The organism is Frateuria sp. sgz306004 (assembly GCF_057750885.1).
Genome location: NZ_JBYLFE010000006.1, coordinates 1 through 114241, shown reverse-complemented (window position 1 = coordinate 114241; position 114241 = coordinate 1). Strand labels below are relative to the sequence as shown.

The following is a 114241-nucleotide window of genomic DNA, read 5'->3' as shown; positions in this document are numbered from 1 at the left end:
TTGGTGGGCGTGTCCTACGGCACGCGCATGGCCCAGCAGTACGCCATGCGTTTTCCACAGGCCGTGCGCAGCATGGTGCTCGACGGCGTGGTGCCCAACGAGCTGGCGCTGGGCGCGGACTTCGCGCGCAACCTCGACGACGCGCTCAAGGCGCAGTTTGCCCGTTGCAGCACCGATACCGAATGCCACAAGCGCTTCAGTGACCCGTACCAGACGCTTTATCAACTGCGTGATGCGCTGCGCGCCAACCCGCACAAAGTGAGCTTTCGCGACCCGCAAACCTATCAAAGCGTGCAGCGGGAGCTAAGTGAATTCTCGCTATCGAGTGTGGTGCGCATGTTCGCCTATTCGCCGATCACCGCCGCCTTGCTGCCGTTGTCCATTGACGCTGCCGCGCATGGCGATGTCGGGCCGTTGCTAGGCCAAGCCAAGCTGCTCAGTGGCGATCTTTCCGACACCATGAACGGCGGCATGCAGCTTTCGGTGATCTGCAGCGAGGATGCCGACCTGCTCGCGCCGCGCCCGGAGGACGCGCACACCATTCTGGGCACCCGCGTCATCGATTCCTTGATGGCGACCTGCGCGGTATGGCCCAAGGGCACGCGCCCGGCCGACTTCCATCAGCCGTTGTCGACGTCGCTGCCGGTGCTGCTGTTGTCCGGCCAATACGATCCGGTGACGCCGCCGCGCTATGGCGAGCAGGTTGCCGCGCATATGCCCAACGCGCGCCATCTGGTGCTCACGGGGCAGGGGCACAACGTGATCAACGCCGGCTGCGCGCCGGACCTGGTCAAGCATTTCATCGAGAAACTGGACCCCAAGAGCCTGGATGCCAAGTGCCTGGAGCGCCTGCAGCCCACGCCCATCTTCACCGACTTCAACGGAGCCGCGCCATGATCGAAGTGAGGGGCCTGCACAAGGCGTTCGGCGCGGTGAAAGCCGTGGATGGCGTGAGCTTTGCCGCCCGCGATGGCGAGATCACCGGCTTGCTTGGCCCAAACGGCGCCGGCAAAACCACCACGCTGCGCATGCTCTACACCCTGATGACGCCCGATCGCGGCCAGGTATTGGTGGACGGCATCGACGCCGCCGTCGATGCACAGGCGGTGCGCCGTGAGTTGGGCGTGCTGCCGGATGCACGTGGTTTGTACAAGCGTCTTACGGCACGCGAGAACATCGACTACTTCGGCCGCCTGCACGGTTTGCCCGAAGACATGCTGGCGATGAGGCGCGAAGCGTTGATCGGCGCGCTGGACATGGCCGACATCGGCGATCGCCGCACCGAAGGTTTTTCGCAAGGCCAGCGCGTGAAAACCGCCATCGCCCGCGCGCTCATCCATGACCCGCGCAACGTGATCCTCGACGAGCCCACCAACGGCCTGGATGTGATGGCCACGCGCGCACTGCGCCAGTTCATGCTGCACCTGAAGGCGGAGGGCCGCTGTGTGCTGTTCTCCAGCCACATCATGCAAGAGGTGGCGGCGCTGTGCGATCGCATCGTGGTGATCGCCCACGGTCGCGTGGTCGCGGACGAATCGCCCGAGGCGCTGCGCGAGCAGACCGGTGAGAGCAATCTGGAGGATGCCTTCGTGAAAATCATCGGTAGCGAAGAGGGGCTCGCCGCATGAACCAGCCGCAACACGCCGTCGTGCGCCGCACCCGCGCCTTTCTCACCGTGTTTCTCAAGGAGGTGCGTGAAAACCTGCGTGACCGCCGTACCTTGATGAGCGCGTTTCTCACCGGTCCGCTGCTGGGGCCGCTGATCCTGGTGATGATGCTCAACGTCACCCTCAATCGCGAGTTCGCCAAGGCCGAGCGGCCCTTGCCGGTGCCGGTGATCGGCGCCGAGCACGCGCCCAATTTTGTTGCGGCCCTCAAGGCCGGCGGCATCGTGCCGCTGCCCGGCATCGCCAATCCCGAACTGGCTGTGCGCAAGCAGGACAGCGACGTCGTGCTGCGCATCTCGCCCGACTACGCCACCGCGTGGCGCAAGGGCGAGGCCGTGCAGGTGGAGTTGATCTACGACTCCTCGCAGCGCGACGCCAAGGGTTCGGTGGATCGCGTCAGCCAGCTGGTGGAAACCTACGCACGTCAACAGGGTGCGATGCGCCTGGTGGCGCGTGGCTTGTCGCCCAGCACCGCATGGCCGGTCACCGTGGCCCAGCGCGACCAGGCCACTGCACAGGCGCGCGCGGCGCTGATGTTCTCCATCCTGCCGTACTTCTTCGTGCTCACCGTGTTCATGGGCGGCATGTACCTGTCGATGGACCTGACCGCTGGCGAGCGCGAGCGCCAATCGCTGGAGCCGCTGTTCGCCAATCCGGTGCCGCGCTGGAAGATCCTCGCCGGTAAGTTGGCAGCCATTTGCGTGTTCGCCGCGGCGAGCCTGCTGGTGACCTTGCTGGCTTTTGCGGTGGTGGGGCGATTCATTCCCACCGAAAAGCTCGGCATGGAGCTGGACCTGGGCTGGCGCTTCGGTAGCCACGTGTTTGTGCTGATGCTGCCGCTGATCGTGCTGCTGGCGACACTGCAGTCGATGGTGTCGGCCTTCGCCAAGAGCTATCGCGAGGCGCAGACGTACGTGTCACTGCTGATGTTCGTGCCGGTGATCCCCAGCATCCTGCTCTCCACCTTGCCCATCAAGGCACAGAGTTGGATGTATGCGGTGCCCTTGCTGGGCCAGCACCTGGGCATCATGCAGCTGTTGCGCGGTGACGGCATCGACAGCCAGCAACTGGGCTTGTGCCTATTGGGCAGCTTGGTGGCCGCGCTCATCGGCGTGCTGCTCACCGTGCGCCTTTACCAGTCCGAGCGCCTGGCCATCTCCGGCTGAACTCCACGTCCCACCATGGGTGGGGCGCGGTACCATGGGCGTTTCTTACTTCGTCGAGAACGCCCATGCGCCGTCACTTGCTAGCCCTGAGCCTGATCGCCGCCCTGGCCGCGTGCAGTTCGCATGACCAGACGCCCGCCGCGCAGGCTCCCGCCCCGGCACCGGCGGCCAGCACGCCGGCCACGCCGCCGCCGTCCACCGATGCCGACAATGCCGCCCAGCGCATGCCCAGCTACGCCACCGTCAAGCTCACCGCTGACCTTTCCGGTTTCGACGACAAGCAGAAGCAGATGATCGCGCTGCTGGTGGAAGCGGCGGACGTGACCAACGACATCTACTGGCAGCAGTCGTGGGGCGACAAGGCCGCGTTGATGGCGCGCATTCCCGACGACGTGACCCGCCGCTTCGCCGAAATCAACTACGGCCCGTGGGATCGCCTGGACAACGACCAGCCCTTCGTGGCCGGCGTGGGCGCGCGTCCACCGGGCGCGCAGTTCTATCCCGCCGACATGAGCAAGGCCGAGTTCGAGCAGGCCGACCTCAAGGACAAGACCGGGCTGTACACCCTGCTGCGACGCGACGCACAGGGCAAGCTGGCGACGGTGCCCTATCACGTTGCGTACAAGGCTGACCTTGAGCGTGCCGCCGACCTGCTGCGCCGCGCCGCCGCCCTGTCGGCGGACAAGGATTTCGCCGGCTACCTCAAGCAGCGCGCCGATGCCTTGCTCAGCGACGACTATCGCCCCAGCGACTTCGCCTGGATGTCGATGAAGAACAACCCGGTCGACATCGTGATCGGCCCCATCGAAACCTACGAAGACCAGTTGTTCGGCTACAAGGCCAGCTACGAAAGCTACGTGCTGGTGAAGGACCAGGCATGGAGCGCCAAGCTGGCGCGCTTCGCCAAGTACCTTCCCGAGCTGCAGCGCGAGCTGCCGGTGGACGATAAGTACAAGGCAGAAAAGCCTGGCTCCGACGCCGACCTCAATGCCTATTTCGCGATGTACTACGCGGGCGACGCCAACGTCGGCGCCAAGACCATCGCCATCAACCTGCCCAACGACGAAGAAGTGCAGCTAAAGAAGGGCACGCGCCGCCTGCAGCTTGAAAACGTGATGCAGGCGAAGTTCGACAAGATCATGTTGCCCATCGCCAAGGAGCTGATCGCCGACGACCAGCAATCGCACCTCACCTTCGATGCGTTCTTCGAAAACACCATGTTCCACGAAGTGGCGCACGGCCTCGGCATCAAGAACACGTTGGACGGCAAGGGCATGGTACGCACCGCGCTCAAGGACCAGGCGTCCAGCTTCGAGGAAGGCAAGGCCGACATCCTGGGCCTGTACATGGTCAGCAAGCTCGCCGACAAGGGCGAGCTGGACAAGGCCAAGCTGATGGACAACTACGTCACCTTCCTGGCCGGCATCCTGCGCTCGGTGCGTTTTGGCGCCAGCGACGCGCACGCCAAGGCCAACATGGTGCGCTTCAACTTCTTCCAGCAGCAGGGCGCCTTCAGCCGCGATGCCGCCACGGGCAAGTACCGCGTGGATTTCGACAAGATGACGGCGGCGATGAATGCCCTGTCCGCCAAGCTGCTCACCATCCAGGGCGATGGCGACTACGACGCCGCCAAGCACCTCACCGACAGCATGGGCACGGTGGACGCCACCTTGGCCGGCGACCTCAAGCGCCTGGATCAGGCCAAGATTCCGGTGGATATCACCTTTGAGCAGGGCCTGGACACGCTGGGCCTGGCCAAGCCCTGATCCTGCACAAGGCCGGGGCGCACATGTTGCGCCCCGGCATCGCGTCAGCGTGGCGCCATGTCACGCGCCGTGAGCGCGAGGTGGCGGCCATCGGCCAACGCCAGACTGAGCGGCGTGCCTTCCGGCAGGTGATTGCTCAGATCGCGTAGCTCCCCAAAACTCAATTGCGTGGCGGGCTTGCCGTTGACCTCCACAATGGCGTCGCCCTGCTTGAGGCCCGCCTGCGCGGCAGGGCTGCCGGGCATCACCTGGATCACCTGGTAGCGGTCGGGCTGATCCTGTTTCTTGTCGGCACGGAAGCCGGCCATCGCGTAATGCCATGCGGGTGCTTGCGCGCGCGGCATCAGCACCATCTGCTGGCGGCGATAATCGAAATGCACGTTGTAGCGCGCCAGTATGTCCTGCCCGATGTTGCCCGCCTCGCTGGGGTTGCCGGTGGCGCCCGCGTCCGCGCGGGTGAGCATGGCCACCACCTCGGTGAGGTGCTGGTTGCCGAGCGACATCGACTGCGCATGCGCAATGTGTGCGGTGAACAGTCCACCCACGCCACCGGTGGGCATCGGCGCGCCTGCGGCATAGCGCGCCGCAATGCCGTTGCGCTCGGCCCACTGTGGAAAGGTGAGCAAGTAGCCGGCGTTGCCGGTGTCGATGCCGAACATGCCGGCATGGCCATCCAGTTGTGCTTCAACCAGCGGCATGTCGTCGGTAAAGCGCAACGCCAGCGCTTCGCCCTTGGCCTGCGCCGGCGCATCGCCGTGGTCATAAGGCGACAGGCGCAGTTCGCCGCGGTCGTAATCGAACGTCACCGCAAAGCGCTCGAAGATCTCCAGCCCCAGGATGCCCGCAATGGGCGGGCGGCCGGCGCCGCGCTCGTAGAAGTCATACGGGTAAGGCATTACCAGAAAGGTAAGGTCGCGAACGTGCGCGTCACCCAGCGCGAGATCCTTCACCTTGGTGTAGGCCGTGCTCATCGAACCCGGCCCGGAGCCGGTGCTCACGCCGTGTCCCTGCGAGGAAAAACCCAGCGCCTTGGCAGCATCCGTGGTGAGAATGGCGTGCCCACCCGAGTCCAGGATAAAAGGCATCGGCGGGTGACCATCGATGCGCACGTCCACCAGCACAATGCCACCCTCCAGGCCCAGATGCGTGCTGGCCTGGCGCGCGTCGCCCGTCATGGTCACGTCGGTGACCTTGGGTGTCGGGCGCGTTAGCGCGGTGGCATCGTGCTGCGGGTGATAGTGCGTGACCGTATCCACGCTCTCGCCGTTCTCCGTGCCCGCCAGCGTGGTGGCCGCCGTGGTGATGCGAAATGGCAGCGTCAGCCCATCCACCGCGCGGTAGTCGGCGTAGCGTTGGGTGATGGTGAGAAACGAGCTTTGCCAGGTGGCTCGATCCAGGCGATGCGTGGCGGGGTCGATCCACAAGGTAACGGCGCGCCCTTGTGGCGGCGTGGCCTCGATGCGAAGCAAACGGCGCCCGTTCTCCACGGCATCGGGCAGCGCACGATAGGTGGTGGCCTGGTCGGTGCGCAGAAAGCCGAAGCTGCGCAGCCAGCGCTCGCTGACGCCGACCGTGAGTGCTTCGGGCGAGTCGAGCGAGTGAATCAGGCCGGACATGTCCTGTCGCCAACGGCCTTGCTCGTCCGCGCCGTCCGCTTGCGCGAAAACAGCATTGCGTATGCGGTTCTCGTAGTGCGTGCTGTGCAGGTCGACGCGACCTTCCCATGGCCCTTCCAGGCCATCGCTGAGTTCGGTGCCCTCGTAGGCGAGTGTGCCGATGCGATCCCAATGGGCTCCTCCGTAAGCTTGCCGCAATCCATCCAGCGCGTTGTCAGTGGCACTGGCAGCCCATACGGGGCTGGTGAAGCCGGCGAGCAACAAGGGAAACAACCGACGCAAAGGCAGCGACATGAGCAGTTCCTGGCAAGCGAACACAATGGGGGAAGCGCGATGCTTCCGTGGCTTGCCGGCAGTCTAGGTCGAGCGCGCCCGCAGGCATGTGCCGTCGGTCAGGGTTCGCGTGAGTGCTTGAGGTGATCGCTTGCCCAGCGTGCGACGGCGGGCGCGTGCTCCAGGTGCAGGTGGTGGCCGCCGTCCATGTGCGTCACCGCGATGTTCGCCACGCAGGCCGCGCGTGCCTGCATCTGCGGGCCGGGTAGGTAAGGCGTGTCTGGGCGCGACAGCAATAGCGCGGTAGGTGCCTCGATGCCGCGCAGCAGTGCGTGGATCTGCGCTTCCGGTGAACGCAGCGGTGAGGGACGGTTGAGGCGCGGATCGCTGCGCCAGTGCCAGCCATCGTCAGTGCGATGCAGGCCACGCTCTACAATGGGTCGCGCTTGTTCGGCAGGCAATCCGCTCGCCATGGTTCGCGCTGCGATCGCTAGCTCCACGGATGGGAACGAACGCAGCGAACGGCCGGTGGCCGAGCTTGCCAATGCATCGCGAAAGCGGCGCAAGGTGTGGTGACCATCGTCCGCGATAGGGCCCAACCCCTCGATCAACAACAAGCGTGCGATGCGCTCCGGCATGGCGGCTGCCACCAGCGCGGCGATACCCGCACCCAGCGAATGGCCGAGCAGGTCGTAGCGATGCAGGCCCAGTGCCTCGGCGGCCGCAAGCACCGTGCGCACGTAGTCGATGAAGTGATACTGCATGCCTGGCGGCAGGTGGTCCGAATGGCCATGCCCCGGCAACTCCAGCGCAATGACCTGGTGCTCGGCCGCCAGCAACGGCGCCAGGCGCGCGAAGCTGCCCGCATTGTCGAGCCAGCCATGCAGAGCCAGCAGCGGCGGCGCCTGGTCGTGGCCCCATACCAGGGCGCGCAGGCGCAGGTGTGGCAGGGAGATGTCGCGCTCGATCGGCCCCAGCGCCGTCACGCGCCGAACTCCGGCCAGCCGGCGCCTTGGCGCCGTACCAGCGCGGCAAGGCTTTCAACCTGTCCATCGCTATCGTTCAGCGCGGGAATGTAGCGCAGCGTTTCGCCGCCGGCCTCGCGGAAGAATTCGGCATTCTGCATGGCGATTTCTTCGAGCGTTTCCAGGCAGTCCACTGCGAAACCGGGGCAGGCCACGTCCAGTCGCTTCACCCCGCTGGCGGCCAGCTCGCGCACGGTCGCGTCGGTGTAAGGCATGAGCCATTTTTCGCGGCCCACGCGCGACTGGAAACTCACCAGCAGTTGCTGCTCATCCAGCCCCAAGCGCTGGCGCAAGGCCCGCGCGGTAGCCTCGCATTGCGCCGCATACGGGTCGCCCAGGCGCACGTAGCGCTCGGGAATGCCATGGAAAGACAGCAGCAGCTTGTCGCCACGCCCATGGCTCGCCCACCACTGCTCGATGCTTTGCGCCAGCGCGTCGATATGCGCCGGGTCGTCGTGATAGTCGTTGATGAGGCGTAGCTCCGGCGGCCAGCGCAGTGACTTCAGCGCATCGGCCACCGCATCGATCACCGAGCCGGTGGAGGTAGCCGAATACTGCGGGTACAGCGGCAGCACCAGCAGGCGGCGCACGCCCTCGCGCTGCATCTGTGCAATCTGCTGCGACACGGATGGCTGCCCATAACGCATGGCCAGCGCCACGCGAATAGGGCCGAGCGGGCGTAGCGCCTTCTGCAGGCGTGCTGCCAGGGCCTCGCTGCCCACGCGCAGCGGCGAGCCTTGCGCCGTCCAGATGCGTTGGTAGGCGTGTGCCGAGCGGGCAGGGCGCACGCGCAAAATCACGCCGTGCAAAATCAGCCACCAAAGCCAGCGCGGGTAGTCAATCACGCGGGGGTCGCCGAGGAACTCAGCCAGGTAGGGTCGCACCGCCCGCGCCGTGGGCGCCTCCGGTGTGCCCAGGTTCACCAATAGAACACCAGCCTGAACAGGCTGGTCATCGGAAGTGCCGAGAGGGTCGGTATAGTCGCGGGAGCGTGGCATGGTGGCTGGCGCGGGAGAAACGCCCGAGAGTCTGCCACAAGCCGCCGGCCGTGCCGCGGGAACCAATGCCGCAGGCCCGCCGTCTCACTTTCAGCTCAGGAGTCGTCCATGATCAAAGCACCGCTGGTTCGTCTGTTGCTCGCTGCCCTGGTCCTGCTCCTACCCGCCGTGGCCGCCCATGCCGAGGACCCGCCGCTGGTACGCGCCCAGAACTCCGTGCGTGTGCTCAACGAGATCATGCAGGCGCCGGACAAGTCCATTCCCGCCGACCTGCTCAAGGAAGCCCGCGCCATCGCGGTCATTCCCGACCTGCTCAAGGTCGGCTTCGTGTTCGGCGCGCGCCGTGGCGAGGGCCTGATCTCGGTGAAAGGCCCGGATGGCACCTGGTCCAACCCCAGCTTCATCACCATGACCGGCGGCAGCGTGGGTTTCCAGGCTGGTGCGTCTTCCACCGACGTGATCCTGGTGTTCCGTACCCAGCGCGGCGTGGATTCCATCGTCAACGGCAAGTTCACCATCGGCGCGGACGCCGCCGCCGCGGCCGGCCCGGTGGGTCGCACCGCCCAGGCCTCCACCGACAGCAACTTCAAGGCCGAGATCTACTCCTACTCCCGCTCCCGTGGCCTGTTCGCCGGCGTGGCCCTGGATGGCTCGGCCCTGCGCATCGATTACGACGCCAACGAAGCCATCTACGGCAAGGGCATTACCCCCCGCCGCATCTTCGAGGGCGGCGTGACCAACGTGCCGGCCCCGGTAGTCGATTTCAGGGACCGCCTGGAGGAGTACACTCAGCGTTGATGTGGAGCGGCGGCGTGGTAGCTTGTCGGCTTCTCGTTATGCCGCTTTGACGTCCTTGAGGCCTGATCCATGAGCATTACTCATCTGCTAATCCTGCTCGTCGTCGTCGTGCTGATCTTCGGCACCAAAAAGCTGCGCAACATTGGCTCGGACCTGGGCGGTGCCGTGCGCGACTTCAAGAAGGGCCTGGACGGCGACGAGGACAAGTCGCGCGACCCCAACGAGCGCCTGAAGGCTGATCCGCCGCCGGCCAGCAGCACCCAGAACCAGGGTCAGCACGACACCCCTGAGACCAAGTAAACCGGGCGGCGGGTCATGATCGAGATCAGCTTCGGCAAGCTGGTGTTGCTCGCGCTGATCGCGTTGATCGTGCTCGGCCCCGAGAAGCTCCCGCACGCAGCGCGCACCGCCGGTGCGCTGCTGCGCCGCGTGCGCACCGGCTGGGATAGCGTGCGCGCCGAGGTGGAGCGCGAACTGCAGGTGGAAGAAATCCGCCGCCAGGCACAGGAGGCCGCCGCACGCGCCCAGGCGGCGCAGGCCGATCTGGACGAAACCCTGCGCAAAATGCGCCCGAACGGTAACGCCCCGGCGCCTGCCGCCGAGCCCGCGCCGGTAACAGAGCCGGCCGCCGCGACCGCCGATGCGGCAGAACCCACCACGGCCAAGGAACCCCCGCATGGCGGCGCCTGAACTGGAAGGCCCCGATGCGGAAGGCCTGGAACAAAGCCTCTTCTCGCACCTGATCGAACTGCGCTCGCGCCTGCTCAAGGCGGTGAGCGCGGTGCTGCTGGTGCTGCTGGCGCTCATTCCTTTCGCCAACCGCCTGTATACCGAGCTAGCCGCGCCGCTGGTGTCGCGCCTGCCGCAAGGCGCGCATCTCATCGCGACCGAGGTGGCCAGCCCCTTCGTCACCCCGCTCAAGCTCGCCTTCTACGCAGCCTTGTTCATCGCCATGCCGGTGGTGGTGTACCAGTTGTGGGCTTTTGTGAGCCCCGGCCTGTATCGCCATGAAAAGCGCCTCGCGCGCCCGCTGCTGGCGGCGGCCCTGCTGTTGTTCTACACCGGCTGCGCCTTTGCGTATTTCCTGGTGCTGCCGGCCGCGTTCCGCTTCCTCACGGCGGTGACGCCGCAGGGCGTGGAAATGATGACCGACATCACGCATTACCTCGATTTCGTGATGCTGATGTTCTTTGCCTTCGGCCTGTGCTTCGAGGTGCCGGTGGCGGTGGTGATTCTCGCGGCCATTGGTGCGGTAAGCCTGGAGCAGCTGCGCAATGGTCGCCGCTACGCCATCGTCGGCGCCTTTGCCATTGCCGCCTTCATTACGCCGCCCGACATCACCTCCATGATCATGCTGGCCATTCCCATGTGCCTGCTCTACGAACTGGGCGTGCTGGCCGTGCGCTGGCTGATCAAGCCCGCGTCGGCAGGGCAGGCATGAGCGGCGCGGCCGCCCGTATCGATGAACTGAAAACGCTGCTGCAACTGCAGCCGCATGTGGAAGGTGGTCACTACCATCGTTTCCACCCGGCTCCCAGCGCGGGTGGTCATCGCCAACGTCCCCCGCTCAGCGCCATCCACTACTTGCTGGAAGGTGGCGTCAGCTCCAGCTGGCACCGCGTGGATGCCGAGGAAGCCTGGCACTTCGTCGAGGGCGACCCGCTGGAGCTGTTGATCTACGACCCCGACAGCAACCGGCTGGATCGCCGCCGCCTTGGCCCCCTCACGCACGACACCGCGCCGCTGGTAGTGGTACCGGCAGGCGCCTGGCAAGCGGCGCGCGCGTTGGGTGCCTATACCCTCGCCACTTGCCTGGTCGCGCCGGGGTTCGAGTACGACGGCTTCGAGTTGATGACCGAGGCCGACCCGCTGGCGGCGCACCTGAAAGGCTTGGCGCCGGAAATTACCTTTTGACGGCGCGGCTCAATCGAGCCGCCGCCCGATCGAACCGCCGCCGTCCACAAACAGCGTTTGCCCAGTGACATAAGCCGCCCCATCGGAGAGCAGAAACGCGATGGCCGCGGCGATCTCGCTCGGTTGCCCCAGGCGTCGCATGGGAATGAGCGAGAGAAACTGATTCTCGCGCTCGCCACCCACCGGCGTATTGGCGCGGAACAACTCGGTTTCGGTGGGACCGGGTGCCACCGCGTTCACCGTGATGCCGGTGGGCGCCAACTCCAATGCCCACGTGCGCGTAAGGCTGTTGAGCGCAGCCTTGGCCGCGGCATAGCCGCTGCGCTCGGCCACGCCCAGCACCGTAAGGCTCGACACGTTCACCACACGGCCCCAGCCGCGCTCGCGCATGCCAGGCAGCAACGCCTGCACGGTGTGAATCGCCGGGTGCAGGTTGACGCGCAGCATGGCGTCCACATCGCTCAGGTCGATATCGCCCACACGATGCAGGCGCACCATCCCCATGTTGTTCACCACGCCATCGAACGCATACGTATCGGCGAGCCGCGCCATGCGTTCGGCCGTGGCCTGGCTGTCGTCCAGATCCAGGTTGACCAACGTGCCCGGAAAATGCACGTCGGCGTTGCGCGCAATGCCCACCACATGGTGGCCGGCATCGGCCAGTTGCTGCGACAGGGCGCGGCCAATGCCACGGCTGGCGCCGGTAACCAGAAACGTGCGAGGCCGGGCGGCAGCCGAAAAAATTTGCTCATGCATAACAGTGTTGCTCCTGTCACTCACACCGGCTGTTTGCGAAACGCAATGGCAAAACGGTTCCAACCATTGATGGCCACCACCAGCAGCGTAAGGTCGGCCAGCTCCTCATCGGAGAAATGCGGGCGCACCGCATCCCATACGTCATCAGGCACATGCGTTTCGCTTACCAACGTGAGCGCCTCGGTCCACGCCAGCGCCGCGCACTCTCGCTCGTTGAAAAACGACGTTTCGCGCCAAGCGGAAAGCGTTGCCAGGCGGCGCGCATCCTCACCGGCCTTGCGCGCATCGGCCGAGTGCATATCCATGCAATAGGCGCAGCCGTTGATCTGCGAGGCACGCAAACGCACCAGTTCAATCAAGGGCTTTTCCAGCGTGCTCTGCGCGACACGCTGCTCCATGCTCATCATCGCCTTGATGGCGGCAGGGTTGGCTTTGTAGAAATCAATTCGTTGGCTCATGACGGTGCTCCGGGTAAAGATCAGGAACAGGGATTGGGGGCAACACGGAGCGCACCATGGCTAGGGCGCTCCACCGTTCGCTTACAACTGGCTCATGCCGCCATCCACCACCACTTCGGTGCCCACCAAAAAGGCCGACTCGCGCGCTGTCAGGTGCAGCACCGTGGCGGCGATCTCCTCCGGCGTGCCAAAGCGACCCAACGGAATTTGCGCCTGAATCTGTGCAGCCACTGTATCCAGCGCGGCGGCATCCACACCCAGCTTGCCGTAGATCGGCGTACTCACCGGGCCCGGGCTCACCACGTTCACACGCACGCCACGCGGCAGCAGCTCGGCCGACAGCGTGCGGGCCAGGCTCACCAGCGCCGCCTTGCTGGCCGCGTAGATCGAGGTATCAGGCATGCCGATATGCGCATTGATCGAGCCATTGATCACCACGGCGGCGCCGTTGTTCAGTAGCGGCAGCAAGGCCTGCAACTGGAAGTACGGGCCCTTCACGTTGATATCGAAAATCTGGTTCCACAGCGCTTCGTCGGCCTTCTCCAGCGAAGCGAACTTGGCGATACCGGCGTTGACGAACACCGCGTCCAGACGCAGCCCTCGCTGCGACAGCTCGTTCGCGAGCGCCTTGGCGGCGGGCAGCGAGCCGGCATCGTTAGTGACAGCAACGGCATTCGGGCCAATGGCGGCAGCGGCTTGTGCCAGCGCGGCGGCATCGCGGCCGGTAATCACCACGCGGGCGCCTTCGGCAGCGTAAGCCTTGGCAGCGGCCAGGCCGATGCCGCTGCTGCCGCCGGTAACGAGTACGGTCTTGTCTGCAAAGCGAGTCATGTGCGTTCTCCGAAAGGGTTGGAAGAGGGAACGCCGGCTATGCTGCGCGCCACCAAGGGCTTTGCCGTACCATGGCGTCGATGCACTCGTTCGAAGGTATCGAACATGTTGTCAGACGACGAACTGGCCCTGCTTCAAGCCATCCACAGCAGTGGCAGCCTCTCGCGCGCCGCCATGCTGCTGGGCAAGGCACCCTCCACCGTCTCGCACGCCGCGCGCCAACTGGAGGGGCGTTTTGACGCCCTTCTGTTCGACCGCCGCCGCTACCGCATGCAACTCACTCCCGCCGGCTTGCTGCTCGCGCAGGAGTCGGCGCGGCTGGCGCAGGACGTGTCGCGCCTCACGCGGCGAGTCAAACAGGTGGCCGGCGGCTGGGAAGATCGCCTGTGGATCGTCACCGACGAACTCCTGGAATTTGAAACCCTGCTTCCGGTGATCCGCGCCTTCGACGCATTGCGCTCAGAGGTGCTGCTGCGCCTTACCCACGAAGTGCTCAACGGCACCTGGGAAGCCCTGCGCGACGGCCGCGCCGACCTGGTGGTGGGCGCCACCAATGCGCCGCCCTCCATTCCCAACCTCCGTTGGGAGGAGCTTGGCGTTATGGAATGGGTATTCGCCGTAGCGCCTCGCCACTCGCTGGCCAAGCTGGCAGGCCCGCTAGAGCAGGAGCAACTGCTGCCTTATCGCGCCGTGGTAGTAGCCGACACCGCACGCGGCCTGGATAGCCGAAGCTTCGGCATCCTCGGCGGCCAGCCGACCCTGGCCGTGCCGACCATGCATGCCAAAATCCTCGCCCAGCGCGAAGGCCTGGGCGTGGGTTGGCTCCCACGCCAGCGCGTGCAATCGCTGCTCAAGCGTGGCGAGTTGATCGAAAAACGCATGGCCTCCCCCCGCGATCCCAATCGACTCTTCGTCGGCTGGCGTGGAGATCATCACGGCCGCGCACTGGATTGGTGGTTGGAACAGCTACGTCAGCCGCGGTTGGCGAAGAAGTTGTTGCAGGGTGTTGATCGCTGGGGATGAGGATCAACATCAGAGCATCCTTAGCTCCAAGCAAATCAATCGGTTTCCACGAAAGGGACTTGATGATCGTCCACATCACCTGCAGGACAAATCGGTTCAACCTATCCATCGTCGGTACGGACTTCATCAACGACTGCTGCTTTGGTGAGGATTTTCCTGGCTGGCTGGTATCGGAGCTTTCGGTGCAGGGCGTCGTCGCGCGTGGTGGGCATGGAGAACCTTGGATCGGCGAATCTGTCCGAGAAGTGCGTCCGCACGCGACTCATGCGTATCAGTGACACGCAAGGGGGAAGGCTCCGAGGAACCCGTCCAAGGGGGGCATATTCTTCTGCAACGTCGCCGCACCTTGGTTCACAAGATCTTCGGCACGGGCAAACCTACTCGCGCTGATCCTCCGGTGAACACGGCCACCGATCTGCGAGTTTCAATGCGGCCGTCGCTGAGCCCTGATAGCTTGAGAGCTGGCGTGGAGTTAGATGGCGACAATGCGTGCTCTTACCATTAGGATGCGACGATGTTCGAACTTAGGTGCGACCCCTAGGGAAGATCTGATTAATCGACTTTTTGTTCGTCATTCCTGCGGAAGCAGGAATCCAGGGTATTTACGCTCAAAGATTTACAGACACTGGATCCCAGCTATCGCTGGGATGACCATAAAGATCAGAGCATCACTAAGTGCGAAAGAAGAAGAGCTGGATTGAGATGGCGGGCCTTCCCCTTGCTGCTGTGATGGCTTCCGCCGACCAAACGACGATTACTGTCTGATCAGATCGACGAGTAAGATGAAGCCGAAATGCAGGCTCTATCTTTGGCGACCGCATTACAGGGAAATTTATGAGCGCAATCACGCTGGGGCGTACGCTTCTTTTATTGTTGGCCGTATCGTTGTTGCCTGTGACGACACGGGCGTCTACGCCTTCGCCGAAAATAAAGTGCGCAGACGGACCGGTGGCGAAGAAGTACGGGAAAACGTCGTGGTTGGTGTATGGCTGCGAAGATGGCAAGTCAGTTCGTATCGCATCAGCGCCAGAGAATAAGGCAGTCCGTTTCAGCTTCACGTTTGTCGCTGACGATGATGGATATGCGCTTCATGGTGAAGGTCAGGGCGATAAGCAGGTTACCGACGCCGCATACCTGGAGCTAAATTCGTTGAGTGAAGCTGATATCGCGGCGCTTGCTTCCGAAGTGCGCAATGGCAAGGGTGCTGCGGCGAAGTCCACCCAGGCGGCAGCCGAGACGCCCCCTGCCACTGTGCAGAGTCGAGCCGAACTCGTATCGGTCGAGCGTAATCGGCCGACCCAGGTGCCTTACGGTAGGCTTCTAGATCCGAGCACCCCGCTTCAGGAGCGCCAAGCCATATTTTCCGACCTGGAAGCACAAGCTCGGGCGGGCAATGCTTGGGCGCTCTATGTCACCGGGTCACTCTATCGTATTGGTAATGCGCTCCCGAGCTCTCCAGTTGCTCGAGACTTGACCAAGGCACGCCTCTACCTGAGCAATGCCGCCGCGCATGGCGCGATTTTGGCCATGGCCAAGATGGCCGAGCTTGAGGTTGCATCGAAGAATTCGATGGAGGCCATGACGTGGGCGCAAATCTTTGGTCACTACGCCGAGCTACTGCCAAAGAAAATCCGCCCTTCGGAAGGCTATTTGGCTGAACTCGTGGGTCGCACCTCTCAGGGCATCAAGAAGGCGCAACTTCAAGACGTAGTCGACCATGTCAACGACTTTATTGCCGCTTATGACAGTCCAGTGAGATCGGGCGCGTCAAGCAATCAGACCTATTCTCCCGGCATGGCTCCCATCGATATTCCCGAGAACTCGAGCATCACACTTTCGGCATCGGAAATCTTGCCTGCAGGCTTTGCAGACTATCTAGTGACATTTGGGCAAGATGGCACGTTGAAAGATGTCTTCTTGTTGGATGCCACACCGGATGTCAGATTGGGCAACAAGCTTCGCAGTACATTAAAGGGCTATCGTGTTGGGCCCGCTCCGTCGACGGATGGGGACGCGATTCGCTATGCCTATATTCCCGTGATGTTTGACGATGGTCAGTATCGCCTGGCACCGAACAACGCCAAGCCATCTGCTCAATAGTCAAAAGGAAGAAGCTCACTTGGCGATGTTTGATGCTTGCGCTTGGTGCCAAGTGAACCTGGCCCCGTTTGTTCATAGCAGCCCGTCTCAGGGGCGAGATGTGAGAAGGTGCCCAAGCGTGGAGACGCTATAGGCCAAGTTTTCGCTTACCCTTTGGGCGCTGGTGACCTAATCCCGCAGGTCCTGTTGCGCATCAATGGAGATGTATGTGTTGTACACGGCGGTGGTTAGTGCCATCGGATCGGCCTTGATGAGCCTGCTGCTCACATTCAGCATGAAGGGGAAGCTCAAGGAGGTCAGTGCTGCGGGCTATCCCTGTATGCGGTATGCGACAGCGCACTTCCTTATGTTGGCCTTCGGGCTCATCCTCGTCGGGATTGGCATTTACGAGTGGTTTGATCCGCGCAACCATAGATATTCCGGCAACCTGGCCATCTTGTGCTATGACCCCATTGGCGTCGGGGTATTCGCGTTCGTTTGTGCGGGCTATTTTGCTAGCTATTTGGCGTTGTTGACGCCAAAGGCCATCAAGGTCTCGAGGTGGCCCTTCGGTACGAGCGAATACTCGCTAGATAAGCTCGTCTCTCTCCAAGAGAAGGGGCAGCAGGCCATTCTCACCTTCAGCGATGGCCGGAAACTGGCGGTGACATACATGCTCTCTGGGAGTCGTCACTTCGTTCAGAGTGTGGAAGTCAGGGGCGGTGCGACGCCTCTCTGAGGCCCGCGTTCTGCGGCGGATTCAAAAGAGGCGTCTGAGCGCGCTACACCGCGCTTGCTCATCGGATGAGCGAGAAAAGCACTCATTGGCTTGGGCTTTAGCCGAAGCATGGTTCCTTGTTTTGACTGGTAGAAGTTGCGACAGAATCGGGGTCAAGTTCACTTTTGCCGCACAAAGGAGAACCTGATCCCGTTCTTGCCTCCCAAGCCAGCGTCCACCAAGCGTGTCCGGCCACGCACGCGCTCAACGCTCACTTGCGCTCAATCACCGCACATACTCACCCCGGCACATAGCTCTGCGCCATCGAACCCAGCGGAAAGGTTTTTGAGCTAACGAGTTTTAGCGGGCGTGGTGTGGGTAGGGTGGAGAAGATGGGTTCGCCGTTGCCTAGCAGGATGGGGTAGACCATGAGCATGTATTCGTCGACCAGGTTGTGGGCGATGAGGCTGCGGGCGAAGGCGGCGCCGCCGATGGCGATGATGGGTTTGCCGTCTTGGGCTTTGAGTTGGGCGATTTCGTCGGCGAGGTCGCCGCTGGCTACGTAGGCTTGTTCCCAGCTTTCAGCGCCGGGTTGAAGTTGTGCGCCCTGTGCGTTGCCGGTTTGTGCGCGTGCGTTGGCGATGGCTTGGGCGGCGGGCGCCAGCGCGGCGCGGCCTTGTTTGGAGAACACGGCCTTGGGTATCTGGTTCATGGGTGGCGCGAATACCATGGTGGCGGTGGGCCAGTAGGTGGACATGTCTTGAAAGGAGCGGCTGCCCATGATGATGAGGCTGGCGTTCCACATGTTTTCCAGCTTCCATGCGATGGCCTCTTGGTCGCCGCTGAACACCCAGCGGTTGTCGCCGTTGGGGCCGCTAACCAAGCCATCGAGCGACATGGACATGCTGAGGATCAACTTTCGCATCGCTTTCTCCTTGCGCGGGTTCGCTTGAAAGGTGAGTCGGGTCGTTCGGGTCGGGCGATGGGTTTGACGGCCCTTACCTTTGCGTCGAATGGGCGGGGTCAATTTCGACCCGTGCTTCAAACGGTGTCGCAGGCCATGTGGGGTGGCGCCCAGCATGCAAGGGGAAGGCTGGGGACGTCCATGGGTGGCAGGCTCGGCGGCTTTGCTTGGGGCCGGGTAAGGCTTGGGGTTGCTCAGCTATTGCTCGCCCTCCCGGCGCTTGCCCCTTTGGGGGTTCGCAGGAATGACGAGCATAGTGTCGCTTGATCAGGCCTTCCTTAGGCACCCGTTACCGGGCTGGGGCGTTGGCGCCCGGGGCTTTGCGCGCTCGCTGGCGCGATGCGCTTGGGGGGCTTTCCCTTGGCTGCCTGACAGCGGAGGCCGCCGTGCCTGCGCGCTGGGGCCGCATGGTTCGGCGGGTATTCGGCTGACAAGGCGTTCGGCGCGCCTCTGTTACTTTTCGTCTCGTTGCGCGTGGAGTGTCTGAATCCGCTTGGCGCGCAACCGTGACCTTCGGGTCATGAGGCGCGGGCCGTGGGAGTTGCACCTCGCACGACCCGCTAACCATCACCAACTATCTGGAGTTGATCATGGCTACCCACGATCATACGGCACGCGCACGCCCGTCTTTCCCACCAGAGGCTACGCACGCGACCTCCGCCGACACGCTGGCTCCCCCAGCTGAGGTTGGGGACGCAGAGCAGCGGTTGTTAACGCTGATCGGTATTGCCCGCTCCGCAGACGCCTTGTTGGGTCTGCTGATGGATAGCGAGGAGGCTTTCCTCGCCCCGCCGCGCCGAGGTTCCCGCCCATTACGCCAGCTAGCCCTAACCCCGTTGGAATCCGCGGGGTTATCGACAGCCGTGCATTACCTGCACACCTACGCGCGCTTGTTGGGCCAAAAACCCGCCGCCAGCACCTGACCCGTCCGTTGATCGCCCTCGCGGCGCACCGGGCGTGTTGCCGGTGTGCCGCACCTTGGCGATTGCTTACGACCAAACCGGGCAATTGCCTACATCTATCGCTGCGCTCGCGCTGGCGTGTTTGAGCGTGCGCGCACATCAACTAAGGACAGTGATGAGTCGGATTCCCCTTTCGCCGCGCATGTACGTCAGCCGTGTGCTGGCCGTGCGCTCACCCGCGCAGGTGCTGCTGCACGATTACATGCTGCCGGATGACCTCACCTTTGCGCAGACGGCGCGGCGCATCGGCATCACCAGCGCGCAGTTAAAGGATTGGATGATGAACGGCAAGCCGATGACACTCGACCTAGCGAAGATGTTTGCGCGCGCGTTCAACACAACGGCCTTGTACTGGATGGTGTTGGAGGCGCGTTTTGAGTTGGATGGGGCTGATATGTGATGGAGTGTAAGCGCGGGGGCGGTGCAATGGTTGCTTTCGTCGAGCTGCCGTTTGGTTTCGAGGGGCGGTCATCAGTAACGGCGTTGAATGATTTGGCTTCGGCTGAATTTGTGCGAGAAGACGGATGTGAACGCACCACGAAAACGATGGCGCTGGATCGGAAGACTATTCCGCCCCCTTCACGCTGCCGATGATGGCGCGTCTGCCTACACTGGAGCAGTCGTTTTCGCGGTTTGCGCCATCCACTTCATGCATCGAGGTTACTGGCTACGGCGGCGGCCGAAGACTTAGGGATGCTCTGATTTTGATCGTCATCCCAGCGATAGCTGGGATCCATCGCCTGTAAATGCTTGAAGGTAGGGGCACTGGATGACCAGCCTTTGGCTGTTGAAAGGCCCCTCCTGCTCTCGCCCCCTTTTGGGGGTTCGCAGGAATGACGAGCAAAATGTCGCTTAATCAGACCTTCCTTAGCGTCGGCCACCGCACGTACCGCTCAAGGCGTGATCTTGCCGCGCTTGGCGTCAACTACGTAGTTTCCGTCGACGCAGTGGATGGTGAGCATGTTGCCTGTGTCGTCAGCGTAGCCCACGTTAACAACCGAAGTGCAGGCGCGCTGACGCACTTGCAGTGCGCTGGCTACGGCCTTGAGCACTTCAGGCTGGGTGGCAGCGCGATCCGTTGGGAACTTAGGCATGTCAGCGATGCGGTTGGCGTTGAAGTAGGCGTTCTGCACAAAGCCCATCAACTCGCCAAGCAGGGCGGTTGGCAGTTGTTCGGCAGCTTGGGCGCGTGTGCTTCCCGCTGCCAGCATCAACACCGTTGCCATGCTCATTGCGGTGAGGCGCAAGGGGATTTTGGCGTGCTTGGTCATTTGCTTTTGACCTCACCGTTTAGCGGCTGCACGACATAGCTACCGCCGTCGGCACATGTCACCTCGATCTTTTCGCCGTTGGTGTCCACCGCGCGAGCTACCGTCACTTGCGTGCAGCCCTTGCCGCGTACGCGGATACCCGCAGCTACAGCGCTGTATAAATCGGCCTTGGTCAGCGTGCCCTTGGGGTACGCCGGCATTTCGTCGGCCTTTTGCACGCCGGTGAAGGCGTTGACGACGAAAACACGCAGCCCTAAGTGCGTGGCGTCCATCGGCGCCTCTTGCGCATGGAGCAAGGGGCTTGCGCTTAGTGCAGCAAGCAGGACGATGGGCAAGCGTTTCATGCTGGAACTCCTTTTCAGTCGATAACGAAGAAGGCTGGGGCCGGGCGTCGTGCCGGGCGTATCACCGAGCCGGTGTGCATGGTAGCGGTGATGGGGGCATCCAGGCATGGCTGATCCATACCCTAGGCACACGTAAGGCCCGGGGAAGCGAATAGCCGGAAGGGGGTGAGGGGCCTCGGTGCGTTGCGGGCGGCATCATCGCTAATGCATGGCGCAGCTATTAGTAGAACACCGTCCGCTTTCGCTGGCATGACGATTTGGGGAAATAAGCTGTTCGACGCCGAGGGTTAAGCGTGTCCACCCGCATTTCATTGGGGGCGCCTAGCGTGCTTGCCGCGTGTTGTTGCGTGCCATCGATGGCATGGCGCGGCATGCGGTGCGCTGCGGGTGGGCACGGCGCGCTAGGTGGCGTCAGTAAGCCGTCAAGTTCCATGGTTACCATGGGTGGCTGGCAGGCGTGCTACTCCTTGCGGTGGAGGTATTGCGGGCTTTTCTTGAGCGGAGAGGGGGCGCGGTCGGTTGGTCGTTGAGGCAAACCTTTTGCCCGATGCTTCTCCTGGCTTGTCGATTTCCCCGCCCCTCATTCGTCGGTAACACGCCGGGGCAATTCCGTCGCGGCGTGCATTTCAAGGAATGAACATGAGCAAGATGATTTTCGTGAACCTGCCGGTGACTGACCTTAAGCGCTCCAAGGCGTTCTATGAGGCGGTGGGTGCGGTGAACAACCCAGCGTTCACCGATGACACGGCGGCGTGCATGGTGTTTTCCGAGTCGATCTACGCGATGTTGCTGACGCACGATAAGTGGCGCCAGTTCACCAGCAAGCGCATCGTGGACGCGCACACAGATGCACAAGTGTTGCTGTGCCTGTCGGCGGAGGGCCGCGAGGCGGTGTCGAGTATGGTCGATAAGGCCAGCGCCGCCGGTGGCAAGGCAGACCCCACGCCGGTGCAGGATTACGGTTTTATGTTCGGCCGCAGCTTTGAAGACCCGGATGGCCACATCTGGGAGGTGATGTGGATGGACCCGAACGGTATGCCTTCGCAGGCGTGAGTGTGTGTGGCCGCGCCCCTGGAAGGTGGGCGCGGCCGTTGGGATGGCACTCCCATGCGGGGGGCTGCTCAGCCGGTGTCTGAGTGTGTTGTTGCGTGAAGGCGCTGGATGACCAGCCTTCGGCTGTTGTAAAGCACCTCCAGCATTCGCTGGAATGACGATCAAAAGCAGCGCGGCCTTAGTGCACGTTTTGTGGGGCGACCCATCGCCCGTCATCCCAGCGAACGCTGGGATCCAGTGCGTGTGAAACGTTGAACCTGAAAGCACTGAGTGACCCGCCCTTCGGGTACTCAAGGATGCCTGCTGCTTTCGTTGGGATGACGATCTAAAGCAGAGCCTCCTTGGTGCGCGTTTGGTGGGGCCCCCCATCGCCCGTCATCCCAGCGAACGCTGGGATCTAGTGCGTGTGAGTCGCTGAACCTTAAAGCACCGGGTGACCCGCTCTTCGGGTATTCAAGGATGCCTCCTGCGTTCGCTGGGATGACGATCTAAAGCAGCGCAGCCCAGGTGCGCGTTTGGTTGGGGCGACCTATCGCTCGTCATGCCAGCGCAGGCTGGCGGTGCCTTTAAGCATCCGAAGGGCTGGTCATGCAGATCTCCACTTTTACGGAGGCAGCCATCGATGTAGAGCGCACCCCAAGGTAGAAAAACAAACGCCCCGCCGTGTTGCCACGGCGGGGCGTTTGTCTTTATGGATAACGACAATCAGTGCTTGCTGGGCGGTGCGGCCGAAGCGGCTGCTGGGCGATTCAGGGCCAGGCCCTTAAGCACGTTGAGCGCTTGCGACAGGGCGTAATCCTGCGTGGCGAGCTTGGCGTTTTCGGCGCTGCCGTCGTTGTCGATGTCTTTGCCGGCCTTGCTGTCTTCGTTGGCAAGGTGGTTGGGCAGGTCGGCCTCTGAATTCACCAGCACGGGTGCGCTGTCGGCTTTGTTCACGGCCAGGTCGGCCAGGGCGATGTCGGGCTTGATGCCTTCGGCCTGGATGGAGGTGCCGTTGGGCGTGTAGTAACGCGCGGTGGTGATCTTTACCGCGTGGTCGTTGTCCAGCGGCAGCACGGTTTGCACCACGCCCTTGCCAAAGGTGCGGCGGCCGATGATGAGGGCGCGGTGGTTGTCCTTGAGGGCGCCGGAGACGATCTCCGCAGCGGAGGCGGTGCCGTTATCTACCAGTACCACCATGGGCGCGCCGTTGAGCAGGTCGCCGGGGTGTGCCTCGAAGCTGAGGTTGGCATCGGGCAGGCGGCCGCGCGTGGTGACGATGGTGCCGGCGTCGAGGAAATCGTCGCTCACGCCCACGGCGGCGGTGAGCAGGCCGCCCGGGTTGGAGCGCAGGTCGAGAATGGCGCCTTTTTGCGGGCCGTTCTTGCGAATGAGGTCGCCGAGTTTCTTTTCCAGGTCGGCGGCGGTGTCATCTTGGAATTGGCTCACGCGCACATAGGCATAGCCAGGTTCCAACTCGCGCGTTTTCACGCTGGTGACGGAGATGCGCTCGCGCACCAGCGGCATGTCGATGGGCTTGTCGCTCTTTTCGTGCAGGATGGTCAGGGTGATTTTGCTGCCTGGGTCGCCGCGCAGTTCCTTGAACATCTCGTCGATGTTTTCCGAATCCACCAGCTTGCCGTTCACCTTGATGATGGTGTCGCCCGGCTTGATGCCGGCGCGTGAGGCGGGGGTGTCGTCGATGGGGGCGACGATGCGCAGGGTGCCATCTACCTGCAGCACTTCAATGCCCAGGCCGCCGTACTGGCCGGTGGTGTCTTCGTTGAGCTCGGCCAGGCCGTCTTTGTCCAGGTATTCGCTGTGCGGGTCGAGGCCGCTGAGCATGCCGCTGATGGCGGCCTTCATCAGGGTTTTGTTGTCCACCGGCTCCACATAGGCCTGCCGCACGATCTCGTAGACGCGGCTGAAGTTGCGGATGTCGTCCAGGTCTAGTCGATCCGGCGTGGTGCTGGCCGGGGCCGGGGCGTTGGCCGTGGCGGGTTTGCCGCTGGTGGCGGCAGGGGCGGTTTGGGCCTGTGCCAGCGGGGCCGCCAGCAGCAGGACGGCCAGGCTCAAGGTGGAAAGCCGCATGGATGGGGGACTCCGGTAAAGCGAAGGGGGAGGGCAGCGGAGGTTACTTAGACCACCGGTTCTTGCCGAAATTCAATGCCATGGCACGTAGGTTAGCCTGCGACGCCGCGCAGGCGGCGTCAACGGAGTTTGCCGAGCCAACTGCGCGGGTCTACCGGTTTGTTGTTCTGGCGCAGCTCAAAGTACACGCCGGTGTTGACGCCGGTGGGGGCGCTGGCGGTGCCCACGGCTTCGCCGGAGGCGACTTGGTCGCCCACGCCGCGCAGCAGGCTTTCGTTGTTGCCGTACATGCTCATCCAGCCGTTGCCGTGGCTCACGATCACCAGCATGCCGTAGCCGCGCAGGAAGGCCGCATACACCACCCGGCCGGCTGCCACGGCGCGCACTTCGCTACCGCCGGCGGCCTTGATGAGCACGCCATTGCCGTAGCTGTTGACCACGCCGTTGGCCGGCCAGGGCAAGTTGCCGCGAATGTTGGCCAGGCCCTTGCCCGGCGGCGGGCCGGCGTTGTTGGCGGCATTGGCTTTGGCAGCGCGCTCGGCTTCGCGGGCGGCCTCGTCGATGGCTTTTTGCAGCTTGTCCACCAGCGAGTTGAGCGAGGCTTCGTTCTGCTTGAGGGCGGCCAGTTTGGCGCCCTGGTCCTTGTATTGGGCGTCGGTGTCGGCCACCAGCCTGGCTTGGCTGGCGCGTTGCTGCTCCAGCGCCTTGGTCTGGGTCTCGCGTTGGGCGCGACTGGCTTGCAGGGCTTGCTGCTGGGCGGTGATCTGGGTTTCCAGGTCTTGCAGGCGGGCCAGGTCGGACATGAGCTTTTGCACCCGCTGCACGCGGTCTTCCTGAAAATACTTGGAGTAGGCCAGGGCCTGGGCAATGCGGGCAACGTCGTCGTCGCCCATGAGCAGGCGCAGGTCCGAGCCACGCCCAAGGGCATAGGTGGCGCGCAGCAGTTCGGCAATGGCGGCGCGCTGGCCTTCCAGGTTCTTCTGCAGTTCGGCGCGCTCTTGCTGGAGCTGTTCCAGGTCTTTCTGTTTGGCGGCCAGTTGGGCGTCGGCCTCGCGCACGGCCTTGGCGGCCGCGGCCACGGCGTTGGCCTGCTTGGCCAGTTCGGCGGTGGCGCTGTCGCGCTTGGCGGCGGTTTCGGCCTGCTCCTTGGCCAGCGCGTCCATCTTGCTGCGTACGTCGGAGAGTTTCTTTTGGGCCTCGGCCTGCTCGGCGCGGGTCTTGTTGTCCTGCAGCGCCCAGGCGGGCAGGGCGGCAAGGCTGAACACGAGAGCGCCGGTAACGGCGCAGACAAGGGGGCGGACACGACGGACTGGTATGGGCATCGGCCGATTATCACAGACCCGGGTGACAGCACGCGAGCCGGCCTGGGCTGCCCGTTCGGCTGGCCGACATGATCGCGGTCACGTGTGCAGTGAGATCACTGGTATGCACGGCGACGTGGCGGCGGTGGTTCTCCATGCGCTTGTGGTCGCTGCGATGAGGCGTGCGTGGTCGCATGTTCGATCGAGCCGTTTTGTCTTGCGGACAAAAATTGCTTCCAGGTGAAACTTTCATTTGGACGTATAGATTGCTTTGACGCGACGCACCAATTGTGTTTTATTCGAACCCACACCCGGACATGTGGCAGCGGTTCCCTCGGTACCGTTGGGACCGCGTGTCCCTGTTCCATCGGCCGGGGAGGCGAGATGGCGAAGGTAGTTCCAGCGACGCTTTACGACGCTGCGTTTGAGCACGACAGCTGTGGTTTCGGTCTGGTAGCGCAGATCGACGGGCGCGACAGCGCATGGGTGGTGGATACGGCGTTCAGTGCGCTGGCCAAACTTTCCCATCGCGGTGGCGTCAATGCAGACGGCATTAGCGGCGATGGCTGCGGCGTGCTGTTCCATCGCCCGGTAGCGTGGCTCAAAGCGTTGGCGAGTGAAGCGGGCATTACGCTGGGCGTGCGCTTCGCGGCAGGTGTGGTGTTTCTCGACCCGCGCGGCAGCGATGCCGCGGTAGCCACGCTGGAGCGTTGCCTTCGCGAGGAAGGCGTGCAGGTTGCAGGTTGGCGCGATGTGGTGGTGAACGCCGACGCTTGCGGCCCACTGGCCGCCGCCGCGCGCCCGCGCGTGCGCCAGGTGTTCGTGGAGCCCGCCAGCGAGCTGGATGACGCGGCGTTCGAGCGCGCTCTGTTCCGCGCGCGCCGCCGCGCCGAAACCGCGCTGGCCACGGACGAACATTTCTATGTGGTGACCTTGTCGGCCGAGGTGGTTGGCTACAAGGCCATGGCCGCGCCGGGGCGCCTGCGCGAGGTGTTTGCCGATCTCACGCACCCGGCGTTGAGTGCCGATGCGGTGGTGTTCCATCAACGCTATTCCACCAACACCACGCCGCAATGGCGCCTGGCGCAGCCGTTCCGCCTGCTGGCGCACAACGGCGAGATCAACACCATCCGCGCCAATCGCCGCTGGATGCAGTCGCGCCAGTCCATCCTGCATTCGCCGCTGGTGGACTTGTCGGACATCGGCCCGCTGGTACGCCAGACCGGCTCGGATTCGGAGAGCCTGGACAACGCGCTGGAAGTGCTGGTGGCGGGCGGTCTCGACTTGATCGCCGCGATGCGCGTGCTGGTGCCGCCGGCGTTCGCCGCGCGCGAAGGCATCGACGAGGATCTGGCCGCGTTCTACGAGTACTACGCGCTGCACAGCGAACCGTGGGATGGCCCCGCCGGCCTGGTGATGTGCGATGGCCATTACGCTGCCTGCACGCTGGACCGCAACGGCCTGCGCCCAGCGCGTTGGGCGTTGTCGGCCGACAATCACCTGATCGTGGCTTCCGAAGCGGGCCTGTGGGATGTGCCGTCCGCAAAGGTGGTGGCCAAAGGCCGCCTGGCGCCGGGCGAGATGATCGCGGTGGATCTGAAGGAACACCGCCTGCTGCGCGATGCCGACATCGACGCCATCAACCGCCAGCGCGCGCCGTTCCGCGACTGGCTGCGTGCGGGCGTGAGCTATCTGGAGTCGGACCTCATCGACCCCTCGCTCGCCGCCGAACCTCTGCCGCAGGAAGAGCTGCGCCGTTACCAGAAGCTCTACGGCCTGTCGCGCGAAGAGCGCGAAACCGTGCTCAAGGCCATGGTGGAGCTGGAGCAGGAGGCCACCGGCTCGATGGGTGACGACACGCCTATCGCGGCCATGTCGCGCCAGGTGCGTCCGCTGTTCGATCGTTTCCGCCAGGGTTTTGCGCAGGTCACCAACCCGCCGATCGATCCGTTGCGCGAAAAGCTGGTGATGTCGCTGGTCACGCAAATCGGGCCCGAAGCGAACGTGTTCGACCTGGCGCCGGAGAACGCCAAGCAGATCCTGATCAACTCGCCGGTGCTCTCGCAACGCAAGCTGCGCCAGTTGCTGGCGCAGCCGCAATACACCGGTACGCCGCGCTTTGACCTGATGTACGCGCCGGAGGAAGGGCTTGAAGCCGCACTGCGCCGCTTGTGCCGCGAGGTGGAGCAGGCGGTGCGGGCTGGTTGCCAGTTGGTGTTCCTGAGCGACCGCTATCCGCAGCAGGATCTGTTGCCGATCCACTCGCTGCTGGCGGTGGGTGCGGTGCATGCGCACCTGATCGATGCGGGCCTGCGCTGCCAGTGCAACATCCTGGTGGAAACGGCGACGCCGCGCGATCCACATCAGTTCGCCTGCCTGCTGGGTTTTGGCGCTACCGCCATCTATCCGTGGCTGGCTTACCAGAGCTTGTTCGAGCTGGGCCGCGAAGGTCATATCGCCAGCGATCGCTTCGAAGTGGGCCGCAGTTATCGCCGTGGCATCCGCAAGGGTCTGATGAAGATCCTGTCCAAGATGGGCATTTCGACCGTGGCGGGCTATCGCGGTGCGCAGCTGTTCGAAATCGTCGGCCTGGCGCCGGAGGTGGTGGAGCTGTGCTTCCCCGGTACGCCCTCGCGCATCGGCGGTGCCAGCTTCACCGAGTTGGAGCACGATCAGCGCCTGCTCGCGGCGGAAGCCTGGAGCGATGCGCTGCCGCTGCGCGCCGGTGGCCTGTACAAGTTCGTGTACGGCGGCGAGTACCACATGTACAACCCGGACGTCATCGCCAGCCTGCAAAAGGCCGTGCGTACCGGCAACACCGCCGACTACCGCGCGTACGCCAACTTTGTGGACAACCGCCCGCCGTCGGCGTTGCGCGACCTGCTGGCGCCGCGCCCATTGCGCGAGTCCATTGCGCTGGATCAGGTGGAATCGGTGGCGAGCATTCTGCGTCGCTTCGATTCGGCCGGCATGTCGCTGGGCGCGTTGTCGCCCGAGGCGCACGAGGCGCTGGCCATCGCCATGAACCGCCTGGGCGCGCGCAGCAACTCCGGTGAGGGCGGCGAAGACCCGGCGCGCTACGGCACCGAGAAGATGTCCAAGATCAAGCAGGTGGCATCGGGCCGTTTTGGCGTCACCCCGCAATACCTGGTGAATGCCGAGGTGTTGCAGATCAAGATCGCCCAGGGCGCCAAGCCCGGCGAAGGCGGCCAGCTCCCGGGCCACAAGGTGGATGCCACCATTGCGCGGCTGCGTTACGCCAAGCCGGGCATCGGCCTGATCTCGCCGCCGCCGCATCACGACATCTATTCCATCGAAGACCTGGCCGAGCTCATCCACGACCTTAAGGAAGTGAACCCCGAGGCGCTGGTGTCGGTGAAGCTGGTGAGTCACGCCGGCGTGGGTACGGTGGCGGCGGGTGTGGTGAAAGCGGGTGCGGATCTCATTACCGTGAGCGGCCACGACGGCGGCACGGGCGCCAGCCCGCTCACCTCCATCAAGTACGCCGGCACGCCGTGGGAACTGGGCTTGGCCGAAACGCAGCAAACCCTGCGTCGTAATGATCTGCGCGGACGCGTGCGCCTGCAGACCGACGGCGGCCTCAAGACCGGCCTGGATGTGATCAAGGCCGCCCTGCTCGGTGCGGAGAGCTTCGGCTTCGGCACTGGCCCGATGGTGGCGCTGGGATGCAAGTACCTGCGCATCTGCCACCTCAACAACTGCGCCACCGGCGTGGCGACCCAGCATGCGGTGCTGCGCAAGGAGCACTTTATCGGCCTGCCGGACATGGTGATGAACTATTTCCGCTTTGTCGCCGAGGACGTGCGTGCGCACCTGGCGCGCCTGGGTGCGCGCAGCCTGGAGGAAATCATCGGCCGCGCCGACCTGCTCGAACAGGTGAGCGGGCATACACCGGTGCAGCACAAGCTGGATCTGCAACCCCTGCTGGGCGCCGGCACGCTTGGCAATAACGTCGATTTCGCCTGCGCCTTGCCGCGCAACCCGATGCGCGACGAAGCGGCGTTGGCGCTACGCATCGACGCGGCCACGCGTGCGGCGGTGGTGGGTAAGCATGGCGGCGAGTTCGCTTTCGACATCGCCAACACCGACCGCGCCATTGGCGCGCGTCTTTCCGGCGAGGTGGCGCGGCGCTATGGCGACCACGGCATGGACGAGCATCCGCTGGTGCTCAAGCTCACCGGCGCGGCGGGCCAAAGCCTGGGCGCGTGGAACGCGGGTGGCGTGCATATCGACCTTACCGGCGAAGCCAATGATGGCGTGGGCAAGGGCATGACGGGCGGGCGCATCATCGTGCGGCCGCCGGCGGATTCGCCGTTCGCCAGCCAGGACGCGGCCATCATCGGCAACACCTGCCTGTACGGCGCAACCGATGGCGAGTTGTACGCCGCGGGTCGGGCTGGCGAGCGCTTCGCCGTGCGCAACTCCGGCGCGCTGGCCGTGGTGGAAGGCGCGGGCGATCACTGCTGCGAGTACATGACCGGCGGCGTGGTCGCCGTGCTCGGCAAGGTGGGCCTCAACTTTGGTGCGGGCATGACCGGTGGCTTCGCCTACGTGCTGGACCTGGAGCGCACCTTTGTCGATTGCTACAACCACGAGCTGGTGGACATCCTTCGTATTTCGCCGGAGGGCATGGAGCACTACATGCAGCACCTGCGCGGTCTGGTGGCGCGGCACGTGGAATACACCGGCAGCGAGTGGGGGCGGCGCATCCTTGCCGACTTCCGTGGCCTGCAATACAAGTTTTGGCTGGTGAAGCCCAAGGCGGCGAGCCTCGCCGCGCTGGCGGACGAGTTGAGGAGCGCGGCATGAGCGACAAGGATTTCCAGTTCCTCAACGTGCAACGCCAAACCCCGCGTACGGTGCCGGTGTCCATCCGCGTGCTTGGCTACGGCGAGATCTCCGGCGATTTCGGTTCGGCACAGGCCGGCACCCAGGCGGAGCGCTGCATCGATTGCGGCAACCCGTACTGCGAGCATGCGTGCCCAGTGCACAACTACATCCCCAACTGGCTCAAGCTGGTGCAGGAAGGCCGCCTGATGGAAGCGGCCACGTTGATGCACGAAACCAACCCGCTGCCGGAAATCTGCGGCCGCGTGTGCCCGCAGGATCGCCTGTGCGAAGGCGCGTGCACGTTGGAGCAGACGGCATTTGGCGCCGTGACCATTGGCAGCATCGAGCGTTGGGTCACTGACGAAGCACTGCGACTGGGCTGGCGGCCGGATCTCTCCGCGGTGAAGGAAACCGGCAAACGCGTGGCGATCATCGGCGCCGGCCCGGCCGGCCTGGCGTGTGCCGATCGCCTGCGTCGCGCAGGCATCGCGGCGGATGTGTACGACCGCCAGAGCGAGATCGGCGGCTTGCTCACCTTCGGCATCCCGCCGTTCAAGCTGGACAAGGGTGTGGTGCGCACGCGTCGCCAGTTGCTGGAAGGCATGGGCGTGCGTTTCCTGCTCAATCACGAGGTGGGTCGCGATGTCGAGTTTGGGCAGTTGCTGGAAGACTACGACGCCGTGTTCGTCGGCACTGGTGCGTATACGTATGTCGATGCGCAGTTGCCCGGTCGCGAACTGCGTGGCGTACACGATGCGCTGCCCTTCCTGATTTCCAACACCGAACGTTTGTTGCGGGACGAAGCGCCCTCGCCGGCGTTCGATCTGCGCGGCAAGCACGTGGTCGTGCTGGGCGGCGGCGATACCGGCATGGACTGCAATCGCACCGCCATTCGCCTGGGCGCCGCCAGCGTGACCTGCGTGTATCGCCGCGACGAGGCGAACATGCCCGGTTCCGCGCGCGAGGTGAATTACAGCCGGGAGGAGGGCGTGAACTTCCTGTTCCAGCGCCAGCCGCTGGAGATCCTGGGCGGCGCGCGCGGCAACGTGCGTGGCGTGCGCGTGGTGGAAACCGCGTTGACGGATGACGGCACGGGCCGTCTGCGCCCACAGAATGTGCCAGGCACCGAGTATGTGATCGATGCGGACGTGGTGATCCAGTCGTTCGGCTTCCTGCCGAGTCCGCCGGACTGGCTGCGTTCGCACGGCGTGGCGCTGGATGCGTCTGGTCGTGTGGTTACGGGCGCTAACGGCACGCTGCCGCACCAGACCAGCCACGCGCGCATCTTTGCCGGTGGTGACAACGTGCGCGGTGCGGACCTGGTGGTGCGTGCCGTTTACGATGGCCGCGAAGCGGCAGCTTCCATCGTGCGCATGCTGGCTACTGCAGACATGCCGGCGCTGTTGCGCGCCTGATCGATGCAACAGGTAGCGCGCCCGAGCTAAGCCGGGCGCGCTGTCGACTTCACGCGGCGTTCCACGCCTCGCGACTGCGTAGCTTGTAGAGCACCAAGGTGGAGCTGAATGCGCAGGCCGCCGCGAACGCCATCCAGTAGCCAGGCGATGCCTTGTCGCCCGTGGTGTGGATAAGCCAGGTGGCAATGTTGGCGGTAAAGCCGCCAAACACCGCCGTGGCGAGGCTATAGGCCAGCGAGAACCCCGCCACGCGTACCGCCGCTGGCATCACCTCGGTGAGGGCGGCCAGCATGGCGCCGTTGTACATGCCGTACATGAAGGAGAACCACAGCAGCACGAGCAGCATGCTGGTGAAACTGGGGTTCTGCGCAAGCATCCACAGTGCCGGATACGCCGTGACGACGTTGAGCCCGGTCATCGTCAGCAAGACAGGCATGCGGCCGATACGATCGGACAGCGCGCCGCCGATGGGCAGCCAGAAGAAGTTGGACGCGGCCACGCACAAGGTCACCAGCAGGCTGTCCGTGGTGCTGAGCCCCAGCGTGGTGCCAAAGGTCGGCGTGTACACGGTGATCAGGTAGAAGCTGGTGGTGGTCATGGCGACCAGCAGCATGCCGCCCAGCACGGCGCCCCAATGACGACCCAGCGTGGACATGACCTCGCCCATGCCCGGGCGATGCTGGCGCCGTGCGTACTCTTCCGTTTCCTGCAAATTGCGGCGCAGCACGAAGATCATCGGCACGATCAGGCAGCCGATCAGGAACGGGATGCGCCAACCCCAGGCAGCGATCTGAGTGGTGCTGAGCCACGAATTGAGGGCGAAGCCCAGCAATGCCGCGACGATTACCGACACCTGCTGGCTGGCCGATTGCCAGCTCGTATAGAAACCCTTGCGGCCTGGCGTGGCCATTTCGGCGAGGTAGACCGACACACCGCCCAGCTCGGCGCCCGCCGAAAAGCCCTGCAACAGGCGACCGATCATCACCACGATGGGGGCGAGGATGCCGATGGTGGCGTAACCGGGCACGAAGGCGATGAGCAAGGTGCCGCTGGCCATGATGGCGAGGGTAACGATCAAACCCTGGCGGCGGCCAACCCGGTCGATATACGAGCCCAGCACGATGGCGCCGAGCGGGCGCATCAAGAAGCCGATGCCGAAGGTGGCAAAGGTGAGCATCAGCGAGGCGTATTCGTTCTCCGATGGAAAGAACACGGAAGCAATCTGCTTGGCGTAGATGCCGAACAGAAAAAAGTCGAATTGCTCCAGGAAATTGCCCGCCGTGACGCGAAGTACGGCGGTGACTTTGGCACGGCGCGAGGTGCTGGACGAATCAGTCATGGGATGCTCCCGGCAGCTGGGGGTGAGTGCATGGTCGCTTGCGCCCAAAGGCGGGGGAAGTCACGCAATGGAGTTACCGTGCGTAGGGTTAGCCGATAAGGTCTTCGCATGGCGCAGGCTCCATGACGATGGCATCGACGGGGCGACGAACGGGGTGGAACGCACATCCTACGCGCTATGCGTCTACGTACGTAGGTATCCATCTCGCGTGTTCGTCATTGTGGCGGAAGGTGTTGTAGGTAGAATCCTTGAAGCTGTTCGAACGGCCATCGAGCGATGGCTTGCGCCGCCTTCCAGGGAATATCTACGCATGCGTCTGGGCCTTGCCGCCAATCAACTTCACCATGCCCACGCCGACGCCGCGCTGTTCCGCTGGCTGCGCGCCAGCGAGGCAGGCATTCGCGAGCTTGGGCTTGGCCTGCATGCGGTGGGGCGTACCTACGATGCGATCCACCGTGCGGGTCATCTGGAGCATTACGCTGGCTTGCGCCGTTACCCCTACGGGCGCGAGGGCGGCTTGATGAAGCTGGTGGCCGAAGTGGTGGGGCTGGGTGACGAACGCACGCTCGATGGTGCCATTTACCTGATGGATCCGGTCGACCCGTCGTCGATTTTTCCCGAAGCGATCGCACTCAAGCGGCAGTGTGTGATTCACGGCAAGCCGTTTATCTCCACAGTGGCGTCGGCACGCGACTGGATCGAGTTCGAGCGCATCCATGCCGGGCTGGCGCCGGACCCAGGCGCGAACGTGTTCCACGCGCTGGAAAGCCACACCGTGGCCCTGATTGCCCATGATGCGATGAAGCCCCAAATGCTGGCCTTTGCCGCCGAGCATTTCGATGTGCTGTCGCGCTTTGCCCATCGGGTGGGCACGGGCACCACGGGCCAGCGATTGAACGAACTGGCGTGGAGCCGCGGCTGGCCCAAGGATCAGCCGTGGGTGGAGCGCTACCAGAGCGGCCCGATGGGCGGTGATGCGCAGATCGCCGACCTGGTGCTGGAGCGCCGTTGCCAGCGCGCTATCTTTTTCGAGGACCCGCACGTAGCGCGCCAGCACGAGGCGGATATCCAACTGCTGGAGCGCGCCGTAACCACGCGCACCGATGAGGCCGTGTGCCTCACCTCGCCCAAGGTGGCGGTGCGTTGGGCCAGCGCTGTGCCGCTACGCGCGCAACGCGCTGGTTGAATCGTCAATACGACAGTGCATGCGCGTTTGGGTGCGCGCATGCCTTGATCTTCAGCTTCGCGCAAGCGCTTGCGCTGTCTTGCGCGCCGATGCCATTGGGTTGCTGCTGACGTATCGATATTTCCTGCGCCGGCAGCACGGCAAATGGATGTCCAAATCAGTGAGCTGCAGGCGATGGGTGGGGCACAAATGCTTTCATCGTCCTGCATTGTGGTCGATTGGCGTTGATCTTCGCAGTGCACGCGAAATTCACGCATAAAATCACGAATATCAATTACTTAGCCCAAAAGTCATGGACTTGTTACGCCGCTTCGCAAGTGGAATAGTCCAGCCGCGCTCGCCGCAGGATCCATCGCTCTTCCCCATCCAACGACCTGTTGGTTGAGCGCTCCTGGGCTACTGAGGGCCCACAACAACAAAGAGGGCATTCCTATGACGCGGAACAAGCTCGCCTTGGCGCTGTCTGCTGCCTTGCTCGCATCGGCATCCAGCGTGGTTGTAGCGCAAGACACTTCGCCGTCTCCCCAGACGCCGCCGCAAGAAAGTCAGGCCAAGCAGTTGCAGACCATTACGGTGACTGGCTCGGCCATTCCACGCATCGACGTGGAGACGCCATCCCCCGTTACCGTCATTACGGCCGCACAGATCGAACGCAGTGGCCTGAAAACCGTCAGTGATGTCGTTCGCGCCATTTCTGCCGATAACAGCGGCTCCATCCCCACCGCCTTCACGGCGGGCTTTGCCGCTGGCTCCGCCGGTGTGGCCTTGCGTGGCCTCACCGTCAACTCGACGCTGGTGCTGATCGATGGTCGCCGCAGCGCCAGTTATGCACTGGCCGACGATGGTCAACGATCCTTTGTGGATCTCAACACCATCCCGGTAAACGCCATCGAGCGAATCGATGTGTTGAAGGATGGCGCATCGTCGCTGTATGGCGCGGATGCCATCGCGGGTGTGGTGAACATTATCCTCAAGCCCAGCTATCGCGGCGGCGAGGCGACGGCGGAGGTGGGCACCTCGCAGCACGGCGGCGGAACCTCGACGCGCTTCACCGGCCTGCTCGGCGGTGGCGATCTGGATAAGGACGGCCATAACGCCTACGTCAGCATCGAGTACCAGAAGGACAACCAGATCCGCATTCGGGATCGCGGTTTTCCGTACAACACGGCGGACTTGTCGTCGATTGGCGGCAACAACCTGATTCAGGGCCAACCGAGTCAGAACTCCGGCTCGATCTATGGCACGGTCACTCCAGGCACGTTGAGCCGTCCTGGCGATATCACGTCGGGTGTACCTATAGCCGGTGCGATGGCACAGCCGCTGCGAGCGTGCGGGGCGGACGCCACGTTGATCACCAACGACCCGAACAACCCTGGAAGCTATTGCGCGCAGAACCAACAGTCCGAGTACGGGCAGATCGCGCCGGACGAGAAGCGGCTGGGCATCTACAGCCGTTTCACGGTCAAGCTGGGTGACGACACGACGGCCTATCTGTCGGCCAGCTACTTCCAGAACGAAGTACAGAGCCAGGCGCTGCCCACGCAGATCCAGACCTCCACGCCAAACAACACCAACAGCATCGCGCTGCCGCCCACGCTGGCCAACGGTGCGCTCAACCCCAACAATCCATTCGCTGCGCAGGGCGAGTACGCCCTGATCAACTACGCATTCCCCGGCACGCAATTCGGTGCCATCGACGACACCAACCACAACCTGCGTGTGGTGGGCGGCATCAAGGGACGCGCCTGGGGTTGGGATTACGACTCGGCCATTGTGCTCAACCACACCTGGCTGGACGTGAACAACTACGGCTACCTCAATTACAAACAACTGCTCAGCGACATCGAGAACGGTACGTACAACTTCATCAACCCATCGGCGAATGCGCCGGGAACGCTGGCGGCGCTCGCGCCGTCACTGAGCAAAACCTCCACCACCGATATGGACTCGGCCGATTTCCGGGCTTCGCGCGAGTTGTGGGACATGGAAGGTGGCCCGATGGGGCTGGGCGTGGGTGCGGATTTCCGCCACGAGAAGCAGAACGATGCCGACCTCAACCCTGATCTGGCCGCGCAAGGCCTGGGTATTGCCCACACCATCGGCAAGCGCAACGTGTGGGGTGCCTACGCCGAGTTGGACATGCCGCTGATGCAACAACTGGAGATGGATCTCTCCGCGCGCTTTGACCATTACTCGGACTTTGGCAACAACACCTCGCCCAAGGTGGGCTTCAAGTGGAAGCCGCTGGACATGCTCGCGATTCGCGGCACGTACTCCAAGGGTTTTCGAGCACCGAGCTTCGCCGAAAACGGATCGAGCGCGGCCGAAGGTTTCAACACGGTGACGTTGCCGCCTGACTTCCAGGCGTTGCATGGAAACAACGGCTACGTACAGCCGTACTCGGTGGGCTTTCTCACCAATGCAAACCCCAACATCAAGCCGGAGCGCTCTGAGAGTTACACCTTTGGCGTGGTGTTGCAGCCATGGGATCCGCTAAGCCTGTCGCTGGACTATTACGACATCAAGAAGCACGACGTCATCACCACGGCCGATACCAGCGCGGTGCTGGATGCGTATTTCGCAGGGTTGCCGCTGCCGCCTAACACCTCGGTGATCGCGGATGTGGCCGATCCGCAGTTCCCCAATGCGCTGGCGCGCCCTGCGGTGGTGGTGACTACGTATGTCAACGAAAACCGACTGGAAACCTCGGGCCTGGACGCCGACCTGCGCGCCAACTTCAAGTTCGATGGCGGTTGGCAATGGATCAGCGAGATCAATGCCACGCGCATCTTTGAGTGGAACCTGTACTTGCAGGATGGCTCCGTGCAGCGCTTCGTGGGTACCCACGGGCCGTATGCGCTGTCCTCGGGAGCGGGCACGCCGCGCACGCGTGGCTCGTGGGCCAACACGGTGATGTGGGGGCCATTTACGGTCACTGGTACGGCGTATTACACCAGCGGGGAGACGCTCACCGTGCCTGACCAGGCAAGCGGTTGTTACTCCACCAACACGATCACCGGCGCCAACTTTCCGGCGAGTTGTCGCATGGCCTCCATCACGACGTTCGACCTCACCGGCAATTACGACATCAACGAACACGTGTCGGTGTACGGCTCGATCATGAATGCGTTCGATCGCAAGCCGCCGCTGGATCCGATCAACTATGCGGCACTTAACTACAACCCGACGTATGGCTATTCCGGCATCGTCGGCCGATTCTTCAACGTTGGGGTGAAGGTGAAGATGTGATCTGAGCCGCACGGCGCATCGCGCGGGCGATGCGTCGTGCGGGTTTTGCCTGCTGGTGCCCAAGGGCGAACTGGCCGACAATGTGCGCATGTGCCTGATCGCCTTTGCCTGGAACGTGCACCCGCGCTGGCGCCTGCTGCTGGCAGGTAATCGCGATGAATTCCACGCGCGCCCCAGTGCGCCACTGGCGCGCTGGGATCAGCCGGACATCATCGCCGGCAAGGATCTGGAGGCCGGCGGCACCTGGCTGGGCGTGACCGATCACGGGCGCTGCAGCGTGGTCACCAATGTGCGCGATCCACGTGACCCGCAACTGGGGCGATCGCGCGGCCTGCTGGCGTTGGATTACCTCACCCAGTACCCCGATGCGGCCGCGCATGCCGGTGCACTGCTGCTCACGGCGGCGGACTATCGCCCGTTCAACTTGCTCACCTTCGACGCGCAGCAAGGTTTCTACCTTGGTAATCGGCCGGATGCGCGCGGGCAGTCGATCACGCCCGGCGTGCATGGACTATCCAACGCCGATTTCAACACGCCCTGGCCCAAGACGCGTGCGCTGATGCAGCACGTGCAGAAGTGGCTGGATGCCGGGCAGGACGATGAATTCGCGCGCCTGTTCGCCGCGCTGGCCGACCCGCGCGAATACCCGGACGACGAACTGCCCGATACCGGTGTGGGCCTGGAGCGCGAACGCCGGCTCTCCGCCGCCTTTATTCGCGGCGAGCACTACGGCACACGCGCCAGCACGGTGGTGGCGATGGGTTACGACGGACGCGGTGTGATTGTGGAAAGGCGTTTTGGGCCGTTCGGCCGCGAGCTGGGTGAAACGGCGATACCGTTGGGTGCCTGATCACGGTGGCCGGGCTCTCGTGTGCACGAATGCGCACTGAGCAAAGCGCCTTGTATCAGCCGTTGGCAAACTCGCCATCCACGTAGAACCAGCGGCCATCCTCGCGCACGAAATGGCTGATCTCGTGCATGCGCTGCGCCTTGCCGCCGCCGTAGCGCAGGCGCGCCACGAACTCCACCACCGCCTTGTCGCCATAGCTTTCGTGACGTTTGACGGTCAGGCCCAGCCACGAGGGCGCAGGCTGCTGAGTGGACAATTTGAGATGGTCGGGGCGCGTGCTCGCATGCCAGGTCGCCAGCAGGTAATCCTCGCGCTTGAGTACATAGGCGCTGTAGCGCGAGCGCATCAACTGCTCCGCCGTGGCGGCCACGCCGCCCTCGTGCAGCGGCCCGCAACACTGGGCGTAACCGGCGTTGTTGCCGCAAGGGCAGGGCGTGAGTGTATCGATGGCTTGCACGTAGGGTCGCATGATGGGCCTGGGCGCACGAAAAGACGCGCTAGGCCGTCATCCTGAAGCCTTTGCGGGCAAATGCCAACGGGTTCACGTGGTTGGGAGCGCGGGGGCGTGCCGCCCGAGCGTTCAGCGCACGCGTTGCCACACACGCGCGCGGTTGTTGGCGGGCATGGCGATATCGTCGATCAGGTCGAAACCTGCCACTTCAGCCAGCGCATCGATGGTTTCCGCGTCGCGGATGCGCATGTGCGCGCCACGCGCCTGCAACCACTGGTCGAAGGCGGCGTTGCTGTCGCTGGTGTAGCGGCCGCCGTAGTTGAAGGGGCCATAGATCACCAAGCGCGCGTCTTCGGTGGTGACGTCGGCGAGGTGGTCGAACAACTGCTCCACCTCGTCCCAGGCCATGATGTGCAGCGTGTTGGCGCTGAACACCGCATCGTAGCGATGTGCGGGCCAGTGGCTCGCCACATCCAGTTCGATGGCGGGCGGCGTGTTGGGCAGGCCGGCTTCCTCGAGCCACAGCGCGATGCCGGGCAGGTTTTCCACGCGGTCGGAGCATTGCCAGGTTAGTTGGGGCAGGGCGGCCGCGAAGTGCACGGCGTGCTGCCCGGTGCCGCTGCCGATTTCCAGCACCTGGCGGCGATCGGCAAAGTGTACGCGCAGCACCTCCAGGATCGGGTCGCGATTGCGCTCGCAGGAGGGGGCGCTGGGCTTGTCCACTAGGCGCCCGGTTGGGTCGTCAGGCCGGCTTGCCGCGCAGCACGCGGGCCGGCAGCATCAACATGGCGCCCAGGAACGCGAACACCGCGCCCACCGTAATGCCCACCAGTCGGAACGGCAGCGAGATCAGCCACACGATGGGGTAAAGCACCAGCGCCAGCAGCGCGAGCGGCCAGCAGAACACCAGCAGCAACAGCCAAAGCAGGAAGGCAGCCATGGGCCGATCCTCGGGTTGTCAACAACGCCAACTTTAGCGCAGCGCCGGGGCAGCCGCGACGGTGACTGATGTCACCCCAGGGGGCTTACGCCGATGAGCCAGCGATGCAGCCAGAAGGCGAACACCAGCCAGGCCACCACGCCGACCAGCACGGTGATGGCGTCGCCGCGTACGCTGCCGGCCGGGTAGACCACGCCGGCCGCGCGATCGCGTCGCCGCGCGCTGACGAAATCCACGCCTGCCCACAGCAGGAACGCACCGAACAGCAGCACGTCGTGCAACATGCCGGTGGCGAGCAGATGGCCGAAAGCCCAGATTTTCACGCCGGCCAGCATGGGGTGACCCAGCCGCGCCTTGAGGTGGTTACCCGGCACATAGGCCGCCGCCACCAGGATGAATGCCAGCAGGGTGAACAGCGCATTGAGGTGGCGCAGCCACATCGGCGGTACGTACAGCAGCACCGGCTGCAACCGGGCCAGCCCGAAGCCCCACACGATCAGCACGAAGCCGGCGATGGACACCACGGTATACAGCGCTTTCCAGCGCATTTCGCCCAGCCGTGCGAGTTGTCGGCCGCGCCAGTCGTTGGCGACGATGCGCACCGAATGCGCGCCAAGAAACAACACCAGACCTACGATGAGCCAAAGCATGGAATCACCCCGAGGGCGGTAGCGTCCGGGCGATTATAGGCAGGTGTCGTGGGCGGGATCATGACCACCCCGCGCCGTTGGCCTGTTAAGCCATATCGTGCATGCGCACATGCACCAGCAAGACCACTGCATCGGGCAACAGCTCAAACGGCGAAGTGTCGGGGAGCCAGGCATCGCCGGCGCTGAGGTCGCCATCGAGCGTGCGCACCTTACCGCGTGCCACGTAGAGCAACACCACATCGGGTGCGGCCACCTGGCTGCCCGGCGTGGTGCATACCTGCACCTCGCCGCTGGCGTGTGCGCGGCGCAGCATCAGGTTGAAATCGCGGGTGGCGCCGCCGGCCATGGCGACGTCCACCTGTGCTTCACCGGCAAAGGCGAAGGGCTCGAACGGCGTGGTGAGCGCGTGCTGGCGGGCGGCGTCCAGCGTCATGGTGAAGCCTTCGCCGTCCAGCAGGGCGATGCTGCGGTCGATGCCGGGAAACAACGAGAACGGCGCGGCGCTGTTCACCTCGGCCACGCTCACGCGCCAGAGGAAATCGTCATTGCCGCTGTCACGTGGAAAGCGGGCGATTTCGCGCGTGGTGCCCATGCCGTTCTTCCACGGCTGGGGCTGCGTGTCGGAGGAACGGATGATGCGAAAGCTCATGCCACTTTCTCGATGACGCGGGTGAACGGGGGCAGCGCCTTGAGCATGCGCTCGCCATAGCGCTTGAGCACCACGCGGCGATCGAGCAACACGATGCGGCCATGGTCGGTTTCGGTACGGATCAGGCGGCCGCAATACTGCGTGAGCAGACGCGTGGCTTCCGGCACGGTAACTTCGATGAAGGGGTTGCGGCCGCGCGATTCCAGCCATTCCGCGTAGGTGGCGCCGACCGGGTCGGTGGGTACGGCAAAGGGCAGCTGGGTGATCACTACCGTTTCGCACAGCTTGCCGGGCAGATCCAGGCCTTCGCCGAACGAGGCCAGGCCGAAGAGCGTACTGCCCTTGCCGGCTTCCACGTCGGCGATGTGTTCGGCGACCAGTTGCGCCTTGCCCAGCGAGCCTTGCGCGCGCACCTTGCGCACCTTGTCGATGGGCAGCTTCTGCAGCACGCGATCGAGTTTGACGCGCGAGGTGAACAGCACCAGGTTGCCGGCATCCCAATCCAGGTGTTCGGCGAGCCACTCGCAAATTTCCAGCGCGTGTTCTTCGCGTGCATCGGGAAGGGCGCGCATGGCGGGCACTTCCAGCCGCGCTTGCGCGGCGAGATCGAACGGCGAGGGCAGGCTTAGCGTTACCGCGTCGTCGGGCAGGCCCACGGCGTCGGCAAAGCCGCGGAAATTGCCGCCCGCGCTCAGCGTGGCGGAGGTCATCACCACGCCGCTCGCATTGCCCCACAACACGCTGCGCAGCAGGCCGCCGGCCGACACCGCCGAGGCGTGGCACACCAGCTGCTGGTCGCCGCTGAGGGTGACCCAGCGCGCCAGTGGCGGCGCGTTCTCGCCATCGCTGGCCGACCAGGCACGCCAGGTGCGCAACTGGCGGTCGATGCGTTCCAGCGCCATGCCCAGCTCGCGTGACAGCGCTTCATGGGTGGGGCCGCTTTCGGTCATCTCCAGCACGGCGCGACGCACGGCCGATACCCAGCGCTCCACTTCACCAGTGAATACGTAGAGCACGCGCGCGTGTTCCACCCAGGCTTCGGGCAGCTGGCCAAGCGAGCCGCGATACATGGGCTCGTCGTCGTCCGGCGAGGGCAGCCAGCTCAGGCGGATTTCTTTTTCCAGCTCTTCCAGCGCATCGCTCAGTTCCTGCAGCTTCTGGTCGCCGGCATCGAGCGGCAGCTTGCCGATCACTTCCTTGTCGGTGAGCGAATAGGCGGCGTGGATCTGTCGTCCCAAGCGGCTGAGCTGGCGGGCGGCGGTGTTGAGGTACACCTCGGCGGCGCCACGGTCGATCGCCTTGGACGGCACGTGATGGCCTTCGTCGAAGATGTACAGCGTTTCGTCCGGCTTGGGCAGGATCACGCCGCCAAAGCCATCCTCTTCGCGCGGCATGGTGAGATCGGCCAGCACCAGATCCTGGTTGGCCACGATGATCTCGGCATCGCCCACGGCACGGCGCGCGGCGAAGAACGGGCACTGCATGAAGTGCGCGCACTTGCGGCTGGTGCAGCCGCCGGCGCTGGTGGTGATCATGGGGCGCAGCACGTCGCTGATGGGCTCGGGCGCGGCGTCGATGTCGCCGTCCCATTCATTGCGATCGAACAGGCCCGCAAGCTTGGTCAGTGCCTTCTTGTCGCGCTCCTGCGGCGGCTTGCTCCACAGGGCGAGGTCGGCGTCGAAGCCCAGGCCCATCTGGGCCGTCTCGTTGAGGCTGTTGCTGGCCATGGCCAGGTTGCGCGGGCACAGGTAGCGGCCGCGGCCCTTGGCCAGCGCCACCTTGGCCTCGCGGCCATTGAGCTTGAGATAAAGCGGGATGTCGCGCTGAACCAGCTGCTCCTGCAGCGCCACGGTGGCGGTGGCGATGAGCAGCTTTTTCTTCTGCGCCCGAGCCACTTCCACGCCGGCCACCAGGTAGGCCATGGATTTGCCGGTGCCCGTGGGCGCCTCGATCACGGCCGCGCCACCTTCCTGCGCCAGGGCCTTGGCGACCTCGGCGATCATCTTTCCTTGAGACGCACGAGCGCGAAAGCCCGGCAGGCCTTCCTTGATGCGCGTATAGGCCGCGCGGATCGCGTCTTTGGTGGTGTCGGTGAGCATGGTGCGGGTGAGGGCGCCGGTTCGCCACGGCCGGCCATTCTCGCATGCCCGGCCGATGGCTGCCGGCACCCCGCCGGGCCAGGCGGAGAGCGGGCACAGGCCCAAAGAAAAAGGGCCGGCGGATGCCGGCCCCTTTCCCTTCCTAATGAAAGGACCGGCAAGCCAGTCCTTTCGCCCCAAGTCCCTGGGCTGCCACCCAGGTCAGAAGTTGTAGTTGAAGCCTGCGTAGTAGGCGCGGCCGATGGTGTCGTAAAGCGCCGAGCCAAAGGTGGTGCCAAACAGGTTCACCGGCGGATCGCGGTCGAACACGTTGGTCACACCCACGTAAGCCTGCCAGCCGCTGTTGGGGAACACGTAGCTGGCGCGGACGTCGTTGAAGAAGCCCGAGCCGGCGCGGATCGGCGTGGTCTGCGTCGGGTTGGACTTGTAGCTCTCATTGCTCACGCGCAGCATCGAGGAGAAGTAGCGAGCGTTCCAGTTGAACGCCCAGTTCTCGCGGCTGTAGGTGGCGCGCAGCACAGCCTTCCATTCGGGGTAGCCGAGCGTGCCGTTGTCCTGCACGGTATTGGCCGGGTCGTCCTGGAACGGGTGCTCCGTGAAGGCGATCACGCGCGTGGCATCCACGGCCCAGTTCATCTTGCCGCCGAACAGCGGATGCGAGTAGTACGCACCGATGTCGATGCCCGAGGTGCTGAGCGAGGAGATGTTCTGGTTGATCGTGCGGATGTAGTTCAACTCGTTGGAGCTGCCGTCGCGCGAGGCGTTGGCGCAGTACACGTTGTTGATGCCGGTGGTGGAATCCACGCAGTGGTTGACCACATCCTGGCCGGTGGGCGCGCTGACCGCGTTGGTCAACTTGATGTTCCAGTAGTCCACCGTCATGCCGAAGCCCGAGAGGAAGGTGGGCGTGAACACGAAGCCTGCGGTCCAGGTGCGACCCTGCTCCGGCTTGAGGTTCGGGTTGCTGCCCGACACGCCGCGGATGGTCGAGCCGTTGGTCGAGTTCCAGCCCTGCGGAATGCCCAGGGCAAGGCAGTTGGCCTGGCGCACGGACGGGTTCGGGCCGTTCTTGATCTGGTTGGCCGAGCACGGGTCGGTCACCGAGAAGAAGTTCTCGCGCTGGCCGCTGTACAGCTCACCGATGTTCGGTGCGCGCACGGCGGAAGACATGGTGCCACGCAGGCGCAGGTCGTCGATGATCGACCAGTCCAGGCCCCAGCGCCACGCCTTGGTGTGACCGATGGTGGAGTAGTCGGAGAAACGTGCTGCGGCGTCGAAGGTGAGGTTCTGCGCGAACGGCTTGCCCGAGATGAGCGGCAGCGCGGTCTCGATATAGCCTTCCTTGACGTCATACGCGCCGCCCGACGGCGGGATCGCGTTGAGGAAGGTGAGGCCGGTCGCGTCCAGCGGATCGGTGACCTGACGACTGGATTCGCGACGGAACTCCACGCCGGCCGCCATGCTCGCCGAGCCTGCGTCGAACGGCATCTGGAACAGGTTGTTGTTGGTGACGGAGCCGCCACCCACGAACTGGGTCAGACGCGAGGTAGTGGTGGTGGTGGTGTTGAACCACTGCGCCGCCGCCGGATTGATCGCACCGTTGCCAAAGATGCTCGTCGGCACGCAACCGCCGCCCAGGGCGATCGGGTTGAGCACCTTGCCGGTGTTGGCGTTGATGGCATTCGGATTGAGCGTGGAGCGGCAGACGATGTTGCCCTTGCTGTCCTTCACCGCGTCGATCGAGGCGAAGAAGCGATCCTTGATGCGGTTGTTGAAGTTGTGGCGGGTTTCGTCGGTGACGCCGTACGTCACCGAGGCGTCGTACTGCCAGTCGCTGCCGATCAGGCCGTTGGCGCCGAGCACCACGCGGCTGGTATCGCGGGCGGTGTCTTCGCCGCGACGGCCGGCGTCCACGTCAAAGCGACCGACGCTGATGCTGCTGGCGCCGTTGGCCTTCATCAAGGCGGCGAGTTCCGGCGTGATATAGGCGTTGTCAGCTGTGATCTTGTACGCGGAAGCGCCGCTGCCGAAGGCCGGCTGACCAAACTTCTTTACGTCGACATGGCTGTAGGTGCCTTCGGCGTACAGGCGATGCTCGGGCGTGATGTCGAAGCTGGCCACCGAGCTGATGCTGGTGCGGCCGTAGCGCGGCTGCAGCTGGGCTACCTGGTTCAGGTCCACGCGGTCGCAATCGGTGCAGCGGCCGGTGTCGTCGTACAGGCCACCGAAGCGCTGCTTGCGCACGTTGCCGTTGGCGTCGAACACGTAGCGCTTGCTCACGTCCGCCGCCTTGCCGAAGGAGAAGGTGCCGCCTTCGGTGATGGTGTAGCTGCCGGCGTTGCCGAACAGCGCGGCATCGGTCGGTCCGTTGGGCGTCTTGATGGTGGTGTAGGCCTCATGACCGAAGCGGTCGCGGAACTCCAGCGAATCCTGGTTGCTGTGCTCGACTGACACGGCGACGTTGCCGCGGTTGTCGGCGAAGTTCATGCCACCGGTGAGCGAGATGAGCTTCTTGTCGAAGCCGCCGTGTTCGGAGGTGCCGTACTGCGCGTGCAGGTTGGCGCCCTGGTAATTCTTCTTGAGGATGAAGTTGACCACGCCGGTGACAGCGTCGGCACCGTACACGGCCGAGGCGCCGCCGGTGATGATTTCCACGCGCTCGATCCAGTCGGCCGGGATCAGGTTCACGTCAACCGCGGTGTTGCCCGCCGTGGCGCCAACGTAGCGGCGGCCGTTGACGAGCACCAGCGTGCGGTTGGTGCCCAGGTTGCGCAGGTCCTGGCGAGCGATACCGGCCGTGCCGATGTACTGCGTGGAGTTGCCCATGGTGAAGCTGGTGGACAGCTGGGGCATGGTCGTCATCAGATCGCCGACGTTCACGGCGCCCGTGGCCTTGATGTCCGCCGCGGTCAGTACGCTCACCGGGGTGGGCGAAACCACGTTCGGATTGGAAATGCGGGTACCGGTGACCGTTACCGTTTCCAGCTTGGCCGCATTGCTGGCATCGGCCTGGGTTTTCGCAGCATCTTGCGCGATGGCCTGGCCGGTGATGGCGGCCAAACAGGCGAAAGCGAGCAGTTTGCGGGTGTAAGCGGGGTTATTCATGCAGCCGTCTCCCTTACGGGGCATACAGTTACGGGGAGCCGACGTCTAGCAACGTCACTCTGTGGGGACAGTCGTCGGCGGGGAACTCGCCGCTGGGGAACGGCAAGAAGTTACGATTCGATCACAATTTGCTTACACGAAGCTGACGAAATAGCCCGCATTCACGAGGTAGGTAATAGGTCATGAATGGTTGGCACGGGGCTGCATTCGCCCTGGATTGCCTCAGGGCGTTGCCGTTAGAACTGCTGGGGAATAGCGGGCTTAGCGACCGGCGTTGATCGACAACGCCACCGCCTCGGCCACGCGGATGCCGTCCACGGCGGCCGAGAGGATGCCGCCGGCATAGCCGGCGCCTTCGCCGGCCGGGTACAGGCCGCGGGTGTTGAGGCTCTGGTAGTCCTCGCCGCGGCGGATGCGCACTGGCGAGGAGGTGCGCGTTTCCACGCCTGTAAGTACGGCGTCGTGCATGGAGAAGCCCTTGATCTGTCGCTCGAAAGCCGGCAGCGCCTCGCGAATGGCTTCGATGGCGTAATCGGGCAGGGCGGGCGCCAGGTCCGTCAGGTGCACGCCGGGCTTGTACGAGGGCTGCACCGTGCCGAGCGCCGTGGAAGGCGTGCCGTTGATGAAATCGCCCACCAGCTGGCCTGGGGCGCTGTAGTCGCCGCCGCCCAGTTCAAAGGCGCGCGACTCCAGCGCACGTTGCAGCGCGATGCCGGCCAGCGGGCTGCCGCTGTCGTCGAAAGCGGCGAAATCCTTGGGCTCGATGCCCACCACGATGGCTGCGTTGGCATTGCGCTCGTTGCGCGAATACTGGCTCATGCCATTGGTGACCACGCGCCCAGGTTCGGACGTGGCCGCCACCACCGTGCCGCCCGGGCACATGCAGAAGCTGTAGACCGAGCGTCCGTTCTTGCAGTGGTGCACCAGCTTGTAGTCGGCCGCGCCCAGGATGGGGTGGCCGGCCTGCGGGCCGAAGCGTGCGCGGTCGATGACCGATTGCGGGTGCTCGATACGAAAGCCGATGGAGAACGGCTTGGGCTCCAGATACACGCCGCGATCGTGCAGCATGAAAAAGCTGTCGCGCGCGCTGTGGCCCAGCGCCAGCACCACGTGGCTGCTGCGCAGTTGCTCGCCGTTGGCCAGCACCACGCCGCGCACTTGCCGGTTGCCCTCGGCATCGGTATCGACGAGCAAGTCTTCCACGCGCGATTGAAAGCGGATTTCGCCACCCAGCGACTCGATGGTCGCGCGCATGTTTTCCACCATGGTCACCAGGCGGAAGGTGCCGATGTGCGGCTTGCTGACGTAGAGGATTTCCTCCGGCGCGCCGGCCTCAACGAACTCGGTGAGCACCTTGCGGCCGTGATGCTTGGGGTCGGAGATCTGGCTGTAGAGCTTGCCGTCGGAGAACGTACCTGCGCCGCCCTCGCCGTACTGCACGTTGGATTCGGGTTCGAGCTTGCGCTTGCGCCACAGGCCCCAGGTATCCACGGTGCGCTCGCGCACGGCCTTGCCGCGTTCGAGGATGATCGGGCGGTAGCCCATCTGCGCCAGCAACAGGCCGGCGAACAGGCCGCACGGGCCCAGGCCGATCACGATGGGGCGCTCGCTCAGGTCTTCCGGCGCCCGCGCCACGAAGTGGTAGCTGGTATCCGGGCTGGGCTGCACATGCTTGTCGTTGGCGTGGCGCTTGAGCACTGCCGCTTCGTCGGCCACGTCCACGTCCAGCGTGTAGATCAGCTGGATATCGCCGCGCTTGCGCGCGTCGTAGCCACGGCGGAATACCGTCACGGCCCGCAGCGCGTCCTTGCCCAGGCCCAGCTTGGCGCGCGCGGCGGCCGCGATGGCACCCTCCGGGTGGTCGAGCGGGAGCTTGATGTCGGTGAGTCGCAGCATGCGGGCGGGGCGGTCAGGCGGAGATGGCCGCGCATTTTCGCACGTCCTGCACCGGCCTTGCCGCCGGAGAGGTGCTCCGGCGCCGCGACAGGGTGGATCAGCCTTCGGCGGCGATGCGGCGCAGGGTCTGCTCGAACACCTCGGGCGGCTGGCCACCCTGGATCAGGTAGCGCCCGTTGACAATCACCGAAGGCACCGCCTGGATGCCCTGCGAGCGGTAGAACTGCTCCTGGGCGCGCACGTCCTGGGCGTAGCGGTCCTCGTCCAGCACATGGCCGGCTTCCACCGGGTCCAGCCCGACCTGAGCGGCCACGTCCACCAAGACGTCACGCGTGCTCACGTCGCGGCCGTCGGTGAAATACGCGGCCAGCAAGGCCTGCTTGAGCTCGGCCTGGCGACCTTCCAGCGCGGCCCAGTGCAGCAGGCGGTGCGCATCGAACGTGTTCACCACGCGCTTGCGGCGATCCATGTTGAACGTAAAGCCCAAGCTGGCGCCGCGCTCGCGAATCGCCTCCTGGTTGGCGCTGATTTGTTCGGGCGTACTGCCGTACTTGCGCACCAGGTGCTCCACCGCATCTTCGCCCTCGGGCGCCATCTGCGGGTTGAGCTCGAATGGCTGGAAATGAAGCTCTGTGGTGACTTCCTCGCCAAGGCGGTCCAGCGCTTGTTCCAGCGACTTCAGGCCAATGGCGCACCACGGGCACACCACGTCGGAAACGAAGTCGATTTTCAGCGTGGTGGGGACAGTCATGGCGCGGTTCCGGTGAGTAAGGCTACCGAGGTGGGTGCGCGGTATGGGGCTATCAAGGTGTCGACGCACGGGCGAGCCGGTGCGTCGACAGGAGCGAGTGGATCAGGGCTTGCCGATAAAGTCGGTCTTGCCCAGCTCCGCGCCGGCCTCGCGCAGGATCGCGTACGCCGTGGTGCAGTGGAAGAACAGGTTGGGCAGCACGAAATGCAGCAGGTAACCCTGGCCTTCGAACTGCTGCTCGCCGTTGCGCGTCTTGATGGTGACGGCGCGCGTTTCGCTGCCGTCGATCTGCTCGGCCTTGAAGCCCTTGATGTACTCGATGGCGCGCTCGATGCGCGCATGCAGCTCGGCGAAGCTCGATTCGGTGTCCTCGAACTTCAGCGGCTCCACGCCGGCCAGGCGGGCGCAGCCGTTCTTGGCCATGTCGGTGGCGATCTGCACCTGGCGGGTGAGCGGGAGCATGTCCGCGGTGAGGCGCGCCTGCAGCAGCAGCGAGGGCTCGTACTTGCGCGCATGGGCATGCTCTTCGCCCTTGCGCAGCACATGCTGCAGGTTGTGCAGCGCGCGCAGGAACACCGGAACGGAAGCTTGATACATCGACAGCGTCATGGGGTTTGCTCCGAGGAGTCGGGGGTAGGAGAGGTATTGATGGTGGCGATCGAGGCGTGATCAAGCGGCGCGGCAGTGGCGTCGTCCGGACGCGCAAGATCATGCACGCGTTTGGTCACCCGCACCGCGATCAAGGTGCCCACCAGCAGCAAGCCCGCCGATAGCACAAAAGCCAGGCCCGGCAGGTGCAGGGGCGAACTGGGCGCGATGGAGAAGGAGAACACCTGAGCGAACAGGTACGGCCCAAAGATGCCGGCAAAACTCTGCAAGCTGCTGATGGCCCCTTGCAGGCGGCCCTGCTCGGTGGGGTCGACCTGGTGAGTCATCAGCGATTGAATGGGCGGGCCGGACAGCCCCCACAACGCCATCAACGGAATACCCAGCAGGAACATCCCACCGCTATCGGCCAAGCCCATCACCAGGAATGCACCGATACCGCACAGCATGCCGCCCAGCATAAGGCGCCGCTCGCCCAGTCGAGGCGCCAAACGCCGCGTCAGCACGGCCTGCACCAGGCCATCGCAGGCGCCTACAAGCATCAGCACGTAACCCACGGCCTGGGTGCCCCAGCCGTAGCGATAGTCGGCGTAGAGCACAAAGGTGGTCTGCAGCACGTAGTGCGCGAGGAACACCAGGAACATCACCACGGCCAGCCCCAGCACCAACGGGTAACGCCGTAGCAGGGCCAGCGAGCCCAGCGGATGCGCCGTATGCAGTTCGAAGCGCGGCGTGCGGCGCTCTTTGGGCAGCGACTCGGGCAGCACGAACAGGCCGTACAAGAAGTTGCAGGCCGCCAGCGCCGCCGCCACCCAGAACGGCAGGCGCAGGTCGTAATGACCCAGCAGGCCGCCCACGCCAGGGCCAATGATGAAGCCCAGGCCAAACGCGCTGCCCAGGATGCCGTACGCCGCCGCGCGCTTTTCCTTGGGCGTGATGTCCGCGATATAGGCGTTGGCGGTGGTAAAGCTTGCCGCCGTCATGCCCAGCAGCACGCGCGCCACGAACAGCAGCCACAGCGTGGGCGCCAGCGCCAGCAGCACGAAATTGATGGCCAGCCCCGCATTGGAGATCAGGATGACCGGCCGGCGCCCGAAACGATCGGAAAGCGCGCCCTGCACCGGCGAAAACGCGAACTGCACCGCCGCGAACACGGTACTGAACACGCCCACCCACCACGCGGCATTGGCGATGCCGCCGCCGGCCAACTGCTGCACCAGGTGCGGCAGCACCGGGATGACGATGCCGAACCCCAGCATGTCCAGCACCACGGTGATGTAGATAAGCGTGATCGCGGCCCGACGGCCGGAGCGCAGTTCGGTGGTGGGAGAGGTGTCCATGAGGCGCGGCTGGTGGTGAGGTGGGCACGATAGCCGATTGCGCAAAGGGCTGGGTGTGCGGTGCACGATGGGGCTGGCGGCTGGGCGCAATGGCCTGGCGGGCTGCGCTGCTCCCCATTCTCCCGCTCCGTCATCCCCGGGAGCCCCAAAAAGGGGCCAAGAGCGGGAGTCGCCTCTCAATTGCCGACCGGCTGGTCATCCAGCGCCTTTGCTTTGGCGCGATATAGCAAGCCAGGTCGCGGGGCGGGATCGATAGCGAGCGACGCAGGACGGTCGCCGCTTGTGGCGGGTGACACGCGCCGCCGCAACCAGACGGGCGCGAGCGCTTTGCGCGCCTGGGGCTGAATCTGCCTCCGCCAAGGCACCGTTGATCGGCGAACGGACAATACGGGGAGCGCTCCGCTGCATGGATCGCCCAATCGCCGGGCGGTGCCAACACCCATCGGCGCCCGCCTCATACCGCCGCAGCCACGTTTCAGCCGAGCCCAAACCCCGCACCAGCTATCATTAGCAAATGAGTACCCTTCAATCCCCCCTCCCCACCATCCGCCTCAAAACCGACCGCGCCCCGGGCCACCCCTGGGTCTGGTCCGCTCAGGTCATCAAGCCCGAGACCCGGCTGCCGCCCGGCAGCGTGGTCGATGTGGAAGACGCCAAGGGCCGCTTTGTCGGTCGCGGTTTCTGGAACGGTCACGCGCGCATCGCCCTGCGCCTGCTTACCACCGACCCGACCGAGGCCATCGATGCCGAATGGATCGCCGCGCGCATCGATCGTGCCGTGTCCCTGCGCCAGGAGTGGCTGCAACTCGATCGCGTGAGCGACGCCTGGCGCGTGGTGCACAGCGAGGGCGACGGCCTTTCCGGGCTGGTGGTGGATCGCTACGCCGACATCCTGGTCATCGAGTACTTCGCCGCCGGCATGTGGCGGTTCCGCGAGGCCATCCATGCCGCGCTCAAGCGGCATTTTCCGGACGCGCGCCTGTACTGGTTTGCCGAAAACCACGTGCAGAAGCAGGAGTCCTTCGATTGCCGCTCGCCGGAAGCTCCGGCACCGGTGGAAGTGCATGAGCACGGGCTGCGTTTCCACGCGGCACCGGGCTACGGCCACAAGACGGGCTTTTTCGCCGACCAGCGCGAGAACCGCCATCACTTTGCGCGCCTGGCCAAGGGCCGCCGCGTGCTGGATCTGTGCTGCAACGCCGGTGGATTCGCCGTGCACGCGCTGGCCGCCGGTGCGAGCGAAGCCATCGGCGTTGACATGGACCCGGGCATCCTGGAGATCGCCCGCGCCAATGCCGCCGCCAACGACGTGCCGGCGGTGTTCGAGCAGGCGGACATCTTCGACTGGTTGCGCGCGGCGGTGTCGCGTGGCGAGCAGTTCGACGCGGTGATCCTGGACCCGGCCAAGCTCACCCGCGACCGCAACAAGGTGGTGGATGCGCTCAAAAAGTACTTCGCCATGAATCGCCTCGCGCTCGACGTGATCCCGCCGGGCGGCCTGCTGCTGACCTGTTCGTGCACGGGCCTGGTGAGCGAGGCGGATTTCCTGGAAATGCTGCGTCGCGTGGCGCTCAACGCAGGGCGCGAAATCCAGGTGCTGCATGTGGCGGGCGCGGGGGCGGATCATCCGTTCCGCAGCGACGTGCCGGAAGGCCGCTACCTCAAGGCGGTGTTCTGTCGCGTGATGTAATTCAACGCAAGGAGTGCCCCGATGGATGTGGTCCAAACCATTTGCGACTACAACGCCGGGCGCGACCCCGAGCGCCTGGAGCGCAAGTACGCCGCGATGCGACGCGACCCGTTCGTGTTCCTGCGCGGCAGCTGCCACCTGTTCTACGAACGCCTGCCCGAGGCCAAGGTGTTCGCCAAGGCGCCGCTCACCTGGGTGTGCGGCGATCTGCACCTGGAGAACTTCGGCAGCTTCAAGGGCGATAACCGCCTGGTGTACTTCGACCTCAACGACTTCGACGAAGCCGCGCTGGCGCCGTGCAGCTGGGAGTTGATTCGCCTGCTGACCAGCGTGCACCTCGCCGCCGGCAGCCTGGCATTGAGCGGCGCGCAGGCCAACCTGCTGTGCAAGCGCTTTCTGGATGCCTACGTGCAGGCGTTGCGCCAGGGCAAGGCGCGCTGGATCGAACGTGACACCGCACAGGGCATGGTCGGTGACTTGCTGGGCAGCCTGCGCGGTCGACTGCGCCCGCATTTCCTGGACAGTCGCACCGAACGCAAGGGCAAGCGCCGCATCATCCGGCTGGATGGCAGGCGCGCATTGCCGGTGACCGACAAGCAGCGCGACAAGGTCACCGCGCTGATCGGCAAGATCTGCGCCCACGAAGCTGACCCCTCGTTCTACAAAGTGCTGGATGTGGCGCGCCGCATCGCCGGCACCGGCAGCCTGGGCGTGGATCGCTATTCGATCCTGGTGCAAGGCAAGGGCTCGCCCGACGGCAACTACCTGCTGGATCTCAAGCAGGCACTGCCTTCCTCGCTGGTGCCGCAACTGGGCGTGCCGCAGCCGGCATGGTCCAGCGAGGCTGCGCGCGTGGTGGGCGTGCAGCAGCGCATGCAGGCGATCTCGCCGGCATTCCTGCGTGCGGTGACCATGGGCCGCAAGAGCTACGTGCTGCGCGGCCTGCAACCCACCGAGGACCGTGTGGCCCTGGCCGACTGGCACGGCAAGTTCGAGCGCCTGGCCGGCGTTCTGGGCACCATGGGTCACCTCACCGCGTGGGCGCAGTTGCGCAGCAGCGGCCGCGAGGGCTCGGTCACCGCCGACACACTGATCGCCTTTGCCGAAAAGCGCCGCTGGCCCGGTCAATTGCACAAGTTGGCCCAGGAGTGCGCCAAGCGCACCCGGCAGGACTGGAAGCTGTTCGCCAAGGCTTATGACCAGGGCGCGTTTGCGCTTTGACGCAAGCCGATCCCGGTATCTGAGACGCCAGCGCGTACACTTGGCGGCCTGTATACCTGGGTGTTGCCATGTCCGTGACTGACGTTCTCCTGATTGTGCTTGTCCTTGCCGTGCTGGTGCTGATTGCCTTGCAGGTGATGGGCCTGTTGCGCGGCCGCGACGATGGCAGCCTCACCGCGCGCCTGGACGCACTCAAGGACGACAACCGCCACCTGCGCGAAGCCCTGGCGCAGGAGCAGCGCGCCGGGCGCGGCGAGGTCACCCAGTCGCTGGCCCAGTTCCGCACCCTGGTGCAGGAGCAACTCGGCGGTATGAGCGCGCAGCAGCACGAGCGCATCGGTCATTTCGGCCAGCGCCTGGACGTGCTCACCGAACGCACCGACAACGGCCTGCAGGCGCTGTCCCAGCGCCTCACCGAAGACGCGCGCCGCAGTCGCGAAGAACTCAACCTGGGTCTCAACCGTTTCGGCGAACAGCAACAGCAGCGTCTTACGGCGCTCACCGCCGACAACGAAAAGCGCATGGGCGAAGTGCGCGCCACGCTCGAAACCAAGCTCAAGGCCCTGCAGGACGACAACGCCGCCAAGCTGGAGCAGATGCGCGCCACCGTGGACGAGAAGCTGCAGACCACGCTGGAAACGCGCCTGGGTCAGTCCTTCGCGCTGGTATCGGAGCGCCTGGAGCAAGTGCAGCGTGGCCTGGGCGAAATGCAGAACCTAGCCACCGGCGTGGGCGACCTCAAGCGCGTGCTCACCAACGTGAAGACGCGCGGCATCCTGGGCGAGGTGCAGCTGGCGGCCCTGCTGGAGCAGTTGCTCACCAGCGAGCAGTACGACGCCAACGTGATCACCGTGCCAGGCAGCAGCGACCGCGTGGAGTTTGCCGTGCGCATGCCGGGCGCCAGCGAGGGCGGCCAGCTCTACCTGCCCATCGATGCCAAGTTCCCGGTCGAGGATTACCAGCGCCTGCTCGACGCCCAGGAGGCCGCCGATGCCGATGCCGCCGCGCAGGCCGGCCGTGCACTGGAAACGCGTGTGCGCGACGAAGCCAAGCGCATCCGCAGCAAGTACGTGGCGCCGCCGCACACCACCGACTTTGCCGTGCTGTTCCTGCCCACCGAGGGCTTGTACGCCGAAGTCATCCGCCGCCCTGGCTTGTTCGAGGCCTTGCAACGCGACTTCCACGTGACGGTGGCCGGGCCCACCACGCTCACGGCCTTGCTCAACAGCCTGCAGATGGGCTTCCGCACACTGGCCATCGCCAAGCGCAGCAGCGAGGTGTGGACCTTGCTCGGCGCGGTGAAGAGCGAGTTCGGCAAGTTCGGCACGGTGCTGGAGAAAACCCGCAAGAAGCTCAACGAAGCCAGCAACGTGATCGACCAGGCCAGCGTGCGCACGCGCGCCATCGAGCGCAAGCTGCGCGGCGTGGAAACGCTGCCCGGCGAAGAAGCCCAGCAACTGCTGGCCGACGCACCCGCCATCGACGATGGCGGGGATGAGGAAGACGAAGGCTAGGAACGGATGCGCTGATTGACTCGGCGCATCCCTAGGTGCCAGCGGTCATGCGGATGCGCTGACCAAGCTCCCGCTGTTGCCGCCGCCCTCGGCCAGGAGCGCCGTCACCAGCGCTGACACCGCCGACTCCAATTGCCCCAGGGTGGTGGCGATAGCTGACTGCAACGCGGTCACGCGGGCGAGGTTCGCGGGGTCCTTCGCTTGCGGCCCGGAGGTGGCGGCATGCAATTGTTCTTGCTGCTGCGCCAGCATTTTCTGTAGCTGGGCGATTTCGCGCTTCAGTGCCTGCACCGTGGGGCTGGCGGCGCCGGAACTGCTGTCGCTCCCGTCGCTGGCACCGGCGCTGTTGGCGGGCGATTTGATGGCGCTGCCGGCCACGTTGACATGCGAGCCCGATGCCGCGTCTTGCGGCGCCTCGGTCGCACTGCCGGCGGTGGTGGTGCCCGCGATGTTCACGGGGATGCTGGAGGTATCCATATGGATGCCGATGTTCATGGCCATTCCTTGTGCACGGTCGCCCGGTAGATCGGCCGATACGCCATAACCTTGAATGAAGGCAGCAGCGACGCCCGAGGCATCCGGGGCTGCTTAACCCCATCGCCTAACCCCCGGCGTTTCATCTCATGCACCGGTGCTCGGTGCCTGCCAGGAGCCTTCGCATGAACTCGCGCACCCTGTTGTTCGCGGCACTGGCCGCGCTCGCTGCCAGCGGCCCGGCCACCGCCGTGGGGCGTCTGATCGATGTGACGGTATATGACCGCACCGATGGTCAGTCGCTACCCGTCTATAACTACCAGGGCCGCAGCTACGTGGCCGGGCAGCCCGGCCATCGCTACGAGATCCGGCTACGCAGTCGGGACGGCGAGCGGCTGCTGAGTGTGCTGTCGGTGGATGGTGTCAACGCGATCTCCGGCGATACGGCCGACTGGTCGCAGGCGGGCTACGTGCTGGCACCGCATGGCGGTGCCAGCATTCGCGGCTGGCGCAAGAGCCTGTCGGCTGTGGCGGATTTCGTGTTCGCCGATGCCGCGCGCAGTTATGCCGCCCGCACCGGGCGACCGGACAACGTGGGCGTGATTGGTCTGGCCGTGTTTCGGCCCCGCGAGCAGGTGCCGGTCATCGCTATGCGAGCCGCCGACATGCCCTCGCCGGCAGCCAAGGCGGCGCCCACGCAATCGGCTCCGCCTGCGCAAAGGGATGCGATGGCGCAAGCCCCGTCCCGCGCCAGCATCGCGTCAGCACCGGCTCCCATCGTGCCGATGGAGCAAGGGCCACTGGGCACCGCACACGGCGAACGCGAGAATTCGCTGGTGAGCTACACCCAGTTCCCGCGCGCGTCGTCCACGCCAGACGAGGTCATCACGGTCTATTACGACACACGCGAGCGGTTGATTGCACAGGGTGTGCTGCCGCAGGAAAGCGCGCTGCCCTCGCGGCCCGATCCATTCCCAGGGCACTTTGTTCCCGACCCGCGCTGAGCTTTCGCGCGTCGTTCAACTTCCGGCAGGCCGAAGCATGGCAGCATCAGGGGACGCGCCCGCGAGGCGGGCGCCATGTCAGGAGTCACCATGCTGGACGCCTTGCCTACGTTGATCCGCACACTGGAACAGGATCGCTCGCTGGAGCAACCCGAGCGATTGCGCGAACGGGTGCAAGCGTTGGATCGCCTCGACGAGCTGCTGCAGATCGCCGCGAGCTCCCCTGAGCAAATCCATTGGCGACAGCGCGGCGAGGCGGTGTGGGCTCGCCTGGATCGTGTGCAGCGGCGACTGAGCGAGGCGATTCGCTTGGCTATCGTGCAAGGCGCGGGCGCGCATGCGTTGCGTGGCTGGTCGGCGCCAGGCGAGGCGGGCGACCCGCAAGGCTACGATCATCTCGATGCGCTGGTGAGCGATGTGCTCGCCTTCGACGAACCTGGCACGCCGCTGCGCACGCTGGACAAGGACATGGTGTTCTACCAACCCACGCCTGCGCGTCATGTGTTCGAGTTGATCGAGCGTGCTCGCCTGAACTGCGACGACGTGCTGGTGGACCTTGGCTCCGGCCTGGGTCATGTGCCGCTGCTGGTATCCATCTGCACCGGCGCGCGCAGCGTGGGCATTGAGCGTGAGCCAGTCTATGTGGATGCCGCGCGCCAGCAAGCACAGGCGCTGCGGCTCGATCGCGTGGAGTTTCTCGCGCAGGACGCGCGCGAGGCCGATGTGTCGCGCGGCACCGTGTTCTACCTCTACACGCCCTTCAGCGGCGGCATCCTGCGCGAGATGCTGGACAAGCTGGCGCTGGAGAGCCGCCAGCGCCCGATTCGCCTGGCCACGCTGGGCCCGTGCACCGATGCAGTGGCGAACGAGCCGTGGCTGGAGCTGGAGGGCCCGCGCGAGGCCCATCGCATTACGCTGTTTCGCTCACGCGGCTGAGCAACTCAGCTGCCGCTTAGTGGCGTCTTCAGGCGCAGGCCGCTGTCGCCGCCTTGCAGGGCGCCGTCGGGCACGGCATCCGGTGCCTGGGCAGCCAGTGCCGGGCTGATCCAAGGCGGCGTTTCGCGTGGGCCGGGGATGTAGGGGCGCCAGGAGCCGTAGGGATGCTCCTCAATCGGCTTGCCAATCTGATGCAGGGTGAACACCACTGGCACGCGCGCCACGAAGTACGGATCGTCCTGTGCCTTGCCCTGGGTGGGCAGGTTAAAGGTCCAAGTCTTGGCGGCCTTGATGGAGGCGTTGGCCAGCAGCTTGCGCGCCCACTGCATCTCGGACTTGCTGCCGTACTGATCCAGGTTCACCTGCTCGGCAACAGCTTCCTGCACCGTGCCATCACGGCCGATGCGCAGCATGAGGTAGACCGCGCCGGATGCACGTGCATTGATGGCTTCCTGAGGATAACGCGGCCGCACCGATTGATCCTTGTAGCTCACGTAATTCGAATTGATGGCATTCTTGGAACCGAACCAGGCGTCTGCCACCCTCACGTTGAAGTTGCCATTCCCGGTGGGTGTGGCCAACAAGCGTAGATTCATCTGGCTCTTTACCACCTCGGTGCTCGGCCCCGACAGGTCGAAAGACAAGCGCGACATGGTCTTGTCAATCACCTCGCGCAACGGCGCCGACAGCTTGTCCGGCTGGTCGAGCACGTAGCCGTGCAGGCTTCCGTCCGGGTTCACCTCGACCGAACCGGTCACCTCCATGGTGGCCTCCGTGGTCTTGCGGACATCCTGGGCCTGCGCCACGGCTGAGGCTGCGCCCAAGGCAAGGCAAAAGAGTAGGGTGCGTACCAGCTTCATGCGTATCTCCCTATGTGATTGGCGCACATTCTATAGAGGCCGCATCTTCTGATGCGTGCAGGTGGGACAACTCCCATGGTGGCAGCCCCAAGTGCCTGATCCGGTGGGCTCACCGGCCCAGCCCGCCCGAAGCTTGACGGGGGCGTTACACTGGAGGGTCTCAAGCCGTACCCGAAGGAACCCGCATGAGCGACCAGCACGAGCCGACCGAAGTCACCCGCGAACAGGCCGAGGAGGCCGTACGCGTCCTGCTGCGCTGGTCGGGCGAGGATCCCAGCCGCGAAGGCCTGCTCGATACCCCCAAGCGCGTGGTCAAGGCGTACCGGGACTGGTTTGCTGGCTATCAGGTCGATCCGGGCGAGTACCTGCGCCGCACCTTCGAGGAAGTAGCCGGCTACGACGAAATGGTGGTGCTGCGCGACATCGAGTTCGAAAGCCACTGCGAGCACCACATGGCGCCCATCATCGGCCGCGCCCACGTGGGCTACCTGCCGACCAACCGCGTAGTGGGCATCAGCAAGCTCGCCCGCGTGGTGGATGCCTATGCGCGTCGCTTCCAGGTGCAGGAAAAGCTCACCGCGCAGATCGCCCAGTGCATCCAGGAGAACCTGCACCCGGCCGGCGTGGCCGTGGTGATCGACGCCAGTCACGAGTGCATGACCACGCGCGGGGTGCACAAGCGCGGCGTGTCGATGGTTACCAGCCAGATGTTGGGCGCCTTCCGCGACGACGCACGCACGCGTTCGGAGTTCCTCCAGTTCATCGGCATCCGCGGCGGCCGCTGAGCACTGCGCCCTTGATGTTGCCGATGGAAAGCGCAGACGCCGACGAGCGTCTGCAAGACGTACTGCGCGACGGCGTCAGCGCCGAAGACCTTCCTGCCGTGTTCCCGCTGCTGCGCGGGCGTGCCGTGCTGCGCGCGTTCAGCGCGCTGTTCCACGGTGGCGATGCGCAGGTGCTGTTGCGCCTGCTAGTGCTGCGCACGCTGGGCGCCCGCGCGCACGCGCCGGAATGGGCGCCGTCGGAAATCCGCGACCAGCTCGCCTTTGTCGAGCCGGTCAAGCTCGAAACCGTGGTGCAGCGCCTGAAGGAGCACGAGCTGCTCACGTGGGACAGCGAAACGCTGCGCTATCGCGTCAGCCCGCTGGGCCGCAAGGCGCTGGCGGCCGTAAGCACCCTGCTGGAGTTCGAGCGCGACGACGAGGACGGCCTGGGCTACATCACCGCCCAGCTCGCCGCCGGCCAGGCGGTGGGTCGCATCTCGGCCGACGAATTGGGGCATTTGCTGTCGCGCCTGTCCGAGCTGAAGGAAGACTTCGACCGCGCCGTGCTCTCCGGTTCCGAACACCGTATTCGCCGCGCCGCCGCGCGGCTCGATTCGGTGTGGACATGGGTAGAGAAGGGCACCGAGGTGGTAAGCGCCATCGCCGACAGCGACGAGCTGGACCCGGCCACGCACCGCCTGGCCCAGGCCGTGGGCCGCGCGCAGAGCGCGCTGCTGCGCCAGGCCGGCGTGTTCCAACGCGAGCTCAACAAGATCGACCAGCACCGTGTGCACCTGGGCCGTACCGGCCTGTCTTCCTCCGACCTGGTGGCCTGGCTGCGCGCGCAGGGTTCGGAAAAGCTCGCCCGGCACGCCGACGAAGCGCAGCTCATGCCGGTGCATCCGCCTTTCCTGCAGGACCAGATCGCGCTGGATGTTGCCGAGTTCGAGCTGCTCGAACGCGAGCGTGCCGCCGCCGAAAGCAGCGAGCTGCCCAACGCGGAGGCCACGCCCTCCACCCACGATCTACCCATCGACGACGAAGACCTCTCGCCCCTGCTCGCCTGGCAGGGCGAACTGGCGGCCGTGGTCGACCCACTCGAACTCAGCGACACCCTGCGCGGCGACGACTACGCGCTGAGCGCTTACCGCCTCTCGTTGCTGGGCCTGCTGGGCGACCCGGAATCCTCCGCCCTGCAAGGGCCCACCGCCGATCTGGCGCGCTTGCCGCTGCAACTGGAAATTGAACCGCGCCTGGTCGACCCCGGCTTGGCGGCGATCGCGCTGGTCAGCGCGGGCCGCCTGCACCCCAAGGACAAGAGACATGCATGACGAAACGGCCGCCCTGGTGGCCCGGCTGCTCTCGCAGCGCTGGCTGCCGCGCGACGACGCGCAGGCGCGCAAGGCGCTGCTGGACGAAAGCTTCCGCGAAGACCTCGACCGACGCCTCGCCGCCGTTGGCCTGGAACTGCGCGAGCATCCGTACTCGGCCTATATCGGCGTAGCGGTGACGCGCAGCGCCGAACGGCACGTGTTCGGCGGCAGCGACAGCTGGATCTCCAACACCTTGCAGCTGGACCGCGATGCGGTGGCGCTGCTGGTGGTGCTGTGGGCGCTTATCGTGCTGCCCAAGCGCCAGCGCCAGCTCGACCGCCAACAGGCCGAAGCCGATGCCTCGCAGACGCAGATGTTCGCCGAAGCCAAGCCGATCTCGCGCGACCCCGCGCTGTCGCCGGTGGTGGCCGAGCGCACCCTGCTGGCCGATTTCGGCGACAAGCTCGGCGGCAAGACGCGCGTGAACTTCAACCTGGGCGTGCTCAGCCGCCACGGCTTCGTGGTGCGCCGCAAAGGCGAGATCGCCGAAGGCCCCTTGCTCGATCTGGTGTTCGACTACGAACGCACCGCGCGACGCATCCTCGACGGCGCGCTGGGCGACCTGCTGGCGGGCCTCACCCCGCGCGATGACCTCGGCGACAGCGACGACTCGCTCTACGACGACACCGACGAACTGGACGACAGCGAAGTGACCCACGATGTTTGATTTCCGCAGCCTCGAAGTCATCCATTGGGACTACTGGCAGCGCTTCAGCCTGCCGCTGGATACCAACATCGTCACCGTGGTCGGCCCCAACGGTTCGGGCAAAACCACCTTGCTCGACGCGCTGCGCACCCTGCTCACCATCGACTGCGCCGGCAATCGCGACTACAAGAGCTACCTGCGTCACAACGGCAAGCCGTTCGCCTGGCTGCGCGCCCGCGTCGGCAACCCGCCTGGCCCGCGCGGCGAGCGTCCGTTCTTCCCCATCATGGACAGCGAAGTCACGTTGGCCCTGCGCATCCAGAAGAAGGGCGGCGAGTGGCAGCGCCAGTACGTCGTGCTTGGCGGCGACGTGAGCGTGGATGAGATCGAGGCGCGCAACGAATGGCTGGGCCTGCGCGAATACCGTGTGCGCCTGGAGGGCGCGGGCCTGTCGCAGGCCATCCGCCGCGTGCTCACCCTGGAACAGGGCGCCACCGACAAGCTCTGCCAGCTGCCGCCCAAGTCGCTGCTCGACCTGGTGTTCGACGTGTTCGGCGACAAGAGCGTGCTGGAGGATTACCAGCGCGCCCGCAACGAGCAGGCCGAAGCCGATCGCGAACTGCATGGCCTGGAGCACCAGCTATCGCTGATCGGCGTGAGCCTGCAGGAGGCCGAAGGCCGCGTGCGTTCATGGCAGGAGTGGGACGCGCTCAAGCGCGAGCACGCCGACCTGGTCGCCGAAACGCTGCCGCGCACCGAACTGGCCGAACTGGCGGCGGGCATCCGTGGCGCGCGCCCGCAGTTGCTCGGCCTCAAGCGCAAATGCCGTGACCTCTCCACCCGCGATGTGGAGCTGCAACGGCAGTTGCAGTCGCTGGATGGCCTTGAGGAAACCCTGCGCGCCGAACAGCACGGCGCCGACCAGGCCCGCCAGCAAGCCAAGGCGCAACTGGACGAAGCGCGCAGCGCCGAAACCGCCAACGCCACCGTGCTCAAGCAGGAGCAACACCTGCGCAAGCTGGTGGCCGAACAGGACGGCGCCGATCATGAACAGCAAGGCAAGCGCCTCGTCGACGCACGCAGCCAGCTCGGTCGCCTGCAAGCGGACGAAATGCGCCTGCGCGAACAGCTCGCCACCCTCACCGCGCAGCTCAGCGCCTGGCGTCGCGGCCAGCGCTATACACCGGAGTTCGAGCAGACCTTCCGCCGCGCGCTGGACGAGGCCAACATCGGCCACAGCATGCTGAGCGAAATCGTGGAGATCACCGATCCGCGCTGGCAGGCGGCCGTGGAAGCAGTGCTCGCCGGCTATCGCCACGTGGTGTTGCTCGATCATCCGCGCGACCGCGAAGCTGCCTGGCGTCTGGGCGAGCAGCATCGCTACAAGCACTTCGTGGTGGCCGACCGTGCCCCGACCACCGCGCCCACGCGCGGCTCCCTGCTGGAAGTGGTGGACTTCACCGCGCCCGCACCGGAATGGCTGCTGCGCCAGCTCGACCGCATCCGCCGCGTGGACGACGTGGCCGACGGTGCCAAGCTGGGCAAGGAGCAGGACTGGATCACGCCGCAGGGTTACTTCCGCGAGCGTCGCGGTGGCCGCCACCTGGGTGTGGACGACGTGTACTTCGGCAGCGCCGCGCGCGAGCGCCAGCTGCGCGAAGGCGAAGACCGCCTGCAGCAGATCGAAAAGCAGCTGCGCGCCCTGGCCGACAAGCGCAAGAAGTGCCAGGAAGACGCCAGCGACGCCGAAAGTCTGCTGCGCGGCGCCAACGCCAGCGGCCAGCTGGCCGATCGCGCGGACGAATTCGCCGCGGCGCACGAAGCGCAGGCTGCCCTACAGGATGACGTGCAGCGCTGCGCCGACAGCTACGCCGCGGCCGAAGCCCACTACGAAGCCGTGCGCGAGAAGCGCCAGCAGAACTCGCGCCAGCGCGACAACGAAGCACGCGAGCACAAACAGGCCCAGCAGCAACTGGCTGACAGTGCGCGTCAGTTCAACCAGTCGCGCAACGAACAGATCGATCGTCTCAAAGCCTTCCGCCACAAGCGCAGCCACGTGCGCCCGGCGCATCGCGGTCGCCGTGCGATGGCCGAGCTGCGCGAACGCTACGAATCGCCCGCGGCTGTGCGCCGCGAGATCGAGCGTATCGAACGCCGCCTCAACGAGGGTCACTGGGAAACCGATGATGGCGTGCTGCCGTTGCGCGACAAGTTCGCCAACGACCACGACGGCCTCAAGCAAGATCTGCAACGCCGCCGCGTGCACCTGGAGCGCGCCGCGCGCATTACCCACGAAGCACGCGCGGCCTACCTCAACGTGCTGCGCAACACGGTCAAGCGCTATGCGCGCAACCTCAAGGTGCTGGCCGACCTGGCCGGCATCGGGGTGGACGTGGATTTGCCCGAGCTGTCCAACGAAGACCTGGCGCTGGCCCAGGCTGGCCTGACCGTGCGCTTCGAGTTTGACAAGAAGGGCTGGATCGGCATGGACGACGGCGAAGCCTCCGGCGGCCAGCAGGTGATGAAGTCGCTGCTGTTGCTGGTGGCGCTGATGCGCGACGAGGATCGACCCGGCGGCTTCGTGTTCATCGACGAACCGTTCGCGCATCTGGACATCTTCAACATCGACAAGGTGGGCGCCTTCCTCAAGTCCACCCGGGCGCAGTACATTCTCACCACCCCGGCTACGCACAACATCAACGTGTTCCAGCCCAGCGACCTCACCCTGGTCACCAGCAAGCGCCGCCCCGGCGCCACCTGGGCGCAGCCGCTGGCGGTGCTCCGCCGCCGCACCGAGGCCGCCTGATGTCCACGCGGCCAGGCATGCGCACCGCGTTGCGGCTCGCTGCTCTGGCCGCTCTGCTGTTGCCACCGGCGCTATGGGCGCAGAGCACGCCGCAGGAATACCTGCAGCAGTTAGATACCGATGGCGATGGGCGGGTGAGCGAGGCGGAGTACGTGGCGCACATGAGCGAGGGCTTCTATCGCCTCGACGTGAATCACGATGGCGTGCTCACACCGGACGAGCTGCCGGGCGGACACGGCAAGCCGATCACGCTGAAGCAGTTTCAGGACAACTTGCGGCGGCAGTTCCACCGGCTGGACCGCAACCACGATGGGTATCTGGATGCGCGAGAGCTGGCGCAGCCTCCGCAGTGAGGTTCGCTTGGGCACGGCGTCTGGAAGCGACCTTGCCTGCGCTTCAGTTGCATCTGCTCAGGATCGCGCCTCACCCAAATAGGCTCGTTGCGCCGGCCCAGTGCCAGCTTTGCCCACGCCATCCTCACCCTTACCTACAACGTCATCCCTGCGAAAGCAGGGATCTAGCGCCTTGGCTTTTGTTGTGGCGCTATGGCGCCCAGGCTCACCGGTGACCGAGCTGACAGCGACACCGCACGGTTAGAGACGAAAGCACACGCGAGACCAGGCTTTGGGTTGCCGAAAAACGCCCCGCGCTTTCGCAGGGACCGCGTCGCTTGAGAACGGAGGCATGCAACATGCCTCGCGCTCACGTCGCATCGGTCTCCTCAGGCACGTTACCGCAAGCGCAACGCCAGCCACGACAACAGCGCCAGCAGGTTCACGCCCAGGCGCGCCACGCCCGGCCCCGCCACCGCGAGCAGGAAACCCTCGCTGCCCACATGCCAATCCAGGCCCAGGCGCATCGGCAACTGCAGCGTGGCGTAGACATTGATGAAGGCGCCGCAATGCAGCGCATAGCTCAAGATCGGCGTGGCGACCAGCGGCAGCTGCATCAACTGCGCCCAGCCCGACAGGCGCACGCCTTGCTCGCTGCCTTCGATCAGCAGCACGCCAGCCACCAGGATGAAGGTGTAAAGCACCAGGCCAATCACCGCCACGATGGAATCGTGCGGCGAACCGAACGGCAGCAATCGGCGCAGCATGGTCACCATGCCGAAGAAGCCGCCTGCCACTTCAAGAATGCCGATCAGCCGGAACAGGAAATTGCGCACGTGCGTACCCGCGTAAAAGCCCGGAGCATAGCGGAAGCCCGGGCCGCACATGAGCGCTTGGTGCGCATTTCCTCGAAGCAGCGGCCATGCACGTTCGGCTGCGATTCAACCGCGCGGCGGGTGCGGCCGACGCGCTCTGTCAGAGGGCTTCGACGAGTTCGTGCAGATCGGCGATGTGTTGCTCCCACCAGCGCGGCTCCGCCGCAAAGGGGAAGGCCGCGGGGAAGGCGGGGTCGTGCCAGCGGGTGGCGATCCAGCCGGCATAGTGCAGCTGGCGCATGGCGCGCAGCGCCGGCACCAGGGCCAGCTCGGTGAAATCGAAATCGCGCATCTGCTGGTAGCCGTCGAGCAGGGAGTTCATGCTGGCGTCGTCGTTGGCCAGCATCCACAGGTCCTGCACGGCAGGGCCCATGCGGGCATCGTCCAGGTCGACGAAATGCGGGCCGGCATCGGTCCACAGCACGTTGCCCGGATGGCAGTCGCCATGCAGGCGAAGAGTGCGCACCGGACCCACAGCATCCAAACGCGCGGCTACGGCCTGGTTCACACGTGTGGCGGCGTGGTCATAGGCGCCGTGCAGCGAAGGGGGCAGCAGCGAAGAGGCCAGCACCGCGCGCATGGGCAGTTCAATGAAAGTGGCGCGGTCGATGCGGCCGCGATGCGCAAACGGCTGGCGTGCACCCACGCTGTGGATGCGCGCGATCAATCGACCCAGCCAGCTCAGTTGTTCGAGCGATTCCAGCGAAGGTGCGCGGCCGCCGCGGCGTGGCGTGAGCGCATAGCGAAAGCCGGCGTGATGCAGCAAGGTGCGGCCGCCAAACACCAGTGGCGCGACCATGGGCACTTCCGCCTCAGCCAGTTCCCGGGCAAAGGCGTGTTCTTCCAAGATGGCCGCATCGCTCCAACGCTGCGGACGATAGAACTTGGCGATCACCGGCTGGGCATCCTCGATGCCCACCTGCCATACGCGGTTCTCGTAGCTGTTGAGCGCAAGCAGGCGGCCATCCGGCCAGAGGCCGCAAGCGCTCACCGCATCGAGCACGCACTCGGGATCGAGCGCGGCGTAGGGCGCCTGCTGGCTCAACGCGGCGCGACCACGCGGGAGGGGATCACCGCCATGGTGATGCGCGAGATGCACACCAGTTCGCCGGTTTCGTTCTCAATGCGGATTTCCCACACCTGCGTGGTGCGGCCGATATGCACTACGCGCGCGGTGCCCGTGACGGTGCCGCTGCGCACGCCGCGCACGTGGTTGGCGTTGATGTCCAGGCCAACGGCCACTTCCTGCGCCGGGTCCAGGGTGAGCATGGCGGCGGTGCTGCCCAAGGTTTCGGCCAGTACCACGGAGGCGCCGCCGTGCAGCAGGCCATACGGCTGGTGGGTACGGTGATCCACGGGCATGGTGCCTTGCAGCCAGTCATCACCGATGCCGGTGATGCGGATGCCGAGCGTCTCCATCATCGTGTTGGCGCTCCACCCGTTGATCCTGTCCAGCGAAATGTCCTGCTTCCAGATAGCCATGGCTTGATTCTCCGACACAAGGGCCACATTGTCCTTCGACTGCCGTCGCCGCGACAATGCGCACCGTGTTTACCGTCACTCTTCAATCCTCCGGGCGCCAGTTCCCGCTTCGGCCCGGCGAAACCGTGCTGGAAGCGGCTCAGCGCGCGGGCATCGCCCTGCCGTATTCCTGTCGCGCCGGCGTGTGCGGCAGCTGCAAGGCGACCCTGCTGGAGGGGCATTGCGGGTACCCGCGCAACCCGCCCGTGGCGCTCAGCGGTACCTCGCCGGCGCAGCACGCGATCCTGCTGTGCCAGGCGGTGCCCACCAGCGACGTGCGCATCGAAGCGCGCGAAGTGACCTCGGTGGAAGACATCACGCGTCGCCAATTGGACGTCGTGGTGGTGGACAAGCGCTTGCTGGCGCCCGATGTGGTCGGCGTATGGCTGGCGCCCGCGCCGGGCCAGCCGCGCCTGCATTGGCTGCCGGGCCAGTACCTGGATGTGCTGCTCGACGACGGTCGCCGTCGTCCGTTCTCCATTGCCAACCACCCCGGCCCCGATGGCGTCATCGAGCTGCATGTGCGCCATGTCGCCGGCGGCGGGTTCACCTCATGGGTGGCCGATGCCTTGAAGGTGGGCGACACGTTGCGCATCGAGGGGCCGCTGGGCACCTTCGTGCCGCGCGAGGATTCGGAGCGGCCGATGATCTTCATGGCGGGCGGCACCGGTTTTGCGCCGGTGAAAGCCGTGGTGGAGCATTTCATCGCGCTGGGCACGCGTCGCCCGATGCATGTGTACTGGGGCGCGCGCCGCGCGGAAGATCTCTACCAGCGCACGCTGGCGCAGCACTGGATGCAGCGCGCGCACCACTTGGTGTTCGAGGGAGTGATCTCCGATCCGGAGCAGGCAGGCGAGGGTTTGCGCGTGGGCCTGGTGCACGAGGCGGTGCTGGAGGATCAGCCCGACCTCAGCGGATACGACCTGTACATGAGCGGGCCGCCCGCGATGATCGACGCCGGGCGCCAATTGTTCGTGGACGCCGGCTTGCCGGAAGATCGCCTGTACTTCGATTCGTTCGACTATGCGCCGGATGTGCTGGCGCAGATCCTTGCCGGGCGGGCCGGCATCGCACGGCCCTGAGTATCCGGGCTAAGGCGCGGACCGCGGCGTGTCGCCCGGTCCGCGCGGGTTGAACTTTAGTTCTTGCCCTTGGCCACCGGCAGCTGCGCCTGCTGCCAGGCCAGCACGCCGCCGCCGAGCACATAGACCTTGGCGAAGCCGGCCTTGACCAGGCGCTGCGCTGCCTTGGCGGTGGTGCGGCCGTCCTTGTCGATCAATACCACCGGCAGGTCCTTGGCCTTGGCCAGGTCCTTCTGCTCGGGATCGAACTGGCTCATCGCCACATGGCGCGAACCGGGCACGTGTGCCTTTTCGTAATCGGCATAGGCAGAGAGATCCACCATCAGCGGGCTTTCGCGGTTGATCAGCAGGGTGAGGCCGGCCGGGGTGAGTTCCTTGTACTTGCGGAACAACATCATCACCTGCGTGGCGATGATCGCCAGCAGTAGGACGACGAACAGGGCGACCAGCGCCAGGTGGTTGCCGATGAACACGGGCAGCTTGTGCAGGACATCGCTCATTCGAAGGTTTCCGCAAGCGCGGCGCCGGGCCGCGCGTATTAAAGAGAACGGGCGATTATACGGCCTAGCCGCCGCTTGGCGCCGGCTTGCCCGTTCCGCGTGGCAGGCGCCGGCCCGAAGAGCTATATCGGGGGCCAGCCACGAACCGCGCGAGCGGCTCGACCTGGCGGCCAGTCAGGCGCTTACTGCCGGCTGATGTCCGGCAGGCCGCTCATCAGCCACCAATGCTTGGACTCGGCGTCGTAGCGCCAGGTCTGGCGGTCCGTGATGGTGCGCTCGGACTGGGTGTTCACGTTGACCAGGTTGATCTGCACCACCTGGGTCACTTCGGTCTTGCCGTTGGGCGTGGGACCCTTGCCGTCGTCGTAGCCGCTCACCTTGTATTGCTGGTAGCGGGACATCTCCAGCGGCGAGATGGGGTGCTCCTCGCGCATCTTGGGGTCCACGAATTGCAGGGCACTGTTGAAATCGCCCCAGCGCACCGTGCTGGCGTAGGCATTCAGCGTGGTGGTGAGCGCGTCGTTCTGCCTGTCGGTGGCGCAGCCGCCGAGCAAGAGCATGGTGACGGCGGCAAGCGGAGTCAGGATGCGGCGCATGGCGGGTTCCCCGGAAACGAGGCGCCATTCTGCCGCAATCGGCCCGGGGATTTCACACGGCGTCCGGCGAGCGCCGCTTGGCCACGAAACGGCCCTCCAGCGTGGCCGCAGGCTTCTCGGCACTACCGGGCACCCGGCATACCACCTCGATGCGCGCCCGGCCGCGGCTGGCCAGCGTGTCGAAGAAGCTTTCCCAAGTGGCGCCTTCGGCGAGGCGCGCCTCGCTCAGAAAGTCACCCCATACCGGTTCCAGGTAGCGCACCGTGGATTCGCCCACGAACACATCGCACTCCAGCCCGCGCTGACGCAGCTCCAGTTCCACCAGGCCCCAGCCGGTAAGCGTCATCGTGCTGACCAGGCTGCCGCCAAAGGCACAACCTTTGTCGTTGATGTTGGGCCCCAGTGGCGCGGCGATGGTGAGGTGGTCGGTGTCGGTGCTGTGCAGGGCCAGGTCCATGGTTTGCGCCAGCGGGATCTCCTCGCGCATGAAATTCACCAGCTTGCGCGCCAGGGTGGTTCGATCGGTCGTGCTCATTCGGGCTGTGGGGAGCTAGGGGGATCGCCTAGTGTACGAGCCTGCCGGCCCCGCGCGGCGGCCAGCTACACTCGTGGAGACTTTTCTCTGAGGCCACGCGTGCATGCCCCCCGTCCGTTCCCATGTGGCACCCTCGCTGGTGGGCCGTACCGTGGTAATCACGCGGCCGGCCGGCACCGGTTCCGCCTTGGCCCGGCAGGTACGCATGCGCGGCGGTGTGCCTGTGCTCTTGCCGGGGCTGGCCCTGCGCGGCGCGATGGACGCGGCCGCCGTCACCGAGGCGTTGCGCGAGGCGTTGGGCGACGACGTACTGGTGTTCACCAGCCCCGCCGCCGTGCGCTTTGCCGCGCAGTTACTGCCGTTGCGTACGCAGGCCGTCGTATGCGCGGTGGGGCAGGGCACAGCGCAAGCGCTGCGTCGTCACGGTATTCGTGCGCCGCTGGCGCCAACCGCGCGGCAGGACAGCGAAGGCTTGCTGGCCATCCCCGAAATTGCCGAACTCGACCATCGGCGTGTCGCCCTGATCGGCGCACCCGGTGGACGCGGTGTGCTGCGCGGCGAGTTGGCCGCACGCGCTGCGGCCTTCCGGGAAATCCACGTATACCACCGCGCTGCGCCCCGCTGGACGCAACACCACCGCGATGCCATCGCGGCGCTGCCGGAGCAGGCGCGCGTGCTGCTGTCCAGCGCCGAGGCCTTGGCCCATTTGCGCAGCGGCTTGCCGGCGCCGCTGTTCGCCGCGTTGACACAGGCCGTCGCCGTCGTCAGCAGTGAGCGCCTCGCCGAGGCCGCACGGGCGGCAGGGTTTCATCGCATGGTGCTTGCCGATTCAGCTTTGAGCACGGATTTGCTGGCCGCAGCCGCGCGATAGGGCCATTTTCACGCCCGTTTGATGCAAGCTCGCCGTCGCGGGCTGTTAGCATGGAGCGTATGAGCCAAGACGACTCCACTCCCCCCGTTGGCGCGACGGTGAGCCCTCGCGCGGATTCTTCCTCCTCACGCGCGGCAGCGCCCGCCCGCCGCGGTAGCGGCACGCTGGCCGTCGCCTTGCTGTTTTCACTGGTGGCTGTGGGTGGCACCGGTTACGTTGGCTGGCGCCAATGGCAGCAGGAGCAAGGCAATGCCGCCGGCAATGCCACGCTGGATGGCCTCAAGCAACGCGTGGCCGCGCTGGAAAGCGCGCTGTCTAGCAGTGCCAGCGAACGTGGCCTGATGCACCAGCGCCTGGCCGACGCCGATCAAGTGAATCGCTCGTTGCGCGAGGAATTGCTGGGCCAGTCCGAGCGCACACGCAGTCTCGAAGACGCCGTTGCCAAGCTCTCGGAAAAGACCCTCTCCGCGCATGACGCCATGCTGCTGGACGAAACGGAGTCGCTGCTGCGCATGGCCAAGGAACGCTACGAGTTGTTCCACGATGCACAGGGTGCCGTCACCGCCTATACGCTGGCCGACCAGACGCTCGCCGCCGTGGACGATGGCGCCTTCTCCGGGCTGCGCCAGAGCATCGGCGCCGAACGCGACGCCCTCACCAAGAGCCAGCCGGCGGGCCTGAATGCCGCCGTGAATGTACTCAGCAACCTGCGAGCCGGCATGGCGCAATTGCCGCTCAAGCCATTGGATGCACCCGCCGCAGGCACAAACTCCGGTTGGTCGCGCATCAGTGCCGCGCTGGATAGCGTCGTGAAGGTACAGCGCACAAACGGCGCCCCGCTCTCGATGGCCGATGCGCGGTTTGCCCGCGAACTCACCGCCATCGATCTGGCCCAGGCGCAGGCCGCGTTGCTCGCGGCCGACCACGATGACTACGTAGCCGCGCTCAAGCGCGCCGACGCCGGCATGGCCGCGCAGTTCGATGCAAACGCCCCTGCCGTGCAGCAAGCACGCACGCAGCTGGCGACCTTGCTCGCGCAGCAGGCACCCGGCGCAGTGCAACTGGGCGCAGCGTTGAACGAATTGCGTAACCTGCGTGCCGTGCATGCGCTCAAACCCACCGCAAGCGTGACGCCGCCAGGCGGAGCCAAGTCATGAAGCTGTGGCGCTGGATTTTGCTGCTGGTGATCGTGGCGGCACTGGCCGCCTTCGGCTGGCATTGGGTCGCGGAAGATCCGGGCTACCTGCTGGTGCGTCTGCGCGGCTGGCAGGCCGAAACCACCGTCGTGGCAACCGTGGTGATCCTGCTGGTGGCCTGGGCCGTGCTCAGTGCATTGTGGTTTGCCGTGCGCTGGCCCTTCGGCGCGATCAGTCGTCGCCATCGCCGGCTCAGCCGCAAGAAAATGAGTGAGGGCCTGATCGCTTTGATGGAGGGCCGCCATGGCGATGCCGAGCGCGACCTGCATCGCGCCTCGCGCCTGGATGTGTTGCGTGGCCCCGCCTTGCTGGCAGCGGCGGAGGCCGCCTCGCGTCGCGGCGAACAGGCGCGCGCCCTCACCACGCTGGATGAAGCCGGCCAAGCCGCGCCGCGTGCCGCACGCGTGTTGCGTGCGCGTGTGCTGCGTCGCGATGGCAAAGCCGCCGAGGCCGTGAACCTGCTCGCACCCGAAGCGGAGAGCGGCCAGCTCACCGCCGGTGGCTGGCGCGAATTGGCCCTTGCTGCGCTGGCAAGTGGCGACATGCGTCGCGCCCGCGCCGCACTGGAGCCCCTGCAAAAAAGTGGCGCACTGGGCGCGCGCGGTTTCGCCACGCTGGAGAGCCAAGTGCTGGCCGCCTCGCTGCGCGCCGCGCCCGATGCCGCCGCGCTCAACACCCTGTGGTCGCAGATGCCCAAGGCACAGCGTCGCGTACCCGCCGCCATCGATGCGTACGCGCGCCAGGCCGCCAGCTTCGGCATGATGCTGCCAGCCATGGACGAAGTGGAGTCCGCGCTTCGTCGCGAGTGGTCACCGCTGCTCATCGAAACCTACGGCGCACTAGGCGCCGAAGACATCGAAGCGCGCCTGCGTCGCGCCGAATCCTGGCTCGACGCCCACCCCAACGACGCCGCGCTCCTGCTCACCCTGGGTCGCATGTGCGTGCGGCTGCAACTGTGGGGCAAGGCCGCGCAATACCTGGATCGCTCGCTGGCCCTGGTGCCCAGCAGTGGCGCCTGGGAGTCGCTGGGCGACGTGCACGCCGGCCAGGGCGACGCCGCGCTCGCCCAGCGCTGCTATCGCAACGCACTCGCCCTGGCGCGCGGGGAACCCGTGCAGCCACTGCCGCAAGGTACACGCAGCACACGCTTGGATACACGCCCGATTGCTATGGAAGAGCGCAGCGAGCTCGGGGTGCCGCGATTGCCGGAGTGAGAGGGTGGCGGCTGCGCCCTGTTATCGGCAGCCGTGGCGCGGTAGCTTCTTTGCCCTTGAGAGGAGAGCAACAGCGCCACTGCCGGCGCCCGCAAGTTTGCGGAAGGGCCTCGACTGAACTCCACCCCGACGCGCTACTCCGATCTGGGAGCGCGTCGCTCTACTCGGTTTGCCCGATAGAGTAGTCGACCTCTTTGACGACGCCTCCTTTCTTGTCGTACCAGCCCCAAACTCCGTATTTCTCGCCCATTTTGTATTTGCCGCGTACATGAACGTAGCCACCTTCCCAAGCGACAAACGGTCCATGCTTAATCTTGCAGATCTCATGTGTACCTGACTTTCCCCACGGCTCGATCTGTGCAATGGCAGGCGAGGGGCAAAGGAGGTTTTCATAGGCGACGCCGTTGACCTCACTGTCACGGCAAGCGACTAAGAAAACGCAAGCTACGAGTCCTAGTAGGAAGAAATTGCCTGTCGCCGGTTGCTCCTGGCGTTGACCAGCTTTCCGTTGCATCAGGTCATTTAGCGAAAGCGAGTTTGTGCTTCTATCAATCTATGAACCGAAGGGATTCGTGCAAACAGCTTTTACTGGTTGCACACCAATTCGCGAAAGAGCCAAACGAATTGCATCCGCGGAAGCAAGTGGCTGATGGATGCAAGGGCGCTCTAGCAATGCTCGTTGAAGTGCGGGAGCCGCTTTCTCCGCCTTCTTACCGAGAGAACCCAGCGCACCAGCAATCCAGCCTCGTACGCTATCATCCTGACTTGTCAAAAGAACGGTCATTGTATCAATGTCGTTAGAAGATACTTCGTCAGTATGCCGAGCCACCCACTGACCAAGCGCTTGTGCGCGCAGTCTTCTGTCTTTGGTCGATTTCGCCGTGTTTATCTCATCGACCAACGCTTCGACATGCGATTTTCGTTACTCCTGGTGGTTCATGCATTTCAGCCGCTGATGCTGCGATTGCCAAAGGCAATGTCTCCGCGAAGGCAACGCTGCGCCAAGGAACTAGCATGCTGAAGAGGAGGCCGAGACAAATCGGAGAGGTTATGCTGCGGGGCTTCTCGGAGATTTTCGCCATATCACTGCTTGCCGGTCGGAAGAAAAGTGCGATGACTTTGGATGCCAGATACCTGAATACCCGTGAGGCGCCCATCGGTGTCATAGTTGAGCCGGTTCGATAAGTCGTTGCCTGATGTCCATGTCTTCTATCCCCCCTTGTATGCGCGAAGAATGTTCAGTAACCAAGGGGCGAGCGAGTGATACGTTGGTGGACAATAGATTTGCTTCTCATTGCAGTGGAACTTTGGCTCTTTGGACTCCGTATCTAGCCATCTCAAGAAAACGTCCTTTCCGCCAAAGGCATCGGCATAAGTGGATAGTGCGTTGGCAAACAATGCCGATGCCTCCTCCTTGGAAAGCGCCGGCTGATATGGCTGCAATGGGTGCCATCTTTGCCCTGCGCCTCGACCAGCCATTGCCAACGAAGGAACTCCCGCCTCGCATCGATCGCCGCGAAGGACGTAAATGGCGACATTGTCGCCGGAGCCGGCGACGTATATCACGTCTGAAGAAGTGCGATGCTCCGCGTATAGAGAGAGACTCTCCGGCATCGGCGAGTAGTCCAGAAGCAGCTTGCTGCACTGTGGAAGTAACAAGCTTGTCGATATGACCTTGAAGTGCGCCTCTTTTCTATCAATAGGTAATTCAAATATAGGGTCAGTAGAAATGCCGCCCCTGTACGCGGACAACGCCTCTCTCTGTTCCGGCCGAAGTGAGCGGTAAGTGAGCCAACGTCGGTGGTACTTCCGTTGCTATCGACGTGTTGCAGTTGCCCCGTGCTTTGATGGTAAACCCAGTCCAGGCCGAGCGGATCGATTCGGTTCGGCGCCGTTGTCCCAGGTGAGGGTGTGCACACGCTGGCGCAGCGCGTACAGGGCCTGCAGGATCGCTCGCAGGGTAGGTTCGGCCTCGCCACTGACCACGCAGCGCAGGCGAAGCAAGCGGGATTTTCGCTCCACCAGCGTGACGATGCGGGTTAGGCCTTTGCCAACGATCGTGTCGCCCTCCCAGTCTCCGAGGCGCTGGCGTGTATCGACCATGGCGGGGCGCTCGCTGATCCGGCGCCCGCCAAAGCGCTGGCGTTGTCGTGGCGTACCGCAGCGATGCCGTCGCCGCTTGCGACGCCGTGGGTGCGTCCACAGGGTACCGCCGCGCTGCCGATCATCGGCGATATGTTGGTAAATGCGCTCATGGCTGATCGCGATGTCACCCTGGCCGGCGATCTGCTCGGGACTCCAGCCATCGGCCAGAGAGGCCTCCACGATCGGCCATTGGTCAGCGCGGATGCGGGGCCGGGCACTCGCCTGATGACGGCGTTGCATGCTTGAGACTATTCTCCAAGGGTGAGGTGAACATGCGCGTCCTGGTCACGTGTGGACTTGCGATGGCCACAGTTTCCACAGCCATCACGATCGGCCAGTTGCATATCACGCGATTGCCCGCCGGCTATGTCATCCAGTACGACGAACTTATCGCGCGGCTCATGCTTGGCAACTTGATGGGCATACTCACCATTGTGCCAATCGCTTTGGTGTTGTATCGGAGTTTGAAGGCTGTCGACGGTCGTTGTGTGACGTGGATGCTCCAGGCCATGGATAGCCGCTTCTTTCTGGAAAACACGTTCCTCGTGGCACCGGTACTCGGTTTCCTTGGTTGGCTTGGTTCGCGAAATGCTGGCACCCAGTCAGCCGCACAAATGGTCATGTTCTTCCCCGTAATTCTTATGGCCCTGCGATACGGATGGGTTGGTGCCGCTGTGGCGGGAGCGATGGCGAGCATGGGTATCGTGGTGTTGATGCCCGCCGAGAACGATCCCGCGACATTACATGCTGAAGCGGTGGTGGCTATAGCCATAGCGACCATGCTGGTGATTGGTGATCGCTTGTCTCGGCTGGATCGCCGAGCACAAGATGCGCAACTAGAGAAGGACAGGGCAGTCGAACTCGCCTTGCGCAATGCCTCGCTCGGCGAAGCGCAGCTGCGCATTGCTGCCCTAGCCATGGATCAAATGCGCGATTCCGTCAATACTACGTTCGATACGATGTTGAGTCGCTTGCGGCATCTTCAGCCGGTAGCAAGCGACGCGAGCTACCGCAGGCAAGTAACGCTCACGCAGGAGCGGATCTTTCAACTGGCCGATAGCGTGAGCCCATCACAATTGCGCGAACGAGGGCTGCCGGCGGTGCTTATCGAGGGCACGCTGGCGCGCACTCTTCATGAAGCCGGAGTCAGATACTGGTGCGATCTACGCGGCCCGGTGAGTCTCTTTGCTCAGCCCCTGCAACTGGCGGTATATCGTATGACTTGCGAGGCCCTTGCCGACGCGCTGGTCGGTCGCGATGCCTCCGAAGTCCTGGTGAAAATTCGCTGTGGTTCGCGCCATGGGGGGTGGATGGTGCTGATGATCGAAACGAAGCATCAGCCGGATCGAGCAGAGCATGTGAATTGGGCTGTTGCCCATCGACTCCGGTTTGGCGCCACGGGGCTGGGGCGCAAAGCTATCGAAGATCGAGCCGCCGTTTTCGGCGGCCAGGTGCGGGAGCGCTCCCTGCACCGTGGCCGCCGCCTGACGGTGTCGTTACGCGAACCGTACCCGTTCGCGCCATCTTTGCAGTGCGCTTCTTATTAAAGCGCCTTCAAGTTGCAGTCAATCGGAGTGCCGCATTTGGCTTCCGGGGCCATCATCGCCCTTAGCTGCAACGTGCCATCGCTCAGCGGAGTTGCCGTAATCACCGTGTCGCTATCGTCGTAAACGGTAGCCGATGCCGCCGCTGGGGCGGCATCGCTCGGGGCTTCCGCAGGCTGGCTCGATGTGGCCACCTGTTGCGCGTACTGGCCGATGGGCAGGGTGATGAACTCCCCGTTGGCGGCGCCGACGCCGCCGAGCACGTTGCCGTTCGTATCGTTGACTTGAATGTAGTCGATGCCGCCCAGTGCGAAGACATACAGGTGGTAGTTGGGGCTGGCGCTGACGTCCGGCGCATTGGGCCACGACTGGCCAAGGCCTGTGGCGGGTGCTTCGGCGAGGGCCGCGAAGCTGGCGGTGGCGATCGATACGGCGAGTACGGCGCGTGATAGCAGGCGCATAGTGAATTCCCTTCTGTTGGTGGAGTACAGCCCCTGTTTCGAAAGAAAATCTAACACTCACCGAATGGCGCGTCCCCGCGAAGATCGCATGAGTGGAAGGGGTAGCACTGTTGATGGTGTCACTTTGCCGCTCGCCTATTCGTGGGTTTTTCAAAAGACGACGTGTGCGGCATTTGGCTCAGTGGGTGCCACCATTTTTTCGCTTTCTTCGCTGTGTAAAGCATTTGCCGTCACCGCGTGAGACTGTGCAGTAGGACTGGTGTTCGAGCGCATTTTGTCGCGTTTCGGCGCGCGCGTTGCGAGGCTCCTCATGGACGGCGAGTCACGATAGCGCGGGTTGCTTTGGTGCTCTGCAGTGAACGTGCTGCGGCGGGCGGGTGATCAACTCGCTGAGATGGCCCAGGTGATAAAGCCGGCATTGACGGCGGTGAACACCAGCGCGGTGAGAAATATCACGTCCGCCATGCGCTCCAGACGATGATTGCGCTTGAGGTTGCGCGTGCGCAGGGCCCAGTACGACAGCAGGCAGGAGGCGAGATACAGCATGGAGTTGATCGCGAGAAGGTCGTCACCCAGGATGTCTTCCTTGCGCAGCGATATCACCACGCGAAGGATGCCGATGACGGTGAGGCACACGCCCACCATGGCCGCCGAGGCGGTGAAGATGTGTACGCAGATGTCGTGATCGAGCCGGCGACGTTGGCTAGGTTCTTCGGTGTCGTTGTTCATGGCGGTTCCCTCATCAAGGACGCTGCACTCAAGAGGCGGCAAAGAGGCGTTGGGTTCCTTGCTGCCCAGCGTAGCGTTCAGTTCCCGGATGCTTTGGCGTTACGTTCTAGATGGGGAGTCGACCCAGCGCGCTTGCGCGCGTTCCGCCAGGGCTACCACCAGCAGCGCGCAGGCAATGCCCAGTGCGACCTCGCCGATGCGGGTGAGTGCCACCCACCAGAACGACCCGGTGTGCGGCACCAGCATCACGATGGTGGTGGTGCTGCCGCTCAGGCGCCCCGCGCTGCCCACGCCGAACAGCCAGCACGCGGTGATGGACACCACGATGGCTGCCGCGTATCCCACGAACTGTTCGCCCCAGACCAGCGTGGCTACCAGGCCGCATACGCTGCCCACCAGCGCCCCGATGATCTGGTCGCGCGAGGATGCGCGCGTGTCCAAATAGCTTTGTTGGGTGACCGCAATGGCCGTGAGTGCCGCCCAAAAGGCCTGCTGCGTATGCAGCAACAGGCCCAGCCCGTAGGCGGCGCTGGCGGCGATGACCGCGAGCGCCGCCAGCCACATGCCTTGCACCATGCGGTGCCACCAGGGCAGGCGGCGATAGATCGATGTCATGTTCTGCTGGAAATCCAGCAGGCTCCGTAGATTCTCGCGAAGGGAAAAACGGGCGTTCATGACATTGGGTCTCCCTCTGCGTGCTACAGCGGGGTGAGGTTGGCGTAGGCGTACACCAGCCATTTGCTGCCGTTGCTGGAGAAGTTCACCTGGATGCGCATGTGCGCGCCGCTGCCCTCCGCGCTCACCACCACGCCCTCGCCGAAGCTCGGATGGCTCACGCGCTGGCCGAGCTTGAGCGGCATGCTCTCTTCCAGCGAGTGCGAGCCCGTGCTGGGGCGCGCCCCGTACAAAGGGCGGCTCACCTGCACGCGCGGACGCACCTCGTCGATCAGCTCCGGTGGAATCTCGGCGAGGAAGCGCGAGGGGCGGGCCAGCATTTCCGTGCCATGCATGCGGCGCGACTCGGCATGCGTAATGAACAGGCGCTCGCGGGCGCGAGTGATGCCCACGTAGGCGAGGCGGCGCTCTTCTTCCAGGCGGCCTTCGTCGTCCACCGAGCGCTGGCTGGGGAACAGGCCTTCTTCCATGCCCACCAGGAACACCACGGGGAATTCCAGGCCCTTGGCGGAATGCAGCGTCATGAGTTGCACGCAATCGTCCCAGGCTTCGCCCTGGCCTTCGCCCGCTTCCAGCGCGGCATGCGAGAGGAAGGCGGCCAGTTCGCTCAGGCCGGCCTCTTCGTCGTCGGGCGTGAGCTCGAAGCGGCTGGCGACGTTGACCAGTTCGTCCAGGTTTTCCACGCGCGATTCGGCGTTGCCGCGGCTGTCCTTCTCGTAGAAATCGCGCAGGGCGGTGTGGTTGATGGCGTGATCGATCTGTTCGGCCAGCGCCAGCGCATCGCCGGGCTCGGCGCCGGCGAAGGCGCGGGCCATGTCCTCGATGAGCGAGAGGAAGGCCTTCACCGCGTTCTTGGCGCGGCCGGCCAGTTCCTTGCCGCCGCCCAGTTCGTTGAGGGCGGCCTCCCACATGGAACTGCCTTCGGCGCGCGCACGACGGCGCAGCACATCCAGCGTGCGGTCGCCGATGCCGCGCGGCGGGGTGTTCACTGCGCGCTCGAAGGCGGCGTCATCGTGACGGTTGGAGGACAGGCGCAGGTAGGACAGCGCGTCCTTGATTTCGGCGCGGTCGAAGAAGCGCTGGCCGCCGTACACGCGGAAGCGGATATCGCGCTGCATCAGCTGTTCTTCGAAGTTGCGCGACTGCGCGTTGGATCGATACAGGATGGCGCAGTCGCGTGCCTCGCCGTGTTCGGCGACGTACTCGCGGATGCGCTCGATCACGAAGCGCGCTTCGTCCTGCTCGTTGTACGCCGCATACAGCGCAATGCGCTCGCCTTCGCCACCGTCGGTCCACAATTGCTTGCCCAGGCGGCCGCCGTTGCGTGCAATGACGCTGTTGGCCGCTTTGAGAATGGTGGAGGTGGAGCGGTAGTTCTGTTCCAGCTTGATGGTCTTGGCGCCGGGGAAATCGCGCAGAAACTGCTGCACGTTCTCCACCTTGGCGCCGCGCCAGCCGTAGATGGCCTGGTCGTCGTCGCCCACCACGAACACCTGGCCTGTCTGTCCGGCCAGCACGCGAATCCATGCGTATTGCAGGGTGTTGGTGTCCTGGAATTCGTCGATCAGCAGGTAACGCCAGCGATCACGGTAATGCTCAAGCACGTGCGGGTGGTGCAGCCACAGCTCGTGGGCACGCAGCAGCAGTTCGGCGAAATCCACCAGGCCAGCGCGGCGGCAGGCTTCTTCGTAGGCCTGGTAGATCTGCACCAGCGTGCGCGTCATCGAGTGATCGCGGTGCTCGATGCTGTCCGGGCGCTTGCCCTCGTCCTTCCACTGGTTGATCTGCCAGGTGGCTTGCCGCGGCGGGAAGCGCGCCTCGTCCAGCCCCAACCCTGTAACCACGCGCTTGACGATGCGCTGCTGGTCATCCGCGTCGAGAATCTGGAAACCCTCCGGCAGCCCGGCCTCGCGCCAGTGGCGGCGCAACAGGCGATGGGCGATGCCGTGGAAGGTGCCCACGGTGAGGCCTTGGGTGCCGCCGGGAATCAGCTGTTCCAGGCGCGCGCGCATTTCGCCAGCGGCCTTGTTGGTGAAGGTAACGGCGAGAATCGCCCACGGCGGCACCCCCTGCACCTGGGTGAGCCAGCCGATGCGGTGGGTGAGCACGCGCGTTTTGCCGGAGCCGGCGCCGGCCAGCACAAGGTAATTGCCAGGGGGCGCGCAGACCGCTTCGCGCTGCGCGTCGTTGAGCTTGTCGATCAGGTGGGAGACATCCATCCCCCCTATTGTACCGGGCCTGCCTTGCCCGCTCAGTAATGCAGGCTGGGGCTGAGCAGATGGAAGGCGCCGATGAACACGATGGCCGCCACGCAAGCCAGCAACAGGGCCGCGCTGGCGAGCCGGTGACCGAGCGTGCCGGCGCCGCGCCAGGTGCCCCAGGCGTGGCGGAGCACCGCGAGCGTGCCGAGCACGGCCAGCAGGCCCACCACCTGCAACAGTCGCAGGCGCAGATCCAGCAGGGAGCCGCCGGTGGCCATGCGCGGCAGCATCAGGCACCAGCCCCCGGCAAACACCAAATACAGCACGGCGGTGATGCGGCTGAGTCGCTGCCAGCGTGCCTCGCCATCGGGCAGCTCGGGCGGGGCGGGGCGCAGGCGGTGCAGCAGCGTGGCCAATGGCCAGCTCAACGCCACCAGGGCGAACACGGCCAAGCACGCGTAGAGCACGCTGAGCCAACGCGAGGCAAGCTGCCAGCCGTCGATGGGCAGGTAGGCGAGGGCCGGCGACAGCGCATCGATGGAGATCATGCGTACGCGGCCGTCCTGCATCAGCGCGCCGAGCAGGCTGCCGGTGCGGTCGTCGATCCACAGGTAGGGTTTGATCTCGCGCCACTGCGCGGGGCCCACCTGATCGTCGAACATGGGCGTGCGCAGCGTGCCATCCGGATTGACGCGAACCTCGGCCTGGGTGAAAAGGTTGTGCAGCGTGTAGATGCTGCTCTCAGGATGGCGGCTGGACTGGTAGTGGCCGGCCAGTTGCGCGCCGTGAGCGGCGGCACTGGCGAGCGTGGGCTGGCGCAATTGAGGCAGCGGCGGAAAGTAGCGATCGGCGAAAGCGCGTGCGAGCGCATCCAGCGCCTGCCGTTCGTGTGTGCCGCTGAGCGCGATGAACACGCTGGTGTGACGCTCGGGATAGAGCACCGCGATGCTGTGGAACGTGCCGATGTCGCCGCGCTGGCCCAGCAGGGTCTGGCCGTTGTGGTCCATGTGCTGGAAACCCAGCGCCATGCCAGGCAGGCCGGGAATGCGTGCGCGTTGGTAGCCTTGCATCAGGCGCACGCTGTCCTGCTCCAGCAGCTGCGCATCTCCGGCGCGGCCAAACTGCAGATGCGCGATGAGAAAGCGCGCCATGTCCGCGCCGCTGATGGAGAGCGCGCCAGCCGGCGCGGCGATGATCCACTCCGTCGCCGTGCCCGCCTGGGCCAGGTCAGGCTGCATCGGCGTGGGCAGCGGTTGGCGGAAGGTGGCGTGCAGCAAACCCAGCGGCACGAATACGTGTTTTTCCATGTATTCGTCGAAGGGCAGGCCGGATACGCGCTGCACGATATAGCCGGCCAGCGCGGTGCCATAGGCGGAGTACGCGGGCACATCGCCGGGCGCATAGATGCGCTCGGGGACCCAGCGCTTGAGCCAGGCCTCGTTGGTTTCCAGCGCGCGCGCATCGTGGGCGCGCAGATCCTTGGCGGCGGTCTCGAAGCCGGAGGTCTGCGTCATCAGGTCGCGCAGCGTGACTGGCTTGCCCTCGCGCGGCGGAATCTGGAAATCCAGGTAGCGGTTGATGTCCGTATCCAGCGAGAGCTTGTGCTGCTCCACCAACTGCATCACGGCCGTCCACGTGAACAACGACGACACCGCGCCGGCGCGGAACATCGTCGTGGTCGGGTCGACAGGCGCCTTGCTGGCCGCATCCGCCGTACCGTAACCGCGCGCCACCAGCACCTCGCCGTCCTTCACCACCACGGCCACGGCGCCGGTGAACGGCGTTTGCTGGCGCGCCTTAGCCATGGCGTCGTCCAGCCAGGCCTGCACATCGGCCGGGCTGAGGTCCGCCGCACCCAACTGGGTTACGGTGGCGTGTTTTTGCTCAGGCAGCGGCGTGATCTGGATGGGCGCTTGCGCCTGCACGAGCAGCGGCAGGCCGCCCAGCGCGGCAAAGGCGATGGCGCGCAGCCATCGAGCGTAAGGTGCGACGACGTTCATGGAGCGGCTCCGGAGCGCCACGAGCGGCGAAAACGGAGCGCCAGTATGCCAAGCGGGCTGAAAGGCGGCGTCGCCAACACGTTCATGTGCTCAGAACGGGTTCACAGTCCGCACTCCCCGACACAGCCGAAGCCGAGGATGACTGCATCCGGAGACTGATCCGGCAGACGACTAAACATACGGCCACGCACAGTTCGAGCCTTCGTCAACGCCGTGCGCCAGGCTCGCCATGCCCAAACAGTCCGCTATCAGCTTTGCGTTTCGCTGCATCACGGGACTAACCGCCGATGTGGTGTCCTTTACGCTGACGGAGGGTTTGAGCGAGCCCTTCCAATTGGATCTGGAACTCTCCAGCACCGACCCCGAATGGCCCTTTGAAACCTTGCTCGATCAAGCCGTGCTTTTCACCATTGCCCGGCATGGCGAGGTCGAGCGGTGCGTGCATGGTGTGGTGTCGTCCATTACGTGCGTGGGGCAAGGTTTTCGCCGGGGGCGCTATCGGCTGCTCATCGAGCCCCTGCTCGCCCGTGCTGCACTAAGCGCGGATTGGCGCATCCATCAGCAGCTCACGCTGCCCCAGGTGATTCAGGAAACCTTGCGGCGCGTCGGCATCACCGATGTGGAGTTCATCCTTACCAAGGATCACGACACCCAACGCTTCGTGATGCAGCCCGGGGAGACCGACCTGGACTTTATCCATCGCCAAGCGGCACAGGCCGGCATGTACTACACCTTTGCCCATCGCCCGGAGGGTCATCGCTTGATGGTTAGCGATCGCATCTATCCCCACGGCATGATCGTGGGCGGCGCGGTGTGTTTTGTGCCCCTGCCGACGGGCGATGACGACACGCCCTGTCTTTGGTCGTTCGAGGTCACCGAGCGCGTCCGTACCGCGCGGGTCACGCAAAGGGACTACAGCCAGAATCATCCCGCCTACAATCACGAAAGTAAGCAGCTGGCGCGTGACCTGGGGCATCAGTTGCCCAATTACGAGGTTTACCGCTACCCGGGTCGCTACCCCGGCGCCACCGATACCTCCGGCAAGCTCTACACCGACGCGCACTTGATGGCGCTGCGTGCGGACGCACGCACCATTACCGTGGAAGGCAACGATGCTCGCCTGCAACCGGGGTGGGCCTTCGACCTGGAAGGGCATCCCCGCGAAAGCTGGAACCGCGGCTACCGCACGCGCCGCATGGTGCACAGCGGCTCGCAAATCACTAGCGTGGAAGAAGAAAGCGCCGACGCCTCAGAAGGCACCTATTACCGCTACCACGCCGAGTTGCTGCCCGACACCGTGGAGTGGAAGCCGCCGCACCGCGTGAAACCGCGCATGGACGGTGCTCAAGTGGCCACCATTGTCGGCCCACCCAACGAGGAGGTGTGGGTGGATGAACTCGGTCGCGTCAAGGTGCAGTTCGCTTGGGATCGCCAAGGCCGCTCCGACGAAAACAGCTCCTGCTGGATCGACGTGGCACAAGGCTGGGCGGGCGCCACGTGGGGCGCCATGGCCATCCCGCGGATCGGGCAAGAAGTCACCGTAGATTTCTGGGAGGGCGATTGCGACAGGCCGTATGTCAGTTCAAGACTACATAATGCCGTGCAGCGGCCGCCGTACGAGCTGCCCAAGTTCCACGCGCTCACCCCCATCCGCAGCCGGGAGCTGAAAGGCAAGCGCAGTAACGAACTGCGCCTGGACGACACCTCCGGGCAAATCAGCGCCGCGCTCATGAGCGATCACGCCGCCAGTGCGCTGCACCTGGGTTACCTCACCCGCCCACGCCCCCAGGGCGGTGAGCCACGCGGCGAAGGCTTTGAGCTGCGCAGCGATGCGTTTGGCGCGGTGCGTGCGGGCAACGGCTTGTTGGTTTCGGCCTACGCGCAAGACCAGGCCGAAGGGCGCGCGCTCGACGTGGAGCACCTGCTTGCACAGGTGGAGCAGCTCAACCAGCAGGCGCGCGATTTGTTGGAGCTGGCCCATCGGCAGCAGGCGGCGGCCGCCGATCACGCGCCTCGCGATGCGCTGGTCCAGGCCCTGCAAGCCCTGGGCGCCGGTGCCAACGATCGCCACAAGGACAGCGGCAGTCAGCCCATTGTGGTTACCGGTGCACCCGCGGGCGTGGTCAACGCCACACCCGCGAGCCTGTTGCAGGCGGCAGGGGCGAACATCGAGAACGTCGCTGGCAACGACCACATCACCACGGCAAACGGCCACATGCATCTCACGGCCGGCCAAGGCATCGACGCCTTTACCGCCGCCGGCGGCATACGTCACCTGGCCGGTGCGGGCGATATCACCACGCAAGCGCGCAAGGCAGCGTGCGGGTGCAAGCCAGCGAAGACATTCGCATGGAGGCCACCCAACTCGCCCTGTTCCGGGCCTTGCAACAACTCGTATTGCAATGCCAGAAGGCCGGCATAGCCATGCATGCCGAGGGCGTCATCGAGATGTTCTGCCGCGAGCTGCGGCTCCACGGCGACCTGATCATCATGGGCAGCTCCCCCTTGGCGGCGGCCATGGCCGAACATTGGGCCGTGGCGGCGGCGCCGCATCCGCTGCTGTCGGAGTGTGGCGTGGCCGTGGGCGCCATGGCGGGCGCGGCGCTTGCCGGCGGGCAGGCGAGCGCCGCGCCCGAAGGGGCAGGGGCGCTAGCCCCCTCGGCGCCGCTGGCGCCGCTCGCGCCCGCAGCCAGCGGCAGTGCCGCGCGCATCAACCCGGTGCCGGCGACCGAGTTGCCGCCACCGATCATTAGCCCGCCCACCACCGTGCCGCTAACGCTACCGCCGGTGGTGATTCCCTGCGCCTGGCACCTCAAGGACATTCCGCCGCGCAACGTCACCATGGACATGAAATGCGCCGATTACTACATGGTCGATCGCAACTACCAGCTCATGCTGGATGGCAACGGCCAGAAGCAGCTTAAGCGTTACGGCGGCGCCACCGGCACCTTCGAGTTGCGCTACAGCGAAAGCGCCCGCGAAGTCGTCGCCACCTTGCGCATGGCCCTGGTGCCGATGGAGGTGCGGGTGCGCGCCAACGCCAGCGCACCGTTCGAGATGGCGCCCGATGGACGTTATGCCACGGTGCCGTATAACGCCAATGATTACCAAGCCCAGCAGGATGATGCGGGCAGGGTGACCTATAACGGTGACCGCACCACGCATTCCACGCGACCGGTCTGCCCCCGCGATAGCCGCGCCCCTGCGCCAGATGCCGCCGCGCTCTCTAAGCAGGCCGAGGATGTGCTCAACGCCGATGGCTACAAGCTCATGCGCAGCAGTTGCGGCAAGGGCGATCTCTGCGGCTGCCGTGTGCCGGTGCGTTTCGTGGTGCAGGTGGTCAACACCAAGGACAAGCGCGCACCCAAGCCGCATGCCACGGTGAATGTGTACGCGCAAGCACTGCGTGCCGATAGCGGCAACTGGGGTGAGGTGGCAGTAGCAGAGAACACCGACCAGCGAAGCTCGGGTGCGCTGCCTTACGTTCCCAACTCACTCAATCATGTGGTAGCCCACGAAGCCGGCCACCTGTTCAGTTGGCCGGACGAGTATTACGACAACGGCGGCGCCATCCACCGCGACTGCATCGAAAACCAGCACGTGAGCCAAGCCAAGGTCGAGGCCTTCAAGGGCCAGCCGCGCTGGCAAGGCATGACGGACGACACCTTGATGGGCTACGGCGTGTTCCGTACCGGCTCGGGTATCTCACCGTATTACCTGGAGCGCATTGCCGTGTGGTTCCAGCAACAGACCGGTCGACCGTGGAGGGTCGTTAAATGACATCGCATATCGCCATCGTCGGCTGCCGCTTGCGTTTTTTTGTACTTGCCCTTGCCCTTTTGTCCGGAGTTACCGCCATGGCCGACGATGCCGTTGAACCCACCGCCAACCTCCCTGCCGACGCTGTAGCGCTTAGTGGTAGCTGGAACGACTACATCCAAGGCGTGAGCAGTGGGGGCGGGCGCTTCCAGGTGGTTTATCGCGGTGGCGTGGAGGAGATCGAGCAGCCCACCAAGTTTACTGAGGGCACCGGCGTGGGCGTGCTGGAGGGGCCGCTGACGAAACTGGACAAGCGCTGGGATAATGCGCGCAAGCTGATCTGCGAGGGCAAGGATTTTGGCGGTATGCGCCCGCTCAATCCCTGGGCCACCGGCAGCGCGCGTTGCGCGGATGGACGCATGGCCGGCGCCAGTGGCGACTCCGTGGTGGGCGGCAAGGATGGCCGGATGCTGGTGGGGCTTTTCCACAGTCTGCTCGTGCCCTACTACCAAGAGGGCATGGGTCCCCGAGGCAGTCGCCCCGTCTGGCTGACCGCCGAAACCAATATTGAACCGGCCGGGCACCAGCTCAAGGTGACCTTGCGTCTGATCAACAGCGGCCAGGAAGACATCGTGGTGCGCAGCCCCGACCAGTGGGAGGGCAGCTATAACCCGATGGGTTCGGGGTATAGCTTTGTGGCTACGGGTGCGGACGACGCGTCAGGCCACGGTTTTGATGTGCCCCATCTCGGTGGCAGTTCGCTGGCGCCCGGGCAGAGCTTTCCCGATGGTCAATGGGTGATTCCGGCGGGGCAGCAGCGGGAGGTGGTGTTTTTGACCTATCCCAAGGAACCGTTCCCAGCAGGCGACTACGAAACCGGGGGCTCCGTGGCCTTTTTGCATGTGCTGGCGCCCGCGCGTTTGAAGGGCACAGTGCGCATGTGGTTGCGCCATCTCCCCAACAACCGCTTCGAACGCAATTTCCCCGCCGACGACGAGGGTCGTGCACACCTGGAAGGCGCGCGTCGCGAGCGGGAGGCCCATCAGCCCGCCTTGCGCATTGGCGACAAACTCAGCGAAGGGGGCTGGTATCGCCCGGTCTGCCAGGCGGAGGGCGGCCAGGAGTACCGCGACGACATCCCGCGTCGCTTCTTGACCGGTGAGGTGTTGCCGCCGGCCATGGTCACGCGTTGGTCGCCCGAGGGCACCAGCCGCCTTGGTGACGCGACCGGCTGGCGTTGGGAGGCATACCTGGAGGCGCAGATGACCGGGCGTCCAGGCGAGCGCTGCCCGCGCAGCGGCACATGGCTGGCCACGTTGCCATTGACGGCGCCCGAGCATTTTCACGCCAACGTGCGCTCTGCGCGCATGGTCGCGGGCCAGCCCATGCTCAAGATTGGCCTGTCCAGTAACGCACTGGAAAGCCAGGTGCTGTGGACGTGGATTGGCGTGTAGCTGCCACTCACTTTTGCGTGCAGCCCCGCCGTTGATAACGCACTAACAGACCAAGCCGTTACCAAGATTCCGGATGAGCTGATGGCAACCATCCCGGAGCCGCTTTCCGCATGCCGGAGTTCGTTCTTCATGCCTCGTCCCGTTGCTCTTGTTGGACACAAACATCACTGCCCGTTGCACGGCGATGGCTATGTCACCACTGGTACCGAAAGTGGCCTGGTTCGTGGCAAAAGGGTGGCTTGCGTAGGCGACGAAACCAGTTGTGGCGCCAGGATCACCACGGGTTCATACGGCGCATCCATTGGCGGAAGAGCGATAGCGCGTCAAGGCGACCGGACCGATCATGGCGGTGTGCTGGAGCAAGGCGACACGTGTTGCCTGGTGCCTTAGCTTCGGTGCGGTTTTGTCACCCCAAGTTCACTAAGGCGTTCGGGAAGATCTGAACCGGTCATTCCTAAGCATGAAGTGGGCGACATTCAAGAGCTGCATCGTCGATCATAGAAACTTACGTTTCTGTGGCGGGCGCACAACACTTCCATTGCCGGTAAAACCCCTGTCTTTGCAGGTTCTCCAAAAGGGGCATCTCAACCGCGTCGCATCTGCCCCATCAAATCGGCCAGCTCGCGCACAGCGGCTTCGGAAGCTTCGCGGTGCGGGGTGGTGTCGGGGTTGTTGAAATTGCCGGGGTCGCCGATCACTTGCACCATGATGCCGTCGCTGCGTGGCACCACGCTGATGTTGCCGGTGCGCAGGCCGTAGCGTACTTCCGGCTGCGGGATCAGGCGGGCGGTTTGGCCGCGCACGGGAATCAGCGAGTCATCCTTGAACAAGGCACGGGCGCCGTAGCCGGTGGCATTGACCACGGTGCGCTCGGGCAGCGCGGCCAGGTCGCCGGGCTGGTGGAATTCGCGTAGCTCGATCTTGCCGCCAGCCGCGCGAAATTCGTTCAACAGGTAGTTGGCGTAGCTGCTGATGTTGAACATCAGGGTGGTGTAGCGGCGCACGTACGGCTCGGGAAAGGGGTGGCTGCCTGGCGCCAGCTCCACCGGGCGCGGCGTGAGGTCGCGTACGCGCGCGCTGAAGTCACCGTATTCAGGCTCGTCGGGCACATCGCCGTGGAAGGTGCCGAAGGGGGCGTCCGCCAGCGAGTAGCCTTCGATCCATTCGATCGGCTGCGCAGGCAGGCCGAGCAGGCTCTGGTAACGCGCGTAGGAAATGCGCGTCATCATTTCCCAGCGGTCGCCCAGCGCGGGCGCGTGCGCGGCGTCGCAGATGCGCGAATCGGGCGTCCACAGGCCCGAGGCACGCATGGAGAACACATCGGGCGGCAGCTCCTTGGCGTAGACGCGCACCGCCAGGCCCGCTCGCTGGGCGAGCAACGCCGTGGTGAGGCCGATGGCGCCGCAACCGATCACGCCAAGCTCTTTCGCGCCGGTGCTTTGCACCATTTGCAATGCCAGCGTGCCCGAGCCCCATGACAGCGACCAACCGCTGCCGCCGTGGCCGTAGTTGTGCACGAGGGTTTTCTCGCCCAGTCGCTCCATCTCGATGCGCGGGCCAGCGGCGCGGAACGGGCGCGTGCAGACATATACGCCGGTGATGCGATCCACCTGCGCATGAATGGGCGCAAGCTGGCGATCGTCCGTTTGCAGGTGCGTGCCGACGGCCGTTGTGCCCGTGGCGGCGGGGCGCGTGGTACCGGGTGCGCAGCCGACCAGACCGGCTGTGGATGCAACGGCTAGCGTGGTGCCCGCCTGGCAAAGGAAGTGACGTCGCTGCATGCCGGGCTCCTTCGCTGGCGGCTGGAAAAGATCGAGCGGCAGATGGTAACGGCTTGGCACAGCTTGCGCTGTAGCCCATGCGCAACCATTCGCGCACCTTAACGCCACCGCGTGTTATGCGGCGGCGCGAGGTGTGGCGAAACGAGGATGACCGAACTTAGCCCTTCTTGAGAAAGCCGCCGAGTGCCAGCACGGCGCCCACGACGATGCCCGCGATGCCCATCCATTGCGGAATGGCTTTGTCATGGGTGGCGGTGACCTTGGCCGAGCCGATCTGCACCAGCGTGTCGGTGGTTTGATAGCTGCCGTGGCCAAACACGGCCCAGATGCCGCCCGCCAGCAAGACAAGACCAACCACGATCAACAATGCGCGCATGGGCTACTCCAAGGGAAACGGAGTCTCGATGATAGGTGCGCGATAGGTAGAGGAAAAGTCGACGGCGGCGCGGCAGCCAGTGTCGCGCATGGATAGGTGATACATCGGCTTGGAACGTCTTCGAGCTACCCCGCCAAGGGAGGCTATGGTGCGGCATCTCTTCCAGGGAAGGTCTGATTAATCGACTTCTTGTCCGTCATTCCTGCGGACCCCAAAAAGGGGGCGAGAGTAGAAGGTGCTTTCTAACAGCCGAAGGGCTGGTCATCCAGTGCCTTTACATTCAGCGATTTACAGGCACTGGCTGACCAGCCCTTCGGCTGTTGAAAGGCGCTTCCAGCATTCGCTGGGATGACGATCAAAATCAGAGTTTCCCTAGGGCGACTTCCGTGCTCCTAAAAGCCAGGGGCTGTCGGTTACGCACTGAATCGGCCGGTGGCTGCGGCGGGCACCGGCAAGGCATCGGAAGGGAAGCTGGGCCGAGCATGAGGCCTAGTCCGATAGTTGCGGCCCCAGCGCCGAAACATGCTGGCGCTGCGCACCAGTTCCTTCGACTGGGGTTGTTCCTGCGCTTGCATCGGTCGATGCAACAGTCGGCACTGTGGTTGTTTGCCGGGGCGTTTAGCAGGCTCGGCTGTTGGCAACGCAGCCTATGGTGGCTTTACGCGTATCTACTTTGGCTAAGCAGGTGAGTGATGACCACCGAACTACGTTCCTGGCTTGCGAGCAGTGTCGTCTTTGGGCTCATTCTGGTCGGCTCACTTTGGACCGATCTGTACGATGGCCTCACGAGGGACGCCTTCTTTTACGCCGTGCTGGTCGTTAGCTACGTGCTCGTCGTTGGCGTTGCTTATCGGTACTTCTGCGGCGATAAGCGAAAGCGGCGGCAAGAAAACCCACCTCGGTCATGAGGTTCTGGGGAGCGCGTTGCAGCAAGAAAAGTCGACGGCGGCGCGATGAGTTGCGTCCGCCGTCGAGGGGAGAAAGTGTTTAGTCCAGGCGTGCGAACAGCAGGCCATGTGGCGGCAGGTTCAGTTGCTGGCCGTCGAGTTCGCCGTGGGCGAGGCCGTGCCCATTGATCGGTGTGGCCTGGGCAGCGACCGGCAGCGTCAATTGCACCGGCGCATCGGACAGGTTGAAGGCGGCGAGCAACTGCTGCCCGTTGTGGCGACGGGTGAAGGCAAGCACGGGCTCGGGCGTATCCAGGAACTGGATATCGCCCCAGCGCAGCGCGGGCTGTGCCTTGCGCCAGTTCATGAACGAGCGGAAGCCGTTGAGCGCGGAGCTGGTGTCTCGCTCCTGCGTGGTCACGGATAGCGCTTGATGCTCCGGGGGTACCGGCAGCCACGGTTCGCCTACGCTGAAGCCGGCGTTGACGCCGTTGTTCCAGGGCATGGGCGTGCGGCAGCCGTCACGGCCTTTGAAAGTGGGCCAGAAGGTAATGCCGTAAGGGTCCTGCAACGACTCGAACGGAACGTGCGCTTCGGTGAGACCGAGTTCTTCGCCCTGGTATACGCACACCGAGCCACGCAGCGAGCACACCATCGCGCTGAGCATGTTGGCCAGTCGCGGCGAGGCGTGACCATTACCCCAACGCGTGACCACGCGGGCCACGTCGTGGTTGGAGATGGCCCAGCACGGCCAGCCTTCGTGCATCTGCGCTTCGAGGTTGCGTACGGTGCCGCGAATGTAGTCGGCGCTGTAATCGTTGGTCAGCAGCTCGAAGCTGTAGCCCATGTGCAGGCGGCGACCGCTGGTGTATTCGGCGGTGGTGGCGAGCGAGTCTTCGGCAGAGATTTCGCCGAGCGCGGCGACGTCCGGGTATTGGTCAAGCAACGCGCGCAGGTCTTCCAGGAAGCCCAGATTTTCCGGTCGCGTGTTGTTGTAGTAGTGGTACTGGAAGGCGTATGGGTTGTCCGGGCTGAAGCCTCGGCCCACGCGCTTTTCCGCCGGCTTGGGCGGGTTGTCGCGCAGTTGCTGGTCGTGGAAGCAGAAGTTGATCGCGTCCAGGCGCAGACCGTCCACGCCCTTGTCCAGCCAGTACTTCACCTCGGCGAGCACGGCGGCGCGCACGTCCGGGTTGTGAAAGTTGAGATCCGGCTGGGAGGTCAGGAAGTTGTGCAGGTAGTACTGGCCACGGCGCGGCTCCCACTGCCAGGCGCAACCGCCGAACAGCGACAGCCAGTTGTTGGGCGGCGTTCCGTCGTCGCGCGCATCGGCCCACACGTACCAGTCGGCCTTGGGGTTGTCGCGGCTCTCGCGGCTTTCCTTGAACCAGGCGTGCTCCATCGAGGTGTGGCTGAGCACCTGGTCGATCATCACCTTCAAGCCCAGGCCGTGGGCCTTGGCCAGCAGGCGATCGAAATCGTCGTTGCTGCCGAACAGCGGGTCGACCTGCCGGTAATCGGCGATGTCGTAGCCGAAGTCGGCCATGGGCGAACGGAAGAAGGGCGACACCCAGATGGCGTCCACGCCCAGGCTCGCCACGTAGTCGAGCTTGTCGATGATACCCGGCAAGTCACCCACGCCATCGCCGTTGGTGTCCATGAAGCTGCGTGGATAGATCTGGTAGGTGACGGCTCCTCGCCACCAGGGTGCTTCACTCATCTTGCATGTCCCGTGTCCGCCCAATGCCTGCATCGCCAAAAGCCGGAGCTTGGGCGAGCTGCGGGGGGCAGCTTAAAGGCAGAGCGCCGATGCAACGCTCGCGCTGCATACGTATTCAAAAAATGCGGTTTTTGCATCGCAGCAAGAGCATTCTTGCACGCGAAAATGCGACGTAGCGATAAGACCTCTTGCCGCGAGAAACCGCACCACTGCGCGCATCCGTGCGTACTCAAAGCATTTTTTCGGTGTGCCAATCGCAACCTCGGCGCGACGCCAATCCGTTAGCCTTTTGTCAAAGGTGCACAAAAAAACGCGGTCATGAATACGTATGCAGACACCTGTTCGCCTTTTGGCGCAGCCCTACCATGGCCGCCACGCGACGGGGCCCTCCGATCATTCGGCATGCACTGGCGCGTAGCCCGCGGCGGTCTGTGGGGACGGCTGCGGCAACTACAAAACCAAACTTGATGTGCAAACCCGTGGGAGGGGAAGACGGTGATTCTGAAACGTAATGTGCTGGCCTTGGCGCTGGCCTCCGGTCTGGTTTTCACCGCCGGCATTCACGCGACGCCGAACGATACGGGCGCCACTGCTGGCGGCAATGCTGCCGGTAACGCCGCGAGCGGCGACGCGCAGGCCACGCCTGCCAACGGACAGCAGACCGACCAGAACACCACTGGCGAGTCGGGCAAGAAGACGCAGGAACAGCAGCTGGCCAAGAGCCTGTCCACCATCACGGTGACCGGTTACAACCAGGGCATGGAAAAGGCGATCGACTACCAGCGTTACGCCGACACCATCCAGAACGTGATCACGCCCGCCGACATCGGCGGTCTGCCGGATCAGTCCATCGCCGACGCACTGACTCGCCTGCCGGGCGTGTCCGCCGAGCGCATTGCTGGCCAGGCCTCGCAGATCAACATCCGCGGCCTGTCGGGCAACTTCATCCAGACCACGCTCAACGGTCGCGAGCAGCCGTCCACCAGCGGCAGCAACTACATCCAGTTCGACCAGTACCCGTCCGAGCTGATCAACATGGCGACGGTGTACAAGTCGTCCCAGGCGTCGCTGATCACCGGCGGCGTGGGCGGCACCATCGGCATGGAAACGGCGAATCCGCTGAACGCGCCGAAGGAGCAGAACCTCAACGTCGACGTGCGCGGCAGCTACAACAGCCAGGCCAACGACGTTGCCGGCGCCAACTCCACCGGTTACCGCGTGAGTGCTGCGTGGCAGGGCAAGTTCCTGGACAACACCCTGGGCGTGGGCCTGGGCGTGGCGCAGATGTACCAGCCGCACGTGGCCGAGCAGTTCGTGGGCGAAGCTTCCGATGGTTCGCTCTACAACGTGGGCGGCCGCCAGGGTTACCTCACCCAGGGCCTGCAGCTGCAGCAGAACGGCGGCACCGAGCGTCGCACCGGCGAAATCGCCACCATCGTGTGGAAGCCGACCGACGAGCTGCAGGTGTCGGGCGATGCGTTCTACTCCAAGTTCAAGAACGAATCGTTCGGCTACGGCTTCCGTACGCAGAACATCTATCAGAGCGGCGTCACCATCACTAATCCGGTGTTTGGCCCGTATGGCACGATGACCGGCGGCACGGTGACGGGCACCGGTGGTTCGCAGCAGTTCTCCAACGAAACCACCGCCGACAACTACACGACCAACACCAGCGTGTTCACCGGCGGCCTGAACGTGAAGTGGAACCACGACCGCTGGCACATCGATGCCGATCTGTCCCTGTCGCGCGCCACCAGCAACGAGATCAACGTGGATACCACGGCTGATCCGTACAGCAACCTGGGCACGGCCACGCCGACCTTGATGCCGCAGTCCACCACCTATCAGCTGGCTGGTCGAAGCATCGGCACGGTGTCGTTCGCCAACCCGGGCTTGTACACCAATCTCAACGATCTGGGCCTGTCGCGTTACGGCGTGTATCCCTACATCTATCACGACAAGATGAAGGCGTTCCGCACCAGCGTGAAGTACGACCTGCCCAACAGCTCGTGGCTGTCGGCGCTGGAAGCAGGCGTGTACCTCAACAACCACAACTACAACGCCGACCGCGAGGCGTATGTGTATGGTTCGGAATGGGGTACCGACAACACCAGCAAGGGCGCCGCAGGCTTCAACCAGCCGGCGCTGACCATCCCGGCCAGTGCCGCCACGCTGACCTGCTGGAAGGGTAAGTTCTCGGGGCTGCCGTGCTTCATGCAGCTCAATGGTCCGGCCATCCTTGCCGCGCACGGCATCACCGCCAACCCGGTGAAGAGCTTCGCCAACAACTGGACGCTGATTCAGAGCGGCCAGGTGGACGAGCAGACGCGTGACCTGTTCTTCATGGCGGACATCGATGCGCAGGACGTCTTCGGCCATGAGCTGACCGGTAACGTGGGCTTCCGCTACTCGCACCAGAAGCAGTACAGCTACGGCTTGCAGCAGGTAGGCAACAATGCAGGCGTGCCGATCACCGATGGCCTCGGCGTCACCAGCCTTGACTACGCTCCGCTCAAGGTCGGCAAGACCTATGACGACTGGCTGCCGTCGCTGAACCTGGCCTATCACCTGACCGACAACGACCAGGCACGCTTCTCCGCCGCCAAGGTGTTGGCACGTCCGCCGATCAACCAGATGCTGGCCGGTTCCGGCTCCTGGGTGTCTAGTGGCCAGTACAACGTGTGGGGCGGCACCAGCCCGCTGCTCGACCCGCTGCGCGCCACGCAGTACGACCTGACCTTCGAGCACTACTTCGAAGATTCCAGCGGCTTGATCAGCGGCGGCGTGTTCTACAAGGACATCAAGTCGTTCGTACAGGCTGTCACGTACAACAACTTCGACTTCGCGGCCGCCGGCATCACCGTGCCGACCGATCCGAACACGGGCAAGCCCTACCTCAATGGCCAGTACCAGACGGCCTACAACGCCAAGGGCGGTGAGGTGCGTGGCCTGGAAATGTCGTTCGCCAAGAACCACATGTTCCCGGGCATCTGGGAAGGCCTGGGCGTGCAGGGTAACTTCGCGCTGACCTCCAGCACGGTGAGCAACCCCACCACGCTGGGCGGCCCGACCTCGTACATCGGCCTGCCGGGCTTGTCCAAGCGGGTGGCCAGCGCCGCGGTGTTCTACGACTACGGTCCGTTCTCGGCTCGTCTGTCGGGTAACTACCGCTCGAAGTTCGCTTCCGACACGCAGATGTCGGTGACCAATCAGATGGTCACCTTCGCCTCGGAAACGGTGTACGACTTCCAGGCCTCGTACGACGTGACCAAGCAGTGGGGCGTGGTGTTCCAGGTGCTGAACCTCAGCAACCAACCCACCCGCACCTACTTCGGTTCGGACCCGTCGCAGACCGGCACGATCCAGTACTTCGGTCGTACCACCTACCTCGGCGTCAACTTCAAGCTGTAAGCCACGATCGCGCCGGCCCTCGCAAGGGGCCGGCGCGATGCTTTCCGGAGTACGGCGCCTGTGCGCGCCGTCTCTCACCCACCGCGAGGCCCGGCGTGGCGGTCACCGGTCCGAAGCGTGGCAATGCGTTTCCGGTGTACCGTTCGAGCGAGGCCTGCGGCCATCGAATGGAGCACGGTATGTCGCGGAATCGCTTGTTCAGCCCTCTGGCTTTCCTTATCGCCCTCGCGCTGGGCGCCCCGTCCGCCGCCGCGCAGGCACCTGCCGCGCCCGCGCCCGCGGTGACGGCCACCGCCGATTCCGGCGTGTACTACGAGATCTTCGTTCGCGCCTGGTACGACACCAATGGCGACGGTATCGGCGACCTCAACGGCGTTACCGCCAAGCTCGATTACCTCAAGTCGCTGGGCATCAGCGGCATCTGGCTAATGCCGATCAACAGCTCGCCGAGCTATCACGGCTACGACATCACCGATTACTACGGCCTCAACCCGCAGTACGGCACCGAGCAGGATCTGGAACACCTGCTGAGCGAAGCTCACAAGCGCGGCATTGCCGTCACCATGGATATGGTGATCAACCACACCAGCGAAGTGCATCCGTGGTTCCTCGCTGCGCGTAATCCGGCGGACCCGCACCACACGTGGTACACCTGGGCCGATGACCACGCCGACCTCAAGGCGCTGAGCACCGCCTCCAACGAAAAGATTTGGCACAAGCTGGGTAGCGCCTATTACCTGGGCGATTTCGGCGGCGGCATGCCGGACCTCAACTACGACAACCCCGCCGTGCGTGCGGAGATGATCAAGGTGGGGCGCTACTGGATCGCCAAGGGCGTGGACGGCTACCGCCTCGATGCGGCCAAGCACATTTACGACGACTTCAAGTCGCGCCAGCACGATCCAGACGTGGTCGCCAAGAACGTGCAGTGGTGGACCGAGTTCCACGATGCCGTGGCGCAGGTGAACCCCAAGGTCACCCTGGTGGGTGAAGTCACCGCCGAATCCCCCGCCCAGTTGGCACCGTACCTGAAGCCGCTCGGTTCGATTTTCGACTTTCCCCTGGCAGAGCAGATGATCGCGAGCGCCCGGAAGGAGCGCACCGACAAGCTGCCGCAACTGCTCAAGGATACCTACGCCGCCTATGCGGCCGCCGGCGACGCGCCCTTCATCGACTCGACGTTTCTCTCCAATCACGACCAGGAACGCGTGATGAGTCGCCTGGGTGGCAACCTCGATCACATGCGCATGGCCGCGGCCATGCTGCTCACGTTGCCCGGCCGCCCGTATCTGTACTACGGCGAAGAAATCGGCATGGAGGGCAAGAAGCCCGATCCGAACCTGCGCGAGCCAATGCGCTGGGAACGCGGCAGCGCACCGGGCGATTCGCGCTGGAAGCCCTCCAGCGTGAACCAAGGGCCGACCGTATCGGTCGCTGCGCAGCAGGATGATCCGCACTCCCTGCTCAGTACCTACCGCACGCTGATCGCGTGGCGCGCGCAGCACAGCGCCCTGCGCGACGGCAAGCTGGAGGTGGTGAGCACCGACGATGCACACGTGTTCGCGTTCTGGCGCGACGACGGCAAGGAGCGCGTGCTGGTGGTGCATAACCTTTCCGGCAAGGCCGTGATGTGGAAGCCTAAGGGGGATGTCCTGCCCAAGGAGGCCGCCGTGATGCTCACCACCCAGCCACAAGCCACGCTCGCCGACGGCGGGTTGCAGTTGCCCGCTTATAGCACCGTGGTGCTGCACTGATGCGCTCGCGCCTGCTCGCCCTGGCGCTGCTTTCCGCGTGGTCCGCGCCAAGCTTTGCCGAGGCGGCGCATAGTGACGCGCAAGCGGACCGCATGGCGCTTTCCCTGCCCAGGGGCACCCTGGAACTGCGCCTGCTGGCGCCCGGCGTGGTGCAGTTACGCGCCGAGGGCGTGCGCGAGCCGGCCACGCCGGTGATCGACGATCAGGCGAGCTTCGACCCGGTGGATGTGCAGCGCAGCACCGAGGGCGACGTGCAGGTGCTGCGATCGTCGGCGCTCACCTTGCGCTGGAACCCGGACAGTCGCGAGCTGCGCGTGGAATCGCCCGACGGTCGGCTGCTGCTTAGCAGCGACCTGTCGAGCGCGCTGGATGGCCGATGGTCGCTGCGCCACGCCAAGGGCGAGCCGCAGTACGGCATCGGCGGCCTCAATGCGTTCGACAAGGAAACCGGCACGCTCGAACGCACCGGCAAACAGCTTGCCACGGCCGGTAAGCAAGGGCACGCGGGTGCGCCACTTGTGTGGAGTACCGCCGGCTACGGTGTGCTGGCCGATGCGGAACCCGCGCGGTTCGACCTTTCGGCGACGAACATCGGCATCCAGGCCAAGACACCGGTGCGCACCATATATGTGCTGGTGGGACAGCCCGCGCAGTTGTTCGCACAGGTGCGCCAGCTCAGCGGTGCCGCGCCGATGTTCCCCAAGTGGGCCATGGGCTTCACCAACAGCCAGTGGGGCATCGACCAGCAGGAAGCCAAGACGCTGGTGGAAACCTATCGCGCCAAGCATATCCCCATCGATAACTTCACCTTCGACTTCGACTGGAAGGCGTGGGGCGAAGACATGGGCGAGTTCCGCTGGAACACCGACAAGTTTCCGGACGGCCCTGATGGCAAGCTCAAGGCATGGATGGACGCGCGTGGCATGCGCATGAGCGGCATCATGAAGCCGCGCCTGCATGTGGATACGGTGGAAGGGCGCGAAGCCACGGAACGCGGCTATTGGCTGGCGGCCTCCAAGGCGGCGCCGGACTATTTCTCGCACAAGACCGTGCGAGACGTCGATTTCGACAAGCCCGAAGTACGCGCGTGGTTCTTCAACGACGCGCTCAAACGTTCCTTCGATACCGGGATTGTGGGCTGGTGGAACGATGAAGCGGACGACAGCGGCATCGACACGCAATTTCTCAACATGCAGCGCGCGCTATATGACGGCCAGCGTGCTTACAGCCCGCTGCGCGTGTGGTCGGTAAACCGCAACTTCTATCTGGGGGCGCAGCGCTACGCCTACGGCGTGTGGTCGGGCGACATCCAGAGCGGCTTTGCCAGCATGGCCGCGCAGCGCCAGCGCATGCTGGCGGCGTTCGACGTGGGCGCCATGCATTGGGGCATGGATGGGGGCGGCTTTAAGGCGCCGCGCCCGAGCGACGAGAACTACGCGCGCTGGATCCAGTTCGGCGCCTTCACGCCGGTGTTTCGCGTGCACGGCGACTTCGACCAGAAGCGCCAGCCCTGGGTCTATGGCCCGGTGGCGGAAAAGGCGGCAACCGAGGCGATCCGCCTGCGTTATGCGCTGCTGCCGTACATCTACAGTTATGAGTACCAGAACCACATCGGCGGTGTGGGCCTCGTGCGTCCCTTGCAGTTCAGCTATCCGAACGACCCCGCGCAGCGCGATCGCATCGATGCGTGGATGTTCGGCGATTACCTGCTGGTGTCGCCGGTGGTGGAGCAGGGGCAGACCGCGAAACGCCTCACCCTGCCGCAGGGCCGCTGGTACGGCTGGTTCGACGGCAAGGCCTACGATGGCGGCCAGGCGTTGGCATTGCCGGTGGATGCCGTCGGCTGGAGCGATATTCCGTTGTTCGTGCGCGAGGGCGCCATCATCCCGCAGCAGCCGGTGATGGACTATGTCGGCCAGCACCCGGTGACCTCACTCGACGTGCACGTGTTCCCCGCGAGCACGGAAACACATTTCGACGTCTACGACGACGATGGCGAGACGTACGCCTACGAAAAGGGCGCGTACTACCTGCAACCGCTGAGCGTGCGTCGCGACGGCCAGGTGGTGCAACTGCGCACGGCGGCGGTCAAGGGCAGTTTCCTGCCCGCGTTGCGCGATTACGTGTTCGCCATCCACGGCGGCACGGCCAACGCGGTCAAGGGTGATGGAAAGGACTTGCCGAACCTTGGCACTATCGAGGCCTTGCGTGCCTCGTCGAGTGACGGCTGGGCACAAGGCAGGGATCGATTTGGCGAGGTGACCTACGTGAAGCTGCAAGCAGGGAAAGTACGCGATATCCAGGTGAATGCCGCCGAGGTGCAGCAGTGAGCGGCCGCGCGCTGACTGGACGCCGTCGGCCGCTGGCGCTGCTGTGCGCCGCGTGGTTGTGCGCGGGCGCGGTGCATGCCGAGGCGGTGGATGCCAAGGGCGAGGTGAACTGGCGCGGGCAGACGGCCAGCATGAGCGCGCATGGTGACGGCAGCTTCGTGCTGCGTGCCCCCCATGGCGATCGCACGATTGCCCAGCAGCCGCTCAGCGTGCACACCGCGAGCCCCTTGTTCGATGGCCTGTTCGCCATGGCGCAGGATGACCTTCGACAGGATTCAGTTGCCGCCATTCGCGATGGCGCGTACGACCACGGCGCATCCATCGATTGCGCCTGTTACGCCACGGGCGAAAAGTGGCCGTATGTGTGGACGCGTGATTTGTCCTACTCCATCGACCTGGTGCTGTGGCGCATGGATGCCGCACGCGCGCGCCAGTCGCTGCGCTTCAAGTTGTCCGATGTGCGCGACCACAAGGCGGCGCAAGGTCTGTACATCATGCAGGACACCGGCTCGGGCGGCAGTTGGCCGATCAGCACCGACCGCGTGGTGTGGTTCCTGGCCGCGCGTCACCTGCTGGATGACAAAGCCTTCGCTGACGACACCTGGCGCGCCGTGAAAGACACGCTGGCGCAGGATCGCTTGTACGCCTTCGACCCGGCGCTGGGTCTGTATCGCGGGGAAACCTCGTTCCTGGATTGGCGCGAGCAGACGTACCCGGCCTGGACGGAAAAGGATGTGCGCCTCATCGGCGAATCCTTCGCGCTATCCACCAACGTGCTGCACTACCAGGCACTGCAACTGGCGGCACAGTTGGCGAGTCAGCGCCAGGATGCTTCGGCGGCGGAATACCGCAGCCAGGCGGAGGCGCTCAAGCGGGCCATCAATGCGCGTTTCTGGCGTGCCGACCGTGGCATGTACATGAGCTACCTCGGTCCGCAGGCCATGCCGGTGGACACTTATGACCTGCTGGGCATCGCGCTCGCCGTCACCAGTGGCGTGGCGGAAGGGGACAAGGCAAGGCAGACGCTCGCCAACTACCCCGCCTGGCCGGCCGGCAGCCCGGTGATCTGGCCCGAGCGCAAGGACCAGCCGATTTACCACAACCGTGCCATCTGGCCCTTCGTCAGCGCTTACGCGCTGCGCGCCGCGCGCACGGTGAACGATGCGCCGCGCATCGCGCACGAAATGGACTCCATCCTGCGCGGTGCCGCGCTCGCGGCCTCCAACATGGAGAACTACGAGCTGGTGACGCAGGCCGTGCATGTGGACGAAGGTCCGCTCAGCGGCCCGGTGGTCAACTCGCCGCGTCAGTTGTGGTCGGTGGCCGGCTACCTGGACATGGTGATCGGTGGCGTGTTCGGCCTCAGGGAGGCGGGGCGCATCGAGCCCAAGCTGCCGGTGGCATGGCTGGCGCCGCTGTTCGGTGAATCCGATCGCATCACGCTCACCTTGCCGGGCCAGCGCATCACCCTGGTGCGCCCGGCCAAGGTGGAGGGCGATCTGCTGGTATCGGCATCGCAGCAGCGGAAGGGCGATGAAACCATCGTGCAGCTCAAGGGCATTCGCTCCGGTGCGCGTCCGCTGCGTATCGATGCTCCCTTGTATGGGCCGAGCATGCCATCGGCGCCCAGCGTCACCCAGAAGGGTCAGCAGTGGCAGGTGAGTGCGCCGGCCAAGGGCGTGTTGTATCTGGATGGTCGCCGCATCGGCCCCATCGATGGCACGTTGAGCGTGCCGGTGTCGGCGACACGCGGTTGCTTCCAGCTCACCCAGCTCGGCGAAGGCGGCCTGGAGTCGCTGCCCAGCCTGGACAGTTGCCACGGTGAGGAAGCCCGCGTGGCGGGCGCCAGTGGCTGGCAGTGGCGCGCACCGACGGCGGGGCGCTATGTGGCCGCGTTCGACTACGTCAACGATCACGGCCCGATCAACACCGGCATCACTGCCTACGTGAAGCAGTTGCGCGTGCAGTGCGACGGCGCGGCCGACCAGCGATTGCCGGTGGTGATGCCCCACAGCGTGGGCGAGCAACGCTCCACCTCGGCCACGTTCACCGCACCGGCCGGCGCCACCTGTCGCTTCAGCCTGGAGGACGGTTTCAACATGAGCTACCTGAGCCACAACGCACACTACACCGGTGAACAGGGCGGCGCCTCCGGGCCCGTCAACGCCGCCGATGTGCGCGCGCTGCGCGTGTCGCCTGCCGGAAGCCGCACGCCATGACGCGCAAGCCCGAGCTGTCGTTCTGGCAGATCTGGAACATGTGCTTTGGCTTTCTTGGCATCCAGTTTGGCTTTGCCTTGCAGAACGCCAACGTCAGTCGCATCTTTCAGACCTTGGGCGCGGACGTGGGGGATATTTCGGCCCTGTGGATTGCCGCACCGTTCACAGGCCTGGTCGTGCAACCGATCATCGGCTATCTGTCCGATCGCACCTGGACGCGTTTGGGTCGACGTCGCCCGTATTTCCTGATCGGTGCGATCGCCACCACGCTGGCGCTGCTGTGCATGCCCAATTCGCCCACGCTCTGGGTGGCGGCCGGGCTGCTATGGGTGATGGATGCCTCCATCAATATCTCGATGGAGCCCTTCCGTGCCTTCGTGGGCGATCAGTTGCCGCCGCGCCAGCGCCCCGCCGGCTACGCGATGCAGAGTTTTTTCATCGGCGTGGGCTCGGTGGTGGCGTCCCTGCTGCCCTGGCTGCTGGCCAAGCTGGGTGTGAGCAACGTGGCGGGTGACGGCGCGGTCCCCGACACGGTGAAGTACGCGTTCTACTTCGGCGGTGCCGTACTGCTCGTGTCCGTGCTCTGGACTGTCTTGAGCACGCGCGAGTATCCGCCCGAGCGATTGGCGTCCTTCGAGGATGCCCTGGCGGACAAGTCGGTGGTGAGCGTCACCGGCGCATGGCGCGTGGGCGTGATCCTGTTGGCGGCGGGCGTGCTGTTGATGCCCGCGATCTACCACTACGCACTGGAGAAGGAGCTGTACCTGCTGGCAGGTGGCCTGGCCGTGTTCGGCGCGTTGTTCGCATGGGTATCGCGAACCAGCAGCCAGGGCATGGTGCGCCAAGTCATGGGCGATCTGTATGGCATGCCGGGCCCCATGCGACGCCTGGCGCTGGTGCAGTTTTTTTCATGGTTCGCCTTGTTCGCCTTGTGGATCTACACCACGCCTGCCGTGGCTGCCACGCACTTTGGTAGCGCCGATCCGCATACAGCCGCCTACAACGAGGGCGCCAACTGGGTAGGCGTGTTGTTCGCCGCCTACAACGCGTTCGCCGCGCTGGCGGCGGCACTGATACCGCTGATGGTGCGCCGTTGGGGGCTGCGTACCAGTCACCTGGTCAACCTGTGGCTGGGCGGCGCGGGCTTGCTGTCGATCTTGGTGATCCGCGACCCGCAGTGGTTGCTGCTCTCCATGGTGGGCGTGGGTTTCGCGTGGGCATCGATCCTGTCGTTGCCCTATGCGCTGCTGTCGGACAATCTGCCGGCGGTGAAGATGGGCGTGTACATGGGCATCTTCAATTTCTTCATCGTGATTCCGCAGTTGCTGGCCGCCAGCGTGCTTGGCCTGTTGTTGCGCCTGTTCTTCCACGGGCAGCCGATCTGGGCGCTGGCCATGGGTGGCGCCAGCCTGGTGATGGCCGGCTTGTGCACGCTGCGTGTGAACGAACCTTCCTCCGCTCTCGCCGACGCGCCCGCCGGCGCGGGCCACCACTGACGCCATGCTCATGCGCCGAACCTCACTTGCTGTCCTGCTGTGTGCATCCCTCGCCAGTTTCTCCGCGTTTGCGGCGGCTGCGCCGCATCGCGACTACGTCGGCACGGACGAGCCGCTCGCGGCCAACGCCATCTACTTCGTGATGACCGATCGCTTCGTTAATGGCGATCCGTCCAACGATCATCGCGACCAGGGCGGTGCGCACCGCACGTTCGACATTCCCATTCAGGGGCCCAACGGCGAAACCGACAACATCGGTTACCTGGGTGGCGACTTCAAGGGCATCCTGGATAACGCCGGCTATATCCGCGGCATGGGCTTTGGCGCGGTGTGGATCACGCCCATCGTGGACAACCCCGATGAGGCGTTTACCGGCGGCGATCCGGTGAGCTGGGGCAGCATGCTCACCGATCGCGGCAAAACGGGCTATCACGGCTACTGGGGCGTGAACTTCTACAAGCTGGATGAGCACCTGCCAAGCAAGAATCTGGATTTCGCCCAGTTCACCCAGAAGATGCGCGGGCAGGGCCTCAAGACTGTGCTCGACATCGTCGCCAACCATGGCTCGCCGGCCTTCAGCATGCCGGTGGCGCAGCCGCAGTTCGGGCAGATCTACGACAAGGACGGCAAGCTGATTGCCGACCACCAGAACCTGGACCCGTCCGATCTCGATCCGGTGCACAACCCGCTGCATCGCTTCTATCACGCGTACGAAGACCTGGCGCAGCTGTCCAACAACAACGACGAGAATCCGGCGGTACTGGATTACTTCGTGGGCGCCTATCTGCAGTGGGCTGACCAGGGCGCCGATGCCTTCCGCATCGACACCATCAGCCACATGCCCACGGCGTTCTGGAAGCAGTTTGCCCAGCGCATTCGCGCCAAGCATCCGGGCTTCTTCATGTTCGGCGAGGCATTCGATTACGACCCGGATAACCTGGGCCAGTACACCTGGGCGCGCAACGGCGGCATCAGCGTGTTGGACTTTCCGCTGCGCCAGCGCGTGGCAGAAGTGTTCGAACATCCGCACAGCGATTACGCGCGTGTCGCCCAGCGCCTGTACCTGCGTAACGGGCCGTATGCCAATCCGTACGAGTTGGTGACCTTCTACGACAACCACGACATGGCGCGTTTGAACGCCAACGACGATGGTTTCATCGATGCGCACAACTGGCTGTTCACCGCGCGCGGCATTCCTGCCATTTACTACGGTTCGGAAGTGGGCTTCATGCGTGGGCGCGCCGAGCACCAGGGCAACCGCAACTACTTCGGCCAGGAGCGCATCGATGCCGCGCCCAAGAGCCGTATCTACCAGCAGCTCGTACGTATCGCCACGCTGCGCGAGAAGACCCCGGCACTGCAGCGCGGCTTGATGTTGCCGCTGCGGTTCTCCGGTGACCAGGCGGCCTTCTATCGTGTGTACCAAAAGGGCAGCGCACACCAGATCGCGCTGGTGCTGCTCAACAAGGGGGATGCTCCGGCCGATTTCGCCGTGTCGGATTACCTGCAGGCAGGCCGCTGGGCGCCGGCCCTGGGCGGCAAGCCGGTGAGCGTGAGCAATGGCGGTACGCTGCACAGCACAGTCAACGCGCATGATGTGCAGGTCTATGTGCTCGATGCTGTGGTGACGCGGCCCGATTTGATCGAGCAGCTCGATCGCCTGATGGACGAGAAGGGTCATCCGGGCGCGTAAGCGCCTGTTTCCGATCTCCGCCTAGCCCGCGCCAGCCCGAAGGGTTGCGTGGGCGCGCCCCTGAGCGTTCGCGCGGTTAGCGAGCGCGAACGCTGGATTTGCGCACGATCAGCTTGGCCGGGAGCATGGCGTTTTCGGCCGGCTCGCCGCGGATCAGTCGCAGCAGGTTGTCCACCAGGATTTCGCCGGCCAGTTGTGTGTCCTGCAATACCGTGGTGAGCGGTGGCTTGGCGAAGCTCGCCATGGGGATATCGTCAAAGCCTGCCAGCGCGACATCCTCGGGCACGCGCAGGCCGTGGTCGTCCAGCGCACGCATGGCGCCAATGGCGATCAAGTCGCTGGCGGCGAACACCGCATCAAAGGTGACGCCTCGCGCCAACAGCGTTTCCAGCGCCTCGTAGCCCGAGCGCTCGGTGCTTTCGCCATTCACCTGCAGCACCGGCTCCGCGTCCAGGCCCGCTGCTTCCAGCGCACGCGCATAGCCGCGGTAGCGGTCGAAGAACTCCGGGTAGTGGCTCGACGCATCGCCCAGGAAAGCGATGCGCCGGCAACCTTGGTCGATCAAGTGCTGCGTGACGGCATAGCCACCGGCGAGGTTGTCGCAACCCACCGACACGTCGGGCTGGTCCGGCAGCACGGCGCCCCAGCGCACGCACTTGGTGCCTTGCTGCACCAGCTTTTCCAGCTTGTCGCGAATGGCCAGGTAGTCGCCGTAGCCCAGCAGGATGATGCCGTCTGCCTTCTTGCTGTCGGCGTAGTCGGCGTGCCAGTCGCGCGAAAACTGCTGGAACGAGATCAACAGGTCGTAACCACGCTGCGCGCTGGCTCGCGTGATGGAACCGAGCATGGACAGGAAGAACGGGTTGATGTGCGACTCGTCCGCCGTGGGGTCCTCGAACAGCAGCAGCGCCAGCGTGCCGGTGTGGCGCGCGCGCAGGCTGGAGGCATTCTTGTCCACCTTGTAGTTGAGTTCGTCGACCGCCGCCTGGATGCGCCGGCGCGTCTCCTCGTTGACCAGCGGACTGCCGCGCAGGGCGCGCGACACCGTGGACTGGGACACGCCAGCCAGGTGGGCAATATCGAACGAGGTAACTTTTCCCTTGATCTGCACGCAGCCACGACCTTCAAGTCTGGTTTGGCCCGATCCGTTTGGCCTGACGGTTCTGTATCCCGCAAATCCTAGCGAGTTGTGTGCTCGCTGTCCTTTCGTGTCGCGCAGACAAAAAAAGCCCCGAGGATTAGGGGGGAATCCTCGGGGCCGGGGTGGCCGTAGAACCCAGGGGAGAGGTCTACGAACCGGGTGACTCGTCCAGGGAGGTGGCGAGTCGTGGATGCCGTTGCGCGCATCCGATAAGTGAGAACGCGTGGCGCGGCAAAAGTTGCACTGAACGGGTCGGTTTTGGTTAGCGGGTGTTCATTTGACGAAATTCGAACATTTAGATCGAGGCGAATAGGGACTTTGGGCGGTATTGGGGAGTGAGGGTGTGTGTTGATGTGTTCTGACGCCCGCATCTTTGTCGAAGGGGGTAGCTATACGGTGACTTGGGTGTCTCGCGACCGAAGGCGGCTGAATGAGATAGCGGTTTTCTGACGGGCTGCTGGATTCTGTCTTGTTTGCCTGAGCGCTATCGCTAGCGTGCTCGCCTGCGATCGAAGGGAGTCCCTGTGGGACGGCGGGCTTCCGACCTCCTGCCGGAGGCCGGAAGCCCGCCGCAGGCGAGTTAGATCAAAGCAACGCCACATCAACCGCGAAAGTCACTGGGTCCCAGCATTCGCTGGGACGACGTTGTAGGAGGGCGGAAGCCCGTGGCCCGACGCGGACTCCCTTCGGTCGCAGGCGAGCCAGATCGAGGTAACGCCAAGTCAAAGGCGAAAGTCACTGGGTGACCAGCCCTTCGGTTGTTGAAAAGCGCTTCCAGCGCTTGCCCCCTTTTTGGGGTTCGCTAGGACGACGTTGTAATCGCCACAACACGCGCTCACGCGCTAGACACGCCCTCAGCGCGCCACCGGCGCCTCTTCACTCGCCTCACGCGTCAACTCCTCCGGTCGGGCCGCATAACGCCGCGCCAACACCGCGCAAGTCATCAATTGCATCTGATGAAACAGCATGATCGGCAACACGATCGTGCCCAGGGGATGCCCGGCAAACAGCACCTTCGCCATCGGCACACCGCTCGCCAGACTCTTCTTCGAGCCGCAGAACACAATGGTGATTTCATCCGCGCGCTCAAAACCCAGCGCGCGCGAACCATAGCGTGTTATCAGCAGCGCCACAGCCAGCAAAATCGCATTGACCACCAGCAAGCCCACCAGCACCGGCAGCGGCACCTGCTTCCACAGGCCCTGTAGTACCGCTGCGCTGAACGCCGTGTACACCACCAGCAGGATCGAACCCTGGTCCACATAGGTCAGCATGGCGCGATGGCGGCTTACCCAGCCGCCGATCCAGCGCTGCGCCACCTGGCCGGCCACGAACGGAACCAGCAACTGCATCACGATGCCGCCCACGGCGCCCCAGGACATGCCGCCTTGCCCATGCGACTCCAGCATCACGCCGACCAGCAGCGGGGTGATGAATATGCCCAGCAGGCTTGATGCCGACGCCGCGCAGATGGCGGCGGGAATATTGCCGCGCGCCATCGAGGTAAAGGCGATGGACGACTGCACCGTCGAGGGCAGCGTGCACAGGAACAGCACACCCAGATACAGATCGGGCGTGACCAGCGGCGACAGCACGGGACGCAGCAGCCAACCCAGCAACGGGAACAGCACGAAGGTACTGGCTAGTACCGTCAGGTGCAGTCGCCAGTGCGTCATGCCGGCCACCACGGCTTCGCGCGAGAGCTTGGCGCCGTGCAGGAAGAACAGCAGCGCGATGGCTGCGTCGGTCAGCACGTCGAACACGCCCGCGGCGCGGCCCCGGCACGGCAGCAGGCTGGCCAGGATCACCGTGGTGATCAGCGCGCAGGTGAAGCGATCCGGAAGGAAACGACGCAGAAACATGGCGTTGGGCCAATCGAGCGGGAGGCGCCTATTGGACTGCCGCGCGATTGATTATTCAAATCGTTTTATCGGAAGTATTGATAATATGAGCGCATGAATATCAACCTGCGCCAGCTCCGCGTGTTTCTGGCGGTGGCCCAGCAGCAGCATTTCCGCCGTGCGGCGGAGAGCCTGCACCTGAGCCAGCCGGCAGTGAGCCGCCAGATCGCCGAGCTGGAGGCTGAACTGGGCGTGCGGCTGTTCGACCGCACTACTCGCGAGGTGGTGCCCACCGAGGCTGGGCGTTACCTGGAGAGTGCCGTGGGCCGGGTGCTGGACGAGTTGGAAGGCGTGCTCGGCCACCTGCATTCGGAGAGCGAGCGCCGTCGCGGCAAGGTGCATGTGGCCTCCGTGCCCACACTGTCGGCCGGGCTCATGCCCCAATGCATCGCCGACTGCGCGCGTCGCTACCCCGAGCTCACCATCCAGTTGCACGACCAGGCACAGACCCTGGTGCTGGACAGCGTGCGGGGTGGTGAGGTGGATTTCGGCGTGGCCATCGCACCGGCAGCCAGCGCCGAGTTCGATGTGGAGCGCATCCTGCGCGATCCCTTCGTGTTGGTATGCCGCCCGGATCATCCGCTGGCCCGGCTGCAGCGCGTGCCTTGGCGCAAGCTGCGCGGCGAGCCGCTGGTGTTGCTCGACTACTCCTCTGGCAGCCGCCGACTGATCGATCACGCGCTGGCCAGTCGCGGCATCGAGGCCAACATTGTCCAGCAGACCGGCCACACGCTCACCGCCTTTCGCATGGTGGAGGCCGGCCTGGGCATCAGCGTGAGTCCGGCCTTGTCGCCGCCGCCCGCCAGCCTGGTCACGCGTCCGCTTACGCCGGTGGAACATCGCGACGTGGTGCTGATCAAGCGCCGCCAACGCTCGTTGTCGCCGCTCGCCGCGTTGGTGTGGGACGCCTTGCGCGCACTGGCGCAGCGCTCACCCTAGACACGTCACGCCGCATTGAGCGTCTGTCGCCTACGTTCGGGTTTTCGCCCACGGCAGACGATCATGCGCTACGAGCTCTACTACTGGACCGGCATCCAGGGCCGCGGCGAATTCGTGCGGCTCGCGCTGGAAGACGGCGGCGCCGACTATCGCGACGTGGCGCGCGAAAAAGGCGACGCCGTGATGATGCCCTTCCTGCGCGGCGAGCAACCCGGCGCGCGGCCGTTCGCCCCGCCGTTCCTGCGCGTGGGGCGGCAAGTGATTGCACAGACCGCCAACATCCTCGCCTTTCTGGCGCCTCGCCTGGGGCTGGTGCCAGCCTCCGCTGCCAATCAGTGCTACGCAATGCAGTTGCAGCTCACCATCAGCGACATCGTGGCGGAGGTGCATGACACGCACCATCCGCTATCCAGCGCGCTGTATTATGAAGACCAGCGCCCCGCAGCGCGCAAACGCGCGGCAGCCTTTCGCACCGAGCGCATCCCAAAATATCTCGACTACTTTGAGCAAGTGGTGGCCGCCAACGACGGGTGCCATGCGCTGGGGCGTCGTCATTCCTATGTGGATCTATCGCTGTTTCAGCTGATGGCGGGGTTGGACTACGCGTTTCCTACCGCCATGAAGCGACGCGCGCGCCGCTGGCCGCATCTGGGCGCGCTGAGCGAGCGGGTGGCGGATCGCCCGCGCGTGGCAGCGTACCTCGCCTCCGAGCGGCGCCTGCCGTTCAACGAGAGCGGCATCTTCCGCCACTACGCGGAGCTGGATGGCTGACCGAAGTCGATCAAAACACCGCGATGATTACTGCGCCCGCCACAATCAGCGCGCCGCCGATGGCCAGGGGCCAACTCAAGGTTTCGCCCAGCAACAACACGCCGAGCACAATGGCGATCGCCACGCTGAGCTTGTCGATGGGCGCCACCTTGCTCACCGGGCCCAGTTGCAGCGCGCGGTAGTAGCACAGCCAGGAAAGCCCGGTTGCCACGCCCGACAGCACCAGGTACACCCAACTGCTTGTTGGTAGCCCGGTTGGCTTGGCCCATTCGTGACGCAGGCTGAGGATGCCGGCCGTGACCAGCAGGATCACGATGGTGCGGATGAAGGTGGCGAGGTTGGAGTTGATCCCCGCCACCCCGAGCTTGCCGAACAGCGCAGTGAGCGCGGCGAAGAACGCCGAGCCCAAGGCGAACAGCAACCAACTGTCGCGCCATGGCATATCCGTTCGGCCCTTGGCGGCTTACTTGCCGCCGTTGTCCTGGTCTTCGGCGGTCTTGCCCTTGCCCCACTCCATGACCTTGTACATCACCGGCTTCACGGGCTCGCCAGCGGCGTTGGTCCAGGCACCCTTCTGGTCAACCATATAAGTTTGTGGAATGCCGCCCTTGGGCGTCACCACCACCATGTAGACCTGGCCGCTGCGGCTGAATTCCTGAATGGTCTGGTCGCCTTCGGTACGCACCTTCACCGTCGGCGGGGCTTCGCCACGTGCGTCACGCGGCGGTGAGGCAGCGCGGCCAGCCGGCTGGCTCAACGTTGCCGCCGTGTCGGCCGAGGGCTGGCCGGATTTGGTCGCGGAAGTCGATGCCGGTGCCGGCGGTGGTGCCACGGCCTTCACGCCCGGATCGTTGATGCCCGGCGGCGGTGGCGCGGGCGGAAACTGGCTGGCGGATTGGGCGAACACGGGGGACGCGACCGCCACACCAAGCGCAACAAGCAGGGACACGGATTTCATAACGATGGCCTCTCCTTCAATGGCGCGAGCATAGCAGCGCCGGGCGATGCGCCTCGTGAATCGATGATGAGCCTTTCGCCGCTACCGGTGTGCAGCCACGCCCCTCGGCCACGCGTGCGACAATCCCCGGCATGGCCAAGCTCATACTCATCGACGGTTCCTCCTACCTCTATCGCGCCTTTCACGCGTTGCCCCCGCTCAGCAACGCACAAGGCGAGCCCACCGGCGCCCTGTTCGGTGTGGTCAACATGTTGCGCGCCACGCTCAAGGCCAAGCCCGATTACGTGGCCTTCGTCAGCGACGCGCCCGGCCCCACGTTCCGCAACGCGCTGTACGACCAGTACAAGGCCAACCGACCGCCCATGCCCGACGACCTGCGCGCACAGGTGCAGCCCATGCTCGCCATCGTCGGCGCGCTGGGTTTTCCGATTCTGCGCGTGGATGGGGTGGAAGCCGACGACGTGATCGGCACGCTGACCGAACAGGCGCATGCGCAGGGTATCGAGGTGGAGATTTCCACCGGTGACAAGGACCTTGCGCAGTTGGTGCGGCCGGGCATCACGCTGGTCAACACCATGACCAACACCACTACCGACAGCGCCGGCGTGGTGGAGAAATTCGGCGTGCCGCCGGAACAGATCGTGGATTTCCTCGCCCTTACCGGCGACACCGTGGACAACGTACCCGGCGTGCCCAAGTGCGGCCCCAAGACGGCGGCCAAGTGGCTGGGTGAATACGGCTCGCTGGACAACCTCATCGCCAATGCCGACAAGGTCGGCGGCAAGATCGGCGAGAGCCTGCGCGCCGCCCTGCCGCAACTGCCGCTGTCACGTGAATTGGTCACCATCAAGACCGACGTGGCGTTGGAGCAGCCCGTTACCGCACTCACCCTGCACGATCGTCACGTGGACCAGTTGCGCGAGCTGTACACGCGCTATGAGTTCAAGCAGGCGCTGAAGGAGCTGGATGCCAACGGAGGTTCCAGCACCAAGGCCGCCAGCGACGTGCCGACACCCGCGCCCGCTCAGGGCTCGCTCCTGGGCGAAGAGCCCACGCTCAATATGGCCGGCCAGTACGAGCTGGTCACCACGCAGGCGCAGTTCGACGCCTGGCTGGCGAAGATCGCCGGCGCGCCGCTGGTGTCCTTCGATACCGAAACCACCTCCATCGACGCCATGCAGGCCGACATCGTGGGCCTGAGCCTGTCGGTGGAGCCGGGTCACGCGTGTTATGTGCCCCTGGCGCACGATTATCCGGGCGCGCCGCCGCAGCTTGGGCGCGACCACGTACTGGGCGCGCTCAAGCCCTTCTTCGAAGACCCCAGCCGCCCCAAGATGGGCCAGCACGCCAAGTACGACATCAACATCCTGTCGCACTACGGTATTGCGCTCGCCGGCCTCAAGCACGACTCCATGCTCGAATCCTACGTGTGGAATGCCACCGCCACGCGTCACGACATGGACTCGCTGGCCAAGAAATACCTGGACGTAGACACCATCAAGTACGAACAGGTGGCCGGCAAGGGCGCCAAGCAGATCCCGTTCTCGCAGGTGGATCTGGACACCGCCTGCCGTTATGCCGCCGAGGACGCGGACATCACCCTGCGCCTGCACCATGCGCTGTGGCCCAAGCTGGAGAGCATCCCGGCATTGCGCGCGGTGTACGAGAACATCGAGATGCCGCTGGTGCCGGTGCTGGCCGCGATGGAGCAGCGCGGCGTGCTGATCGACGTGAACGACCTGCGCATGCAGAGCCAGCAGCTGGGCAAGCGCATGCTGGAACTGCAACAGCAGGCATGGAAGGACGTAGGGCGCGAGTTCAACCTCGATTCGCCCAAGCAATTGCAGGCCATCCTGTTCGATGAGCTGGGCCTGCCGGCCAAGCTCAAGACGCCGACCGGTCAGCCGTCCACCAACGAAGAAGCCCTGGAAGCCATCGCCGACGATCACCCGCTACCGCGCCTGATCCTCGACTATCGCGGCCTGGCCAAGTTGCGTTCCACCTATACCGACAAGCTGGCCGAGATGGTGAACCCGCGCACCGGCCGCGTGCACACCAGCTACCACCAAGGCGCGGTCGCCACGGGTCGCATTTCCTCCAGCGATCCGAACCTGCAGAACATCCCGGTGCGTACCGAGGAGGGTCGCCGCATTCGCCAGGCCTTCGTGGCACCAAAAGGATGGGTGGTACTGGCCGCCGACTATTCGCAGATCGAACTGCGCATCATGGCCCACCTCTCCGGCGATGAAGGCCTGGTCAAAGCCTTCCAGGAAGGCGGCGATGTGCACCGCGCCACCGCTGCCGAAGTGTTCGGCATCACGCCCGAGGAGGTCAGCGCCAACCAGCGCCGTGCCGCCAAGGCGATCAACTTCGGCCTGATGTACGGCATGAGCGCCTTCGGCCTGGCCCGCCAGCTCGGCGTGGACCGCGGCGAAGCCAGCGACTACATGGCGCGTTACTTCGCCCGCTATCCGGGCGTGCATGCCTTCATGGAAGCGACCCGCGAACGTGCGCACCGCGACGGCTACGTGGAAACCCTGTTTGGCCGCCGCCTGTACCTGGAGAACCTAACGGCGCGCAACCAGGCCCTGCGCGCGGGCGCCGAGCGCGCGGCCGTGAACGCGCCGATGCAGGGCACCGCCGCGGACATCATCAAGCGCGCAATGATCGCCGTGCACGGCTGGCTGCTTGAGCGCGACGACGCGCACATGCTGATGCAGGTGCACGACGAACTGGTGTTCGAGGTGCGCGAGGATGCGGTGGATGTGATCCGCGCGGGCGTGATCGAACGCATGTCGGGCGCGGCGACGCTGTCGGTACCGCTGGTAGTGGATGTGGGTGTGGGCGCGAATTGGGATCAGGCGCACTGAGGGTACGCCGGTTGGGGTGGGCGCGGCCTGCGCGTGTTTTTCTGTGCGCTGGTCGCGTTGGTGTTGCTTGGGATGCGTTGGGAGCGATCTGTGCTCCCTTTGCTGTGGTGTCACTCGCGCGAATGCCAAATAAGCGCGCTGGCGCGGAGCTCGACTTCGCCGTTGCCCAAGTCCTGTGAAGACCTGGGGTGGCTTGCCTCGTGATGTTGCGTTGGCCTTCGGTTGCTGTAGTACGGCGGTCTGGCCGCCTGCGCGGCGAGCGTTTCGATCGTCTACCGACGCCCTTGCGGAACTTGGTCACGCTTCCTCTGCGCTAGGCCGTCGTTTCAGCGGAGGCTGGAGAGGCCTTCGGTAGTGAAAGGGCTGGTCATCCGATGGCCTTCGGTTGCTGTGGTGCGGTGATCTGGCCGCTTGCGCAGCGGGCGTTTCGATCGCCTGCCGGCGACCGAGTCACTTTTCTTTGCTGGCCCAAAGAAAAGTAAGGCGGTGTCAATCTAGAAGTGCATCATCGATGGCTTGGGCGAGGTCATCACGCCCCATCGCACGCATGAACATCTCGGCAGGACAGTGGTAGTCGAGGGTCGCTCGC

General features: G+C 64.8%; 95 protein-coding genes (1 of these 95 cut by a window edge). 49 read left to right on the top strand and 46 right to left on the bottom strand.

The window, feature by feature from the left end; genetic code table 11:
• From AC3G2C_RS14245 to AC3G2C_RS14230, 4 genes are all read left to right on the top strand, one after another.
• Positions 1-897: the 3' portion of an alpha/beta hydrolase gene (locus tag AC3G2C_RS14245; protein ID WP_488385285.1), read on the top strand. It extends 687 nt beyond the left edge of the window; the window shows 897 of its 1584 coding nt (coding positions 688-1584); its start codon lies beyond the left edge, outside the window; its stop codon occupies positions 895-897.
• Complete coding sequence (locus AC3G2C_RS14240; RefSeq protein ID WP_488385284.1) at positions 894-1628, top strand: ABC transporter ATP-binding protein; 735 nt, start codon at positions 894-896, stop codon at positions 1626-1628. Before AC3G2C_RS14245 ends, AC3G2C_RS14240 begins: the two co-directional genes overlap by 4 nt.
• Positions 1625-2833 (top strand): ABC transporter permease, encoded by a 1209-nt coding sequence (locus AC3G2C_RS14235; RefSeq protein ID WP_488385283.1) that lies wholly within the window; start codon positions 1625-1627, stop codon positions 2831-2833. The genes AC3G2C_RS14240 and AC3G2C_RS14235 overlap by 4 nt, the downstream gene beginning before the upstream one ends.
• Before the next feature lie 65 nt (positions 2834-2898).
• On the top strand, positions 2899-4599 hold the full coding sequence (locus tag AC3G2C_RS14230) for a dipeptidyl-peptidase 3 family protein (protein ID WP_488385282.1): 1701 nt from the start codon (positions 2899-2901) through the stop codon (positions 4597-4599).
• 44 nt (positions 4600-4643) lie between these two features.
• Here AC3G2C_RS14230 and AC3G2C_RS14225 read toward each other — a convergent pair whose 3' ends face one another.
• The 3 genes from AC3G2C_RS14225 to hemH form a co-directional block, all read right to left on the bottom strand.
• Complete coding sequence (locus AC3G2C_RS14225; protein WP_488385281.1) at positions 4644-6509, bottom strand: aspartyl protease family protein; 1866 nt, start codon at positions 6507-6509, stop codon at positions 4644-4646.
• A gap of 98 nt (positions 6510-6607) precedes the next feature.
• Positions 6608-7474: an alpha/beta fold hydrolase gene (locus AC3G2C_RS14220; protein ID WP_488385280.1), complete on the bottom strand. Its 867-nt coding sequence runs from the start codon at positions 7472-7474 to the stop codon at positions 6608-6610.
• Positions 7471-8511: a ferrochelatase gene (gene hemH, locus AC3G2C_RS14215; protein WP_488385279.1), complete on the bottom strand. Its 1041-nt coding sequence runs from the start codon at positions 8509-8511 to the stop codon at positions 7471-7473. The genes AC3G2C_RS14220 and hemH overlap by 4 nt, the downstream gene beginning before the upstream one ends.
• Before the next feature lie 108 nt (positions 8512-8619).
• Here hemH and AC3G2C_RS14210 point away from each other — a divergent pair, with 108 nt between their 5' ends.
• From AC3G2C_RS14210 to AC3G2C_RS14190, 5 genes are all read left to right on the top strand, one after another.
• A complete protein-coding gene (locus AC3G2C_RS14210; protein ID WP_488385278.1) occupies positions 8620-9309 on the top strand; it encodes a lipid-binding SYLF domain-containing protein in 690 nt (229 codons plus the stop codon).
• Between the two features lie 69 nt (positions 9310-9378).
• A complete protein-coding gene (gene tatA / locus AC3G2C_RS14205) occupies positions 9379-9609 on the top strand; it encodes a Sec-independent protein translocase subunit TatA (protein WP_488385277.1) in 231 nt (76 codons plus the stop codon).
• A 15-nt stretch (positions 9610-9624) separates the two neighbouring features.
• On the top strand, positions 9625-9999 hold the full coding sequence (tatB, locus tag AC3G2C_RS14200; RefSeq protein WP_488385276.1) for a Sec-independent protein translocase protein TatB: 375 nt from the start codon (positions 9625-9627) through the stop codon (positions 9997-9999).
• Complete coding sequence (gene tatC / locus AC3G2C_RS14195; RefSeq protein WP_488385275.1) at positions 9986-10750, top strand: twin-arginine translocase subunit TatC; 765 nt, start codon at positions 9986-9988, stop codon at positions 10748-10750. The genes tatB and tatC overlap by 14 nt, the downstream gene beginning before the upstream one ends.
• Positions 10747-11223, top strand: a complete 477-nt coding sequence (locus tag AC3G2C_RS14190) for a cupin domain-containing protein (protein WP_488385274.1) — start codon at positions 10747-10749, stop codon at positions 11221-11223. The genes tatC and AC3G2C_RS14190 overlap by 4 nt, the downstream gene beginning before the upstream one ends.
• Positions 11224-11232: 9 nt before the next feature.
• Here the strand turns inward: AC3G2C_RS14190 and AC3G2C_RS14185 are convergent, their stop codons facing one another.
• From AC3G2C_RS14185 to AC3G2C_RS14175, 3 genes are all read right to left on the bottom strand, one after another.
• Positions 11233-11979, bottom strand: coding sequence for an SDR family oxidoreductase (locus tag AC3G2C_RS14185; protein ID WP_488385273.1), 747 nt, complete (start codon positions 11977-11979; stop codon positions 11233-11235).
• Between the two features lie 20 nt (positions 11980-11999).
• Positions 12000-12437, bottom strand: coding sequence for a carboxymuconolactone decarboxylase family protein (locus tag AC3G2C_RS14180; RefSeq protein ID WP_488385272.1), 438 nt, complete (start codon positions 12435-12437; stop codon positions 12000-12002).
• 81 nt (positions 12438-12518) lie between these two features.
• Entirely contained in the window at positions 12519-13268 is a 750-nt protein-coding gene (locus AC3G2C_RS14175) for an SDR family oxidoreductase (RefSeq protein ID WP_488385271.1), read from the bottom strand.
• A gap of 105 nt (positions 13269-13373) precedes the next feature.
• Between AC3G2C_RS14175 and AC3G2C_RS14170 the strand changes: the two genes are divergently transcribed.
• The 4 genes from AC3G2C_RS14170 to AC3G2C_RS14155 all read left to right on the top strand — a co-directional run bounded on the left by AC3G2C_RS14170 (position 13374) and on the right by AC3G2C_RS14155 (position 17109).
• Entirely contained in the window at positions 13374-14291 is a 918-nt protein-coding gene (locus AC3G2C_RS14170) for a LysR family transcriptional regulator (RefSeq protein WP_488385270.1), read from the top strand.
• Positions 14292-14353: 62 nt separating this feature from the next.
• Positions 14354-14569, top strand: coding sequence for a hypothetical protein (locus AC3G2C_RS14165; RefSeq protein ID WP_488385269.1), 216 nt, complete (start codon positions 14354-14356; stop codon positions 14567-14569).
• 556 nt (positions 14570-15125) lie between these two features.
• Positions 15126-16391 (top strand): hypothetical protein, encoded by a 1266-nt coding sequence (locus tag AC3G2C_RS14160; RefSeq protein WP_488385268.1) that lies wholly within the window; start codon positions 15126-15128, stop codon positions 16389-16391.
• Between the two features lie 250 nt (positions 16392-16641).
• Positions 16642-17109 (top strand): hypothetical protein, encoded by a 468-nt coding sequence (locus tag AC3G2C_RS14155; protein ID WP_488385267.1) that lies wholly within the window; start codon positions 16642-16644, stop codon positions 17107-17109.
• A gap of 277 nt (positions 17110-17386) precedes the next feature.
• On the opposite strand, the gene AC3G2C_RS14150 is transcribed toward AC3G2C_RS14155, so the two are convergent.
• Positions 17387-18013 carry a dihydrofolate reductase family protein gene (locus AC3G2C_RS14150; protein WP_488385266.1) on the bottom strand — a complete coding sequence of 209 codons (627 nt, stop codon included), beginning with the start codon at positions 18011-18013 and terminating at the stop codon, positions 17387-17389.
• 629 nt (positions 18014-18642) lie between these two features.
• On the opposite strand from AC3G2C_RS14150, the gene AC3G2C_RS14145 reads away from it, so the two are divergent.
• Both AC3G2C_RS14145 and AC3G2C_RS14140 read left to right on the top strand, forming a co-directional pair.
• Positions 18643-18975: a hypothetical protein gene (locus AC3G2C_RS14145; protein WP_488385265.1), complete on the top strand. Its 333-nt coding sequence runs from the start codon at positions 18643-18645 to the stop codon at positions 18973-18975.
• 154 nt (positions 18976-19129) lie between these two features.
• Positions 19130-19414 (top strand): helix-turn-helix transcriptional regulator, encoded by a 285-nt coding sequence (locus AC3G2C_RS14140; RefSeq protein WP_488383234.1) that lies wholly within the window; start codon positions 19130-19132, stop codon positions 19412-19414.
• A 493-nt stretch (positions 19415-19907) separates the two neighbouring features.
• Here the strand turns inward: AC3G2C_RS14140 and AC3G2C_RS14135 are convergent, their stop codons facing one another.
• Together AC3G2C_RS14135 and AC3G2C_RS14130 are read right to left on the bottom strand one after the other, a co-directional pair.
• Positions 19908-20285 carry a hypothetical protein gene (locus tag AC3G2C_RS14135; protein ID WP_488385264.1) on the bottom strand — a complete coding sequence of 126 codons (378 nt, stop codon included), beginning with the start codon at positions 20283-20285 and terminating at the stop codon, positions 19908-19910.
• Entirely contained in the window at positions 20282-20629 is a 348-nt protein-coding gene (locus AC3G2C_RS14130; RefSeq protein WP_488385263.1) for a hypothetical protein, read from the bottom strand. Before AC3G2C_RS14130 ends, AC3G2C_RS14135 begins: the two co-directional genes overlap by 4 nt.
• Before the next feature lie 639 nt (positions 20630-21268).
• Between AC3G2C_RS14130 and AC3G2C_RS14125 the strand changes: the two genes are divergently transcribed.
• Positions 21269-21682: a VOC family protein gene (locus AC3G2C_RS14125; RefSeq protein ID WP_488385262.1), complete on the top strand. Its 414-nt coding sequence runs from the start codon at positions 21269-21271 to the stop codon at positions 21680-21682.
• 705 nt (positions 21683-22387) lie between these two features.
• On the opposite strand, the gene AC3G2C_RS14120 is transcribed toward AC3G2C_RS14125, so the two are convergent.
• Positions 22388-23752 (bottom strand): S41 family peptidase, encoded by a 1365-nt coding sequence (locus AC3G2C_RS14120; protein WP_488385261.1) that lies wholly within the window; start codon positions 23750-23752, stop codon positions 22388-22390.
• A gap of 119 nt (positions 23753-23871) precedes the next feature.
• Positions 23872-25074: a murein hydrolase activator EnvC family protein gene (locus tag AC3G2C_RS14115; RefSeq protein ID WP_488385260.1), complete on the bottom strand. Its 1203-nt coding sequence runs from the start codon at positions 25072-25074 to the stop codon at positions 23872-23874.
• Positions 25075-25437: 363 nt separating this feature from the next.
• Here AC3G2C_RS14115 and gltB point away from each other — a divergent pair, with 363 nt between their 5' ends.
• Together gltB and AC3G2C_RS14105 are read left to right on the top strand one after the other, a co-directional pair.
• Complete coding sequence (gene gltB, locus AC3G2C_RS14110; RefSeq protein WP_488385259.1) at positions 25438-29883, top strand: glutamate synthase large subunit; 4446 nt, start codon at positions 25438-25440, stop codon at positions 29881-29883.
• Positions 29880-31319 (top strand): FAD-dependent oxidoreductase, encoded by a 1440-nt coding sequence (locus tag AC3G2C_RS14105; protein ID WP_488385258.1) that lies wholly within the window; start codon positions 29880-29882, stop codon positions 31317-31319. The genes gltB and AC3G2C_RS14105 overlap by 4 nt, the downstream gene beginning before the upstream one ends.
• A 49-nt stretch (positions 31320-31368) precedes the next feature.
• On the opposite strand, the gene tcuC is transcribed toward AC3G2C_RS14105, so the two are convergent.
• Positions 31369-32658 carry a tricarballylate/proton symporter TcuC gene (gene tcuC / locus AC3G2C_RS14100; RefSeq protein WP_488385257.1) on the bottom strand — a complete coding sequence of 430 codons (1290 nt, stop codon included), beginning with the start codon at positions 32656-32658 and terminating at the stop codon, positions 31369-31371.
• A 310-nt stretch (positions 32659-32968) separates the two neighbouring features.
• Here tcuC and AC3G2C_RS14095 point away from each other — a divergent pair, with 310 nt between their 5' ends.
• The 3 genes from AC3G2C_RS14095 (at position 32969) to AC3G2C_RS14085 (ending at position 37943) form a co-directional block, all read left to right on the top strand.
• Positions 32969-33844, top strand: coding sequence for a methylglyoxal synthase (locus AC3G2C_RS14095; protein ID WP_488385256.1), 876 nt, complete (start codon positions 32969-32971; stop codon positions 33842-33844).
• A 432-nt stretch (positions 33845-34276) separates the two neighbouring features.
• Positions 34277-37093 (top strand): TonB-dependent receptor, encoded by a 2817-nt coding sequence (locus AC3G2C_RS14090; protein ID WP_488385255.1) that lies wholly within the window; start codon positions 34277-34279, stop codon positions 37091-37093.
• Between the two features lie 88 nt (positions 37094-37181).
• The gene (locus AC3G2C_RS14085) at positions 37182-37943 is read left to right on the top strand and encodes an NRDE family protein (protein WP_488385473.1); all 762 of its coding nucleotides are present in this window, start codon (positions 37182-37184) and stop codon (positions 37941-37943) included.
• Between the two features lie 55 nt (positions 37944-37998).
• Here AC3G2C_RS14085 and AC3G2C_RS14080 read toward each other — a convergent pair whose 3' ends face one another.
• The 11 genes from AC3G2C_RS14080 to AC3G2C_RS14030 form a co-directional block, all read right to left on the bottom strand.
• On the bottom strand, positions 37999-38412 hold the full coding sequence (locus tag AC3G2C_RS14080; RefSeq protein ID WP_488385254.1) for a YchJ family protein: 414 nt from the start codon (positions 38410-38412) through the stop codon (positions 37999-38001).
• A 111-nt stretch (positions 38413-38523) separates the two neighbouring features.
• Positions 38524-39117 (bottom strand): DUF938 domain-containing protein, encoded by a 594-nt coding sequence (locus AC3G2C_RS14075; protein ID WP_488385253.1) that lies wholly within the window; start codon positions 39115-39117, stop codon positions 38524-38526.
• A 19-nt stretch (positions 39118-39136) separates the two neighbouring features.
• Entirely contained in the window at positions 39137-39334 is a 198-nt protein-coding gene (locus AC3G2C_RS14070) for a hypothetical protein (RefSeq protein WP_488385252.1), read from the bottom strand.
• Positions 39335-39405: 71 nt separating this feature from the next.
• On the bottom strand, positions 39406-39984 hold the full coding sequence (locus AC3G2C_RS14065) for an NnrU family protein (RefSeq protein ID WP_488385251.1): 579 nt from the start codon (positions 39982-39984) through the stop codon (positions 39406-39408).
• A gap of 85 nt (positions 39985-40069) precedes the next feature.
• Positions 40070-40633: a HutD/Ves family protein gene (locus tag AC3G2C_RS14060; RefSeq protein WP_488385250.1), complete on the bottom strand. Its 564-nt coding sequence runs from the start codon at positions 40631-40633 to the stop codon at positions 40070-40072.
• Positions 40630-42732, bottom strand: coding sequence for an ATP-dependent DNA helicase DinG (gene dinG / locus AC3G2C_RS14055; protein WP_488385249.1), 2103 nt, complete (start codon positions 42730-42732; stop codon positions 40630-40632). Before dinG ends, AC3G2C_RS14060 begins: the two co-directional genes overlap by 4 nt.
• Positions 42733-42933: 201 nt before the next feature.
• The gene (locus tag AC3G2C_RS14050) at positions 42934-45837 is read right to left on the bottom strand and encodes a TonB-dependent receptor domain-containing protein (protein ID WP_488385248.1); all 2904 of its coding nucleotides are present in this window, start codon (positions 45835-45837) and stop codon (positions 42934-42936) included.
• Positions 45838-46098: 261 nt separating this feature from the next.
• Positions 46099-47733, bottom strand: coding sequence for an NAD(P)/FAD-dependent oxidoreductase (locus AC3G2C_RS14045; protein ID WP_488385247.1), 1635 nt, complete (start codon positions 47731-47733; stop codon positions 46099-46101).
• Positions 47734-47830: 97 nt separating this feature from the next.
• Positions 47831-48484 (bottom strand): DsbA family oxidoreductase, encoded by a 654-nt coding sequence (locus tag AC3G2C_RS14040; protein ID WP_488385246.1) that lies wholly within the window; start codon positions 48482-48484, stop codon positions 47831-47833.
• Between the two features lie 102 nt (positions 48485-48586).
• Complete coding sequence (locus AC3G2C_RS14035; protein ID WP_488385245.1) at positions 48587-49093, bottom strand: DUF1993 domain-containing protein; 507 nt, start codon at positions 49091-49093, stop codon at positions 48587-48589.
• On the bottom strand, positions 49090-50430 hold the full coding sequence (locus tag AC3G2C_RS14030; RefSeq protein ID WP_488385244.1) for a TCR/Tet family MFS transporter: 1341 nt from the start codon (positions 50428-50430) through the stop codon (positions 49090-49092). The genes AC3G2C_RS14035 and AC3G2C_RS14030 overlap by 4 nt, the downstream gene beginning before the upstream one ends.
• A gap of 514 nt (positions 50431-50944) precedes the next feature.
• Here AC3G2C_RS14030 and AC3G2C_RS14025 point away from each other — a divergent pair.
• The 3 genes from AC3G2C_RS14025 to AC3G2C_RS14015 all read left to right on the top strand — a co-directional run bounded on the left by AC3G2C_RS14025 (position 50945) and on the right by AC3G2C_RS14015 (position 54855).
• Positions 50945-52120: a class I SAM-dependent rRNA methyltransferase gene (locus AC3G2C_RS14025; RefSeq protein WP_488385243.1), complete on the top strand. Its 1176-nt coding sequence runs from the start codon at positions 50945-50947 to the stop codon at positions 52118-52120.
• A gap of 21 nt (positions 52121-52141) precedes the next feature.
• Entirely contained in the window at positions 52142-53341 is a 1200-nt protein-coding gene (locus tag AC3G2C_RS14020) for a DUF2252 domain-containing protein (RefSeq protein WP_488385242.1), read from the top strand.
• A gap of 68 nt (positions 53342-53409) precedes the next feature.
• Positions 53410-54855, top strand: a complete 1446-nt coding sequence (locus AC3G2C_RS14015) for a DNA recombination protein RmuC (protein WP_488385241.1) — start codon at positions 53410-53412, stop codon at positions 54853-54855.
• Positions 54856-54900: 45 nt separating this feature from the next.
• Here the strand turns inward: AC3G2C_RS14015 and AC3G2C_RS14010 are convergent, their stop codons facing one another.
• On the bottom strand, positions 54901-55350 hold the full coding sequence (locus AC3G2C_RS14010) for a hypothetical protein (protein ID WP_488385240.1): 450 nt from the start codon (positions 55348-55350) through the stop codon (positions 54901-54903).
• A 164-nt stretch (positions 55351-55514) separates the two neighbouring features.
• Here AC3G2C_RS14010 and AC3G2C_RS14005 point away from each other — a divergent pair, with 164 nt between their 5' ends.
• Complete coding sequence (locus AC3G2C_RS14005; protein ID WP_488385239.1) at positions 55515-56333, top strand: hypothetical protein; 819 nt, start codon at positions 55515-55517, stop codon at positions 56331-56333.
• A gap of 75 nt (positions 56334-56408) precedes the next feature.
• Positions 56409-57269, top strand: a complete 861-nt coding sequence (locus AC3G2C_RS14000) for a class I SAM-dependent methyltransferase (protein WP_488385238.1) — start codon at positions 56409-56411, stop codon at positions 57267-57269.
• A gap of 5 nt (positions 57270-57274) precedes the next feature.
• On the opposite strand, the gene AC3G2C_RS13995 is transcribed toward AC3G2C_RS14000, so the two are convergent.
• On the bottom strand, positions 57275-58129 hold the full coding sequence (locus tag AC3G2C_RS13995) for an energy transducer TonB (protein ID WP_488385237.1): 855 nt from the start codon (positions 58127-58129) through the stop codon (positions 57275-57277).
• Positions 58130-58314: 185 nt separating this feature from the next.
• Between AC3G2C_RS13995 and folE the strand changes: the two genes are divergently transcribed.
• Genes folE through AC3G2C_RS13970 form a run of 5 tightly spaced genes read left to right on the top strand, consistent with a single transcriptional unit; the run spans position 58315 to position 64071 of the window.
• Positions 58315-58914, top strand: a complete 600-nt coding sequence (folE, locus tag AC3G2C_RS13990; RefSeq protein WP_488385236.1) for a GTP cyclohydrolase I FolE — start codon at positions 58315-58317, stop codon at positions 58912-58914.
• A 23-nt stretch (positions 58915-58937) separates the two neighbouring features.
• Positions 58938-60224, top strand: coding sequence for a hypothetical protein (locus AC3G2C_RS13985; RefSeq protein WP_488385235.1), 1287 nt, complete (start codon positions 58938-58940; stop codon positions 60222-60224).
• Entirely contained in the window at positions 60217-60933 is a 717-nt protein-coding gene (locus AC3G2C_RS13980; RefSeq protein ID WP_488385234.1) for a hypothetical protein, read from the top strand. The genes AC3G2C_RS13985 and AC3G2C_RS13980 overlap by 8 nt, the downstream gene beginning before the upstream one ends.
• Positions 60926-63718 (top strand): AAA family ATPase, encoded by a 2793-nt coding sequence (locus AC3G2C_RS13975; protein ID WP_488385233.1) that lies wholly within the window; start codon positions 60926-60928, stop codon positions 63716-63718. The genes AC3G2C_RS13980 and AC3G2C_RS13975 overlap by 8 nt, the downstream gene beginning before the upstream one ends.
• Positions 63718-64071: an EF-hand domain-containing protein gene (locus AC3G2C_RS13970; protein WP_488385232.1), complete on the top strand. Its 354-nt coding sequence runs from the start codon at positions 63718-63720 to the stop codon at positions 64069-64071. The genes AC3G2C_RS13975 and AC3G2C_RS13970 overlap by 1 nt, the downstream gene beginning before the upstream one ends.
• Before the next feature lie 377 nt (positions 64072-64448).
• Here the strand turns inward: AC3G2C_RS13970 and AC3G2C_RS13965 are convergent, their stop codons facing one another.
• From AC3G2C_RS13965 to AC3G2C_RS13955, 3 genes are all read right to left on the bottom strand, one after another.
• Complete coding sequence (locus AC3G2C_RS13965; RefSeq protein WP_488385231.1) at positions 64449-64886, bottom strand: hypothetical protein; 438 nt, start codon at positions 64884-64886, stop codon at positions 64449-64451.
• A gap of 139 nt (positions 64887-65025) precedes the next feature.
• Complete coding sequence (locus AC3G2C_RS13960; RefSeq protein ID WP_488385230.1) at positions 65026-65970, bottom strand: serine/threonine protein kinase; 945 nt, start codon at positions 65968-65970, stop codon at positions 65026-65028.
• Positions 65967-66407, bottom strand: coding sequence for a hotdog fold thioesterase (locus AC3G2C_RS13955; RefSeq protein ID WP_488385229.1), 441 nt, complete (start codon positions 66405-66407; stop codon positions 65967-65969). The genes AC3G2C_RS13960 and AC3G2C_RS13955 overlap by 4 nt, the downstream gene beginning before the upstream one ends.
• Before the next feature lie 56 nt (positions 66408-66463).
• Here AC3G2C_RS13955 and AC3G2C_RS13950 point away from each other — a divergent pair, with 56 nt between their 5' ends.
• Entirely contained in the window at positions 66464-67528 is a 1065-nt protein-coding gene (locus AC3G2C_RS13950) for a 2Fe-2S iron-sulfur cluster-binding protein (RefSeq protein ID WP_488385228.1), read from the top strand.
• A gap of 56 nt (positions 67529-67584) precedes the next feature.
• Here AC3G2C_RS13950 and AC3G2C_RS13945 read toward each other — a convergent pair whose 3' ends face one another.
• The 3 genes from AC3G2C_RS13945 to AC3G2C_RS13935 form a co-directional block, all read right to left on the bottom strand.
• Entirely contained in the window at positions 67585-68028 is a 444-nt protein-coding gene (locus AC3G2C_RS13945) for a rhodanese-like domain-containing protein (RefSeq protein WP_488385227.1), read from the bottom strand.
• Positions 68029-68210: 182 nt separating this feature from the next.
• A complete protein-coding gene (locus tag AC3G2C_RS13940) occupies positions 68211-68624 on the bottom strand; it encodes a hypothetical protein (protein WP_488385226.1) in 414 nt (137 codons plus the stop codon).
• A gap of 52 nt (positions 68625-68676) precedes the next feature.
• The gene (locus AC3G2C_RS13935; protein WP_488385225.1) at positions 68677-69159 is read right to left on the bottom strand and encodes a YiiD C-terminal domain-containing protein; all 483 of its coding nucleotides are present in this window, start codon (positions 69157-69159) and stop codon (positions 68677-68679) included.
• Between the two features lie 103 nt (positions 69160-69262).
• Here AC3G2C_RS13935 and AC3G2C_RS13930 point away from each other — a divergent pair, with 103 nt between their 5' ends.
• The 3 genes from AC3G2C_RS13930 to AC3G2C_RS13920 are packed head-to-tail and all read left to right on the top strand — an operon-like array spanning position 69263 to position 72440.
• Complete coding sequence (locus tag AC3G2C_RS13930) at positions 69263-70030, top strand: uroporphyrinogen-III synthase (protein ID WP_488385224.1); 768 nt, start codon at positions 69263-69265, stop codon at positions 70028-70030.
• A 59-nt stretch (positions 70031-70089) separates the two neighbouring features.
• On the top strand, positions 70090-71187 hold the full coding sequence (locus AC3G2C_RS13925) for a uroporphyrinogen-III C-methyltransferase (RefSeq protein ID WP_488385223.1): 1098 nt from the start codon (positions 70090-70092) through the stop codon (positions 71185-71187).
• On the top strand, positions 71184-72440 hold the full coding sequence (locus AC3G2C_RS13920; RefSeq protein ID WP_488385222.1) for a heme biosynthesis HemY N-terminal domain-containing protein: 1257 nt from the start codon (positions 71184-71186) through the stop codon (positions 72438-72440). The genes AC3G2C_RS13925 and AC3G2C_RS13920 overlap by 4 nt, the downstream gene beginning before the upstream one ends.
• 160 nt (positions 72441-72600) lie before the next feature.
• On the opposite strand, the gene AC3G2C_RS13915 is transcribed toward AC3G2C_RS13920, so the two are convergent.
• From AC3G2C_RS13915 to AC3G2C_RS13905, 3 genes are all read right to left on the bottom strand, one after another.
• Positions 72601-72954 (bottom strand): hypothetical protein, encoded by a 354-nt coding sequence (locus tag AC3G2C_RS13915; RefSeq protein ID WP_488385221.1) that lies wholly within the window; start codon positions 72952-72954, stop codon positions 72601-72603.
• Between the two features lie 39 nt (positions 72955-72993).
• Positions 72994-73341 carry a hypothetical protein gene (locus AC3G2C_RS13910; protein ID WP_488385220.1) on the bottom strand — a complete coding sequence of 116 codons (348 nt, stop codon included), beginning with the start codon at positions 73339-73341 and terminating at the stop codon, positions 72994-72996.
• A 914-nt stretch (positions 73342-74255) separates the two neighbouring features.
• The gene (locus AC3G2C_RS13905; protein ID WP_488385219.1) at positions 74256-74825 is read right to left on the bottom strand and encodes an IS30 family transposase; all 570 of its coding nucleotides are present in this window, start codon (positions 74823-74825) and stop codon (positions 74256-74258) included.
• 32 nt (positions 74826-74857) lie between these two features.
• On the opposite strand from AC3G2C_RS13905, the gene AC3G2C_RS13900 reads away from it, so the two are divergent.
• The gene (locus AC3G2C_RS13900; protein ID WP_488385218.1) at positions 74858-76132 is read left to right on the top strand and encodes an MASE1 domain-containing protein; all 1275 of its coding nucleotides are present in this window, start codon (positions 74858-74860) and stop codon (positions 76130-76132) included.
• On the opposite strand, the gene AC3G2C_RS13895 is transcribed toward AC3G2C_RS13900, so the two are convergent.
• From AC3G2C_RS13895 to AC3G2C_RS13875, 5 genes are all read right to left on the bottom strand, one after another.
• Positions 76129-76590, bottom strand: coding sequence for a hypothetical protein (locus AC3G2C_RS13895; RefSeq protein WP_488385217.1), 462 nt, complete (start codon positions 76588-76590; stop codon positions 76129-76131). The two genes, AC3G2C_RS13900 and AC3G2C_RS13895, sit on opposite strands and share 4 nt — an antisense overlap.
• A gap of 381 nt (positions 76591-76971) precedes the next feature.
• Positions 76972-77319 (bottom strand): hypothetical protein, encoded by a 348-nt coding sequence (locus tag AC3G2C_RS13890; RefSeq protein WP_488385216.1) that lies wholly within the window; start codon positions 77317-77319, stop codon positions 76972-76974.
• Positions 77320-77418: 99 nt separating this feature from the next.
• On the bottom strand, positions 77419-77994 hold the full coding sequence (locus AC3G2C_RS13885) for an FUSC family protein (protein WP_488385215.1): 576 nt from the start codon (positions 77992-77994) through the stop codon (positions 77419-77421).
• A gap of 23 nt (positions 77995-78017) precedes the next feature.
• A complete protein-coding gene (gene uvrD, locus AC3G2C_RS13880; RefSeq protein ID WP_488385214.1) occupies positions 78018-80213 on the bottom strand; it encodes a DNA helicase II in 2196 nt (731 codons plus the stop codon).
• A 32-nt stretch (positions 80214-80245) separates the two neighbouring features.
• Positions 80246-82195, bottom strand: a complete 1950-nt coding sequence (locus tag AC3G2C_RS13875) for a serine hydrolase domain-containing protein (protein ID WP_488385213.1) — start codon at positions 82193-82195, stop codon at positions 80246-80248.
• A gap of 229 nt (positions 82196-82424) precedes the next feature.
• On the opposite strand from AC3G2C_RS13875, the gene AC3G2C_RS13870 reads away from it, so the two are divergent.
• The 4 genes from AC3G2C_RS13870 (at position 82425) to AC3G2C_RS13855 (ending at position 87798) form a co-directional block, all read left to right on the top strand.
• The gene (locus AC3G2C_RS13870; protein WP_488385212.1) at positions 82425-84617 is read left to right on the top strand and encodes a type VI secretion system Vgr family protein; all 2193 of its coding nucleotides are present in this window, start codon (positions 82425-82427) and stop codon (positions 84615-84617) included.
• Entirely contained in the window at positions 84545-85975 is a 1431-nt protein-coding gene (locus tag AC3G2C_RS13865) for a hypothetical protein (RefSeq protein ID WP_488385211.1), read from the top strand. Before AC3G2C_RS13870 ends, AC3G2C_RS13865 begins: the two co-directional genes overlap by 73 nt.
• Before the next feature lie 77 nt (positions 85976-86052).
• On the top strand, positions 86053-87408 hold the full coding sequence (locus tag AC3G2C_RS13860; protein ID WP_488385210.1) for a hypothetical protein: 1356 nt from the start codon (positions 86053-86055) through the stop codon (positions 87406-87408).
• Positions 87409-87489: 81 nt separating this feature from the next.
• Positions 87490-87798 (top strand): PAAR domain-containing protein, encoded by a 309-nt coding sequence (locus AC3G2C_RS13855; protein ID WP_488385209.1) that lies wholly within the window; start codon positions 87490-87492, stop codon positions 87796-87798.
• Positions 87799-87992: 194 nt separating this feature from the next.
• Here the strand turns inward: AC3G2C_RS13855 and AC3G2C_RS13850 are convergent, their stop codons facing one another.
• The 3 genes from AC3G2C_RS13850 to AC3G2C_RS13840 all read right to left on the bottom strand — a co-directional run bounded on the left by AC3G2C_RS13850 (position 87993) and on the right by AC3G2C_RS13840 (position 92169).
• Positions 87993-89189, bottom strand: coding sequence for an FAD-dependent oxidoreductase (locus AC3G2C_RS13850; RefSeq protein WP_488385208.1), 1197 nt, complete (start codon positions 89187-89189; stop codon positions 87993-87995).
• Between the two features lie 157 nt (positions 89190-89346).
• The gene (locus AC3G2C_RS13845; protein ID WP_488385207.1) at positions 89347-89565 is read right to left on the bottom strand and encodes a hypothetical protein; all 219 of its coding nucleotides are present in this window, start codon (positions 89563-89565) and stop codon (positions 89347-89349) included.
• 987 nt (positions 89566-90552) lie between these two features.
• Positions 90553-92169 (bottom strand): alpha-glucosidase family protein, encoded by a 1617-nt coding sequence (locus tag AC3G2C_RS13840; protein ID WP_488385206.1) that lies wholly within the window; start codon positions 92167-92169, stop codon positions 90553-90555.
• A 495-nt stretch (positions 92170-92664) separates the two neighbouring features.
• Here AC3G2C_RS13840 and AC3G2C_RS13835 point away from each other — a divergent pair, with 495 nt between their 5' ends.
• The 6 genes from AC3G2C_RS13835 (at position 92665) to AC3G2C_RS13810 (ending at position 105072) form a co-directional block, all read left to right on the top strand.
• On the top strand, positions 92665-95580 hold the full coding sequence (locus AC3G2C_RS13835; RefSeq protein WP_488385205.1) for a TonB-dependent receptor: 2916 nt from the start codon (positions 92665-92667) through the stop codon (positions 95578-95580).
• Between the two features lie 179 nt (positions 95581-95759).
• Positions 95760-97334 carry an alpha-amylase family glycosyl hydrolase gene (locus AC3G2C_RS13830; protein ID WP_488385204.1) on the top strand — a complete coding sequence of 525 codons (1575 nt, stop codon included), beginning with the start codon at positions 95760-95762 and terminating at the stop codon, positions 97332-97334.
• Positions 97334-99664 (top strand): glycoside hydrolase family 31 protein, encoded by a 2331-nt coding sequence (locus tag AC3G2C_RS13825; RefSeq protein ID WP_488385203.1) that lies wholly within the window; start codon positions 97334-97336, stop codon positions 99662-99664. Before AC3G2C_RS13830 ends, AC3G2C_RS13825 begins: the two co-directional genes overlap by 1 nt.
• 131 nt (positions 99665-99795) lie before the next feature.
• Complete coding sequence (locus tag AC3G2C_RS13820; protein ID WP_488385472.1) at positions 99796-101883, top strand: alpha-L-rhamnosidase-related protein; 2088 nt, start codon at positions 99796-99798, stop codon at positions 101881-101883.
• Entirely contained in the window at positions 101880-103379 is a 1500-nt protein-coding gene (locus AC3G2C_RS13815; RefSeq protein ID WP_488385202.1) for an MFS transporter, read from the top strand. The genes AC3G2C_RS13820 and AC3G2C_RS13815 overlap by 4 nt, the downstream gene beginning before the upstream one ends.
• Positions 103380-103389: 10 nt before the next feature.
• On the top strand, positions 103390-105072 hold the full coding sequence (locus AC3G2C_RS13810) for an alpha-amylase family glycosyl hydrolase (protein ID WP_488385201.1): 1683 nt from the start codon (positions 103390-103392) through the stop codon (positions 105070-105072).
• A 76-nt stretch (positions 105073-105148) separates the two neighbouring features.
• On the opposite strand, the gene AC3G2C_RS13805 is transcribed toward AC3G2C_RS13810, so the two are convergent.
• Positions 105149-106177, bottom strand: coding sequence for a LacI family DNA-binding transcriptional regulator (locus AC3G2C_RS13805; RefSeq protein WP_488385471.1), 1029 nt, complete (start codon positions 106175-106177; stop codon positions 105149-105151).
• Between the two features lie 890 nt (positions 106178-107067).
• Entirely contained in the window at positions 107068-108075 is a 1008-nt protein-coding gene (locus AC3G2C_RS13800; RefSeq protein ID WP_488385200.1) for a bile acid:sodium symporter family protein, read from the bottom strand.
• Positions 108076-108168: 93 nt separating this feature from the next.
• On the opposite strand from AC3G2C_RS13800, the gene AC3G2C_RS13795 reads away from it, so the two are divergent.
• Complete coding sequence (locus AC3G2C_RS13795) at positions 108169-109053, top strand: LysR family transcriptional regulator (protein ID WP_488385199.1); 885 nt, start codon at positions 108169-108171, stop codon at positions 109051-109053.
• Positions 109054-109116: 63 nt separating this feature from the next.
• Entirely contained in the window at positions 109117-109824 is a 708-nt protein-coding gene (locus AC3G2C_RS13790; protein ID WP_488385198.1) for a glutathione S-transferase, read from the top strand.
• Positions 109825-109834: 10 nt separating this feature from the next.
• Here AC3G2C_RS13790 and AC3G2C_RS13785 read toward each other — a convergent pair whose 3' ends face one another.
• Both AC3G2C_RS13785 and AC3G2C_RS13780 read right to left on the bottom strand, forming a co-directional pair.
• Positions 109835-110266 carry an EamA family transporter gene (locus AC3G2C_RS13785; RefSeq protein WP_488385197.1) on the bottom strand — a complete coding sequence of 144 codons (432 nt, stop codon included), beginning with the start codon at positions 110264-110266 and terminating at the stop codon, positions 109835-109837.
• Positions 110267-110287: 21 nt separating this feature from the next.
• Positions 110288-110782: a DUF2782 domain-containing protein gene (locus AC3G2C_RS13780; protein WP_488385196.1), complete on the bottom strand. Its 495-nt coding sequence runs from the start codon at positions 110780-110782 to the stop codon at positions 110288-110290.
• A gap of 131 nt (positions 110783-110913) precedes the next feature.
• Between AC3G2C_RS13780 and polA the strand changes: the two genes are divergently transcribed.
• On the top strand, positions 110914-113652 hold the full coding sequence (polA, locus tag AC3G2C_RS13775) for a DNA polymerase I (protein WP_488385195.1): 2739 nt from the start codon (positions 110914-110916) through the stop codon (positions 113650-113652).
• Positions 113653-114241: the final 589 nt, after the last annotated feature.

Excerpts from the sequence above, each read along its gene's own strand:
- AC3G2C_RS14240 (WP_488385284.1), top strand. The coding sequence starts at position 894 with ATGATCGAAGTGAGGGGCCTGCACAAGGCGTTCGGCGCGGTGAAAGCC.
- AC3G2C_RS14235 (WP_488385283.1), top strand. The coding sequence starts at position 1,625 with ATGAACCAGCCGCAACACGCCGTCGTGCGCCGCACCCGCGCCTTTCTC.
- AC3G2C_RS14230 (WP_488385282.1), top strand. The coding sequence starts at position 2,899 with ATGCGCCGTCACTTGCTAGCCCTGAGCCTGATCGCCGCCCTGGCCGCG.
- AC3G2C_RS14225 (WP_488385281.1), bottom strand. The coding sequence starts at position 6,509 with ATGTCGCTGCCTTTGCGTCGGTTGTTTCCCTTGTTGCTCGCCGGCTTC.
- hemH (WP_488385279.1), bottom strand. The coding sequence starts at position 8,511 with ATGCCACGCTCCCGCGACTATACCGACCCTCTCGGCACTTCCGATGAC.
- AC3G2C_RS14210 (WP_488385278.1), top strand. The coding sequence starts at position 8,620 with ATGATCAAAGCACCGCTGGTTCGTCTGTTGCTCGCTGCCCTGGTCCTG.
- tatA (WP_488385277.1), top strand. The coding sequence starts at position 9,379 with ATGAGCATTACTCATCTGCTAATCCTGCTCGTCGTCGTCGTGCTGATC.
- tatB (WP_488385276.1), top strand. The coding sequence starts at position 9,625 with ATGATCGAGATCAGCTTCGGCAAGCTGGTGTTGCTCGCGCTGATCGCG.
- tatC (WP_488385275.1), top strand. The coding sequence starts at position 9,986 with ATGGCGGCGCCTGAACTGGAAGGCCCCGATGCGGAAGGCCTGGAACAA.
- AC3G2C_RS14190 (WP_488385274.1), top strand. The coding sequence starts at position 10,747 with ATGAGCGGCGCGGCCGCCCGTATCGATGAACTGAAAACGCTGCTGCAA.
- AC3G2C_RS14185 (WP_488385273.1), bottom strand. The coding sequence starts at position 11,979 with ATGCATGAGCAAATTTTTTCGGCTGCCGCCCGGCCTCGCACGTTTCTG.
- AC3G2C_RS14180 (WP_488385272.1), bottom strand. The coding sequence starts at position 12,437 with ATGAGCCAACGAATTGATTTCTACAAAGCCAACCCTGCCGCCATCAAG.
- AC3G2C_RS14175 (WP_488385271.1), bottom strand. The coding sequence starts at position 13,268 with ATGACTCGCTTTGCAGACAAGACCGTACTCGTTACCGGCGGCAGCAGC.
- AC3G2C_RS14170 (WP_488385270.1), top strand. The coding sequence starts at position 13,374 with ATGTTGTCAGACGACGAACTGGCCCTGCTTCAAGCCATCCACAGCAGT.
- AC3G2C_RS14165 (WP_488385269.1), top strand. The coding sequence starts at position 14,354 with ATGATCGTCCACATCACCTGCAGGACAAATCGGTTCAACCTATCCATC.
- AC3G2C_RS14160 (WP_488385268.1), top strand. The coding sequence starts at position 15,126 with ATGAGCGCAATCACGCTGGGGCGTACGCTTCTTTTATTGTTGGCCGTA.
- AC3G2C_RS14155 (WP_488385267.1), top strand. The coding sequence starts at position 16,642 with ATGAGCCTGCTGCTCACATTCAGCATGAAGGGGAAGCTCAAGGAGGTC.
- AC3G2C_RS14150 (WP_488385266.1), bottom strand. The coding sequence starts at position 18,013 with ATGCGAAAGTTGATCCTCAGCATGTCCATGTCGCTCGATGGCTTGGTT.
- AC3G2C_RS14145 (WP_488385265.1), top strand. The coding sequence starts at position 18,643 with ATGGCTACCCACGATCATACGGCACGCGCACGCCCGTCTTTCCCACCA.
- AC3G2C_RS14140 (WP_488383234.1), top strand. The coding sequence starts at position 19,130 with ATGAGTCGGATTCCCCTTTCGCCGCGCATGTACGTCAGCCGTGTGCTG.
- AC3G2C_RS14135 (WP_488385264.1), bottom strand. The coding sequence starts at position 20,285 with ATGACCAAGCACGCCAAAATCCCCTTGCGCCTCACCGCAATGAGCATG.
- AC3G2C_RS14130 (WP_488385263.1), bottom strand. The coding sequence starts at position 20,629 with ATGAAACGCTTGCCCATCGTCCTGCTTGCTGCACTAAGCGCAAGCCCC.
- AC3G2C_RS14125 (WP_488385262.1), top strand. The coding sequence starts at position 21,269 with ATGAGCAAGATGATTTTCGTGAACCTGCCGGTGACTGACCTTAAGCGC.
- AC3G2C_RS14120 (WP_488385261.1), bottom strand. The coding sequence starts at position 23,752 with ATGCGGCTTTCCACCTTGAGCCTGGCCGTCCTGCTGCTGGCGGCCCCG.
- AC3G2C_RS14115 (WP_488385260.1), bottom strand. The coding sequence starts at position 25,074 with ATGCCCATACCAGTCCGTCGTGTCCGCCCCCTTGTCTGCGCCGTTACC.
- gltB (WP_488385259.1), top strand. The coding sequence starts at position 25,438 with ATGGCGAAGGTAGTTCCAGCGACGCTTTACGACGCTGCGTTTGAGCAC.
- AC3G2C_RS14105 (WP_488385258.1), top strand. The coding sequence starts at position 29,880 with ATGAGCGACAAGGATTTCCAGTTCCTCAACGTGCAACGCCAAACCCCG.
- tcuC (WP_488385257.1), bottom strand. The coding sequence starts at position 32,658 with ATGACTGATTCGTCCAGCACCTCGCGCCGTGCCAAAGTCACCGCCGTA.
- AC3G2C_RS14095 (WP_488385256.1), top strand. The coding sequence starts at position 32,969 with ATGCGTCTGGGCCTTGCCGCCAATCAACTTCACCATGCCCACGCCGAC.
- AC3G2C_RS14090 (WP_488385255.1), top strand. The coding sequence starts at position 34,277 with ATGACGCGGAACAAGCTCGCCTTGGCGCTGTCTGCTGCCTTGCTCGCA.
- AC3G2C_RS14085 (WP_488385473.1), top strand. The coding sequence starts at position 37,182 with ATGTGCCTGATCGCCTTTGCCTGGAACGTGCACCCGCGCTGGCGCCTG.
- AC3G2C_RS14080 (WP_488385254.1), bottom strand. The coding sequence starts at position 38,412 with ATGCGACCCTACGTGCAAGCCATCGATACACTCACGCCCTGCCCTTGC.
- AC3G2C_RS14070 (WP_488385252.1), bottom strand. The coding sequence starts at position 39,334 with ATGGCTGCCTTCCTGCTTTGGCTGTTGCTGCTGGTGTTCTGCTGGCCG.
- AC3G2C_RS14065 (WP_488385251.1), bottom strand. The coding sequence starts at position 39,984 with ATGCTTTGGCTCATCGTAGGTCTGGTGTTGTTTCTTGGCGCGCATTCG.
- AC3G2C_RS14060 (WP_488385250.1), bottom strand. The coding sequence starts at position 40,633 with ATGAGCTTTCGCATCATCCGTTCCTCCGACACGCAGCCCCAGCCGTGG.
- dinG (WP_488385249.1), bottom strand. The coding sequence starts at position 42,732 with ATGCTCACCGACACCACCAAAGACGCGATCCGCGCGGCCTATACGCGC.
- AC3G2C_RS14050 (WP_488385248.1), bottom strand. The coding sequence starts at position 45,837 with ATGAATAACCCCGCTTACACCCGCAAACTGCTCGCTTTCGCCTGTTTG.
- AC3G2C_RS14045 (WP_488385247.1), bottom strand. The coding sequence starts at position 47,733 with ATGCTGCGACTCACCGACATCAAGCTCCCGCTCGACCACCCGGAGGGT.
- AC3G2C_RS14040 (WP_488385246.1), bottom strand. The coding sequence starts at position 48,484 with ATGACTGTCCCCACCACGCTGAAAATCGACTTCGTTTCCGACGTGGTG.
- AC3G2C_RS14035 (WP_488385245.1), bottom strand. The coding sequence starts at position 49,093 with ATGACGCTGTCGATGTATCAAGCTTCCGTTCCGGTGTTCCTGCGCGCG.
- AC3G2C_RS14030 (WP_488385244.1), bottom strand. The coding sequence starts at position 50,430 with ATGGACACCTCTCCCACCACCGAACTGCGCTCCGGCCGTCGGGCCGCG.
- AC3G2C_RS14025 (WP_488385243.1), top strand. The coding sequence starts at position 50,945 with ATGAGTACCCTTCAATCCCCCCTCCCCACCATCCGCCTCAAAACCGAC.
- AC3G2C_RS14020 (WP_488385242.1), top strand. The coding sequence starts at position 52,142 with ATGGATGTGGTCCAAACCATTTGCGACTACAACGCCGGGCGCGACCCC.
- AC3G2C_RS14015 (WP_488385241.1), top strand. The coding sequence starts at position 53,410 with ATGTCCGTGACTGACGTTCTCCTGATTGTGCTTGTCCTTGCCGTGCTG.
- AC3G2C_RS14010 (WP_488385240.1), bottom strand. The coding sequence starts at position 55,350 with ATGAACATCGGCATCCATATGGATACCTCCAGCATCCCCGTGAACATC.
- AC3G2C_RS14005 (WP_488385239.1), top strand. The coding sequence starts at position 55,515 with ATGAACTCGCGCACCCTGTTGTTCGCGGCACTGGCCGCGCTCGCTGCC.
- AC3G2C_RS14000 (WP_488385238.1), top strand. The coding sequence starts at position 56,409 with ATGTCAGGAGTCACCATGCTGGACGCCTTGCCTACGTTGATCCGCACA.
- AC3G2C_RS13995 (WP_488385237.1), bottom strand. The coding sequence starts at position 58,129 with ATGAAGCTGGTACGCACCCTACTCTTTTGCCTTGCCTTGGGCGCAGCC.
- folE (WP_488385236.1), top strand. The coding sequence starts at position 58,315 with ATGAGCGACCAGCACGAGCCGACCGAAGTCACCCGCGAACAGGCCGAG.
- AC3G2C_RS13985 (WP_488385235.1), top strand. The coding sequence starts at position 58,938 with ATGGAAAGCGCAGACGCCGACGAGCGTCTGCAAGACGTACTGCGCGAC.
- AC3G2C_RS13980 (WP_488385234.1), top strand. The coding sequence starts at position 60,217 with ATGCATGACGAAACGGCCGCCCTGGTGGCCCGGCTGCTCTCGCAGCGC.
- AC3G2C_RS13975 (WP_488385233.1), top strand. The coding sequence starts at position 60,926 with ATGTTTGATTTCCGCAGCCTCGAAGTCATCCATTGGGACTACTGGCAG.
- AC3G2C_RS13970 (WP_488385232.1), top strand. The coding sequence starts at position 63,718 with ATGTCCACGCGGCCAGGCATGCGCACCGCGTTGCGGCTCGCTGCTCTG.
- AC3G2C_RS13955 (WP_488385229.1), bottom strand. The coding sequence starts at position 66,407 with ATGGCTATCTGGAAGCAGGACATTTCGCTGGACAGGATCAACGGGTGG.
- AC3G2C_RS13950 (WP_488385228.1), top strand. The coding sequence starts at position 66,464 with ATGCGCACCGTGTTTACCGTCACTCTTCAATCCTCCGGGCGCCAGTTC.
- AC3G2C_RS13945 (WP_488385227.1), bottom strand. The coding sequence starts at position 68,028 with ATGAGCGATGTCCTGCACAAGCTGCCCGTGTTCATCGGCAACCACCTG.
- AC3G2C_RS13940 (WP_488385226.1), bottom strand. The coding sequence starts at position 68,624 with ATGCGCCGCATCCTGACTCCGCTTGCCGCCGTCACCATGCTCTTGCTC.
- AC3G2C_RS13935 (WP_488385225.1), bottom strand. The coding sequence starts at position 69,159 with ATGAGCACGACCGATCGAACCACCCTGGCGCGCAAGCTGGTGAATTTC.
- AC3G2C_RS13930 (WP_488385224.1), top strand. The coding sequence starts at position 69,263 with ATGCCCCCCGTCCGTTCCCATGTGGCACCCTCGCTGGTGGGCCGTACC.
- AC3G2C_RS13925 (WP_488385223.1), top strand. The coding sequence starts at position 70,090 with ATGAGCCAAGACGACTCCACTCCCCCCGTTGGCGCGACGGTGAGCCCT.
- AC3G2C_RS13920 (WP_488385222.1), top strand. The coding sequence starts at position 71,184 with ATGAAGCTGTGGCGCTGGATTTTGCTGCTGGTGATCGTGGCGGCACTG.
- AC3G2C_RS13915 (WP_488385221.1), bottom strand. The coding sequence starts at position 72,954 with ATGCAACGGAAAGCTGGTCAACGCCAGGAGCAACCGGCGACAGGCAAT.
- AC3G2C_RS13905 (WP_488385219.1), bottom strand. The coding sequence starts at position 74,825 with ATGCAACGCCGTCATCAGGCGAGTGCCCGGCCCCGCATCCGCGCTGAC.
- AC3G2C_RS13900 (WP_488385218.1), top strand. The coding sequence starts at position 74,858 with ATGCGCGTCCTGGTCACGTGTGGACTTGCGATGGCCACAGTTTCCACA.
- AC3G2C_RS13895 (WP_488385217.1), bottom strand. The coding sequence starts at position 76,590 with ATGCGCCTGCTATCACGCGCCGTACTCGCCGTATCGATCGCCACCGCC.
- AC3G2C_RS13890 (WP_488385216.1), bottom strand. The coding sequence starts at position 77,319 with ATGAACAACGACACCGAAGAACCTAGCCAACGTCGCCGGCTCGATCAC.
- AC3G2C_RS13885 (WP_488385215.1), bottom strand. The coding sequence starts at position 77,994 with ATGAACGCCCGTTTTTCCCTTCGCGAGAATCTACGGAGCCTGCTGGAT.
- uvrD (WP_488385214.1), bottom strand. The coding sequence starts at position 80,213 with ATGGATGTCTCCCACCTGATCGACAAGCTCAACGACGCGCAGCGCGAA.
- AC3G2C_RS13875 (WP_488385213.1), bottom strand. The coding sequence starts at position 82,195 with ATGAACGTCGTCGCACCTTACGCTCGATGGCTGCGCGCCATCGCCTTT.
- AC3G2C_RS13870 (WP_488385212.1), top strand. The coding sequence starts at position 82,425 with ATGCCCAAACAGTCCGCTATCAGCTTTGCGTTTCGCTGCATCACGGGA.
- AC3G2C_RS13865 (WP_488385211.1), top strand. The coding sequence starts at position 84,545 with ATGGAGGCCACCCAACTCGCCCTGTTCCGGGCCTTGCAACAACTCGTA.
- AC3G2C_RS13860 (WP_488385210.1), top strand. The coding sequence starts at position 86,053 with ATGGCCGACGATGCCGTTGAACCCACCGCCAACCTCCCTGCCGACGCT.
- AC3G2C_RS13855 (WP_488385209.1), top strand. The coding sequence starts at position 87,490 with ATGGCAACCATCCCGGAGCCGCTTTCCGCATGCCGGAGTTCGTTCTTC.
- AC3G2C_RS13850 (WP_488385208.1), bottom strand. The coding sequence starts at position 89,189 with ATGCAGCGACGTCACTTCCTTTGCCAGGCGGGCACCACGCTAGCCGTT.
- AC3G2C_RS13845 (WP_488385207.1), bottom strand. The coding sequence starts at position 89,565 with ATGCGCGCATTGTTGATCGTGGTTGGTCTTGTCTTGCTGGCGGGCGGC.
- AC3G2C_RS13840 (WP_488385206.1), bottom strand. The coding sequence starts at position 92,169 with ATGAGTGAAGCACCCTGGTGGCGAGGAGCCGTCACCTACCAGATCTAT.
- AC3G2C_RS13830 (WP_488385204.1), top strand. The coding sequence starts at position 95,760 with ATGTCGCGGAATCGCTTGTTCAGCCCTCTGGCTTTCCTTATCGCCCTC.
- AC3G2C_RS13825 (WP_488385203.1), top strand. The coding sequence starts at position 97,334 with ATGCGCTCGCGCCTGCTCGCCCTGGCGCTGCTTTCCGCGTGGTCCGCG.
- AC3G2C_RS13820 (WP_488385472.1), top strand. The coding sequence starts at position 99,796 with ATGAGCGCGCATGGTGACGGCAGCTTCGTGCTGCGTGCCCCCCATGGC.
- AC3G2C_RS13815 (WP_488385202.1), top strand. The coding sequence starts at position 101,880 with ATGACGCGCAAGCCCGAGCTGTCGTTCTGGCAGATCTGGAACATGTGC.
- AC3G2C_RS13810 (WP_488385201.1), top strand. The coding sequence starts at position 103,390 with ATGCGCCGAACCTCACTTGCTGTCCTGCTGTGTGCATCCCTCGCCAGT.
- AC3G2C_RS13800 (WP_488385200.1), bottom strand. The coding sequence starts at position 108,075 with ATGTTTCTGCGTCGTTTCCTTCCGGATCGCTTCACCTGCGCGCTGATC.
- AC3G2C_RS13795 (WP_488385199.1), top strand. The coding sequence starts at position 108,169 with ATGAATATCAACCTGCGCCAGCTCCGCGTGTTTCTGGCGGTGGCCCAG.
- AC3G2C_RS13790 (WP_488385198.1), top strand. The coding sequence starts at position 109,117 with ATGCGCTACGAGCTCTACTACTGGACCGGCATCCAGGGCCGCGGCGAA.
- AC3G2C_RS13785 (WP_488385197.1), bottom strand. The coding sequence starts at position 110,266 with ATGCCATGGCGCGACAGTTGGTTGCTGTTCGCCTTGGGCTCGGCGTTC.
- AC3G2C_RS13780 (WP_488385196.1), bottom strand. The coding sequence starts at position 110,782 with ATGAAATCCGTGTCCCTGCTTGTTGCGCTTGGTGTGGCGGTCGCGTCC.
- polA (WP_488385195.1), top strand. The coding sequence starts at position 110,914 with ATGGCCAAGCTCATACTCATCGACGGTTCCTCCTACCTCTATCGCGCC.